The sequence below is a fragment of the Terriglobia bacterium genome, assembly GCA_020072645.1.
GTDB lineage: Bacteria > Acidobacteriota > Terriglobia > Terriglobales > Acidobacteriaceae > Angelobacter.
This window is the reverse complement of the sequence record JAIQGK010000004.1, coordinates 139,460-254,802: the sequence shown is the minus strand read 5'-3', so window position 1 is coordinate 254,802 and position 115,343 is coordinate 139,460. Positions and strand designations below refer to the sequence as shown.

Below are 115,343 nucleotides of genomic sequence, written 5' to 3'. Positions count from 1 at the left end.
ACGGTGGCGCTATCGCCCACCCTGCGGTTTGACCGTGCCAACCCCATCCAATTTCAAGGATTGCACTCCTCCACCAAGCAACAGCTACCTGCCACCCACGCGCGAAGTGCGCGCGGTAGTGGAAGGCGCATGGACACCGGGTGGACCACAAACCACGTATGCCAATGGCATCATCGCCGGACAGTATCACGCTCCCATGGCAGACTACCGCTTCCCGGAAAACCTGCCGGGAAAACCGGTAGTAGAAAACAACTTCAACAGCATCCCATTCCTGGCGGCAGGTGGCTATACGTCCTCAGCGGGTACGCTGGTGAAAGTACTTGATCCATGGCCCAGCAGCACTCCGCCACCACCACCGCCCTGCACCGTGGCGCCCGTGGCTGTAACCGGCGGACCTTATACTGATTCCTCTGGTGGATCGATTACTCTGAACGGCAGCGCCGTTACTGCCGATACACCCGTAACGTTCCTGTGGACCGCAGCAGCGGGAACTTTCTCCAATCCAAACATAGCGAATCCGGTTTACACAGCGCCCACAGTCGGAACATTAACGAATGTTGGCCTGACGCTGACAGTTACAACCTGCGGTGGAACCGGCGTCTCCGGCACTATCGTCGCCGTGAATGGGGCATCCGCTCCCACGGTTAACCATGTAGCGCCGCTCACACTGTTCTCTGGCGCGGCAGGCAACTTGGCCGTTACCGGATCTGATCCCAATGTACCAGCTGCGGTTCCGCTGTTCTTTGCTGCCACTCAGGCGGGCGTGCCTGCCCTGAATAACTTCACCGTGACCCAGGGACCGAACCCGCCGGGAACGAGTGCAACCATAACTTTCAACGCTCCTGTACTTCCTCTTGGCCAGGTAACTACGTCCGTGGTTAATCTCACGATTACGGCAACAAATACGGCCAACCTGGTTTCAGCGCCGGAATTCACGTCGGTCACAGTCACGCCGCTGCCCGATCTCATCACGCCCACGTCGGCGCAATACCGCGTCAACAACAAGCGGCTGATCATTACCGCGAATTCCTCAGTGGTCAGTCCAAACGTGAACTTGTTCCTGCAGTCCTATGTGACGACTACTGGGACCACCTATAACCCAGATCCCGCAGCAGGTGGAGCAGGCAATCTCTTTACCAATAACGGCGCGGGCGCTTACACCATCACCCTGAACGGAGTACCAGAGCCCGCCTGCGGCAATCCCGCTGGTAACACGACTCCCTGTCCGACCAAGTCGCTGGACGTAAAGTCCAACCTGAATGGCGATAGCGGAGGCTTTGCACTTACCAAAATTCAATAACCCAACACCTAACCAGGATTGCCGAGCTAAACGGCTCGGCAGTCCTGATTCATCAAGGCTGACAACTACCCCGCAGAGAGAGATTCCCGATGAAACGTAGAGTTCTCATTCCGGAAAACGCACATAGCACACGCCCTGCAGATGCAAGTTTGTTCGATGCTAACGCGTGCCGGCTCCGCGAAGAGAAAATTGATTTCGTCTGCCTGGATAGTCGAGCGACAAAATCATTAAATCACTCTAATCCAGTGACCGCCGTCACAGACAGCGACAATCTCACGTTGGTAATGTGCAGCTACTCTGCAGGTTCGATTTTTGAATTTGCAGCAGGCTCTTCTTCCGGGGAAATTCAAGTTGATTCACGCCCGAGTCTCAACCAAGCTAACTTTCCTGGAAGAAGCCCCAAGTTTAGAAAATTGGAGATGTGCCGAAAATGGCAGCCGACATCGGGCCCTGTCGCGAACAAAGAATTTTTCAGCAGTATCCAGTGCAGCAAGCACCAAGTCCTGATTCACAGTCAATTATCTGAAAACGGCAACCAGCGCGTTTCAGGTTTACCTGCTTCCGGCAGCACACGCATTTAACCCAATAACCCCAGCCGAGCTGATGAGAAACAGACTTGGCAATCCCTTCCGGGTGGGTGATGAAAGACACAGGCGGGCGGCGAGAAATCGCAGCCGGCACATTCAAGCAGACAAGCTCTGCAAAAGACGGAGAGCAGCCACCATGAATTATAGAGAAGATGGATTTTTCCTTCCGGAAAATGCGTCCAAAGCCAGGGTTCGAGAGGCAGAGAACGCGCGCAGGAACCGCGCAGAGATCGTGAAAGCACATTCTCAGGGGCAGGTTACCCGGCGCGACCTCATAAAATGGGGTCTCATCACAACCGGCGGCCTTTTAGCGCCAATCCACGGCCTCAACCCATTCGTCAGCAGCGCCTATGGCAGCATTCCCACTGGCGCAAACCCCAGCCCGCTGTTTGGCGCGCAGCCTTTCACTCAGGCCATGGGGCGCTTTGATGTTCTGCCGCGGCTCGCGCCCACGGCGCTGAATCCACTGGCGCAGGCTTCATCCAACCAGACACAGCAGCCCGTTGACCCGCTATTAGGTGGCGGAACTGGCCCAATTGAAGGTCGTCCTCCGGGAGACACCTGGGCGCACCAGTCGTTTAACCAGTTCCCCCCGGCAGTTGCCTACGTTGCAACGCAGGAAGGTGCCAAAGCAAATACTGTTTACAATCCTCAAGTCACGTCCGACTTCAATTCCGGCATCAACCCAGCCAACCCGATTCCATTGAAGTTCCACCCGCTTATGCCCGTCCAGAACGTCAACTCAGTGTGGACTTTCAACGGAACCATTCCACCCAAGCTGGTCCTGGGCAAGTACAGCGAGCCGATCCTCTTCCGTCATTTCAACAGGCTGCCCGCGGATGTCACCCAGAACAACGGCTTTGGCCGCAATACGATCAGCACTCATGAGCACAACGGACATCACGGCGCGGAGAATGACGGCTTTACCGGCGCGTTCTTCTTCCCCAACCAGTTCTATGACTATCACTGGCCGATCAAGCTGGCTGGCTTCACCTCAATCAACACCGGCGCAACTGACCGCAGGGCCAGCACTCCCGACGGCAGCGGCGGCCTGACCAATATCCCGGGTGACTGGCGCGAGACCATGAGCACGCACTGGTTCCATGACCACATGTTCAGCTTCACTTCACAGAACGTGTACAAGGGCAATGCTGCCATGTTCAACATCTATAGCGGCCTGGACCGCGGCAATGAGTTGATCAATGACGGCGTGAACCTGCGCTTGCCTTCCGGCAGCCTCAAGGACTTCGGAAACCTGGAGTATGACGTGAACCTGATGGTGGCCGACAAAGCCTTTGACGCCACCGGACAAATGTACTTTGACATCTTCGACTTCGACGGCTTCCTGGGCGATGCGATGACCGTGAACCTGTTTTACAAGCCGTATTTCGAAGTGGAGCACCGCAAGTACCGCTTCCGCATCCTGAACGCCAGCGTGTCGCGGTTCTTCAAAATCTGCTGCGTAGATGCCAACGGCACCGCCGTGCCGATCACACAGATCGCCAACGACGGCAATCTATTGCCAAACCCTGTGGTGCTCACCCAACTGGATGAGCAGGGCATCGCCGAAAGGTACGACATCGTCATCGACTTTACCGCCAATAAGGCCAAAGTCGGCGACAAATTCTGGCTCGTGAACCTCTGCGAACACCAGGACGGCAAGAAGCCTTCCGCGGACCTGTCCATTGCGGACGCACTCGCGGGCAAATCCAACGATCCCTGCATCGGCAAGTTCCTGGAGTTCCGTATTGTGCGGAATCCAAAGACTGCCGACAAGAGTGTAGTACCCAACGTCTTGATTCCCAACCCCGACCTCTCGAACATCCCAGTGTCGCGCACTCGCGTGTTTGAGTTCAACAGCGGAGCAAACCAGAACCTGTCCAACCCGGATACGTGCTACCTCACCGGCGCTGGCGGGCAGTCAGGCCCTTGGGGCATCAAAACGGACCAGCAGGGGAGCACGCAGGATGCGTGCTTCGGCCGCATCTCGGCGTTGCCGCAATATGGCACGCGCGAGGTCTGGGAACTGCGCAATGGTGGCGGCGGATGGGACCATCCCATTCACATCCACTTTGAAGAAGGCCAGGTCCTGGCCCGCAACGGCAGCGCTGCGAACGTGCCGGCGTGGGAAAAGGGCCGCAAGGACGTATATCGTCTGCGTCCAAGCGGCAGCGTAACCATTACCATGCAGTTCCGCGATTGGGGCGGCATGTTCATGGAGCACTGCCACAACACAGTCCATGAGGACAACGCCATGCTGCTGCGCTGGGAGACCAAGGGATTGGGAACTCCGTTCCTGTCTCCGCTCCCGACGCCCATCTGCACGCCGCAGGGTGTCACCTTCATACCGCCGGATGAAATCCTTCCGACGGCCTGAAGAGCCGCTGGCTAAGGCGTAACAGGAAATCCGGCAGACCGTCTGCGTTGCCCTTCACTTCCCGCACAAAAGTGACTGGCAGCGTGGGACGGCCCGCCGGGTTCTTCAAGAGTCCGAATGAACCGTGAAAGGAGCAGTACGATGCGACCGAAGAGTTGGGCAAGTCTTGCCGGCGTGGCCGCCATGATTTTTGCGTCCACAATTCTTATTTCTTTTGGCCCCGCCCCGGCGGCCGCCTATGAAAACCACTGGGGAGCCAATTATTTTCCTAACGTTGAACTAACTGACCAATTTGGCCGCAAGCTGCATTTTTATGACGATCTGCTCAAGGGCAAGACCGTGGCCATTGAACAGTTCTATACCCACTGCATAGACATCTGTCCTCTGGAAACCGCGCGCCTGGCCCAGGTGCAGAAGATGCTCGGCGACCGCGTGGGCAAAGATATCTTTTTTTATTCCATCAGCATTGATCCTAAACGCGACACTCCGGCGGCCATGAAGGAATATGCCGACACATACCACGCCGGCCCCGGCTGGCTCTTCCTTACTGGCAAGAAAGAAGACATCACGCTCATCAACAAGAAGCTTGGGTTTCAAGACCCCATTCCGGGTGACCGCGATGGCCACTCGGCTCATCTGCTGCTGGGCAATGAAGCTACCGGACAGTGGCTGCGCAACAATGCCCTGGATAACCCGCGCTTCCTGGCCATCATGATTGGTGACTGGATGAATAGCTGGACCAGCACCAAAAAGATGACATCGGGCAAGAGCTATGCCGATGCGCCTGCTGTCAAATACGACGATCATGGCAAATATGTCTTCTTCACGCAATGCGCGGCCTGCCACACCATTGGTGGCGGAGAATCCATTGGTCCGGACCTGAAGGGCCTAACGAAGATCCGCGATCCCCAGTGGCTCCGGAAAATCGTCCAGGTGCCGGAGGAACTGCTGGACAATGGCGATCCGCTGGCCAATGCCTTGTTGAAAAAATACAAAGATGTGCGCATGCCAAACCTGCATTTCGATGCTGCGACCACGGAGCTGCTGATCGGCTATATGGAAAAGCAATCAGCTGTTGCAGCGCCGACAACCGAGGCACCCATGCCAGAGCAACCAAGATGAATTGTTGAGAAGTGCCGGCGGAAAAGCTGGTTCAATCCCCACTCACCAGCCACGCCGGCACCGTTCCTGTAAGCCAACACGAGTTTGAGGCGCGTCCGCCAAGGAGCTTCCCATGTATTCATGCACTAGTAAAAAAACGATGTTGGCCATCGCCGGCTTCGTTTGTATCTCGCTGCTTTTATTCGTGGCAAACATACCCGCAGTGCCGCAAAGTGGCGCCCTTACAACTGAGTCGGCCGGCTTTGATACAGTTGGCTTTATTCAGGCGGCCACCATTGATCGCCCCATAGGCACGGCGGGAGACCTCCTCTCCGGCGGCACAATTAAAGTCAACGATCATGTGATCATCGTGCCGGCCAATAGCATTGTGCAAATGCCGGCGGCTACGTTGAGTTGGGGACAGGTCTTTGCTCAGGCGCCCGCAACGGTAAGCAAGTTTGGCACGGCTTCCGGCCTGGCGCTTGCCGATTGCTTGCCGCCCGTCGGCGTGGGCGTTGGTTGCATGCCCGGCACGTGGGAGGCCCACGTTCAGGGCAACATCGTAGCCAGTGCCGTCTGCGGAGCGCACACCGATCCCAGCACGGGCCTTCCCTTAACATCGCCGTGTTACATCGCGGGCCTCATCTTCCTATCGCAACAGTCGCTGAACTCCTCTTCGGGATTCATCACTGCAATCGACTACGCGAACGGAATCATGGTCGTAAACGGCAGGGCGGTAATGCTCAATGACCCGCCGATTGCAGGCCTCACAAATCCAGCCGTTCCCAGCAGAAATGTAGGCCGCTTTTCCATGGGCCAAAGCCCGGACATACGCTTCACGGTCGATCAATCCAATCCAACGATTCGCAGCGTGACCGGTTATCCCATGTGCATTCCTCGCGTAGCGCCGGGCACTGCTGCACCGCACCCGATCATTCCCGGCTCTTCGATTCTTTCTACTGAAGATGACCGTTGTCCCCAGCGCAACCGTCCGCTGGATACGTCAGGAGCTTTTGCTCTCACTTTCACCATGGCGGCGGCCCGCTCCAATCCCATTACTACACCGCCGAGTGGCGTGACCGATCCCTGGGAACAGATGCCTTTTGAAGTAGGTGACTTTGTCACGTATGCAGGAGTGCTGATGCCTCCATGCGCGGCAGGAACCGGGCCCGGCACCAGCTCCGCCTGCGTGCTCGATCTGACCGCTTCCCAAAATAATTACATCATTGCCGCCTATCAGGTAATCGGCAACGTGGGCGTATACACTTCGCCGGGATCCAATCCTGCCTATATCGCGATTGACGTTTTGCTGCAGGGCACTGGCGGCGTTCCTAATCCGAACTTTCCCCAGGAAGCAACTTCAAGAGTGAGAGTGGAAGGTTTCATGACAGACCCCTCTCGCCCTCTGGACATTCTGGCTCTGGATCAGGACTGCAATGGCACCTTGACGGACCGGCTCTCAGCGCCCTGGAGTCTGGCGTTTTCTGTTGATCAAGGTCCGCCGATCGGCGCAAAGAAAGGGCGCTTTAAATTCGTTCCCGCGGGCGGGGCCTTTCTGCCGCCGGTAAGCCTGGTGCGCGTCCGGTTATCCGGTTATGCCGGTTATCTCAGCGCCAGCACCACCGATCCAAACGGCGTGCCTCTGGCAAGTCCCACGATTTCCGCCAACGGGATTGCCTATGGACAATACAACGCGCCTGATTTCACGTTTATTTTCCCTGAAACATTGATCGTTGGCGGTCCTGTTGTGACGTTCAACTTTTTGGATTTTCCGTGGCTGGTAAATGGTTCTGGGCCACTGAGCGGCAACCCGACCTACATGACTGGCCAACTTTCTCCGTGGCCCGATCTGGTTGCGCCGGCGACCAGTTGTACCCCCGGCACGGCGCCTGCACTGAACGCCAATTTCACCGTGACACCGGATGGCATCTCGTCTCCTGCCACGGTGGGAAATCCCGTAACTCTGGATGCCGGAGCGTCTGTTGAATCCGGCGCCACAAACTTTGTATGGACGCTGAAGCCGCAAGCGGCATTGCAATGCGTGACGTTCAACTGCTCGCTAGCGACGTTTACGCCCTTCAGCTCGGGGAACATGGACATTACTCTGGTAGCGACACAGCTGCTCAATGGAGTTGTGATTGGCACAGCCACTTCCACTTTCACCCTGAAAGTCACCAACGTTAAACAATCGGATGTTGTCACCATCACCAGCGCCGTTTATCGGACCAGCAAAGCGCGGCTCGATGTAAATGCAACTACCAACGTGGTGCTCGCTAGTCCAACAGGTTGCACTGTAACCAACGTGCTGCCCGGCTGCATGCTGGCCACGCTTGACATTATTAATACGTCCACCGGCCAACCCTACGCAGCATTGATGACGAATGCGGGCGCGGGCAATTACACGGTTACGTTCGTCGGTATCGCGCCGCCGAATCTTGTGACGGTCACATCTGGGAATGGCGGATCGGCAAGCTCGGCTATAACCAGAATTAAGTAGGAAATTAGCGGCTGGCAGCCTTGAATCAGCACGCGCAAGCGCAAGCCAGGGCTGCCAGCCATGAACTTGTTTTACATGTCGACGTGCTCGCTGACGTGGATGTGAGCCTGGGGATGTCCCCTTGGGGAGAAGGTTATGAATAAGACTATGAAACGCAGTTATAGAATTTTTTTGCTGATATTAATGCTGGCCGGTGCGGTGCTCTTTTCATTCACCATTGTGCGGGCGCAGATGGCTCCCTCTTCCCCCAAGAAGGCGCTCCCGGAACTTCCAATCAAGCCGCTCTCTGCCGTACCTAATCCTTCCGTGAACGGCTTGAGTACTTACGTGGCCAATCAAACCTCCGCTATCGCTCTGGGCAAAGCTCTCTTCTGGGAACAGCAAGTGGGCAGCGACGGCGTGCAGGCGTGTGCTTCCTGCCACTTCAATGCGGGCGCTGACAGCCGCACCTTTAACCAGATTGATCCCGGGCTGAGGGACAAGGACCCCAGCTCACCTAATTTCAACATATTCACGATGGGCGTCTTGATGGGAAGTGAGTACTATCCGAATTACCAAATGCATGCCGGGACTCCGGGCGCAGGCTTTGGCGGCTACCACGATGGCGATTTCCCATTGTATAAACCCACGAGTGATCTCGACACGGTTCCTTACAATACCGGCGCAAACCATCATGACGTGATCTCCTCGCAGGGTGTATTCGCCAGGAACTTCAACTCAGTAACTTTGGGCACCAGCGTTGACAACAGCACATCCACTCCCGACGCTAACTTTTCTTATCCTGACCCCAGCCATCCAGGGCAGCTCATCAACACCAGAAAAGTTGAGCCACGCAACTCTCCGAGCGTAGTCAATGCAGTATTTAATTTCCGCAATTTCTGGGATGGACGCGCGCGCAACATTTGCAACGGCGCAAATCCTTTTGGCGAGCGGGACGCTTCGTCGCATTTTTTCTCCGCCTCCACCACTACCTCCGTGCCAACGGCGGGGCTGGTTCGTTTGAATAACTCGGCATTGTGTTCCCAAGCCCTTGGACCGGCGCTCAGCAATTTTGAAATGTCCGCCGCTGGGCGCAATTTCCCGTTACTCGGGAGAAAGCTGATGTCTCTAAATCCGTTGTCAGCCACAGGCGGTCCGCTGGCCGCCCAACTGGTTGATTCCAACGACAGCGTCCTGGGCAAGAACAGTAAGTCGCCCAAGCGCGGCATCAACATCAGCTATCCTGCGTTGATTAAGAGCGCTTTCCAGCCGCAGTGGTGGCAATCCGTCTGGCACATCTGCGTGGCCGGAGACGGCTCAGAAACCCTGATCAACCCAACAGCAAAGCCTGCCCAGACTTGTCCGGCAGGCACGTCAGATTATTCCCAGATGGAATATAACTTCTCGTTGTTCTGGGGTATAGCCATACAGGCCTATGAGAGCACTCTGCGCGCGGACCAGACGCCGCTGGACCAGTATCTGGCCCAGCAGAGCGTGTTTAACATTCCGGCTGATAACGTTACCAACTCATTCAGCTTCACTCTGACCAAGAATGTGGTTCCCTACAGCGTGTCAGTGCAGGCCTTCAATCCCGCCCTGGACAAGAGCGACCAGAACGTTTTCGCTTTTGATAATGGAAGTGGCGGCATCACCGGCGTCGGCATAGTGTCAGGCTTCATCAACTACTCCACAGGCCAGGGACAAATATTTTTTGAGCTGCCGCCGCCCACCGGCTTCCCGACCAAAGTTGCTTACAGTGTTGGAACCACGCCCATGACAACGCCACAGCTTCGTGGCTTGCTGGTTTTTGAAACCAAAGGCCGCTGCATCCTGTGCCACGGAGGATCTGAACTGACGAACGCTTCCGTCACCCACGTGAGCCAGTCGCCCATGGAGCGCATGATCATGGGCGATCTCACGATCCGGGTTTACGATTCCGGGTTCTACCACATTGGCGCGCGGTCAGGACACGAAGATATCGGATTGTCTGACGTTGATGGCATTCCCAGTTCCGGTCTGCCTCTCTCTGACGCAGCAACTGCCCAGATCAGCGTTTGTGCCGGCGGTACCGCGCCCATTATTCCCGGACGCCCCGGCGACGGAATTCCGCCGTCACCGCTGGGCTGTTACGACCCTATCGCGGCTTATGCCGACGTGAAGACTCCGGGGCTGCGCAATGTCGCCCTGACTGCACCGTATTTTCATAATGGAGGACAACTCACTCTGGAACAGGTAGTAGAGTTCTATGATCGTGGCGGAGATTTTCCGCTGGCTTCCGACGAGCCAAACTGCCCCGCGACCACCAGCCTTATCAACTGTCTGATGGATCCCAACATCCAGGTGCTGGGTCTTACGCAGCAGGAGAAGACCGACCTGGTTGACTTCATGCGCAACGGATTGTTGGATGCGCGCACATTGAACCAGGTAGCGCCGTTTGATCATCCGTCGCTCATGGTGCCAAATGGTCATCCGGTGGATAGCAACGGGTATCCTTTGCCGGATCCCAACAATCCCGGGCAAGCCCAGGATATATATATGACCATTCCCTCAAATGGCAAGAATGGAGCTATGCCGCTGCCGGCGTTCCTGCAAAACATGGCGCGACCGTAAAGGCTTTTGGTTGGGGATCAGACCTGCGGCTAGGCGCAACTGCTCAGTCGGCATGAATGCGCCACTTGGGATTGAACGTGAGTTGCAACTGGCCAGTCACGTTGTGCTCCGCCGTGGGCCTGAGGGCGGGAATTAACCAGCGCTCGTATTGCACGAATGCGTCGAGTTGGAGATCGGGGCGGACTCTCCACAGCAAGTGCGTGCTGGCGTCACTCTGTGTTCCACCGCCCGGCAGGAACAACGAACTGGCTTTCACTTCTCGATAGCTTAGCTGGATGCTCGTCCCGGCTGAAAGATGATATGTGCTCCAGCCCTGATAGCTGCGGCCGTCGCGTCCTGTCGCATTTCCGAACAAGACTCCCTTGTTGGTGTTGGAATCGTGATATTCGACGCTGTAGTACAGGAATGTCCCGCCATGGTCCACCCCCATGAGCTGCGTTGACGCGGACTCAACGCGAAGGTCGAGCCGGGACAGTCCCGGAAAATGCGAGAGATATAATCCAGGACTCATTGCGCCGCGGCGCGGGCTGGCCAATGGTGAAGGATCATCGTCGCTATAAAAGTCACTATATAAATTTAACCAATTTCTCAGTCCGGGGATTTTGTAAGAGAAATCGAATCCCGATTTGCGATCTCCCGGATCATTGGGATCTTTGGCTGGAAGGCCGCTATCGCCAAACGATCCAAAGTTCCTGGCCAATGCCTGTGCTGTAAAAGGATGGCCCACTCCAGCCCAGATTGAAGCACGTGTGAATCCAAGCTCAAGATTTTCTGTGGGGTGAAAACTGACTTTTTGGAGATTAAAGAACGGTCGCGCCGGGAACTGGTGGCCGGATAATTTTGTGAATTGGAATTCAGTGCTGATCTGGCCCAGATAATGGAAGATCCAGGGCAGTTGAATCGGGGTGGTCTGTGTCAGGTGCAAACCATACATGGGATCAGCGTTGTTGCTCAGCATCAGCGGGCCACTTTCGCCCGGACCCAACCACATGCTTTCTTTTCCGAATGAAAATGCGAATTTACCCAGTTGAACTCCAGCATAGATATCGACAGGATAGAAACGATTGATGGCGGAAACCGGCGAGAGCGGCAACACCGGATTCTGGTCCAGCGAGGCAATCAGGTTGCTCTGCGCCTGGGTCAAAGGCCCGCGCCCCGGAGCGTGCTGATACTCGCCGCGAGCATAGAAGAAAAATCTTCCGGCTACAGCGCTACCGGAAGCGCCTGTAACAATGCTGCTGCCTTGATCGTAAGGCCTGCCAAAATCATTCCAGAGGGTTTGCCCGAAATGATAGCTGTCGCGCAATGGCACACCAGAAATATTCTGGTAACGGCCATAAACAGAATCGAGGCTCGCGCTGTAAAAGTGTTGCCCGTCCTGGATGAATTCTGATTTGAGCAGTTCAACTGTCCGCGCTATCCAGTGAGGCGTGGAGGGGTCCTGCGCAAAGTATTCCGCTTCTTGTATCTGCCGCAGGCATTCTTCACGCGTCCAGGGCTCAAGACCAAGGAATTGCGTGCGGACATATCCCATCGCGGCAAGGCGCTTTAACTCAGGATAAATCCAGCTATCCAGAGGGACAAAGACCGATCCCATGCGTGACCGGCGGTCTTCTTGCGTATCGGATTCAAACGAACCGTATTCAGCGTCATCGATATCTGGATCATGGTGCGCGCGATAAACTTGGCGCCCGATGAGCCACCCCATAGCGCCACTAACTACCACGTCGGCAGGAAAGTGCTTGCGACCAGCGACGCGGCTAACGCTGATAGCTGTAGCGCCGCTATAGGCAAGAGACTGCGAAAGCCACCCAGGATATTCATGGGCAATCACTGAAGCCATCGTCCAACCCAGGATTGAGTGGCCGGACGGGAACGATGGATCACTTAACGTCTGGTAGAACCTGCCCTGTCCGTCAACCGTGGTTGGGCGCTCGCGCGCGAAAGCAAGTTTAAGCGCCTCATCTACGATGTAGCTGTTGATCAGGGCTTCACCGGAAAGCAGCCCCGTTTCTTTTGCACGGGGATAACCGTGGAGTCCGCCCCACGCATACATCAGCGCGGGAACAGAAGCCATGCCAACCAACGTAATATCAGAAACATTTTTCCCCAGCCTAATGGCATCCGCGTTCGAGCGCGCCCGCGCCATGCTGTGCTCGTCGCTGCCAATCAGGCCTGCGGTTACCCCGCCCAGAGGCAACAACCAAAAAGAATCTATCGCGCGGATATGGAGTGGGCTCGTCCAGATGGCTTTTTGGTCGCCAGGAACATTCAGGAACATTCTCTTGAACGATGTTCCTTGTGTGCGCTCTGCCTGCTTTTTTGTTTCGGTTTTTTTCTTGCTTTCGCCTGGCAGCTGAGATTGCGCTGCCGGCAATGATGAGGAATTTGAAGATGAACTTGTTCCCTGCTCTGCCTCTGCCTCGGTTTTTGGGTCGGCGGAAGGTAAATCAGGCGCATGGACTGCCGTTTGTTCATCTTGCCATGGCAGGAACGCACCTTTCGTCGGAAGCCACAGCCAGAAGGAGCAAGCCCGGTAAAATGCGATGCACTAAGAAATTAAATTTCATGATAAATATGAGGAAAAGTGTATCTGGTATTGCCGACAGGCGTAGCTCAAAGTTCGCGGACCGGGTTATCGGCATTCACCGTTGCCGTGCCGCCACTGAGCATCTGGCGGTATAGGGCCAGCGTTTGCTGAATCACTTTTCCTCAGAGAACTCGTTCACCACTATTTCGCGCCCGCGGCGGCCCATTTCAGCGCGCAATGCTGCGTCATTCAATAACTGCGTAATGGCGTCGGCCAGCGCGGCAGGATTTCTAGGCGGCACCAGAAGCCCATTGGTTCCATGCCGGACAATATCTCTGCATCCCGGCACGTCAGTGGCAACAATTGCGCGCTTGGCGGCCGCTTCAATCAGCGCCAGTCCGAAACGGGGCTGGCGCGGACGACGGGAGCGATACTGACGTGGACGACGCTCTGGGGAGAGGGGCGTTTGGCCTTGCGTAAAACGCGACGTACGCTCTCTCGGCTCAAGGTAAGGCCTTCGTTCTCGACCAACTTTTGCCGCAAATGAGAGTCATTGAAGCCGGCATACTTGCCCGTAGCTAATTCCAACACGCGCTGACGCAGGGATTGATCCAGGGCCCAGGTTCTGGGTTTACCACGATTGCCATGCCGCACCCAGTCGGCGGAGTCGGGCCGGTAACGGCGCTTGAGGCGCTGCACCTGGCGTTCACTGCGCTGCAGTAGACCGGCGGCTTCACGTACGCTCAGCCGCCCGTCCACTGCTTTTTCAATCACTCGCATTCTCTGCAACTCCTTCTGGCTCAAGGTCACCATCCTTTAAGGGTGACATTTTTTCGTTGCAGTTAAGGGGTGACATTATTTTGGTGCATCTTCACAATAAAACCCGCACCACCGGTTATAAGAACCCTCATTGCCTTCTCCTAAAGCTGTTTTTATTATCGGGGTGTCGTCCATCGTACAAGTGAACTGAGACAAACGGATAATTAAGAAATGTTAACGTTTCCCATTTTTGATATATCAAAGTAAAACAATATACCGCTATTGCCAATAGTTTTCTATATAAGTTTTTTTAATCTCCGGAAATTGGCCGCAACTGGAGTGCTCCATCCTGCATGGCAAAATCCACGGAGTGGTTCTTGCGGTTTGACCGTCCCACACTGTAATAAGTGATCCCAGCCTGTGACATCGTTTCAGGAGAATATAAATTTCTTCCATCCAGAACCAGGGGAACAGCCAGCAATCTACTCATACGCTTAAGGTCCAACGCCGCAAACTCCTTCCATTCCGTCAAGATAAGCAGCGCGTCAGCATTGTCCGCCGCGGCATAAGCGTCCCTGGCGTAAGTTACGGTCTTTCCCAGAACTTCTTTTGCTTTTCCCATTGCCGCAGGGTCAAAACAGATTATTTTGCAGCCTTCCGCCAGCAGGCCCTGGATGACATTGATTGCCGGTGATTCCCGTATGTCATCCGTACCGCCTTTGAATGCCAGCCCCAGGGCGGCAATGCGCTTGCCTTTGAGTGTTCCCACTGCTTTACGAACTTTCTGCAAAAACCGGTCAATTTGCTCCTGGTTTATACGCGATACTTCTTCCAGCAGGCTCCAGCGGCTGCCGCACGCACGCGCTACAGATTGAAATGCAGCGACGTCTTTGGGAAAGCAGGAACCGCCATAACCTATTCCGGCCCTCAGAAATTTCTGGCCGATACGTTTATCGCTTCCGATTCCGCGGCGAACTTCTTCAATATCAGCCCCGACACGCTCTGACACATTGGCTACCATGTTGATGAAAGAGATTTTCATGGCTAGAAAAGCATTCGAAGCGTGCTTGATGAGTTCCGCGCTTTGCGTCGAGGTTTCCAGATACTCCATCTCCTCAACGCTATCCGGACCGGGAACAGCTCCGGACTCACGGGAATAGCTTCCGTTGAGCAGCGGTGCGTAAATTTCCCGCATGAGTTTTCTGGCCCGATCGCTGTCCGCGCCAACCACAATCCGGTCTGGATAAAGGAAATCAGTTACAGCAGTTCCCTCACGCAAAAATTCAGGATTGGAGACAACATCAAAATCTTCAATGGCGCAGCCGTTTTGCAGCATTAACTTCTGTATCCACGCATTGGTATAGACGGGTACGGTACTCTTTTCGACGATCAGCTTGTAGCCATTCGACCGCTGCGCGATCTCATGGGCCACGGATTCCACATAGGAGAGATCTGCCTGCCCGTCGGCCCCCTGTGGCGTTCCCACCGCAATCACAATGGCGGTGGCCCCGCGGATGGCTTCAGCCGAATCACAAGAGAATGTCAGCCGCCGGCCATGGTTGCGTCCCAGCACTTCAGGCAAAAATTCCTCATGGATTAAGACTTCCCCGGCGTTCAGGGCGGCGATCCTCTCTACATTGTTGTCCACACACACAACCTTGTGGCCAAGTTCGGCAAAGCAAGCCGCAGCAACAAGCCCTACATAACCAGAACCGATGACAGCAATTTGCACCAGTAGCCTCTCTTTGGGAGTGGAGATGAATAAGTACTTTACCAGATGGATTGAACAAGTTTGCGGACTTATTTCTCCTAGGATGAACAAAGAGTGTTCCGTAGCGAATTAGGTGCATCGCCTGAGGCGGCATTTTGATGCTAAGACGAAAATTATTTTTGGAAGTGGGTCAGGTAAAGATCCTCATACCTTTGGACAATGGCCGGAAGGCTGAATTCGGTTTCAATTCGTTGCCGCGCCTTGGCTCCTAGCTGCTGGCGGCCCGATCTACCCACGTTAATCAGGCGTACAATAGCATGGGCAAGAGCTTCAGGTGCACGCGGCGGAGCAACAAAACCGCTATCGGCCACAATGTACGCACTATCGCCCACGTCTGTTACCGCACACGGAACGCCGCAGGCCATGGCCTCACCAATGGAGTTGGAAAAACCTTCTCCCCAGGCGGAGGCGGAACAACCGATATCGAATGCATTGTTCAAGCGTGGAATGTCAGATCGCTCACCCAGCAGGATAACGTGGGCTTGAAGTTCATTTTGCTGGATTGCTTCCGCTAACTCTGGTTGCTTACAGCTAATGCCGCTCCCATCCAGCACGAACCTAGTTTGCGGATGAGATCGAACTACCATGGCAGCAGCCTTGAGGAAACCTACATGGTCCTTCATAGGATGGTAGCGAGCTACCAAGCCGACCAAAACAATATCGTCGGTGATGACCAGTTCTGCCCGAACTGCCTTCCGCGCAGCTTCATCCGGACGCAGGAGTTGGCAGTCAAAGCCATTGGGAATGATCACTCGTTTTTCCGCGCGATAGCCTAGACTCTCATGCTGGCTAGCGCTGGTTTGGCTGTTGTAAATGATGGCAGCGGGGCCGGCGGAAAGACGCGCGCCCAGGCGAATGAGTCTCGCGGTCAGCCATCGCTCACGGCGCAGATCGTAAACGGTCTGCCGGATGTTCCAGAGCACCGGCGGCTTCTGGCGCACGGCATTTTTCCGCCAGGCCAGCGCGGCCATGCTGGCCATCAGGTTGCCGTGATACATCCATCCCTGGACAAGCTGGGGACTAATGCGCCGGGCCAGCGGCAGGATGGAGAGGACGCGAAAAGGGTTCGGCGCATTGCGCCTCAATCCCAGGCAATGGACCGGGACGCCCAGCGCGAGGGCCAATTGTTCCCTCGTCACCTTCAGTGAGGTAGGCCAGCAGAATGCCGAGCAATAGCGCAAATAACGTGACGGCCATAACAAAGAGCCCGCGCTTGGGCCAGGACCGCTTTTCCGGCGGGATGGCCTTGTCCATGACCTGGATAACGGAGGCGTCGCGGGCTTCGTCAATGCGGGCGGCTTCATATTGCTTGGCCAAAAGCTCAAACAAGGTCTCACGGTACTTTACTTCGCGCAACTTGCGGACGTATTCAAGTCCGGCGCCGGGCACTTTTTCCAGCGCCAGGTCAGTGGGAGAATGAGTTCCCTGTCCGCGTTCAAAACGCGAAAGCTGGGTCTGCAGAGCGGCCAGTTCCTGCTGCACGCGGATGAGATCAGGGTTTTCTGGAGTGGCAAAAGAGCGCATTGACTGAAGTTCAACCTGCTTCATGGCGACCTGGGCACGAAGGTCGGCATAAGCCTGCAGCATTACTTTGGCCTGGCTATCAAGCTGGATAATGCCGGTGCTCTCTTCAGTTTGCTTGAGTTGCGATTCAGCGGCGGCCAGCTCGTCATTGGCGTCTTTTACTTCGCGCTCAAAGAAGATGCGCCGCTTGCCGGCGTCAGTAATGGCCAGCGTTCTGGTAAGTTTTTCCAGCTCGTCAATGTACGCGTTAGCCATTTCAGCCGCGCGTCCGGGACAGCGATCGTCAACGGAGACGGAAATGATGCCATCTTTACCAGCCGCTGTTGCCGCAATATTTCACGGCTGAAGTCAAATTGCTGCAGTCGGTCGCGAACAAGATAAAGCTTCCGCTCCTTACGGTCCCAAAGAGCAAAAGCAAACATGCCGACAAACCGCTGCACAGCTCCTTCCACGCCCCAGCGCTCAAACGCCTCCAGCATCACTTCAGTATCGGAGTGGCCTCGCCAGGCATGGCCAGGGACAAGCTCTTTTCTTATTTCTTCAAAGTTATAAACTTCGCCGTTGAAGATGATTACGTAACGGCCTGAATGCGAGGTCATCGGCTGATGGCCGGCGGGTGAAAGATCAAGAATTGACAAGCGTCGATGGACAAGCCCTACACCAGTGGAATCGTCATAGAACACACCAGAGTCATCTGGACCACGGTGCTTGAGCGCGGTACCCATTCGGAGCAAAATTTCGGCAGGAATTTCCGCTTGCCGTTTAGTCTGCCAAAATCCTGCGATGCCACACATCTTTAGTCCTACTCCTGTTTCTCGTCGAGCAATTACTGCTTTCCAGGCTTCCGAATGTCTAATCGTACCATTGCTGGTGCTCTGGATTGACCAGTGAATTATGGCTGAAAACTGGACACTCGCACTTCAAGCGTAACCTTAATCAACCAAGCTCATTCATTACGGCTGCAAGGGATTCCCTCCACGCTGGCAGCGTCACGCCAAAAGCATTCTTCAGCTTCTCATTACACAGGCGTGAATTATGCGGTCTCACGGCAGGCGTTGGATACTCGCTGCTCGGTATGGGCACAAGTTTCGCCAAAGTGCCCCTCGATAAACCATGCTTCCCCATCTCTTCCAGGATCGCGGCTGCAAACCCGCACCATGAGACGCTTCCACTGGCAGTCATGTGATAGATGCCGCGGCGATCACCCAACGCCTCGCCTATAGAAGTCCTGGCTGAAGAGGATCGCGCCACCAGCTTTTCGATAATCTTCCTTGTTGCGTCGGCCAGATCACGGCTCCAGGTCGGCGCGCCCACTTGATCATCCACAATTCTCAATTCCGGTCGTTCCGCAGCCAGCTTGAGAATGGTCTTTAGAAAATTCTTGCCGCGCGCGCCATACACCCATGACGTGCGAAATATCAGATGATTTCCGCCCACGGCTTCCACAGCCCGCTCGCCACTCAACTTGCTCGCGCCATACACGTTGAGCGGCGCTGTCGGATTGGTCTCGCTGTAGGGCGTGGCGCTCTTTCCGTCGAAAACATAGTCAGTGGAGTAGGTAATAAATAATGCGTCTAACCGCTTTGCTTCATCCGCCATCGCTGCCGGCGCTTCGGAATTTATTTTCATTGCGGCTTCAGGCTCAGATTCTGCCTGGTCAACCGCCGTATAAGCTGCGGTATTGACTATTACCGTCGGTTTTATCTTGCGAATCTCTTCCCGCACGCTATTTACGTCCAACAGATCGAACTCGGGCCGTCCCAAACAAATCATCTGGCCCAGCCCTTGAAATCGCTGGTTTGCTTCCCGTGCAAGTTGACCGTTACGGCCAACAATCACGATTTTTAGATCAGCTCGATTCATCCTGCAAAGACAATGTCCATGGTGAGTGCTGCTCGATTGATTTTTTCGAACGTCAAATTAGGCTAGAAAGCAGGCCTCTCCAGCAGCCCGCGAAGATATTGTCCGTATCCATTGGAGCTGTGCGCCTGCGCCAGGGCCTCAAGCTCCGCGGCGCTGATGAACCCAAGCTTGAATGCTATCTCTTCCGGACAGGAAACTTTCAGTCCCTGGCGCTTTTCAATGGTTTGAATAAAGGAAGAAGCTTCAAGCAGAGAGTCGTGTGTGCCTGTATCGAGCCATGCCATACCGCGGCCAAAGATTTCTGCCGCAAGGCGGCCACGCTCAAGATACCAGCGGTTCACGTCCGTAATCTCCAGTTCGCCACGCGCTGAAGGTTTCAACTGCGCCGCAACTTCCACGACCTCAGGATCGTAAAAGTACAGCCCCGTCACGGCGTAGCGGGACTTGGGTGCTTTGGGTTTTTCCTCAATGCTTAATGCCTTGCCCGCTCGATCAAACTCAATCACGCCGTAGCGCTCTGGGTCGTTGACCGGATAAGCAAAGACTGTCGCGCCTTCAGTCCGGGCTGAAGCGCTCCGCAGGCAATTTGACAGATCCTGCCCATAAAAAATGTTATCGCCCAAAATCAGCGCGCTCGCGCTTCCCGCAAGAAACTGCTTGCCAATGATGAATGCCTGCGCCAGACCTTCCGGCGCGGGCTGCACGGCATAACTTAAATTGAGTCCCCATCGGCGGCCATCCCCCAGGAGCTGCTCAAAGCGCGGCGTATCTGCAGGAGTGGAAATGATAAGAATGTTTCTGATCCGGGCCAGCATCAACACACTGATCGGATAGTAGATCATCGGCTTGTCATAAATGGGCAGCAGTTGCTTGGAAACAGCCTGGGTTACCGGATGCAACCGGCTTCCCGAGCCGCCCGCCAGAATAATGCCCTTACGTTCCTGATTCATGCCCTGATCCATAACTATGCCGGCCTTCACGGTGCGGTGTGATAGTGAAGATTGATCCATTCCCTGTATGCGCCTGAAGTCACGGATGCGACCCATTCTTCATGCGCCAAATACCACTCGACTGTCTTGCGCAATCCGCTGGAAAAACTTTCGCTCGGTGTCCATCCCAGTTCGCTGCGGATTTTGGTGCAGTCCATTGCGTATCGCCGATCGTGGCCGGGCCGGTCTTTGACATATGTGACCAATGATTCATATCCGCCGCCGGGCTTTAGCTCAGAAAGGACCGCACAAATCTCCCGGATCACCTCGATATTGCTCTTCTCACTGTTGCCGCCGATGTTGTAACACTCGCCTACGCGGCCCTTGCTTAGCACCTGGCGAATCGCTTCGCAATGGTCTTTAACATAAAGCCAATCGCGGACATTCAACCCGTCGCCATAAACCGGCAAAGGCTTTCCCATCGTCGCATTGTGGATCATCAGCGGAATCAGTTTTTCCGGAAACTGGTAAGGGCCATAATTGTTTGAGCAGTTGGTGGTCAGCGTGGGCAGTCGATACGTGTGATGAAACGCTCTCACCAGATGATCGGCAGAAGCTTTTGAAGCCGCATACGGGCTGTTGGGAGCAAATGGCGTCTTTTCCGTAAAGGCCGGATCGGTGGGTCCAAGCGATCCATATACTTCATCGGTTGAAACGTGCAGAAAACGAAAATTCTGCTTCTCCGTTTCAGCGAGACCGTTCCAATACTGGCGCGCGGCCTGAAGCAATTGGAACGTTCCCTCAATGTTGGTACGGATAAATTCCTGAGCATTGTGGATGGAACGGTCCACATGGCTTTCCGCTGCAAAATGAACGATTGCAACCGGCTTGTGGCGTTGCAGTAAATCGCTTACCAGCTCCGCATCATTGATGTCGCCACGCGCGAACACGTAACGATTGTCGTCGCTAAGCTCAGCCAGGTTGGCGGGATTCCCAGCGTATGTGAGCTTATCAAGGTTCACCACGCGCGAACCTTCCTGCGCCAGCCAATGCAATATGAAATTGGAGCCGATAAAACCAGCCCCGCCCGTCACCAGAATCGATTGCTGTGATCTTGTCATTTGTCGTTGTTACGGGAAGAGCACTTTGGCCGCTGCCGCTCCAATCACAAACGTGCTGATGATCTGGGTCCAATCCTTAAAGCCTCTCAGCGTTGCGCCTTTGTCCAGTTTTTCCGGCACCACAATCGTATCGCCCGGCATCAGTCGTGCCTGTTCAAAACTATTTACCAGCAGCCCATTGTGACCATGCTTGCTCACGGTTGTGCCGTCTGCGCGGATTACAAACGACCTGCCCTTGTCGCCGTTTTTTGTAGGACCGCCGGAAAGACGCATGTAATCGCTGACGGTCTTGTTCGGTTTGAAGATAAAAGAGTTGCTGTTGTAGACCGAGCCAATCACGTTCACCGTGGCCGGCTTGAATGGGACCAGCAATCGGTCACCATCCTCAAGCGGGAGGTCCGGTAATTTGCTCACATCATCGGCTGTAGGTTTAAGTTCAAGTACGATGCGTCCAGTCGCTCTCATCTGGCGGAGTTTGTCCAGCAACCGACGCTGGCCTTCAAGAGTTTGTCTTTCCGCCACTGCTTCGTCCCCGCTCAGACTCCTTTGCGCACCTGCGGTTCTCTCAATCGATTGCTCCAGGTCGTTGATGTACTCGTCCAGCCGTTTCTGCTGGTCTTCCCGGGTGGACTCACGCATGAATTCGGCGCCGTATAAATAAGCCTGCGGCGTAAGGCCGCCAACTCGCGCGATCAGGTGACGCAACGTTTCGCCGGGTTGGACTTGATAAACGCCGGCTGTGACAAACTCGCCTTCCAACCGAACAAATTTGGTCTGCTGTCCCGCCGGGACCTGCATATCGTTCTGCGAAAAGATTGTAATCACGTCGCCGGGCTCAAGAATTACATTTTCTCTTTCGTCACCGGCAATGGCTTTGCCCAGGTTAAAAGGCACCAGATGAGTACTGAGGTCCTGCGGATCCATTCTTAGAATGACCGCATATTCCCAATTAATTTCAGCCGCGGAACGCTTTACTTCATTCTTAAGCTCTTCCTGCTTGATGCGCTGCGCTTCTGTGCGTCCAACTCGCAATGCCAGGTCCTCGTCGCGTTGTTGCTGCGTGCGTTGATCGGGTGGTGTGGCTTGATTTCGTCCTGCTGGAGTGGAAGGCGGCGGATTCTGGGCTTCGGGCTGGTTCGCCGGAGCGTTTTTGTCGCGGTTCTCCTGGTCGCGCTGTTGGTCCTGCTCAACCTCTTCGCGCGACTTGAACGTTAGGCTTTCCAGATCAACGGCGAGCTTATTCTGGCGCTTCCAGAATTCTTGCGTGACCAGCGCATCGCGGCTGGGAATCAGGTCCTTGACGCGCATTCCCTGCCGCCACGGGTAACGGCCCGGCACAGCCACGTTGCCACGCAAGGTAACGGCATTGTCAAATCGTGGCGAAATATGAAGGACCCGTACGATGTCGCCATCCCGCAGCTCCGTCTTTAATCCAGTGCTTGAAAGATCCAGCTCAGCGGTATGGCGGACCTTGCGATCGTCAATGCGGTTAACAAACGTTTTCTGCCCGGAAGCGGTAGTGGTAAAACCGTCGGCATAGCCAAGGACTTCGCCCAGCGTCTCATGCTCTTTCAATTCGTAAATCCCCGGCACGTTGACGCTGCCGGCCAGTGCAACCAGGCGGCCTACAGGCGGCACCCAGATTACATCGCCAGAAAGCAATTGCACGTCCTTGCTCTTGTCGCCAAAAGCGATCAGGTTGTAAAGATCGAAGTCGGTCACGTCTTTGCCCTGGCGCTTCAGCACGATGTGCCGCATAGAGCCGCGCTTGGATGGGCCTCCGGACGCGAACAGCGCATTCACCAGCGTGCTTAACGAGCTGACTGTGTAAGAGCCCGGACGCCGCACTTGGCCAACCACAAATACCTGGACAGCGCGCAGGCGCCCCATCGTGACATCAAGATCAAAGTTCTTGAACACGCGGCTGATTGCCGCCTTCATATATGCATTCAGCTGGTCATAGCGCACACCCGCCACGCTGATAGGGCCCACTTTGGGCAGGTAGATTGCGCCGGTGCGGTCCACCACGGCACGATAGTTAACGTCAATCTGACCCCAGGCGCGCACCAGCAATTCGTCGCCGGGCCCGATCAGATAATCTGGCGTGACTGGAATGCGGTCCACCGGCGCAAAAGTGGACGGAACATTGTGGAAGAGGCTTTGGCCGAATATGTTGAGGTGGTAACCAAGCGAACTGGTTACAAAATCCTGGAATTCGATGTCAGGCTCCGGGGGAGGCGCTACAAATTCAGGAACTCTCGCCGATTCTCTTTGCATCCGTTCCTGTGCCGATTCCTCGATGCGATCCTCAAATGGTTGTTGTTGCTGCAGCGGTGGCTGTGAACTTGGGATGTTCGTGATATGGATGCCGCTAGACGGACGATCAAAACGGTCAGGGGGCGTGGGCGAAGCTGACGGGCTTTGCGCGAAACCAAGGCCAACGCAAATGAAGAAAGAAATTAGAACTAATGAATAGCGCAAAAATTTCATCTTGAGATGCAAGTCTCCGAAACATGACGCTCACGCAAACTAAGCCAGCCGGCGCGCCTGCAACGCATCTCCGGGGTCAACAGTTGGGTTAAACGATAGGCGTCAATGATCAGAACTATATCGCAAAATCTTGTGCTTTGCCTAGCATTCGCGCAATGGAAGCATAGTCGGCAGAGGGGTTTGCGGCCCAGGAGATTGTAAAGATCAATAAAAATAAGACCGAGAAATTACAGGATTCAAGAAGTAACAATCGAATAGAGCGACGAATCGATGAGGAAGTTCGGTGAGGATTCTGCACTGAAACTTCCCAGGTCATTTTGCAACCGATATCCAAAGAGATGTACGCGTCAGATTCCCCTTCTGCGGGACTGCATAATTTGGCGCTCGATATTTCCCTTACGCTGATAAAATAAACGCACGGGCCCGTAGCTCAGTTGGATAGAGCATCTGCCTTCTAAGCAGAGGGTCGCCCGTTCGAATCGGGCCGGGCCTACCATCTTCCAGCACGGCGAGGCGATACCCTTCCTAACGCGCGCTGCTCGAAGAAGCGAGTTGAGCTTCAGCCCCCACCCTTGCTAAATCTGCATCCACCATCATGGCAACCAGTTCTTCCAGACTTGTTTTGGGCTTCCATCCCAATACCGCTCTGGCTTTTGCGGCATTGCCTACCAGAACGTCCACCTCGGCCGGCCGCTCAAATTTCTTGTCAGTCACAACATATTTCTCGTAGTCGAGATCCACATGCCGGAAGGCCAGCCGGCAAAAGTCGCGAACACTGGTGCAGCGGCCCGTGGCAACCACGTAGTCGTCGGCCGTCTCTTGCTGGAGCATCATCCACATGGCTTCAACGTAGTCAGCCGCGTAGCCCCAGTCACGCTTTGCTTCCATGTTTCCCAGCCGTAGCTCGCTCTGCAATCCGAGCTTGATCCTTGCCACCCCGTCGCTGATTTTGCGGGTGACAAATTCGATCCCGCGCAAAGGAGATTCGTGATTAAACAAAATGCCGCTGCAGGCAAACGTCTTGAAGCTCTCACGATAGTTGACGGTCATCCAGTGGGCATAGAGCTTTGCCACGCCGTAGGGACTTCGCGGATAAAAAGGTGTGCGCTCCGACTGGACCGGCTCCTGTATCTTGCCGAACATCTCACTGCTTGAAGCCTGGTAAAAGCGAATCGCAGGATCGGTGAGCCGGATTGCCTCAAGCAGATTCACCGCGCCAATCCCAGTCGTCATCCCCGTCAAGACAGGCTGCATCCACGATGTCGCCACAAAGCTCTGTGCGCCAAGGTTATAAACTTCATCAGCGGAAATCGCGGCAAGCAGCCGCGTGAGCGACGACAAATCAGTTAAATCGCCCTCCATCAAATCCACTTCATTCTCAATGCCCAGATGCCGCAGACGCCATTGCGTGTCAGAAGATCGCCGGGCCAAAAGGCCGTACACCTTGTAACCTTTTTCCAAAAGGAGCTTTGATAGGTATGCGCCATCCTGTCCCGTCACTCCGGTGATCAACGCTTTTTTGCTCATTCCAGCCTTCTCCCGCGATTCAGCGGGCTTCGGACAACGTGCACGATTTTACCTGACGCTCTGCGAGTAAAGATAAGCGGACCTACTTCGCTTTTGCCAACTGCTCCATCTCTTTTTCGTCGATGATCTGCACTCCCAGCTCGCGCGCCTTATCCAGCTTGGAGCCGGGATCTTCTCCGGCGATCACGTAATCCGTCTTTTTACTCACGGCGCTCGAAACTTTTCCTCCCGCATCTTCCACCAACTTCTTTGCAGCCTCGCGCGAATAATTTGCCAGCGTGCCGGTGATCACAAACGTTTTCCCCGCCAGCGCAGTGCCGCGCTGTTTTTTTTCACCTTTGAAGTTCAGATACTTGCCCAGCCGTTTTACCAGGTCGCGATTGCGAGGCTCGGCAAAAAATTCCTGAATGCTATTGGCAATGCGCGGGCCAACTTCATCCACTTCCTGCAATGATTCTGCGGACGCATTCATCAGAGCATCCATCGAGCCGAAATGTTCCGCAAGAAACTTGGCCGTGCGTTCCCCCACAAAGCGGATTCCCAGGCCATAGATCACGCGTTCCAGCGGCAGCTTGCGGGATTGCTCAATTTCTCGAAGCAGGTTCGCCGCTGATTTTTCTCCTACGCGTTCAAGGCTCAGCAATTTCTCCTGGTTCAACTCATAGACATCCGCCAGGTCTTTCACCAGACCACGGCTTGAAAGCTGGTTGACCATGGATTCACCCATGCCCTCAATATTCATCACAGAGCGCGCCGCAAAATGCAGAATACTTTCACGCAGCTTGGCGGGGCACGCCGTGTTCACGCAGCGATGATCGGCTTCGCCTTCCACGCGAACCACGTGGCCGCCGCATTCCGGGCATCGCTCCGGCATGTGGAATATCTTGTGGCCGCGCGGGTGCTCTTTATCAGAAATAACTTTCACAACCTTTGGAATCACGTCGCCGCCGCGCTCAATCACCACCCAGTCGCCGATCTTCACTTCCAGACGGTCGATCTCATCCTGGTTGTGGAGCGTTGCGCGTGTTACCGTTGTGCCGCCAATCGAAACAGGCTTAAGCGCGGCCACCGGCGTCAGCTTGCCCGTGCGGCCCACCTGAACAAGAATGTCTTCAATCCGGCTGGTACCGCTGCGCGCGGCATATTTGTATGCAATGGCCCAGCGAGGAGCTTTACCGGTGAAGCCAAGCCGCTGCTGCGTTCGCGTGGAGTTTACCTTGATGACAACACCGTCAATTTCATAAGGTAACTTGTCCCGCAACTGCTCGCACTTGGCAATAAATTCCAGAACCTGATCAATATCGCGCGCCAACCGATGATTTGCATTCACCTTGAATCCCAGCGCCTGAAGCGCTTTCAGCGAATCATCATGATGCTCGGGGTACAACTTGCCATCCACCAAGAGGAAGTAAGAGTAAAAATCCAGCCGCCGCTGGGCCACAATGTTTGGCTCCAGCACGCGGATGGTCCCGGCAGCGGCATTGCGCGGGTTGGCAAACTTGCTTAGCTCCTGCCGCTCTCGGTCCTCATTCATGCGCTCAAAAGCCAGCAACGGCATAATCACTTCGCCGCGAACCTCAAAGTCCGCAGGGACTCCAGCTTTTTTTAAAACACCGGCAGGCACAGAAAGCGGAACTGACCGCATGGTCCTCACATTCGATGTCACGTCTTCTCCCACGGTGCCATCGCCGCGCGTCGCTCCCTTGAGCAGCTGGCCGCTCTGATACGTAAGCGCCAGTGACATGCCATCCAGCTTGAACTCGCAAACATATTCCAGCTTTTCACTGCCCGCTGACTCGCGCACACGGCGGTCCCAGTCGCGCAGTTCCTGCTCGTTGTAGGCATTATCCAGTGAAAGCATGGGACGCGAATGGACGACCTTGGGAAAGCCTTCCGCCGGTTTGCCGCCCACGCGCTGACTAGGCGAGTCAGTGGTAATCAACTCTGGGTGCGCCGCTTCCAGCTGCTTCAACTCCTGCATCAGCCGATCAAATTCGGCGTCGGGAAGTTCAGGCGCGTCCAGGACGTAATAAAGATGTTCGTGATGGCGGATCGTCTCGCGCAGTTCCTCGATCTGGCGCTCTACGTCCCGGTCTTTCACTCGATCATTCGTCCGATTATTGGTCACCCGATCTTTGGCGGCAGGTGTCATGGGCTCATTATATTTGGAAGACTGGCCAGATTATTCGCCCAGAATGATTCGCGGATTGAGAAGTGTGGTGCGCACAAACGCGCCCGTGCCCTTCGCTTTTTGGGTTCGCGAAGGGCCGAGTAAAGGCGTCAATGTATTTCGGGATCGAGCTATGCCGCGCATTCAAGGCGGGCGGAGAAACGCTAGTCGCGGTCAGAACGGGAGTCGCGGTCTTTGCGGATCTTTTTCTTTGCCCGCTTGCGCGCTAGGGCCTGTTTCACGCGCTTCTTCTCGCCCGGCTTCAGATAATACGAGTGGCGCTTTACTTCCTTAATAATGTCCTCTGTCTGGACTTTACGTTTAAACCGGCGCAGCGCATTTTCCAGCGGCTCGCCTTCCTGTAATCGGACTTCTGCCAAGCTTTTCCTCCGTGCCAAAGTTAAGTGGATGCTTAATTGGGACTCTTTAAATTGTGCTCTTAAGAGGATACATCACTCCGCGCCAAAATGCCGCCTCCGTGAGCCACTGCCCCCTGAAAATGTTGGCGTCCTCATTTGGACGTTCCGACCGTTCCTTTTCTCCGTGTCTCCGCGCCTCGGCTAGAACTTCAGCGTCTTCAGGTGTTCCGATCACCCAATCTCGCGAGCCCACCCATGCCTAATCTAGCATTCCAAAAGGATTTAACCGAGGTCAGCCCAACGGAATCCCAACCGGGCCCCGTCCAGGCGCCGTTTTCGCGCGGATGGACAGAGGCCACGGCGGTTGCGCTATGTTGAACTCGATTGCTCCCTTTACGTGCTGTGCTTTGGCGACCGGCGGAGAAGTAGCTAAAGCAGACATCGGTTACACCATACGTCCTATGACCACATTTGCGGTAACAAAGTACGTGGGCTCGCTGGTTGTCCCTAGATGAGGAATTGTCAAAAAGCACCTCAGCGGCTGAAGCCGTCTAAGTACCTGATCTTACCGCAGGCCTAAAGGCCTGCTCCACCCCGTGACCCTGCTGCTCTATTTTTCATCCTGTACGTTCCGAAGGATTACAATTTCCTCAGCAACCTTCACATTTGGAGCCACCATGACCAAAGACGAGATCCTCAAAAAGCACAAGCAGTATCTCTTCCCTTCCGTCTCTACGTATTACTCTGACCCGCTGGTGACGGACCGCGCCAGCATGCAGCACCTGTGGGACGTGGACGGAAACAAGTACCTGGACTTCTTTGGCGGGATTGTGACGATTTCCGTAGGGCATGCCAACCCGCGCGTGACCGGCAAGATGAAGGCGCAGGTAGACCGGCTGCAGCATGCGTCGACGGTCTTCCCTAATGAAGCGGTGGTGGCGCTGGCGGAAAAGATTGCCCAGATCACTCCGGGTGAGATTAGCCAGAGTTTCTTCACCAATAGCGGCAGTGAAGCCAATGAATACGCGGTGCAACTGGCGCGCATGTTTACCGGGCGATTTGAGATTGTGGCGCTGCGGCACGGCTACAGTGGACGCTCACAGCTAACGCAGTCGCTGACGGCGCACAACACCTGGCGGAAATCGCTGCCGGTGCCCGCGCCGGGCGTGGTGCATGCCATGAACGCGTATTGCTATCGCTGCCCGCTGGGCAAGACTTACCCAAGCTGTGAGGTGGCTTGCGCGAAGGACGTTGAAGCGGTGATCCAGACTTCGACTTCTGGACAGATTGCCGGATTTCTGGCCGAGCCCATCCAGGGCGTGGGCGGATTCATTACGCCGCCGAAGGAATATTTCAAAATCGTTTTTAAGATCGTGAAGGATTATGGCGGAGTGTTTATCTCCGACGAAGTGCAGACCGGCTGGGGACGCACCGGCAAACGCTGGTTTGGAATCGAACAATGGGAAGTTACGCCGGACATTATCACTGCCGCAAAAGGCCTTGCGAACGGCTCACCGGTGGGATTGACGGCGACTCGTCCGGATATTGCCGCCAGTTTCAAGGGGCTGCACATTTCGACTTTCGGCGGAAATCCGGTGACGTCAGTGGCGGCCAAAGCGACGATTGAAGTGATTGAAGAAGATCGCCTGATGGACAATGCTGACACGGTTGGCCGCTACTACCGTGACGGGCTTGAGGCTCTGAAAGAGAAGCACGATCTTATTGGCGATGTGCGCGGCATGGGACTGTTGCAGGCGATTGAGCTGGTAAAAAATCGCACGACCAAAGAACCTGCGCCGGAAGCCACCAGTCAGTTCATGGAGCAGTGCCGCAAAGGCGGTTTGATTGTGGGCAAAGGCGGCCTGTTTGGAAACGTGATTCGCACGTCGCCGCCGCTGAACATTTCCAAAGGAGATGTGGATGAGGCGATCCGCATCATGGATCAGGCTTTTACGGCGATGTCTCCGCAGATGGTTGGGGCGGCGAGCAGAAGTTAGAACAATCCGCTCAGGCGGGAGAAGTTAATGGTCTTTGAAAACCTAGCAACTGGCGACTGGCGGTTCTCCAAACTAATCGCCCATAGCTGCGTGCGGGTCGATGCGGGAGATATCACGCGCCATTCCGGAGCCATGGGTCGCTACCTGTGAGAAAGCTGCCGCAGCCACCGGCGCCGGATGCTCCCAGTCATAACCCTCTTCTCCATGCTGAGATAGATCGAGACCCTGAATCTCATGATGCTCAGGCACACGCAAACCGATGACGGCATCGACCACTTTCAAGATGGCCAGCGTTCCCACCACCGCCAACGCAGCGGCAATCCCAACGCCGATTGCTTGATTGGCGAACTGATGTGTGTTCCCTTCCAGCGCGCCGGAGGCAAGCACGCGTCCGCCGGAATCTTTGAAGATGGGATTCACGGCGCTGCTGGCGAAGACGCCCGTGAGCAGCGCGCCCAGAGTTCCGCCTGCGCCGTGAATGCCGAAAGCGTCGAGTGAATCGTCATAGCCGAAGCGAGCTTTTACGTGTGCGACCATCAGGTAACAGAAGACTCCGGCGATCGCGCCAATGCCAAGAGCTGCCATCGGCGTAACAAAGCCTGCTGCAGGCGTGATGGCTACCAAACCCGCGACTGCGCCGGAGATCGCGCCAAGAGCGCTGGGCTTGCCGTTGCGCAGCCACTCGGCAGCTACCCATCCAATGACGGCAGTGGCAGCGGCAAAGTGCGTCGCCACAAAAGCGCTGGTGGCCAGGCTGCCCGCGCTGAGTGCGCTGCCGGCGTTGAAGCCGAACCATCCCACCCAGAGCAGACACGCGCCAATAAAACTCAGCACCATGCTGTGCGGCGGCATGGCCTGCCGCGGATAACCGATGCGATGGCCAAGATACAACGCGCAGACCAGTGCGGAAACTCCAGAGGTGACGTGGACAACGGTGCCGCCGGCGAAGTCGAGCATCGGGAAGCGCCCACCCAGCGCGGCGTTGAGCAAACCGCCTTTGCCCCAGACCATGTGCGCCATCGGGCTATAAACAATGGCCGACCACAGCACCATAAAAACCACCATGGCGCTGAACTTCATCCGCTCTGCAAAAGCTCCGGTGATGAGCGCGGGCGTGATGATGGCAAACATGAGCTGGTAGATCATGAAAGTTTGCGCCGGAATGGTTGCAGCGTAGTCGGGATCAGGCTGCGCGCCTACGCCATGGAGAAAGAGATTATGCAGTCCGCCGATGAAACTGTTGCCTTCGCCGAAAGACAGACTATACCCGACGATGGCCCAAACAACGGTCACAACGGCCATCAGGGCAAAGCTTTGCATCATGGTGGCCAGAACATTTTTCTTGCGCACTAGGCCGCCATAAAAAAGCGCAAGCCCTGGGCCGGTCATCAACAGGACGAGTGCAGAGCTCATGAGCATCCATGCGTTGTCGGCGGAGCCTTTGGAGTCTGCGATTTGTTGCTCCAGTTTGGCGATGCGGTCGCTTTGGGTGTCCGCGTGCGTGAGCCCAGCAGATTGCGCCGGCAGAACCAGGGGCGAGCACAAGAAAAACAAAGCCAACAAACAGCGCAGGAACTTTGACATAGTGTTGTTCAGCTCCACGGCCATGAAGGAATTAGCTTGAAAGACACTGTAGCGACTGCGGAGCATAGAGGGAAATCGAAAAAAATTTATGGGCGCTATAAGATGTTTGATCTTGCAAAGAAGCGGATTCATGAAATGCGGATCGGCAAGAGAGCAATAGACTCCTCAAGACGTGGTTCTTGCCGAGGCGCTCAGATTAAAGATCCTGTGCTGTGATCGCCGGCTGCTCAAATAACTGCATTGCCTGCACGATTTTCTGCGGAAACCTTATTTTTTGCCGGATCTGGCTGGCTTTCTCTTTCGAAAGGGTAAACAACTTTGCCTAAGTTGCTCAAATAGTAAACTGCGAGGTGAACAATTCTTGCTCGCACGCGGGTAGTATTGATCCATCATGCTAGTTGAGGTGTTTAATTTGCGCCGACGCAAGCCGCACGCAGCTGAACCCGACCGCCTTCTTGATCACTTGAGCAAGGTTGAGCAGGACCTACAGAAATGGATCGGCGATTCACCAAAAAACGCGGCCTTGTTCCAGCGTGATCCGCTGGGCGCCATGCGCGCCGCCGGGCTCAACCTGGAAGATGACATCATGCTCGAACTTGAGATGATTACCAAGTCGATTGCTAAAAAACTCAAGTGAGATTTCTTGAGCTAATCGCTACTTTGACTGAAACGATTCCGCTACCGATGGCAGGCCTTCCACGCGTCCGGCGATGATCGCCTGAAATTCTTGCAGCAGTTCGGCATGTAGCAAAGTGTTGCTGCCCAGTACTTCGCGGCTATCGATATTAAATGGCCCGCCGGTAAAGTTCGTGACAGTGCCGCCCGCCTCTTGCACCAGCAGAACGCCCGCGGCGGTGTCCCATGAGTTGAGATTGAACTCCCAGTAAGCGTCATAGCGTCCGCACGCCAGGTAACAAAGGTCAAGCGCCGCGGAGCCCGCGCGACGTACACCATGAGATCGCAACGTGATCTGGTGATAAAAGTGGATGTTCGGGTTCTTATGCCGTTTGTGGCTGGGAAAGCCGGTAGCCACAAGACTTTCTTTTAACTTTGCGACGGAAGAGACGTGAATCGCGCGGCCATTCAGAAATGAGCCGCCATCTTTTACCGCGGCAAACATCTCATCGCGTGAAGGATCGTAAACTACTCCCGCGATTCTATCGCCTTTGTACTCCAGCGCCATGGAAACGCAAAACACCGGATAGCCATGGGCGAAGTTCGTTGTGCCGTCGAGCGGGTCAATGTGCCAGCGGAAGTCGCTGCCGGTTTCGCGGCGGCTGCCTTCTTCCCCAATCAGGTCATGCTCAGGCCACTGCTTGCGAATTCGCTCGACAATCAGTTGCTCTGAAGCCCGATCCGCCTTCGTAACCAGATCGGCATCGCCCTTGTATTCGATGGAAACTTTGCCGAAAAATGACATGAGCAGAGCACCGACCTCACGGGCCAGTTCCTGCATGGGATGAATGTAGTCTTCTTTAGGGGACATCAGCGCGCGCGGCGCCCGGTATCTTCCGCAATGTACATAATTTCGTGCTTGAAGATAAACAAATTGGGCGAGCCTTCGCGGGTAAGGCGTACCATGCCTACGTCGTAGTATTCAATCCAGCCGTGCAACGCTTCTCCGCAGACCAGTTTCACGGTCACCGGCGTCTGTTTCTCACCCAGAGCTTTCAGGTAAGAGGACTCCATTCCCGTATCATCCGGAGGCGGAGTTTTGGTGGTCTTTTTGGTAAAGGCTGGGGCGGCTGCACGGAAAGACATGCCGATATTCTAGCGCAAAAAGTCGCCAGCAGTCGCAGAAAAAGCAGTTACTAACGGACTCAACCGGCAGCGGCCCGCAATCAGCAACTAAAGACTTAACCGCAAAGGACGCAACGGTCGCGAAGGAGCGAAGGGCCGTTCCCTGCTCCTTCGTGTTCTTTGCGACCTTTGTGGTAAGCCATCGGATGAATGCTGGAACTTTGCGCATGTTAACTTCGAGGGTCGGTAAGCGCACCAAAAAATTCAACCCAATATTCCTTTGCGACCTTCGCGTCCTTTGCGGTATAAATTTGGCCGACTACTGGTTGCTAGCTACTATCTCGCTGGCGCTGTGTAATATCCCGCACGATGGCGCACTTGATACGCCTGCCCTTCAGGATCTTTTTTGGTAAGCTCCACCTTGATTTTACGGAAGGGCGAATCTGAAATCTTGCGGGTGGGATAAAAAGCCAGCAGGTATTGCGTGCGCAATTCGTCACTGATTTTGCGGAAGGCTTCATCAAGCTGCTGCTGGCCTTCAGCGTAATAATATTTTCCGCCGGTATCTTTTGAAATCTGTATGAGCGCGTGCTCGCCGCCCAGGTTGCGCCCGGCATCGGCTTCCACCGGCACCACAATAATGCTATAGACAATTGCCTCCGCTTGCTGCGCCCGCCGCAATGCGGTGTTGTAGTCGGCCTTGCTGGTCGTATCGCCGCCGTCTGTAATCAGGACCAAAACTTTGCGGCCTTCGCGGTCCAGCAGCGACTCTGAGCAGAGAAAAATTGCGTCGTAGATGGATGTCCCCGGCCCTGTTTTTAAACTGTCAATGCCATGTTCAATCGTCCTCAGGTCAGAAGTGAAACGCGTTATCTGGTCAATGTTTTCCGTCACTTCAAAAACTGAGAGGCGATCTTCATTCCGCAAGATGGAATGGACAAACCTGCGCGCCGAGGTAGTTTCCAGCTTAAAGTCGCGCATGGTGCTGGGGCTGGTGTCAATCGCCAGCGCGATGCTCAGCGGAATAGCGGACTCTTTCTCAAACACTTTGATCGTCTGCGGAATGCCATCTTCAAACAGTTGGAAATCGTCTTTTGTGAGGTCGGCCACCGGAGCACCACGGGAATCGGTCACAGTGGTAAAAACGTTTACCAGCCGCACGTTCACGCGGTAGGTGGATTGATCTTTTTGCGATTGTGATCCCGGAGGGATGCGGTCTCCCTGCTGCGGGTCCTGGGCCACGGCATGCAGGCCCCACACACAGAGCAGGCCGACCAACAGGCAAGCCAGACTGAACCACGGCGACAAAGCGCGAGTCCGATTCATAGTTATCAAGCGGGTATTCTGGCAAACTTAGATGCAAACGGCGGTAAAGAGTTATTTATTTACCCTAATTTGTTCAGGAAAAGGTTCACCATCGGCCCAGACCGCGCCATCCTCGAAATACTCCTTTTTCCAGATCGGGACGGTCTTTTTTAACGTATCAATCAGCCATCGGCAGGCCTCAAAAGCGGCCACTCGATGCGCAGAAGCAACGCCGATCAGCACGCTGGTTTCCCCAATCTCCAGTCTGCCCAGCCGATGGATCAGGCAAACGTCGCGCACTTTAAATTGCTCAAGTGCCGCCTGGGCCAGCTTTTCCATCTCATTTAAAGCCATGGATTCGTAGGCTTCATAATCCAAAAACAAAGTACGCCGGCCGCGCGTATTATTGCGCACAATTCCATCAAAAAATAATGCTGACCCGTCTTCCGGACGCTCCAGGTTCTTTCTAATCGCCTGAATATCAATGGGTTTGCGCACAATGGCGCAATGCGCGGACTGGAGTTCCGCCGCTTTGGATTTCCCGCCGCTTACCGGAGGCAGCAGGCCAACCTCGTCGCCTTCTTTAAGCAGCGCCTCGCCCTGCGCATATTCCTGGTTGATGGAGCACGCAATCGACTTGGTGAGACCTTGGAATTTGGGATAGAGACCGGAATAATGGTCCATCACGGCTGAGAGCCGGGCCCCTGAATCCAGATCGAGAGACTCTTCCTGCCGGCCAACAATGTCTTTGAGCTGCCCGAACAGCAGCACCTTAACACGCATGAAATAAGAATAGCGGAAACTCAGCCTGGCGTGCTCGACAACTTTTTGCTGGGGAACTGCTTCTTTTTTGCGGGTGTAGATTCCTTATTGCGGTCTAGAATCTAATAAAATTGGGCTTGAACACAGCAAAGACTATGGACTTTAACTCTCCCCGAGACACAATAAACGCCATTTCTGAGCACCTTCGCACGACCAAGCCATATGCAGGTGCACAATTTAGGCTCGCATTCTTAGGCGACGGCGCAGAACAGCTTTTGACCGGTGCTGTGATTTTCCGTGATCAGCATGTTGCGTCACGTGCTCCGGAAACATATCGACAGGGAGACAGGAAGTTCGTTTTTGTCGAACATTGGTGCCGCGAACAATGGGAGGCCGTAAGTCTCTTGTCAAGGCTCCTGTCTGGGCAGGCCGAGATCGAGGGTCATCGGATTAAGGCAACCTTCAGCAGGTCAGAATTTAGCCAGCGTATCTATCCTGCGGGAAGAGATTTATGGACTGGCTATGACTTGAAAAGCAGGAGAGATCGTGACGAAACTTGGAAAGAGCTTTATGTTCCGCAAGGAGATTTAGTCCGACGCGGAGCAAGTCCCTATCAGGGACCGGATCATGCCATTAATGACTGGATTTTCAATCAGGACACTTATAATTTGCCCAGTGCTGATCTGCCGACCAAAGACACTATTGTTACCATTTTCCCTGATTCGCGAGCTCGCATTTTGAGTGCAGATTGGCAACAAAAGAAGCTCTATCTCGAAGTCGAACTGAAAGTGCCACCGGAACAAATTGAGCTTCGAATTTCTCATATTGAGAGTAAGGATCGATCTCAATCTATTCCGCTCAAGTCAGGGAGCATTGAGGTTGACATTCCTGAAGATGCCAAATCTTTATCAATTTATTTGTTAGACCATTCTGATAACATCGTCAGCCATTTCGATCTTGACGAATACAACAATAGATTTGGCAAAGCCAATCCGAATACAGGTCGGTCATTGAGAGGTAGAACTGTATTCAGTGATGCCGAAATTGTGTTCGGTGAGCCCACAGAAAGTGGTATCGAAGAAGCATTTTTTCAACTTAACCCTCGCACGAATGACGATCGACAATTTATGAAGATGGCGATCGATGAAGCTCGCAAGAGCAGAGCGGAGGACGGTCGCTTTCATCCAAAAGTCGGCGCTGTTGTTGTTAAAGACGGGAGAGTGTTAGCAAGAGCACACAGAGGAGAGATCTTTGGCTGTCATGCGGAATTCATAGCCTTAGAGAAAAAGCTTGCGGATCAGTCTCTTGCTGGCGCGACTGTTTATACCACCTTGGAACCTTGCACCAGCAGAAATGACCCAAAGATCCCGTGTGCCATTCGGTTGATTGATCGAAAAGTGGCTCGGGTTGTAATCGGGACTCTTGATCCGAATCCTAGGATCAGCGGCCGTGGTCAAAGGGCACTGAGAAAAGCAAACATTGAGACTGATTTTTTTCCTCACGATCTAATGGCAGAAATTGAAGAACTCAATCGTGAGTTCACGCGTCAGCAGGAAAGTCAGGAGCAGCCAAGCATCCTGACAGCTAAGGAGCCTGATCGATTTTTTGCTTTAGAGGAATTGGCTGGCCAGCTTGTCGAGGAACTCAGCAGTTATAGACCTTTGGATGGAACGGCGTTGGTGCCTTGGTTTGATGAATTTCGTCGCGCTCCTGGCAGATTTGTTCGATATCCTGAAGTCCGCACCGCTGTGTTAGATCTTCAAAACGTGCTTGACCGCATGTTTGTTGCAAAGCGAGATCATGAAGACGGCCAACCGGAACTCCGTGCTGAATTAGACGCTGCTCTGAAAGCATTGCTCGCTGCTTGTGATCGGGCCGCCGAGAAACACGAATTGCCAACTAAATGCCCAAAGATCAGGCCGGTCTCTTATGATCGAGAAAACGAAAAGAGCTTCGCAGTCGGTTTAATCATTGCCAATGATGGAGAGCCGGCTTACGACATTTCGATTCCTGACGTTCAGATTAACCAATTCAGAATAAAATTTGTTCCACACTTTACACGCTTAAGTAAAGAGGATGGATCAAAATTGTGCGAAGTCTCCATCCAAAACCCAGGAGGCACGTTATTTACGGGAGAGGCACTATTTGATGTGATGCGCTCACAGAATGTGAGCAATGTTTTACTTCAAATTCGATTCAACGACAGTGATAGTTACCGGTATGTGGTCACGTGCAAGCTGGAACTCGAAGCAGTGATGGTCGGTGGGTCTGGCATTCTACGGATTATGGCACGCTTTGAGCGGCAGGAGGCCGAGGCTCTAAAAGCCAATGGCTAGGTTGAATACAGAGGCGATTTTTGTGCGTCTAATCTCGTATAAGCCATTAAGGCTATTGCACAGTTTACGAACTTCATCCGGAGTGGTTTCACGCACTGCTCCGGAATTTTTTGCGCCCGTGATGAAGCGCATGCGAGCTTTCATGGACTTCATTGTGACGCTTATTACGGTACAGCGATTCCCATGTTACGAGTCATTTGCAGCGCCGCGGTGCGGAATTCGCCTGAATCAGACGCGAAAGACGCTTTGCCGCCGGAATACGCCGCAACCTGCTCCAGCAACGCACGCTCGGATGCGCCACCAGCATTCAGCCCAATACAGTCAATGCGCACACCGCTTACCTGGCTGCGGAACGTGAGGGTATCTGACGTGGCCTGCCCGCTGCGTCCATCGGAAATCACCAGCAGGACTCGGTTACTGTTCTTGCCAATACGCTTCAAGTGTCCCGCGGCAAAAGCCACTCCAGAGAGCAGCGCCTTGCCCTGCTTGGGACGTATCTGGCCAAGCGCTTCTTCAAGAAGCGCGTCGTCGGCCGTAAGGTCCTGCTCAAAGTCAAGCTGGTCACTAAAGACCAGGATGCAGGCTTCATCATTGACCCGCAGATTCCTTACGATGTCTTTCAACGTGGCAATAATCGCCCGCCTGTTCTGGCTGGTCAGCAGCGAAGTCTCAATCAGTATGCCCAGTGACACGGCTTCAGAGGGCGCAGCAATCACTTTAGGCCGGTTTGCAGGAGCATTTGCCGATACGACAGGTTCACGTGAAGGCGGCTCATGCAGCGTATCTTCAAAACCAAAAGGCGTTTTTTTCTTTTTCGAAGAACTCCCTCGATTGGACGCTTCGGTCGTCTCTGTTCGCTTTGCCGCGCTTGCGCTATTCGCGGACGCTGCAGAATTTCCCGTCGATCGCGAATTGGTGCGGCTGGAAGCGACGACGCTAGCTGCGGGCTGCGGCTTTCCTGTGTCGGGGTTGGGTGGCGCGTCCAACGCAGCAGCGCTGGCCTGATAACGCTGCCAGCCCTCAGCTTTTCCGCCGTCTTTTACATACGCTTGCCATGCGTAATTGTTGATCTCCTGCCCCTGCGGCGTTCCTGCGGTTAGATTTGCTGCGCGCGCCAGATACCAGTAGCCGCGATATTGATCGCGGTTTTTGCCATTCAACAGGGCCAGTCCCATGCCATAAACTAACTGCGCATTATTCGGATCACTGGCTACGGCCTGCTCCAACGCCATGCGCGCCTGCGGGTAATCTTCTATCGCCAGATAACTCAGGCCAACCGCGCCATTCAGCATGATGGCGACCTGCTGCTTGAGCACCTGAAAATTTCTATCCAGCATGCCTTCAGGCTTGCCCAACTGATCAAGGCTGCTCATGGCGGAATTCAATTGTGCCAGCCGGTTCGCCGTCGCGGTTTTATCGCGCGATGCGGACGACATGTCCTGATTGAGTACTGCCACCGCAATCGGATTGCCGGGTGAGATAGCCAGCAATTCTTTGGCCCGCTGCGCACTCTGTGACTGATGTCCTAACCGAAGATTGTCCCAGACAAGAAACTCCAGCGCGTCCGTTTTCAATTTGCTGCTGCCAGCCATCGCCACATATCGATCCATGGCAGCGATGCGCTCGGAGATCGTGGATTGCTTGATAGCGTCAGCGTAAGCGCTGATGCTGCTACTTGCAGATTGCGCGACGCAAGAAACTCCGGCAAGCGCGAGAAGCAAAAGGAGCGACAAGCTGAAAGAGATCCACATCGGCAATTTCAGCCACTCTGAAAAAGCAGAGTTGCTTCCGGAATTTGTAGCCTTCAACATGGGTCCCTCGGAATGGTGGTTATATGCTGCATTGGATGCTCGTAGCTGTGCTGCTGCTGGCCGGAAGCTCACCTTAGATTGGGGACTACGTAAAGAAAAATGCCCACAAAAAAACTGGGCAGGGATTGCTCCCCGCCCGGATAAATCAAAAAGGAACTGCTTAGGCGTTGCTTAACACGCGCTCGCGCGTTTCCGCGTCCTGCCGCTCTTCCAGGCGCGAGCCCGGAAGCGCAACCTCCAGTACCTCTTCAATCGTGCTACAGAAGTGCAGGTTCACGCCCTCAAGCTGTTCCGGAGTCAGGTCTTCTTCAACGTTCATGCGATTCTCCGCCGGGAAGAGTATGTCTTTCACCCCAGCGCGCTTCGCCGCCAGAAATTTCTCCTTCACTCCGCCGATCGGCAACACGTTCCCGCTCAGAGTCAGCTCACCGGTCATCCCGGTCAGCGGACGCACAGGCGTGTCTTTCAAGAGTGAAACCAACGCAGTCGCCATCGTCACACCCGCTGAGGGGCCATCTTTCGGAATGGCGCCCGCAGGCACGTGGATGTGAATGTCATGGTCCTTGAAAAACTCCTCTGGGATCGCGAGCTTTTCCGCGTTCGACCGCACCCATGTCAGCGCCGCCTGCATGGATTCCTGCATCACCTGGCCGATCTGTCCGGTCATAGTGAAGCCGCCCTTGCCTTTCATCTTGTTGGCTTCGATGAACAGAATGTCGCCGCCCGCGGGTGTCCAGGCCAATCCCACCGCCACGCCGGGACGCTTGGTACGCTCGGCAATTTCCGTATCAATGCGGATCTTGATTCCGCCCAGAAATTCCTGCACCACTTCGCGCGTTACCGTCAGCTTTTCTGTGTTGCCTTCAGCAATGCGGCGCGCCTGTTTGCGGCACATGGTACCGATGTTGCGCTCCAGGTTGCGCACGCCCGCTTCACGCGTGTAATGCCGGCTGATAAACCGGACGGCATCTTCTGGAATTTCAATCTGTTCTTGCGTCAGGCCGTTTTCTTCAATCTGCTTCGGAACCAGGTAGCGCTCGGCGATGTGCGCCTTATCGTCTTCCGTGTAACCCTGCAGCTCGATGATTTCCATGCGATCGCGCAACGGCTCGGGAATCGTATCGAGCATGTTGGCCGTGCAGATGAAAAGCACTTTCGACAAATCAAACGGCACGTCCAGATAGTTGTCGCGGAACGTGGAGTTCTGTTCAGGATCAAGCGTTTCCAGCAGCGCCGATGACGGATCGCCACGGAAATCGCGCCCCAGCTTGTCCACTTCGTCCAGCACAAAAACAGGATCGTTGGTCTCTGCGCGGCGCAGACCTTGCATGATCTGTCCCGGCAGAGCGCCTATGTATGTACGGCGATGGCCGCGAATTTCCGCTTCATCATGCACGCCGCCCAGTGAGAGGCGCACAAATTTCCGCTCCAGCGCGCGCGCAATGCTGCGTCCCAGAGAAGTCTTGCCCACGCCCGGAGGTCCCACAAAGCAGAGGATCGGCCCTTTCATGCTCGGCTTGAGCCGGCGCACGGAGAGATAATCCAGAATGCGGTCTTTTACTTTTTTCAGATCGTAATGGTCCGCATCCAGCACTTCGGCGGCTTTCTTGATGTCAACCACAACGCCGCTCGACTTGGCCCACGGCAAAACCGCCAGCCACTCAATGTAATTGCGCGTCACGGAATAGTCCGCCGCCATCGGAGACATACGGGCCAGCCGGTTCAGTTCCTTGGTCGCTTCTTTCTTTACTTCCTCCGGCATCCCGGCCGCTTCAATCTTCTGGCGCAACTCTTCCACGTCACGCTGGGTCTCATCCTGCTCGCCCAGTTCTTTCTGTATGGCCTTCATCTGCTCGCGCAAGTAGTATTCGCGCTGCGACTGCTGCACCTGGTCCTGCACTTCATTCTGGATCTTGTTGCGCAGTTGCTGCACTTCCAGCTCTTTCGCCAGATGATGGTTGATGGCCTGCAAGCGGTGGCTTACGTCCGGCGTTTCCAGGATTTCCTGCTTGTCTTTGGTCGAGAGAAACGGCAGCGACGATGCGACAAAATCCACCAGCCTGCCCGGCTCTTCAATGTTGATGGCCACGGTCTGAAGTTCGTCTGAAAGCGTTGGCGAACCGGCCACGATCTGCTGGAACAAGGTCAGCACGTTGCGTTGCAGCGCTTCAATCTCCGGCGAGGTTTCCGGTTCCGTGTCTGGAATCGGCTCTACGTTGGCGCGCAGGAAAGGCGTGAGCTGGGTAAAGTCCTGTAGCTTGCCGCGCGTCAGGCCTTCAGTAAAAACAAACAGGCTCTGGTTCGGCATCTTGACCACTTTGTGCACGGTGGCCAGCGTTCCAATGGCATATAAATCAGTAGGTTGCGGTGCATCCACGCGGGCTTCACGCTGGGCGACCACCAGAATGGTCTTCTCTTCACCCAGCGAATTGATCAGTTGAATGGAGCTCTCGCGCCCTACCGTTAACGGCAGGACCGCATGCGGGAACAGTACTGTGTCACGGACCGGCAGGACCGGTATGCTCTTCTGCTGTTCCTCAGTTAATGTTGGGCGCTGATCAGGCGTCACAGCGATAGGCTCAATATTGGTAGTTGATTTTGTTTCAGACGCCATAAATTTATCCTTGATATAAGTACGCTCACATTTGATGATTGTACCATTCGAAAAGATGCAGCCGCGCGACTAAAGAGCCGAATTGTACCATTGTTTTCTATGGCTTATTGTGATTTATGTCACTCAGCTAACACCGCAAAAACGCTCCTATTCGGTGTCAGAAGCCAATCCAGTAAAGGATACGAAGGTCAAAATCATCTTCCCTACTTCGCCCCCGGGTACACTCCCAGAACCTTGACGAAACCCGCAATCTCTTCCAGATGTTTTAGAGCCAGTTTCATGGCTGGTTGTTCGCCGCACAGAACGTCCACGTAAAAACGATACTCCCATGGCTTGCCGCGCACCGGACGCGACTCAATCTTGCTCAGATCGAGATCGCGCAGGGCAAAAACGCTCAACGCCTTGAACAGCGCTCCGGAAACGTTCTTGAGCGAGAACACCAGAGAGGTCTTGTTGGCTTCGGCCACAACTTTTTTCTTTTTGTCGATCAGGAAGAAGCGCGTGAAGTTCTGTTTGTTGTCCTCCAGTCCGGACATCAGCACTTTGCCGCCGTATTCTTTTGCTGCCTGGCTGCTGGCGATCCCCGCAGTGTCATGCAGGCCCTGCGCCATGATGTGCTTCACGCTGCCGGCCGTGTCATAAAAAGGAATGGCGGACACCCCGCGATGCTTGCGGAAAAAATTCCGGCACTGGTCCAGCGCCACCGGATGCGAAAGCACCTGGCGAATATCTTTTAGTTTCACGCCCGGAGCGGCAATCAGGTTGTGCGCGATCCGCAGCCGCATTTCCGCATGAATAAAAACGTCGCGCTCAAGCAGCAGATCAAGGTGCTCACCCACGGGCCCGGCAAGCGTATTCTCCACGGGGATCACCGCGGCGGCGGCACGGCGAGAATCCAGCGCGTCAAACACCTGGACAGACGTGGCGCACGCCAGCACATCAGCGCCGCGCACAAGCTGCAAAGCCGCCTGATGGCTGAATGCTCCCCGCTCGCCCTGAATGGCGATTTTCATTTTTTTGTCGCTTTGCTCCAAACCGCTGTGACTTCGTCTGTCAGCAAAAGTCGTTCCGCTCCTGCTGCGGCGGGCTCGGCGCGTGGTCGGCCTCGCCATCAGCCCTTGAGGCTTGTCGCTTCGCTCCAAATTTGAGTCGTTCAGCGCAGCGGTGAGCCCGCTGCCGAAATCCTGAGCGCAAGCGAATGACAAATCTCAGATAAAACAATACAGCTTCCTGCTACTGGCCGCTAGCGCGGCAGCGGCGATGCCAAATTCAGGAACTCCTGCGGAAGAAGAATTCGAATACCTTGAAAGGGATTAAGAACCAGCAGATCTGCATCGCCGGTGATGAGATAATTTGCCTTACCGCTCACTGCGACCTCAAGAAACTTATCGTCCTTTGGGTCACGGCAGACCTTGGTGTAGATACTCACATCAATCCACTCAGACTCACGTGCCAAGCCGCTACGAAACTTCGAGCGTCTTCTTCATCAATGTACCGGCGGAACCGTTTTCGATGCAAAACATCATAGAGTTCCGCGAGCGTTGCAAATGAAAGCAGGACTTTTCCCTCTCGAAAAGCCCGATCAAGAGCTTGCCGGGGCTTGGAACCAGGCACGAGCAAAGCGCTGACAAGAACATTTGTATCCAAGACGCAGCGCAATTATGCGCCTTTCAGCAGGGACTCCAACATCTCAGGCGTAAGTCCCCGAGCCTGCGCCTTGCTTCCTGCCTCGTCGAGAATTTGCTGCAAGGAACGTTGTTCGCTGCGCGCAAGTTCGCGAAGCCACAGGCTGAGAAGGGCTTGCATTTTGCGCTTCTCTTCTGCGGACGCAGAGTTGTACACCTGCGCCGTCTGGGGATCAAGCGGGATGGTGATAGTGGGATTAGCCATGGCAGTAACCAGCATCTATTTTATGACAAAATGATCGGGGTTCCTTCGCTCTCCCACGACTCTTTTACCATACCCTCTGCTAATCCATTGACGCCAAACCGTTTCCTCATCCCGCACGCCAGCAGCTCTCGATTTTTTACAACCGCCTTAGCCCTATTAGCTTCCAAGCTATTGACGAGATTGTTAGCTGGTTTACGAAAACGTTAACCGACGAGAAACGTATTTGTGAGGGTGACATGCTTTGGACTCTATTTGTAGTTTTGCTTGTTCTCTGGCTGTTGGGAGTGGTTAGCAGCTACACCATGGGTGGATTTATCCACATACTTCTGGTGCTGGCTGTGATCGCGCTGGTATTCCAGTTGATCACCGGCAGACGCGCCGCGGTCTAGGCCTTTTCAGGCAAAGCCCGTTCAGGCAAGCCGCAGGCACTTCAACCCGAGCAACTCCTCGGACATATTTGCAACCACGGACCGGCAGGCACGCGTTTGCCTTGCTGCCCGTAAGACATCAATAGCAGGAACAACCAACTCAAGGGAAGGGGTTTATTTTATGGATAAGGAACGCATTAAAGGGAAAGCTGAAGACGTTGCAGGTCGCGTTGAGCGCCAGGTAGGCGAGTGGACCGGCAACGATAAGGCCCAGGCCGAGGGTCTGGCGAAACAGGCTGAAGGCAAGGCCCGCAACGCCGTCGGCAAAACCAAAGATGCCGTGCGCGACGCCGCCGACAAGCTAAACGAAACCAAGATCGAGCATGACGAAGAACGCCTTGAGCGCGATAAAGACGTGGCGTAGCTCCAATAGCTGCTGCAACAAAAGGGGCGTTCTTAGGGGCGCTCCTTTTTGTTTGGTGTAAAAGCGCAAAGCGCGGCGTATCACCAAAGTGACTCGCCATATGCGGCCTGCTTATGGCATTCTTATGGGCATGAAAACCAAAAACATGCGCGAGCTGGAAAAGATGTGGGCCAAAAAGGCCTCGGAACAAAGCAATCCGCAGAAGAAGTCAGGCACGCCCACGCGGCAGACTCCAACCCACACTACACGCACCGCCGCCAGGAAATCTTCGCGCGGACGCTAACGCTGTTACAGTTCAATCAACAGGTTTCCTGCCCGGTCTTTTTGATATTTCAGGCCGGGTGGAACTACCGTGGTCGCGCTGTATTCGGTGATAATCGCCGGCCCGCGATAACGCCTGCCCTGCCGGACTTCAGATCGCGGGATGATCTGGGTCATGTAGCGCCGTCCGGCAAAGTGGACCATCTGACTGGAAGCTTTAAGCCTGCCCTGTTCTTCACGGATCTTTAGCCACGAAAGTTTTTCCGGCGAAGCCACGCGCCCCCTCATGCGAACCGTTACGATCTCCAGATCGCGCTCCGGGCTGCTGTAACCATAGCGTCGCTTGTGCTCCGCATGGAACCGCTTGAGCACGTTGGCGCTGTATGGCAAGTTCAGTTCATATCCCTGGCCACGATAGCGAATGTCACAGCTCGGCTCAAACACCGCTCTTCCCTGCCAGTCTTCTTTCTTCAGCTCGGCTGCGATGTTGCGCTTGAGTTCGGCAAAAATGGGATCGAGCCGCGTAGAAAAAGCTGCGCCGGGCGCTACGCGCAGCAGGATTGTCCGGGAATGGTCTTTCACCACGTCGCTGATCAAAATCCCCAGCGCTGAGAGCGCGCCGGGATACGCAGGGACAATCACGCGCGGAATCCGTAAAGCATGCGCCAGCTCACAGGCATGCATCGCTCCCGCGCCGCCGAAGGCAACCAGAGAAAACTGCCGTGGATCATGCCCGCGCTCAATCGAAACCACACGAATCGCTTTTTCCATATTGGCGTTGACGATCCGCACCACCCCGGCGGCAAACTCTTCCGGAGAAAGATTGCTGTGATTTTTCCTGAGCCACTGCGCGACGAGCTTTTGCGTGCGCGGCAGGTCGAGTTGAAAGTCGCCGCCAAGAAACTGGTCGGCAGGCAGGCGGCCAAGCAAAAGGTTGGCGTCAGTCACGGTAGGGCGTTCGCCCTTGCCATAACAGATTGGCCCCGGATCGGCGCCCGCAGATTCAGGGCCCACACGCAAAGCGCCACCGGCATCAAAGCGCGCCAGCGATCCACCGCCCGCGCCCACTGTGTGAATATCGAGCACCGGCACGCGCACAGGAAGTCCAGCGACGTCGGCTTCATTGGTTGTGGTGGGCTGGCCGTCAATCAGCGCAACGTCAGAAGATGTGCCGCCCATATCAAAGGTGATGATGCGGTCAAATCCGCTGCGCTTGGCCACGGCGGCCGCGCCCACAATGCCGCCCGCAGGCCCTGAAAGCACGGTTCGTACCGGCTGCCCCGCCGCAGTAGCCAGCGCAGTGATGCCGCCGCTGGATTGCATCACGAAGATGCGCGCGTCACGTCTGCTTCCTGCCTGCTCCTGAAGTTTTTGCAAATAACTCTGCATTACCGGCTGCAAATACGCATTCACAAGCACCGTGCTGGCGCGTTCATACTCGCGAAACTCAGGCAAGATCTGATGAGAGACGGAGAGCGGAAGATCGAGACCGGCCAGCGCGTCTACTACTGATTTTTCATTCTCCGGATTCGCGAATGAAAACAACAACGAGAGAGCGATGGCCTGGGGCTTTTGGGCTGCGATCTGCGCGGCCAGAGCGTTTAACGAGGCGGCGGTAGGCGCGCGCAGTATTGCGCCTTCGGCTGATATGCGTTCATCGACGCCAAAGCGCAGCTCAGCCGGCGAGAGCGCGGGGTCCTTCTCAAAGAAAAAGTCGTACAGCTTGGGACGATGCTGGCGGCCGATCTCGATGGAATCCTCAAATCCCTTGGTTGTTACAAAAGCCACGCGCGCGCCTTTGCGCTGTAGAAGCGTATTAGTGCCCACGGTCGTCCCGTGCAGCACAACAAGCTCCTGCACATCGCCGGCAATCTTGCTCACGGCATCGGCAATCGACCTGGACGGATCAGTGGGCGTGGAAAAAACTTTTAGGATTTGCAGCGTGGAATCCTGTAGCCAGACGCAGTCAGTGAAAGTGCCGCCGCTATCAATGGCGATTCGGAGAGGGATACGAGTAGGCATGAACGGTCATTGTCAAACTCGCGATTCTAACATGCAGAAAGGTCACAGCCTTTTCCCCATCAGCAGGCCGTCGATCGAATCAAGATAATAGCGTGGCAGGGTTTTCAGCACGGAGTATCCATGCTTCTTGTAAAACCTGAGCGCGGCCTCGTTATCGACAGCAACTTCAAGCGACACATAGTCACATCCTGCTTGCTTCAGTTCGCCTTCAACGGCGGACATTAATACGGTACCCACGCCACTATGCTGCGCTTCAGGCGCAACGTCAATGGTGATGATCTTGCCCATCGACCGTGAAGCTCGACGAGGACGAAAGCGGTCCGCAATCACAAAGCCCATGATCTCGTCATCCTGCAAGCCAACCAGCGTGATGGCCGTAGGCACGGCAAGGAAATAGCGCATCTCCTCTCTGGAATAGGCAATGCCTTCAACAAAGCAAGACTGGTCAATCTCCAGCAGCCGGGAAAAATCTTTTGGCTGATAGTTGCGCAGGGTGATCACAGAAGCATTGTAGCGGGTGGGATTCTTCGCAACAGAACCGGGCTTGCGCGGCGGTTTTGCACCGGGCCACGTGACCGCACTCACTGTCCAGCCACGCGCTCAACAAATACTTCAGAGTGCAGCAACCTGCCCTGGCCATCGCGGATGGGAGTGCCGGCCAAGCGCACTGTGATGGTTCGTCCGTCCTGTCGCTTCCATCGGGTTTCAACGGGCGGCGCTTTAGATACGTCCTGCGTCAGCGTCGCGATGATGCGCGCACGTTCCGACGGGTCTTCATAAACCTGCGTGGCCACGTCGAGTTCCAACAACTCAGATGCGTTCTCATACCCAAGCATCCTTGCCAGTGCCGGATTCACCAGCAGGAAGCGGCCCTGCGCGCTGATCCGGCAGATGCCATATGGCGCACGATCAATGAGGGAACGGTGCTGCTCTTCAGAGAGGCGGAGTTCTTCAACCACGCGCCTGTGTTCGGTAACATCCTGGCTTGTGGCCAGCACACATTGCAGCTTGCCGATTTCAATCAGCTCCGCGGAGAGATGCACAAAGAAGATGTCGCCGTTTTTCTTGCGGAAGGTGGTTTCCATTGACTCCACGCGGCCCTTGCTCTTCAAGGTCCGCACCAGCCGCTCCCGGTCTTCTTTCTCCACCCATGAGCCCACATGGAAAGACTTGCGCCCCATCACGTCCTCGCGGGTAAAACCGGTCACGCGCAGGAAGGCGTCATTCACATCCAGATAAACGCCATCCGCCAGGGTGGTAATCGTCATGGCCTCAGGGTTGGCGTGGAAAGCCGTGCGGAACTTCTCTTCTGAATCGCGCAGCGCTTTTTCCGCCGTTTTTCTTTCCGTGATGTCCTGCACCGTGCCAATCAATCGCTCAGGCTTGCGCTCACTTCCCACGCCGGAAAAGACACCCTTACCTCTGGCGGCGATCCAGCGCACTGCGCCATCTGGGCGCGTGATTCGATAGCTGATCTCAAACTCTGAGAGACCTCCAGGCTCCAGGGCCCTGTTGTATGCCTGCCGAAGTGTGGTCCGGTCTTCGTCATGCAGCATGCCAACAAACTCGTCATAGGTAAGCTCAACGTCCGGCGGTCGGCCAAACATGGCCCGTGCGCGATAGGACGTACTGAATCTCTGTCCATCAAGAAAAAAATCCCAGGTGCCGAACCGTCCCGCTTCAATGGCCAGATTGAGTTGGTCTTCCCGTTTTCTCAGCTCCAGCTCTGTGGATTTCTGTGCGTGAATGTCCACGGCCGTTCCGATCTTATGTATCCCGTTCCCTTCCTTTATGGACACGCCTTGCACCAGGTGCCAGCGGTATTCGCCATCGCGCGCGCGGAGGAAGCGATATTCGCCCTGCATCGGCGTGCCGCTGACAACCAGTTTGCGCCAGCCCGCCCGCGCTCTTGGGCGGTCCTCAGGATGCAGAATGGAAAACCAGCCACTCTCGGCTGTCTGCACAAGGTCCAGGCCGGAAAACTTATGCCAATACTGGTTGCAGTGAATGATGGCGCCCTGCGCGTCAGCCACCCAGATGGCTTGCGGCAGTTGTTCGACGATGCTGCGCGAGTTGCCGCCTAAAAGGGATTCTGCAGGATGCGCGGCTGAAACCTTGCCCGGCGCTTTTTTGAGCGAACGAAGCCGCATTTTTCAACTCCAACTTCGGGCGAGTAACCTGTTCAAAAAGGGTAGGAATATTCTAAGTCATTAAGAGAAGTATTCGAGATATGAGCTTTAGTTTTTTATGAAAATAAGATCGTTTTTATATCCAGCAACTCGACAGCTCGCCGCGGTCGCACGTTAAACATTACCTATCTAACAGAGGGTAGATTCCGATAAACCCTTATGCCTGAACGGCGCGGCGGCTTTTCTTGCGGCAATCCTCGCAGACGCCATAAATCTGGAAGTTGTGGCGCGTGGCGTCAAAGTGGTATTTGCGGCCGATCTCCTCTTCCAGCTTGTTTACTTCGGGAGAGAAGAACTCGACTGACGCGTCACACTCCGTGCAAACCATGTGGTGATGATTGCGGCGATTGAACTGGTGCTCATAACGCGCCATGCCGTCTGGGAACGGGACAGCGCTGGCTAGGCCGCACTCCGCCAGCAGTTTGAGCGTGCGGTAAACCGTGGTGAATCCGATCTTGGCGTCTTTCTTGCGGACGAGACGGAAAAGCTCGTCAGTGGAGAGATGATCGCGCGTTTCAAGAAAGGTGCGCAGGATGGTATCGCGCTGGTCAGTATGCTTGAGCCCGACGCGCTTCAGGTGCTTATAAAAGATTTCCTGGGCCTCGCGCATGGACTCGCGCGAAGTGGGTGCGTGATCGTCAATCCGTGTTTGCAGCATGTCTGATGTCGATCCCTGAATGATTCTAAATGAAAATGAATTTCATTTTCATTATAACTCGTCGCGCAACGATAGATTGTGGTCTGAGTTGCTGTTCCCGTAAAATCTTGGCCCATGGCTACTAGTGTTGCTGCTCCTGCCGCGCGTAAAGGCTTCTTCGGCGTCGCCTTGAGGATCATCTTATGGATTCTCCTGCTCGTCATCGTTGCCGGGACTCTGGCGTTCCTGTGGTTTTACAACGGCGCGCGTTCTGCCCTGCCACAGCTCGATGGCAGCATCAGCGTGGCCGGATTGCAGTCACCCGTATCGGTAGTGCGGGATACGCACGGCGTGCCGCATATCACAGCCGCCAAGCTGGAAGACCTGTTCTTCGCGCAGGGTTACGTGACGGCACAAGACCGCCTGTGGCAGATGGACCTTACGCGTCGCGCCGTGGGCGGTGAGATGGCCGAGATTTTTCCCGCGTCCAGCGCGCCGCCTCAGCCGGTTTCGCGGGCCACGGCCGCTGTGCGTCCGCGCCAGACATGGGTAGACTATGACAAGCAGCAGCGCACTATGCGCCTGCGCGTGATTGCCGAGCGCGTAACGCAACAGCTCTCGCCGCGCGACCGCGCATTCTTTGAGGCGTACATCAAGGGCGTAAATACTTTTATCGACGAGCACAGTAAAAAACTCCCAATGGAGTTCACCCTTCTCGGCTACAAGCCACGGCCATGGACGACGGCGGACTCACTGCTCATTGGCATTGGCATGAGCCAGTTGCTGAACCCGCAGTATGAAACCGAATACTGGCGGGAGAAGGTCGGCGCAAAGCTTTCTCCGGAGCTGATGGCCGATTTGTATCCGCCCGATTCATGGCATGACCATCCGCCGGCGAGTGAAGCGGGCACCAGCAGCGACGCGGCTCCAATACAAAACCTGCCGCCGAATATCCTTAGGAAAGCCGGCCACCTGTCGCCGCTCGCTCCGCCGCGATCTCTGCCACATCTAAATGACGACGCCTGCGAAGCGTGTCTGCCGGGATCGAACAACTGGGTTCTTTCCGGCGCGCACACGGTTTCCGGCAAGCCGCTGCTGTCGAATGATATGCACTTGCCGCATCGCGTCCCCGGCGTGTGGTATGAGGTGCAGCTCCACTCCGGAGATTTCAACGTTGAAGGCTTTTCCCTGCCCGGCGTGCCTTTCATCACCGTGGGACACAATCAGCGCATCGCCTGGGGCTTTACCAACCTCAATCCTGACGTGCAGGACCTGTTCATTGAAAACTTCAACGCCGCCGGTGAATACCAGACGCCCACCGGCTGGCAAAAACCTGAGATCGATCACCAGGTAATCCACGTCAAGGGCAAGCCTGACGTGGCGTTTGATGTCACCGTCACGCGGCATGGGCCTATCATCACGCCGCTGCTGCACGGAGAAACGCGGCAGATCGCGCTGGGCTGGCTGGTCTATGATCCGCATGCCATCAGCGTGCCGCTCTTCGAACTTGATTCCGCGCAAAACTGGGACGAGTTCCGCAAAGCGCTCTCCACGTTTGCCACGCCCTCGCAGAACGTGGTCTATGCCGATATTGACGGCAATATTGGCTATCAGCCGATGGGCTTTGTGCCTATCCGCACCGCGGGTGACGGCACCGTGCCCGTGAACGGCGCTGACGGCAAGCATGACTGGACCGGCTATCTTCCTTTTGACAAGCTGCCCAGCCTCTACAATCCGCCTTCGGGGATTATTGCCACGGCCAATGCCAAGATCACTCCGGCGGGATATCCATATGAGCTGGCCACGCAGTGGTTCCCGCCGTATCGCACGGAGCGCATCTACAAGGTGCTGAAGACGGACAAAAAGTTTTCTCCGGCGGACATGCTGGCCCTGCAGACCGACATCACCTCTGAATACGACCGCTTCTTTGCCGACAAAATGGTTTACGCCATCGACCACAGTTCCAAAGCCACAGACCGCACTCGCAGTGCAGCAGACATCATGCGCGGCTGGGACGGCCGCATGCTGGCCAACTCCGTCGCGCCGACCATTGAAGTGCGCACGCGCCGCTTCCTGTGGGAGATGCTGCTCGATCCCAAACTTGGCAATGACGCCGACAACTACGAATGGTCAGAAGCCGCCGTGGCGCTGGAGAATATCGTCGCCAATCAACCGGCGCGCTGGCTGCCTCCGGGCTATGACAACTTTAATGACGTGCTGACCGCCGCCGTGGAAAAAGCGCTCAAAGACGCGCCCGCCGACCTGAAGACCTGGAAGTACGGCGAAGTTTATCCCGTCTCAATCAGCCATCCGGTGTTCAACGGCCTCCCTATCCTGCATGGCCACATGAGCGTTGCCGGGCCGGGCACGCGGCCGCAATCCGGCGGAGGCTACACCGTCAAGCAGGTGGGCCGGGGCTTTGGCCCGTCTGAACGCATGACGGTGGATTTCTCCAACCTTGACGCGTCAACCTTCAATATCGTCTTGGGAGAATCCGGCCAGCCCTTCAGCCCGCATTACATGGACCACTGGGACGCCTGGTACAACAACAAAACTTACCCACTGGCGTTTACAGATGCGGGCGTGCAGGCGAGCAAGGAGCATGAGTTGAGGCTGGAGCCGAAGTAGGGGGGTCGTGTAGCACAAGTGTGCGTCCTGCTCAATCTCCAGTGTTTAACGATGCCACTTATATCTGTCATCCTGAGCGACACCTCGCGACGAGAGGAGCGAGGTAAAGTCGAAGGACCTCGGTGCAGCATCCTTTGCCATGCCGCATCAATGCGTTCTCACGAGAATGTTTTCGGTAGAACCCCCTGACGCGGCATGGTGACAACCGGCAACTTCGGGGTCCTTCGACTCCCCCTCGGTCCCCGTTCGCTTTGCTCAGGGTCCCTCGGAGTTCGCTCAGGATGACAGCGGTCAAAGGTGAAGTTGTACCAAGACATGCTGTGCTAACATCTTTTGCCGTGCGCGACGGTTTCCATTACCAGTTCTGGGTTTACATCCTGACCAGCCGAACCGGTACGCTTTATATCGGCATAACGGGTTATTTCGACCGCCGGATTCTGCAGCACAAAATGGATTCCATCGAGGGATTCACCAAGAAGTACAAAGTGCATCGCCTGGTTTATTACGAGACTTACGATCACGCTATCACAGCGATTCGTCGCGAGAAACAGCTAAAGGGCTGGCGTCGGCAGAAGAAGATCGCGCTGATCGAAAAGATGAATCCTCGCTGGCAGGACATGGCCGAAAACTGGGGTCGCGAAATGCGGTTCCGGGGACAGAGTATCGGTAGAACTCCCTGACGCGGCATGGTGACAACCGGCACCTTCGGGGTCCTTCGACTCCCCCTCGGTTCGCTTCGCTCCCTTGGAGTTCGCTCAGGATGACAGGGTTAAAAAGTGTTGTGTGTGGATGAAGCAAACAAAGGGTCGCAATGATCGCTCATCCGCACTCATCTGCGATCATCTGCAGCGGACGCGTTTTGTTCGTTTGCGAACGCTTAATAGCTTCAATAAACGAAGTGCCATCCAGCGCCTGCGTTTCGTTGTGGAAGAATCTCGCCATGCTGCTGTGCGCCGGTAGCAGACTTCACCAAAGAACCTCACCGGACCATGACGGGCCGTCCGCTGCCTTGTGCCCGATATCCCACAGTTGTGGTGAAGGACGAAAAAATCGGGTGATCTTCCGATGGTTAGTCATCGATTGATCGAGGAAATCTCCTTTTCTGGCTCGGCCGTTCGAACATGAACCGAGTGCAGGCAGAGGGTCGCAAAAGACATGTCCTGCTTTGGTGAACTAGTTCGCGCGTGATTATTGGAAAGCATGGCGCTAAGATGAGGCAGCCCTAAGGGGTGGAAGTATTTTGATCTTTGAAAATTAGCATTCAGCAACAGTATTCAGCAATCAGCCAAAAACCAAACCTAACCACGAAGGACACGAAGGAACACAAAGAGGGAACTTCTCAACCCGTCGCCAAAAGTGGGGTGGCATTGCCCAAATCCACGCCAATCTGGAATGACCTTGGGATGACTCCAGTTAGCCTTTTGGAATCCTAATTGAGGGATGGGGGGAGGGGTGCAATCGCCGACATCGCCGTGATCGCACGTCATCGGGTGATCGAAAGCAAAAGCCTGCACCGCTTTGAAATGGCATTCTGGTTGAAGTAGGGTTCCCTCGGTTCGCTCGGGACTAAGCAAAGAAGCTACGGATCGATCTGCACCACATCAAACGCCTTGCCCACCACGTCGAGTTGGGTGACTCCGGGAGCAAGCGTATCCGTGTTGGTATCGTAGATATCGAGTTCCGCGCCCTGGACCACATAAATAATGCTGCGTCCGGAGATAGGCTGGAGGCCCGTAACATCAAAGTTCTGGCGGAAAGCTGATTCTGTGGGGAAGACGGCGGCGGACGAACTGGTATTGAAGATAGACAGGCAGCCGCGGACGGTATTGGCAGCCGTGCCGGGTTCGACGGTGCATCCGCTGGCGCCAACGTAAACGCGATTGTTGGCAAAAGCGATCTTTTCGTGGTCGCCGTCAGTGATGGGAATGGAAGTCCCAACTGCGAGCGCAGATGTATTAATGACGCTTAACACGCCGCAACGGGAAAACTGGCAGCCCGGGACTGGGGGTGTCTGCAGCGGCGTTCCCGCAACATAAAGGTTCGTGCCGTTGATGAGCCCCACGGTCGCACCAGGAACGGAAATGGGCAGGACCGGAGCGAAGGTGGCCGTGGGATTTGTAAAGTCGGCAAAGGTCACGCTGGCGTTGGTGCCACCACATTCAGTGCCGCAGTTCAGGATAAAAGCCTGCGTCTCACTGCCGTTGAATACGGCGTTGACCGGCTGGTCAAGATTCACGGCGTCAGTCACCACCTGAACGGCCGAAGTGGCGGTATCGACCACAAAAAAGGTATGGGTGTTGGGCGCAATCTGCCCTTGCGGATCAGGAAAGACCAGCAGCTTGGTTCCCTTGGGACTCATCACCAGGCGGCGGGCATTGCCGATGCGCAGGACGGGACGCGCGACGCCGGTGGTTGTGTCCACCGATTGCACAAAGCCAAAGTTGCGCATGGCCGCCCAGGCATTTTTGCCGTCGGGACTGATGGCGATATCAAAAGGCTGATCGCCAATGGGTGCCGCAAAAGTTACGGCTTCAGTGGGGTTATCAATGACCGTGATCTCGCTGGCCACGCTGTCCATTATGATCGTAGTCCCGCCGGCCGTAAGCATTTTGGTAGGAGAAGTGACGCCCAGAACTTTGCTGCTAAAAACGTCTTTTTGTGCGTCCAATACGGTCACGGTGCCGGCCGCTGTGTTTGAAAGCAATACGCGTTTTTTCAAACCGGTGGGCTTGGGCGTGTTATTGCTGGTGCTGGAACCGCAGCCGGCCAGGGCCAGGGCAAGACTTGCAACCAGGAAGTGCAAAAGATAACTGTTTCGCCGCATTCTTTATTAGACCGTTTCCTCTGGGAGCCGCGCCAAATGATGTTGAAATCGCGATTATAGCAGAGCCACTTTCAGGCCCCTGGAGCGTCACTCCACGCGCTTATGCTGCATTTGCCGCCAGCTCTGCGCCGGACAAGGATCTCCCGGGCTTCCAAAGAACGCACCGGAATGCGCTCCATGCAGGAAATCTTGCCACTCCCTGCGGGTGCATGGCGGGAACCATGTGGGCTAAGGTATTCTGAGATAGCAAATGGCGATTGATCTTCTATCCCGATTGAAAAAGGGTCCTGTGCTGTGTGACGGCGCGATGGGCACGCTGCTCTACGCCAAAGGCGTGTTCATCAACAAGTGTTATGACGAGCTGAATCTTACGCAGCCGGACCTGATCCGCGGAATCCACCAGGAATACATGAATGCCGGGGCGGAGATCATTGAAACCAATACTTTCGGCGGCAACTCTTTCCGGCTGGGCCGTTATGGGTTAGCTGACAAGGTTGAGGAAGTAAATCGCAAGGGCGCGGAGCTGGCGCGTGAAGCCGCGGACGCTTTCAACCTGAAAAAAGCCGCCAACGTTCTGGTGGCGGGATCGGTTGGGCCGCTAGGCTTGCGCATTGAGCCGCTGGGCAAAACGTCGCGTGAAGAAGCCCGCGCTTCATTTCGCGAACAGATCACGGCGCTGGTGGCGGGCGGCGTTGACATACTGATGTTGGAAACCTTCGGCTATCTGGAAGAGTTGCGCCAGGCCATTCTGGCGGCGCGGGAAGTCGCTCCGGACAAGCCGCTGGTGGCGCAAGTCACCATTGACGAAGACGGCAACTGCCTGGATGGCGCCAGCCCCGAGACTTTTACCGCGAAACTGAATGACTGGGGCGTGGACGTGATTGGCTGCAACTGTAGCGTTGGTCCCGTTGCGATGCTGGAAGCGATTGAGCGCATCCGCCGACTTACGGACAAGCCGCTGGCCGCGCAGCCTAACGCCGGAATCCCGCGCAGCATTGAAGGCCGCAATATTTATCTATGCTCGCCGGAATATATGGCCAGCTACGCGCGCAAGTTTGTGAATGCCGGCGTGAACCTTATGGGCGGATGCTGCGGAACAACGCCGGAGCACACCAAATCAATGAAGTCGGCGCTGCGCATGTCTGACGCCAAGGGCAAGCCCGGAGGCTTTCGGGTAATCGCTGATGCCAAGCGCGAATCCAGCATCACGCCGCCGCCTCTGGCACAGAGATCGAATCTGGGCAAAAAGCTTGCAGCCGGTGAGTTTGTAACGCTGGTAGAGATTGTTCCGCCCAAGGGAATCGACTTCCGCAAGGAAGTGGAAGGCGCAAAGTTTCTGAAAGCTGCCGGTATTGACGCCATCAATATCCCGGACAGCCCGCGCGCTTCCGCCCGCATGAGCAACATGGCGCTCTGTCTGCTGGTGCAGCAGCAGGCAGGGATAGAAACGGTGCTGCACTTTACCTGCCGCGATCGCAACGTGCTGAGCATGCAGTCTGAGCTGCTGGGCGCGTACACCACAGGACTGCATAACCTGATCTGCATCACCGGCGATCCACCTAAGCTGGGCAACTATCCTGACGCCACAGCGGTGTTTGACGTGGATGCGATCGGCCTGGTGAATATTGTTCGCAACCTGAATCATGGGCTCGACGTTGGCGGCAATCCGATTGGCTCAGGAACAAAGTTTATGATCGGCGTGGGCGCGAACCCCGGCATGGTGAATATTGATGAAGAAGTTCGCCGCTTTGAATACAAAGTGGAAGCCGGCGCAGATTTTGCCGTGACGCAACCGGTGTTTGACGTGGCGCTGCTGGAGCAGTTCCTGCGCCGCGTGGATCATCATCGCATTCCGGTGCTGGCGGGAATCTGGCCGCTTACCAGCGTACGCAATGCCGAGTTCATGAAAAACGAGCTGCGCGTTTCTGTGCCAGATACGATCCTTGAGCGCATGGCGCGCGCTCCAAATGCCGAAGCCGCCCGCGCGGAGGGAATCCTGATTGCGCGCGAGATGCTGCACAAAGTCCGTGGCCTGGTACAGGGTGCGCAAGTAGCCGCGCCGCTGGGACGCTACAGCTCCGCCATTGAAGTGCTCGATGGAATCGCAGGATCGGCTACGGCAGCAGGTTAAACTACTACTTTAATGTTTAACCGTATGCCTAAGCGGCATGCTGGTAAAAACCAAGCCCCGCGGTAAGGTTTTACCTTCCCATTTTGGCACGCTGAGTCACGTTACTTTGGCAACTTCGGGAGCGTACAAGCGGCTTGTTGCCCGCCACGAACTGTGCCATAAACATGGGCATGTACGTTCAACGACTACTCATTCTCGGATTCCTTTGCTGCCTGCCCGCGCTTTCCCTGGCGCAGCAGGCTTCGCCGGAGGCAACGATTCTCGCCCTGGAAAAGAAATGGACTGATGCTTACAAGCTGCGCAACATCACTCTAATGACTTCAATGCTGGCGGACGACTTCATTATTACCGTTGAGGACGGCAACATCTACGGGAAAATGGGATACATGGCGCACACCGCCGATACGTCCACGCAGGTGGAGGTAGCGGAAGAGTCAGACCTGAAGGTTCGGATGCACGGAAACGTGGCCGTGGTGACCGGCGCGTATCACGAGACTGGCACGTCCAAGGGCAAGCGCTATGAATATCGTGACCGCCTGACCGATGTGTGGATGAAAGTCGATGGCCAGTGGCGGCTAATCGCCGCACAGTACAGCGTGCCGCTGGGGCAGTGAGTGCGGGTGAGCGCTGGGACGCGACAGTTCCGTGATCGATATGGTTGGATGGCATTTGATCTGCCATGGCGATGAGTTAAAGTAAGACTTCAAGACAGATGGGACAAGTGTCGGATTCTTAGATAACTAAATATAAGTATTTTTTCTCAAAAGACGCAGCTTCTGTTGCTGAAGGCGCAAGCCCTTAAGTTATGAAACAATCCCCATACTTTCCAGCTGAATGGGACTGAATGATCTTCATTTTTATTCCCATCTTGTGGAAAAAATAAACAGAGCGGCTCCCGCTTATCAGGGTAGAATGTGCCATTGGAGTTTTGGCTCGGTGCCTAAGTTTGAAGATTGCCTTCAACGTTTGGAACAAATCGTCGATGAGCTGGAAAGAGGCAATGTCCCGCTTGAACAGGCATTGAAGCTTTTTGAAGAGGGCCTGAAGCACTCGTCTTCCTGCCGCAAGGAACTGGAAGAGGCTGAAGGCAAAGTTGAGATTCTGCTTCGGCAGAATGGAAAGTTACAGCCTGAGCCCTACGAACCTGCCGATCGGGCCCAGACCGTCAAGAAATAGTTCCCCTAAAGCCTGCGGACGTCCAGCAGCCGTGAAAGTCTCAAGCGAAAGCAATCAGTGTTTTCGCACAGCCAATGAGGATGTCTTTCATGAAACCGCTGAGTGTAGTTGTCGCCCAAAGCAACAGCAAAACTGCGGAGATGTTGGAGAAATCGCTCTATAACCATTTCCGCGTAGTGCATGTGGCCGGAGATGTGGATGCATTGCGTTTAGCCATCCCCAGGTTCCGCGCCGATGTGGCTATCATTGACCTTGAACTGGCCGCGCTGAGTGAAGTGCAGCAGCTCAAGCGTGACTTTGCGTCCACAACCATTGTCTGCACGCATCGCCTGGCGGATGAAACAATGTGGGCAAATGCGCTGGCGGCCGGCGCCGCCGATTGTTGCTATGCCTCCGATGTGCGCGCTATCGTCCTGGCGGCCAGCCACACCAAGCCGCTTTCTCACGCGCACGCCGCCTGAAAATATCTGTTGTACCCTCCTCCGTCTGAAGGGAGCATCCGCAAGATGCTCCCTTTTTTTACATCGTCAGAATCGCCGTGATCGGCCCATCGCACGTGATCGGAAAAACAAAACTTCAACTACGGATGACACGGGCCAGGACCGACAGATCGCTTGAAATCGGAAGACTCGGATGATCATGGCGAAGGATGATTGTTGGAATCACTACCTTTCGATCGCTACCCGGAACTCCGCGTCTCCGCGCCTTCTCGCCTCTACGGTGAATCCTGGCTTGCCCGATCACGCGCGATGTCGGCGATCACGGTGATTCCGGACGATCTCCATTGTTTTATACTCAAAGCTCATGCTGAACGAGATCCTCGCGCAAGGCCAGCGCATCATTGACGCTTCGCTGGAAAAGCTTTTGCCCGCCGCCACCCAGCGGCCGGACTCCATCCATCAGGCGATGCGCCACAGCGTTTTTGCCGGAGGCAAGCGCCTGCGTCCCATCCTGTGTCTTGAAGCCGCGCGCATGATCGCCGGACGTTTGCCTGAAGGCGTTGAAGAACTGGGCAGCGCGCTGGAAATGCTGCATACGTATTCGCTCATTCATGACGATCTCCCAGCGCTCGATAACGATGACCTCCGCCGCGGCAAGCCAACCTGCCACGTGGTCTTTGGTGAGGCGCTAGCCATCCTGGCCGGAGACGCGCTACAAACACAGGCTTATGAGGTGCTGGCGCGTTTGAAATGTCCAGCAGAAGCACGGGTGAAGATCATTGAAGAGATTGCCCGTGGCACCGGCACGATTGATGGCATGATTGGCGGACAGGTCAAAGACCTTGAAGCGGAACGCCAGCCTGCGGACGCCGCGACTTTGGAATACATTCATCGCTCCAAGACCGGAGCGCTCATCACTTCCAGCTTAGTCAGCGGAGGGATCTACGCCAATGGCTCGCTGGCTGAAATCCAGCGCTTGCGCGATTTTGGCCGTTCGATTGGCTTGGCATTCCAGATCGTGGATGATGTGCTTGATGTCACACAATCTTCTGAACAACTGGGAAAAACCGCTGGCAAAGATACAGCTTCAGAAAAAGCCACCTATCCATCCCTTTTTGGGATCGATGAATCCTTGCGTCGGGCCGATTCGCTCGTCTCTTCCGGCTGCAGTGCGCTCGATTCATTTGCACAGCGGGCCCAGACACTAAAGGACCTGGCCCACTTTCTGGTGCAGCGCAAACATTAGCCGAATCTACGGTGCCATCTGGGACGAAGTGAAAAGTACTTCATTCCCCTTGCTCCCGCATGGTAGTATTCCTTCGCATATTTGTCCCATGGAACATGTGTGTAATATTCACCCACTACCGGCGGTGCGTGCCGCCGCATTGATGCTCCACAAGAAACAATCCGTTTTACACTGCTGTACGTACTTCAAAGGACGCTGTTCGAAAGTGGTTAAGGGCCCTGTATAAGCGGCCTGGATAATGCTTTCGGCAGACATAAAAAAATCGAAAGGGAGATTTACAAATGACGAAGTCTGTACGTTTACTGCTTATGGGTGCCGCTCTGACAGGATTTATGGCCGGACAAACCGTACTCGCCCAGAACACTGGCGGCGATAAGGATAAAGCGGCGACCAGCGGCAAAAAGGCCACCAAGTCAAAGAAAGATAAGCATGCCTGCAAGGGACAGAACTCCTGCAAAGGCAAAGGCGGCTGCGGATCGACCAAAGGCAAGAATGATTGCAAAGGCAAAGGCGAATGCCGGACAGACGGCAAGCCCATGCCAAAAGAGGGCGACAGCAAATAGTTTCAGGTCCTCTCAGTTGAAGAGGACCGGTGGAACGCCGCTGGTCCTCTATTTCAAAATATTTCAGGAATCCCCTCTCTCTTTATCAGCTTTATGCCCGCAAATCGTTTCAACGGATACAAGGACTTCGGCGTAGGAATCGGGCTGCGTATTCCTCATTACAACCATATTTTTGAGAAGAAGCCCGTAGTTGACTGGTTTGAAATCATCTCTGAAAACTACATGGTGGAAGGCGGCCGCCAGCTCCAGGTTCTGGACCAGATTCTGGAACGCTATCGCGTGGTGCAGCATGGCGTCTCCATGTATTTTGGCTCGGCTGAACCGCTGAACCGCGAACACCTGCGCCGACTGAAAAAGCTTGTCCGCCGCACCAATACGCCGTGGCTTACTGACCATCTCTGCTGGGGCAGCGTGGACGGCCGCTATTCTCACGATCTGCTGCCGATGCCTTACACCTTTGAGGCCGCAAAGCGCACAGCCCAAAAAGTCCGTGAAGCCCGGGATTTTCTGGAGGTGCCTATTGCCGTGGAAAACGTCAGCAGTTACGCCGAATACCACGTTTCTGAAATGACGGAATGGCAGTTCCTCAACGAAGTGGTGGAACAAGCAGACTGCGGCATCTTGCTCGACGTCAATAATATTTACGTATCATCGCGCAATCATAGTTTTGATCCGTTTGAGTATCTGCGCAGCGTGCCCGCTGAGCGCGTCGCGCAGATTCACATCGCCGGGCATAGCAATTACGAGAAATATATTCTGGACACGCACGATCACCCGGTGCTTGATCCCGTATGGCAGCTTTACGCCAAGGCCATTGAAATGGTCGGTCCCACGGCCACTCTGCTGGAGTGGGACGATCACATCCCATCGTTTGACGAAGTCCATAAGGAAGCGCTCAAGGCAAAGAAATACATTCCGGCCAGTTCGGCGGTGGCGTCATGAGCGCAGGCGACACGAACCCGGGTAACATGACTCCGGGGCACATGAATCTCGACCAACTCCAGCGCGCTGTCTTTGACGTAGTGCGGCAGCCGCTGACTGAAGACGAGCGCATGCGCGAGCAAACGCTCGACGGCCGATCGACCAAAGAGATCGCTGAAGCGATCGTGAAGCCAAATGACCGGCTGACATCGGTCGAGCGCCTGGAAATCTACAACCGCGTTTACTGGTTCCGGCTGCTCTCGTCGCTGGCCGATGACTTTCCCGGGCTCCGCGCCGTCATCGGTCAGGAAGCTTTTGACAAAGTCCTTCTCGGCTATCTGACAGAGATGCCCTCAGTGTCATACACGCTGCGTGATCTCGGTTCGCGGCTGGAAACATGGCTGCGCGCGCACCCGGAGTTTATTTCCAGCCATGAGCGCATGGCGCTGGACATGGTGCGGCTGGAGTGGGCCGACATTGAAGCCTTTGACGCCGCTGAATTCCCTACCCTGACGCAGACCGAACTGGCCAATCTGGGCGAAGACCCCGTCTTTCATCTGCAGCCATATCTTCAATTGCTCGATCTGGCTTATCCCGCGGATGAACTTCTGCTCAAAGTGCGTGAAACTGAAGATCCGGAAACAGATATCTCCAGCAACGTGGTCATGATGGACCACTCAGATGACGCTCCGCGCAAGCAACTGCCTCTGCCCAAAGGCAAGAAAGTATTTCTGGCTGTCCATCGTCAGGAAAATATCGTCTATTTCAAGCGCTTAAAGCCGGAAGGCTTTGCGCTGCTGCGCGCTTTGCAGCAGGGGCAACCACTCTCGCAGGCCATTGAAACGTCAGTCAACTGGTCCGGCAAAAAACTGGAGCGCGTGATGGAGCAGCTGCATGACTGGTTTGCTAACTGGTCGCAGCTGGGCTGGTTCTGCCGTCCGCCGGAAAGAGAATCTCAACCATGAGCGCTCTAATACAAAAAGCTGAAACCGCGTATGGCTGGTTTCTTAAGGCCGTCAACTCGCTGCAATCCCCTTTTCTGCTGTTGATTCGCGTTTATTGGGGATGGCTCTTCCTCCAGAGCGGCATTGGAAAGTTCGGCCACATTGACAAGGTTGTGGCGTTCTTCACCGATCTGGGCATTCCCGCGCCAACCTTCAACGCCTACTTCAACGCTTCTCTGGAAACTGTCGGCGGCATTCTCTTGATCCTCGGGCTGGCATCGCGGCTGATCTCGGTTCCTTTGCTGATCAATATGGTCGTGGCTTATATCACTGCGGACCGCGAAGCGTTCACCTCTTTCTTTTCCGACTCAGGAAAGTTTTTCGCCGCTGACCCGTTCCCGTTCCTGCTGGTATCGCTGCTGATCTTGATCTTCGGCCCGGGCAAGTTTTCCGTGGATACATTGATCCTGGCCTACCGCAAGAAGCACGCTCCGGCGGCTGCGGTTGCTGCATCCAACTGAAGCAGATGGTAGTCTGTCACCTATGCGATTTCGCCGTCTCAGCCTCGCTTTCCTGACAGTTGCGGTCGCTTTTCTGGCGCTCCCGCTGAAGACCTTTCCTGCACAAGAAAACAACGCCGATGCGGCAACGTTGAACGTCTCCGGCGCCGTCATCGACGTGACGTTGCCTGATGGCCCAATGAAGCTCTCACATGACGAGCTGCTGGGCTGGGTAAAAAACTCTGCTTCCACGGTCGCCGACTACTACGGCCACTTCCCTGTTCCGCATCTCACATTAAAACTGCGCAGCACAAACGGTGCTGGCATACGCCACGGAGTCACTTACCCCCGGGATGGCGGGCTGATTTTCATCAGTGTTGGCCGCGATGCCGATATCGCAGCCACCAAAGATGATTGGGTACTGGTCCATGAAATGATCCATCTTGCTTTTCCCAACATGGAGGACGACCAGCACTGGATTGAAGAAGGCATCTCCACTTACGTTGAGCCGGTGGCCCGCGCACGAGAGGGCGGCATGCAGGTGCAAGAAGTCTGGGGAACGTTTGTCCGCGACATGCCCAAGGGCGAACCGGGACCGGACGACCATGGCTTGGACAACACGCACACATGGGGACGCACATACTGGGGCGGCGCGATCTTCTGTCTGCTGGCTGATGTGCGCATCCACGAGCACACAAAAAACCATAAAGGCCTGGAAGACGCTTTGCGCGGCATTAACCGGGGTGGCGGAAACATCAACGAAGACTGGGACATTCAGAAAACGCTGGCCATGGGCGACAAAGCTACCGGCACAACCGTTCTACGTGACCTCTACCAAAGCATGCGCGACAAGCCCGCTCCCGTGGATCTGGACCAGCTTTGGACCAAGCTTGGCATTCAGATGAAAGACGGTTCCGTTGCATTCAACGATCAAGCGCCGGAATCAAATATCCGCAAAGCCATTACCGCTCCGCCGTCGACCGCAACCGCCAGCCGCTAGTAATGAAACCTGTACCGCAGTTGCACGCTCACCGCCCTTGGGTCGCTTACGTGCGATCCCCCAAAACTGTTGCTGTGGTCGATGAAATAGCGGTTGTCCGCCAGGTTCGTCGCCGTCAGCTTGGCTGACCAGTTCTCACCGAAGGAATGTCCCACCGACAAATCGACCGTCGCATAGGCCGGCAGATGTCCAGGGCCATCGCCATCCAGGAATCCTGAACCCGCGCTCACGTTGCCGGAAAGCCAGCTTTTATGCGGCAGCACGGCAGTGACTCCTGTGCTCAATGTCTGGCGCTGATCATGGTCAAGATAGAAGAAACCTGCCGCAGGCGGAGCAAAATCCGTGAGTCCCCCGGTGACTCCGCCCGAGCCTTCCACGGACTGATGGGAATAAGCCAGATGCAGATCAATCTTCTTGAATAACTTGGGTGAACGCACCGTAGCTTCATAACCCACAATGCGGACGCCTTCGATAGTAAGTGGAATGAACAAGTTTGAATTTCCCAGAGCGTCATGGTCAAAAAAGTTGTGCGCTCCGGTGCGGAACTGGTCAAATTCAAGCACCCAGCCCTTCACCGGAATCGTCAACCCAATATCGCGCTGCTCGTCGCGCTCGCCGCGCAGCGGCAGAAATCCCTGATCAGGAGAGACACCAAGGATATCTGGCGAGATCGTATCGAGCGGAGGCGCCTGATAGTAGCGGCTATAAGAGGCCCGCAAAATCCACTGCAGATGCGGGACCTGGATGGCCACTCCCAGGCGCGGACTGCCCACTGTTTCCGTTACTAGCCCGGCAAAGCGCGTAAAGCGCACACCCGCTGTCAATGACAGCCATGAGGACGCTTTGTACTGGTCCTGAATCCAGAACGCTTCAAGGTCACCGCTGACTTTTTGCCGAGGCGGATGGGCATCAACGAGATCGCCCACATCATTGGTGCCGGTCAGGCCAAACAGCGTGTTGTCATGTTGCGCAAACCCATAAAATCCAATACTGGCATTGTGCCGGCCCTTAACGACGTTCAGTGAACCCTGTCCGCCCAGATAAGACGATGCACGATTGTCTGTTGTTACCAGCCGCTGGTCGGCGGCCCCAAGGCCCTCAAACGCCGCGCGGTTGAAGTGGTAGGAAGGCGCGACCGTCAACAACACTCCCGGCCCAAAAGTGTGTATCCAGGAAAGGTTCCCAAAGATGTCCTGCTCGCGTTCGCGGTCACGAACGCCGGCAGCTTGCAGGTCAGCATCATTCGGTACCTGAAAAAAATCAGTGCGTGCCGAACCTACAAAGCGAAGCTGGTCCGTGGGTGTTGCGTTCAGGATCAGTGAAGTAAACGCGCCGCCGCCATCGGCCTGGTTATGCAGGTTGTCCGTAGTTGGCGTTTCCAGTCCATGGTCCGTGCGATTGCCATCCAGGCTCACATAATACGCGGAGCGATCATTATGGTCGCCAAAACTCAACTGGTCGTCAGAGGAGTTGAAGTTGCCATAGCTGGCCACAAGCTCCCCCTGGCGTGAACGCTCAAAGCCAGTTCGCGGAACCACATTGAATACGCCATAAGTGCGATCACCGGCTTCAGCCGAAAAACTGCCCCGCTGCACTTCCATGTAATCCACATCTTTTGGATCAAACTGCGGTCCCACATTGGTGGCAATATTGGTGTTCGGAACAGGTACGCCGTCAATCTCCCACGTCACTTGATGCCCGCCGCGCACATGCAACTGGTCATGCACCATCACGGCCCCGGGAACATAGTCCGTGATCATGGCCATGGAGTTGGTGCGATCAGCGCCCGGCGTCTGGGCAATATCAGTCCGGTTGACCAGCGTCTGCGGCACCGGCGAAGAAGGGTCCACCGTTTCCGGCGCTCCGGAAACTTCCACCGTCTCCTGGTGCTGCGCCAGTGCCAGCGCAAAATGCATTTCCTGGACATTGCCGGAACTCACCGTTACAGACTGCTGCGCGCCACTGAATCCATGCGAGACCACCGCCACGTCATATTCGCCGATCGGAACGTTAGAAAGAAGCGCCATGCCTTCTTCATTCGTGGTGCCGGAAGTTTTAAAGTCCGACGTGCGGCTCTTCGCTTCAACCTGGGCGCCCTGCACAGGCCGGTGTTGCGGATCGTGAACAATGGCTTTGATGGTCCCAAACACTGAAGCTGAAGCCGGCAAACATGCCAGCAGCGCCAGCAAACTTATGATCGCAATATATCGTTTTGACATCTTGATTCCCCGGAGGAACCGCAGTCAGGTTCCAGGTTTTTTCCTTGCCAACAGCAAACCGGCTTCACTACCTGGGCAGAAAGTCTGCAAAGGAGTTTGCAACACAGCCGGAACAATGGCCGCGCTTTTAGACCAAGCTTGGAGGCAGAGATAAATACGCAAACAGGCCGAGAACTAGCTCAGCTATGAATTCTCTGCTTTGGGCTGTGCCTTAGATGAGGGGAGGACCGCGATCAGTATGCGAAGAAAAGCCGGCAACAGTGAACACAACCGCAACAAACTGTATTTTGCTATCGCTCACTGCAGGTGGGGGGAGATTGGGATTCGTGGAAACTGTTGCGCCGCTCCGCAGGTGTCCCGGAGTGCAGCAATCCATGGGACACTTGGCATCATCGGGCGCTGCGGAGAAATGCGTCTTCGACTCTGGCGCCGCCGCATCATGGTGGTGATGCTGGTGCATCGGGCGATCACAATGGTCCATTACCATCGCGTGACATGAAACCGCCTTGCCTGTTCCGGTACATGCCGCCGCCAGAACCGGCGAGAGCATGGACGAAAACAAAGCAAGAATCACCGTGATGGATAGTAAACGCCGCATTTTCTTATCAATATTCCTTCATTTTTACCTTGAAAGCAATGGGATTCAAAGTTACTAACGGGGTTTGCCACATTAAAACTTTTAATCTTCAACACTACAGACGCAACACTATTTTGCTCTCCCGTTTTCAGCAATTCTGGTTTACCCTGTGGAATGAAAATCGCGATGCTTGCCCTGCTCTTGCTCTTATCTGGGTGCGGCGGGGCCAATCACCCTCCTCAGCCACCCCAGCCCTCCGTGATTTTCTTTGGTGACTCCATCTTTGGCGCCTGGGACCTGGCCACTTATTTCCCCGGCAAGCAGTATGTGAATGGCGGCATGTTCGGCTAACGGACGGACCAGCTCAAGGCGCTGCTTCCAGATGTCCTCTCAGGCAACAAGGTCTGTCACGGCCTTGATGGCGACTCTACCTTCCCTCTCAGTTGTGTTCAGGTCACGCCACCCAAGACCATTGTGATCATGGCTGCATGGAACAATATGCTTCAGAATAATTTTGGCAATCCCGTGGATGACCTGCAAAGTATGGCGGCCATGGCCGGCGCAAAAGGCATCAAAGTAATTATCTGTACCATATATCCCTACGATCCCGCGCACCCCGCTCCCTGGATGGAGCCTTCGGGCAAGGCGCCTGTCACTTTCTATGATCTGTGGCGCACTCCGTTGAATAACAGCATCGGCCTAATGCCTCGAGTGACCGTAGTTGATTTCTCCGGCTTGTTCTACCAACAATCCGGCTATACAGTGGACGGCATACATCCCAATGATTCCGGCTACGCCCAGATGCGCGATCTATTGAATCAAAGTCTTTAAACGCTGGCAGCAGCATCTCCACTGCACATCAATATTGAGGATCCTGATCTGTATTGGTTACAACAAAAGAGTAGTGCATTAGGCGCGCGAGCGGATCTTTCCCAGGTAGAAATAAACAGCGGGCGTAACAATCAAAGAGAGCACCATTGAGACTAAAATTCCGCCGATCACGGCAATTGCCAGCGGCTGCAGCATTTCTGATCCAGCGCCCAGCGCAAATGCCAGCGGCAACATGCCCGCCATGGTTGCCAGGGCAGTCATAAAGATAGGACGCAAACGGCGGCGGCCAGCCTGCACCATTGCTTCTTCCGGCTCAAAGTTGGCGTGGGCGAATTTCTGGTTCGCATCCAGCAGCAAAATTCCATTCTTGGCCACAATGCCAATCACCATGATCATCCCCATCAGTGATGCCAGATTCACGGTCTTGCCCGTAACCAGCAACGCTAGAAACACACCGGAGATCGAGAGCAACGCAGAACTCAGGATCGCCACCGGCGCGGAAAAGTTGCGGAATTCAAACAAGAGCACGGTGAATACCAGAATGATGGCCAGCAACAGCACCATGGCCATGTCATGAAAATCTTTCTGCTGCTGCGCATACTTGCCGCCATAAGCCACGCGAATGCCGGAAGGCAGATGCAATCCCTCCACCACCTTCCGCACTTTTTCCATTCCCTTGCCCAGGCTCATATTCTCAAGACGCGCCGTGACCTCCACCATACGCTGCAGGTTTTCGCGATTGATCTCGGTTTGTCCCGGAAGCTCGCTCATCTGCGCCAGAGAACCCAGTGTGGCCGTCCTGCCAGCGGAACTCACCAGCAGCGTGTTGCTCATGGCTTCCAGGGAACTCCGGTTCTGCTCCGGAAAGCGCACACGGACGTTATACGCGCGGTTGTTGGCGACTACAGGATTTGCTCCCGTGACGCCTTGTAATACCGCTTCAGCATCGGTGGAGACTTCTTCCGCGGTAAATCCGGCTTTGGCCGCGACCGTGGTGTTCACGCGGAACTCCGCCGCAGGGCCGCTCATGGTGTTCTCAATCCCGTTCTTCAGATCGACCACGCCCTTGATCTTTTCGATTGCGTCCGCAACGCGCGGCGCCTGCTGTTCCAGCAGCTTTGGGTCTTCTGAGAACAGCTTGATCACTACCGGCTCGGGCTCACCCGTTAAATCGCCGATCATGTCTTGCAGGATCAAGGGGAAATCTACATCTACCGCAGGTTCCTCCCGCTTGACTTGCTCGCGCAGGTCAGCAATAACGTCGTCGGTTGCCCGCTTGCGATTCGCTTTCAACTTTACCGTGAGGTCGCCGCGGTTTGCTTCCGTCACGGCTGCCAGGCCAAGCTGCAATCCTGTGCGGCGAGATGTGCTTTCCACCTCTGGTGTTTCTTGCAACATCTTTTCCAAATGGCCCACAATGCGGTCAGTCTCCTGCAATGAACTGCCCGGCGGCGTCAGGTAGTCAAGGATGAAGCCGCCTTCGTCCATTTCCGGAAGCAGGTCCGAGCCTAGGAAATAAAAAGCTCCAAATGAGACCAGTACGAGCACGGCCGCGCCCGCGAGCAATGTCCGTGGATGCTCCAGCGCGCGACGCAACCAGCGTTCGTAAAACTCGATAATCCGGCCGAAGAAACCTTTCATGGAGGACTCTTCAGCAGCCATGAGCTTGCGAATTTCAGAGTCCACGTCACCGTTGGACGCCACATTTGCGCTTTCAGATTCCTTGCGTCGCAGCAGAAAAAGGCTCAGTGTTGGTGTCCATGTAAGCGCCAGAATGAGCGACGTCAACAGCGCGGCACACATGGTCACGGCCAAGGCACGGAAGAACGTTCCATTTACGCCCGTCATGGAAATCAGCGGAAGGAATACAACAATGGGAGTGAGCGTGGAACCGATCAGCGGAACGGTGATTTCAGAAAGCGCGCTCTGCATGGCTTCAATCTTGCCTTCGCCGGCGTCGCGATGCAGCACAATGTTTTCCACCACGACTATCGCATCGTCGATCACCAGTCCCACGGCGGCGGCAAGTCCGCCCAGCGTCATCAGGTTAAAACTTTCACCCAGAAGCTTAAGCGCCAGAAAGGTGACAAAAATCGTAACTGGAATCACCAGCCCGGCCACTATCGAGCTTCCCCAATCGCGCAGGAATACGACCAGCACAATCGCAGAAAGGATCAGTCCCATCAGGATGGCGTCGCGCACGCTTTTGATGGAATCGCGCACAATGCCCGATTGGTCATAAAAAGGCGTGAGCCGGATTCCCGGAGGCAGCGTCTTGCGAATGCTCGCAATCTCGTCATGCACTTCATTGGCCACCGCAACCGTATTGCTGTCCGGCTGACGATTGATGTTCAGCAGCACCGCAGGTTTTCCGTCGGCACGCACAATCGTATAAATCGGCTTGACCGACTGCTGGACCGTGGCCACATCGCCGATGCGCACCGGAAGTCCCGCAGGTGTGTTCTTGATGACGGTATTTGCCAGATCGTCAGCGTTGCGCGCTTGTCCGCTCACCAGGCCGAGCATCAGTTGATGGTTGCGTTCGAACAGCCCGGGAGAGTCCACAAGGTTCGTGGCTTTTACCGCATTCAGGATGTCCGTTACCGTCACGGATGTCGCCAGCAAACGTGCCGGGCTGGGAGTGATCTGAAACTCCGGTTCCTGCCCGCCTTGCACAATCACGGTCGCGACGCCCGTCATTCGATTCAGCCGCGGAGCAATATCATAGGTCGCCATTTCCCAGAGCCGATTTTGCGGGACTGAATCCGACGTGAGGCTGTAGCCAAGAATGGGGAATGAAGCGAACGTCAGCCGATGGCTTTCAACCTTTGCCGTTGGCGGCAACTCGGTTGCGATTTTGGACAGCGCCGAATCAACCAACTGGAGCGTCTTAAACATGTCAACTTGCCAGTTAAAGAACAAGTCCACTTCCGCAGAGCCGCGGCTGGTGATGGAACGCACCATCTCCAGGCCCTGCACGCTGTTTACGGCCTGCTCAACTGGTCGCGTGATGGTAACCATCATTTGATCAATTGGCATTACGCCGTTATCAATGCCAATCACGATGCGAGGAAAATCTGTAGAAGGAAAAACCGCGATAGGAATATTCAGCGCCTGATAGCCGCCGACCAGTGCGATCACGATAATGAGGAAGATTATCGTAGCGGAGTTCTGGGCCAGCCAGTGGCGGCGTGCCGCGATGCCCTTCACGTCAATATGGTTCGTGACTTTGGGTTCATCCGCCATCTGGGCTAGTCCTTTGAGCCGCTGCCTTTCTTGCCATTGGCCTTAGGTTGCGCGGCTTTCTTGCTGCTGGCATCAGGCTTGTCTTTCGCTTGATCGCCCGCCGATGATTTATTTTTCCCGCCTTTATTCTCGTCAAGTTTGGCCGCATCGTCGCCAGCCTTGCCTGATTTTTCGTCGTCATCTTTATCTTTGTCTTTGTCCTTGGCGTCTTCGCCGGCGGCTTCCGTTTCCGGCTTTTCGATTTTGACTTTCGTCTTGTCGGGCAGGCCGTACGCTCCTTCCGTCACCACCACTTCTCCAGGCTTGAGACCGGAGACAATCTGCACCTGCTGGCCTGTTGCGATTCCGGTCTTGACGTCGCGGCTGCTGGCCTGGCTTTGCGAGTCCACCACCATCACCTGGGCTGCGTCACCTTTGGCATTGAGCAGTGCGGCTGCGGGCACTACCAATGCGTCCTTGACCGTTTGCGCGGTAATGGCAATCTGGGCCGTGGTGCCGGGACGCAAAAGCTGGTCCGGATTCGGCGCCTGCACCCACACTTCAACCGTGGTGCTGTTGGGATCGAGCGCTGGACTAATGAGAGACACCTTGCCGCTGATCGCCTTGTCCAGTCCGGCCAATGAAATCGTGGCAGCGTCGCCTTTGTGGAGTTGAAGCGCGTCACTCTGTGGAATGTGTGCTTTGGCAATGATCTGGGAAATGTCCATCACGGTGAGCAGTGGCGCGGCGGTTGACGCCATTTCTCCGGGGTAAAGCGGACGGTCAGTGATGAATCCCGCAATCGGGCTGCGCACTTCAGAATAGCTGAGCTGCGCTTCAGAGTTCAGCAGCTTTCCTTTTGCCGACGTGAGCTGTCCATTGGCCGTCTTGATTGCGCCTTGCTTGCCGACCGCGTTCAAACCATCCAAATGTTTCTTGGCAATGTTGTATGCGCTCTTGGCCTGCGCCAGTGACACCGCGGCAGCATCAAGATCTTTGCGCGGCAGCGCGCCCTGCTTAAAGAGGTCCTGGCGGCTGTTATAGAGCTTCTGCTGTGCGTCCAGTTCCTGCTGCGCCGTCTGCACATCCAGCTCCGCTTTTGCGTTCTCTTCCGGCAGAGTCGCGCCGAGGCTGGTGCTATATGCGGCTTCAGCCTGCTCATAGGCACCTTTGTTGTCGAGCGCGGCGGCGGAGAGATCGCGATTTTCAAGCGTTGCCAGCAACTGCCCCTGTTTTACTTTCTGTCCACGGACGACGTAGAACTTTTTTACCGGCGCGCTTATCTTTGGGGTGATTGCCGATTGGGCCACAGGAAAGATGATGCCTTCAGTGTTCACCACGCGAGAAATATCGGCGGTGGCGGCCGGCGTGGCTTGCACGCTGACCTCGGGCGCTTCTTCTTTTTCACCTTTACCGCAGCCTATAGTGACAAAAGAAAATGCCATCGCCAGTGCGACGAGCGAGACAACGCGGCCAGCGTTACGCTTATTGTTCATAGAGCCTGACACTCACATTGTACCTGTTAGCGTTTGCAGGTTCGCCACGGCCGTGCGCGCACGGACCTCGCCATCGCTGAAAGCATTGCGGGCCTGTGTGAGCGTATTTTGCGCGTCCACCACTTCCAGCACCGTCGATTCCCCGCCCTGATAGCGCAGAATGGTCAGCCGCAGGCTTTCCGCTGCCAGGTCAGCTGAGCTCTTCAGCAATTCCAGTTCGGCGTGCGCCGCCTCGGCTTCGGCATACAACTCCCGCATGTCCGCCTGAAGTTTGCGCTGCGCCATGGTGAGTTCGCGCTGGGCCTGCTTGCGTCTCAAGTTAGCTTGCACCACTTTGCTGTGCGTCGCGCCCCAATTCCAGATAGGAATGTTCAACGTGGCCGCCACAGCATAGCCCAGGTTGCGTGTTCCGTCGGGTTCGTGCGCGGCGAAGTGCGCCGCATCAATGCCGTAAAAATAGTCAAGCGTGAGCGTGGGAAAGTATGCGCTCTGTGCGGACGCTACCTCAAACTTTGCCGCCTGAAAGCCAGCGGTCGAGGCGCGAACATCCGGGTTGCGGTTCTGCGCCACCTTCACAAACTCGTCAAAGCTTATGAGCGGGGGAGCAAGCTGGGCGTCATCGACCACGGTGAAATTCAGGTTGAAGTCAGGAAACAGGAGCACGGCCAGGTCCAGTCTGCTTTTGTCCATGGCAAGCTGCGCTTCGCGTAGGTCGCGCTGGCGATCATTAAACTGAATCTGGGCCTTGATCACGTCAGCGTGGGCAACTTCACCGCCGTTTTCCAGCTTCTGGCTCAGGCTAAGAAACTGCTGCGCTTCCGACGCGGCCTGCTGCACGTTGGCGTATTTGCGCTGCGATGCGATGAGCCCGTAATAGCCCTGCACCACGGCCACCACCAGCCCGCGCTTGGCGACCTCAGCCTTGGCCCGCGCCACCGCCTCCAGCGCCCGTGCACGCCGGTAGTCGGCGTAGTTGCTGTATCCCAGTGCTTGATGAACGTTCCCCTGGCTTAAATACTCATGCACTGTGTTGTTGGCAATGAATACACCCGAGGGAGTGCCGTTGGGCTGTGTGTAAATAAACTCATTGTTATAGTTCACGCTGGGCAGCACTCCGGCGCGAGCCTGCACCTTGTCCTCATGCGCGATTCCCTGATCGGTAAGCGCGGCCTGGAACGCGACGCTGTTGGCTCGTGCACGATTTAAAGCGTCTTGCAGCGTGAGCGTTAGCGGCGCCTGCGTGGAACTGGCTGGTTGCGCTTCTTGCGCAGAGACTCGAACGATCGTGAAGAGCATCGCAACAAAAAGCGCTATGCGCGTGATAGATTTCGCGATGGACAAGGTGACCCCTCCTGCTAGCGCCAACAGTATACGTTTTTCGAAAACCCAACATAGAACGGCTACCCAGGCGGCAGACGTCTCCATGAAGTAGAATCAAGATTCAAGGCATGGCTTTGAGAGCTGCACATGGGTTTTAGTTCGATGTTTCGCGCGATGGCGAGAGTTGCCGCATTCACGGCGATAACCTGCCTTGCACTGCAAGCAGCCTGCACGCCTGGCATTCAACCACTCACATCCACACAGTCTGAACAGCATGGCGGGGGATGTCATGAATCCGTGCCGCCGACTCCACATGCTCCCTCTCCCAGCCACGTCTGCTGCAGCGGCAATCATTTTCCTGACGCGCTTTTGAGCGCAGCGGTTACGCCTGCGCCGCTCGCCCTGAACGGAAACTTTTTGGACCTGACTGCAGCGTCGCGCTCTTTCCCGACTTTCTCTACCGATTTCCCTGCCTCTTTTTCACCGCCTCACAAACCGCTGGTGCTTCGCATCTGATTCTTGGTTTCTCTATCTTCCCCTTGGTATATCCATTTGTAACTTTCAGGTCAGCTGTCACTTTTTACAGGGGCTCAAGCAGAGCGGCAAGGATCGAAATGAAGCGTTCGCCTTTATCTGTCCTAATTATTTTGTTTCTTCTGTTTTCGGCTATGGTCTTCGGTCAGAACACGCCATCATCGCCACATCAACACAGCGCGAGTCCAACCCCGGCTCTGGATGAGACCATGCAAGATATGCCGGGCATGCAACATAGTTCGACGCACGAGCAGCCGATGACGTTCATTAACGAAATCCTGCTTCACGACACGGCAGGCACGTCCGCGCAGCCCAACTCGACCGACGGGCCTATGATCATGCGCGTTCACGGCAAATGGATGTTCATGTTTCATGGCGCGGCATTCCTGAGCGCATTGCAGCAAAGCGGGGCGCGCGGCTATGACAAAATTTTTTCCACCGGCTGGTTCATGCCCATGGCACAGCGCCAGATTGGCCGGGGTGAACTCACATTACGAACCATGCTCAGCCTGGAACCCGCCACAGTGACGCAGCGCTTCTATCCGCTTCTTTTCCAGCAAGGCGAGACAGCGTTCGGCAAGCCGATTAATGACGGCCAGCATCCGCATGACTTCATCATGGAGCTGGCCGCGCTGTACGATTTGCGGCTCGGCGAAAATGCGCTGCTATCGTTGTATGCAGCGCCCGTGGGCGATCCAGCAATGGGGCCAAGCGCTTACGCGCATCGCGCCTCAGCTTCAGAGGACCCCGTGGCCACGCTCGGCCACCACCTTCAGGACTCCACGCACATTGCGGATGACGTGGTCACCGGTGGCCTCGCTTTTAAAATGGCCCGCATTGAGTTTTCAGGCTTTCATGGTCGCGAGCCGGACGAGTTTCGCTGGGACATAGATTCTGGCGCAATCGACTCATGGTCGAGCCGCCTTACCGTACAGCCGGGCCAGAACTGGAGTGCGCAATATTCCTTTGCGCATCTCACTAGTCCAGAGCAATTACATCCGGAAGACGATGTTCAACGCATGACCGCCTCAATAAGCTATAACCGTCCATTCACCAAAGGCAGATGGGCTTCCACGCTGTTGTGGGGCCGTAATCGCGTGTTGCAGAGTGGGCAGATCGCCAACGGATACCTGGCGGAATCTACTTTGCAATTCGCAGAGCGCAACCATGTGTGGACACGAATCGAAAGCGCGGACCGCAGCAGCGAGTTGCTGCTGGGCAAGCAGGCTGAACCGCCGGGATTCGACGAACAGTTTCTTGCTCGAATCCAGGCGTACACCGCGGGATACGACCACGACTTCCCGCTCATTCCAGGCCTTTCAACCGCACTGGGCGCTCAGGTAACGTTCTATGGCAAGCCTGATTTTCTTACACCCATTTACGGGCAGCATCCCGTGGGAGTTATATTGTTTATGCGGGTGCGCCCCAAAGGCAACGCGCATCCTCATTGAGGACCCGAACAATGAAAACATCACGCCGCGATTTTCTGATTGGAACTTCCACTGTAGCCGGATCTTCCCTGTTAGTGCCGCTTTCAGCGCTGGCTCAACAGAAAGCTCCCAAAAAAGCCGCTAAGAAAAAAGAGGAAGCAGACGAAGACGTTTCCACCAACGAAGACCTGATGCGCGAGCATGGAGTGCTCAATCGCGTTCTGCTGATTTACGACGAAGCTCTCCGCCGCATACAAGCCAATGAAAAATTCGACCCAGCTGTTGTGACCAACGCGGCCGGCATCATCAAGAGCTTTATTGAGGATTACCACGAGAAGCTGGAAGAAGATCATATTTTTCCCCGCTTTGAACAGGCGGGCAAATTGATTGAGTTGACCACAAACCTGCGGGCGCAGCACGCTATGGGACGGCGTGTGACGGAAAGAATCATGGCCGCGGCAAAGGGCAATGACAACGAGACGCTTCGCACGTCGCTGGCTGCCTTCAACCGCATGTATCGGCCACATGAGGCGCGTGAAGATACAGTGCTCTTCCCGGCGTTGCACAAAGTGGTGAGCAAACATGAGTATGACGCCATGGGCGAGCAGTTTGAGGGCATTGAGCGCAAGACCTTTGGCGGCGACGGCTTTGATATGGCTGTGGACAAGGTAACCGAACTGGAAAAACAATTCGGCATCTACGATATTGCCCAGTTCACGCCGTCGCTCCCACCGGCTAAATGACAGCGGCACTGCTCTTTGTTGCGGCGATTCTGGGTGGCGCGATTGCTGCGCTGTCCGGCTTCGGTATCGGCAGTGTGCTGACGCCGCTGCTCGCCTTGAGTGTGGGGACCAAGGAAGCGGTGGTCGCGGTGTCGATACCGCACCTGCTGGCCACCAGCATTCGCTTCTGGAACTTGCGCCACAAGATCGACCGCCATCTGCTCAAGAATTTTGGCATTGCCAGTGCTGGTGGCGGTTTGCTGGGCGCATGGCTGGGCTCGCGCTTCAGCAGTCCTGCTCTGGCTTACATTCTTGGTGGACTCTTGGTGTTTGCCGGATTCATGGGGCTCACCGGACTCTCAAAGAAAATGCGCTTTGGCAAAAAAATAGCCTGGCTTGGCGGCGCGCTCTCAGGATTGCTTGGCGGACTCGTCGGCAACCAGGGCGGCGTCCGTTCCGCGGCCATGCTCGGATTCAATCTTGAAGCCAAGACTTTTGTCGCCACGGCCACGGCGATCGCGCTGATTGTCGATGGAGCGCGCATGCCAATCTACTTCTTTACCAGCCCGGAAACCGTGCATAGACTAGCAGCTTCAATCGCAATTATGGCAGCCGGCGTCATCATTGGAACGTTGGCCGGAGGGCGGGTTCTGGCACGCATTCCTGAAAATTATTTCAGGCGGCTGGTTTCGTTACTGATATTTGCCCTGGGAATTGTCATGCTGAGCAGCGTGGGGAAGTAAGTTCTGCGACGCACACTGTCGGCGATCCTATAAGCTGGATAGCTTCTGCGGACATGGAATAGTAGGGGACGAAATCGATGAGACGAACAGTTTTCATGGCAGTTCTGGTGGCCTTGGCGGGGCTCACGTTATTCGGGACGAAGATGCTGCATCCTACAGCCGCCGCGGTTGCTCCCGCCTCTAAAACTACCCTGCAACAAATCGCGACCATTGACCTGCCCGGTCCTCCAGGAAAACGCTTCGACTATCTGACAATCGATTACGACGATGACTATCTTCTTTCCGCGCATCTTGGGGCAGGATTGCTTTACGTGATTGATCTCAAAACGAACAAAGTAGTGAAGACAATCCCCGATGTGCCGGGTGTTGAAGGCGTGGAGTTTGTCCCAGAGCTAAAGAAGGTCTACACGTCAGACTGGCATGAAAAAAAGATCGGCGTGATTGATTTGCGCCAGGGCAAAGTCATAGCCAAGCTTCCCGCACAGGAAAAGCCGGATGGCAGCGCTTACGCTCCACCGTTTCATAAACTTTATGTTTCTGATGAGCGCGCCCGGACTGAAATTGTGGTGAACGTTCAGACTGACAAAATCGTGAACACACTGAACTTCAAAAGTGAAACGGGAATGCCGCAGTACGATCCCGTGGCCAAGCTCATTTACGTCAATCTGCAGGAACTCGACACGATGACCGTGATTGATCCGGCAACGGACAAGGTCAAAACGCCGGCATATGAAGTCCATCCATGCAAGGGCAATCACGGCATGGCGCTGGACGCCGAGCACCGTCGCGCGTTCCTGGTTTGTGAAGACAACAATCTGATGGCGGTGATCGATCTCGACAAACACCGCGTGGTCACCGCACTGCCCATCGCCGAGGGCTGCGACGTAATCAAGTACGATCCCGGCCTCAAACGCATTTATGTGGCCTGTTACAGCGGGGCGATTTCGGTTATTCAGGAAGACGATCCTGATCATTTTCGCAAGCTGGAAGATTTTCGTGTGCAACACAAAGTGCATAGCCTTGCCGTAGATGAACGGACCCATCGCGTGTACGCACCGGAACAAGAAGAGGATGGCAAACCGGTAGCACGGATGATTGTGTATGAGCCAACTGGCAGCCACTGAATCCAAAACCGCCGGATTACGTATCCATCGATGAACACAGGTGCAGCGCGGGGCAGTGTGAGATAAATCACAGCGTCGGCTGTCAGGTCCTATTTAATTTTTGCAGACGGCATTGCGTGTGCGTGCAGCGCGCCATACGATTGTGTGTTCGCTCACAAGCTGCACGCAGGCCCATGCCAATAAGGGAGCATGAATGGATAGTGCGTTGCTGATTCACCGGCTGCATTTCGCCTTTACCGCAACATTTCATTATCTGTTTCCGCAGCTCACCATGGGGTTGGCGCTCTTGATTGTGGTGCTGAAAACGCTGGCGCTGCGTACCCACAATGAAATCTACAATCAGTCTGCGCGTTTCTGGGCAAGAATCTTTGGCATCAACTTCATTCTCGGCGTCGTCACTGGGATTCCCATGGAATTTGAGTTCGGCACCAACTGGTCGCACTTTGCGCGCGTGACCGGAGGCGTGATCGGCCAGCCGCTCGTGATGGAAGGCGTGTTCTCCTTCTTCCTTGAATCGGCCTTTCTTGGGCTTTTTCTGTTCGGAGAAAAACGTCTCACTCCTAAAGGCCATTGGTGGGCTGCCTTTCTGGTATTTTTTGGATCGTGGCTCTCCGGTTACTTCATCATCGTGACCGACGCATGGATGCAACATCCCGTGGCATTCCAGCGCGCGGCCGACGGCAGCTTCCAGGTAATCAGTTTCTGGGGACTGCTGCTGAACCCGTGGGCGATCCTGCAATATGCGCACAACATGAGCGGCGCCGTAATTACCGGAGCGTTTGTGATGGCCGGCGTGGGTGCTTATTACCTGCTGGAAGGAAAATTTATCAATCATGCGCGCGTCTTTGTGCGTGTGGGAGTAATTGCCGGATTGATTTTCTCCGCGCTGCAAATTTTCCCCACGGGCGATCTTCACGGAAAATACATGGCGCGCAACCAGCCAGTAACTACAGCGGCGATGGAAGGTCTCTTCAAGACTGAAAATGGCGCGCCCATGGTAATCCTGGGCCAGCCCGACGAAGAGCATCAGCGCATTGACAATCCGCTGGTCGTCAACAAGGTCCTGAGCTTCCTGATTTACGGCACCAGCACGGCTGAAGTCAAAGGCCTGAATGAATTTCCTAAAGACCAATGGCCTACGAATATTCCGCTGCTGTATTACAGCTATCACATCATGGCCGGACTCGGAACAATCTTCATCGCAGTAATGGCTGCGGCTGCGTTCCTGCTTTGGCGCAAGAAATTGTATGAATCGCGCTGGCTGCTCTGGATCATTATGCTCTGCCTGCCGCTGCCATATATCGCCAACACCGCCGGATGGATGACCGCCGAAATTGGTCGCCAGCCCTGGCTTGTCTATGGACTTATGCGCACCAGCGAGGGCTACTCGAAATACGTTCATGCCGGCAACGGATTGTTTACGCTGCTCGGCTTCATGGGAATTTACACCGTGCTGGCGATTCTGTTTCTGGTGCTTGTCAATCGCGAAATTGCACATGGCCCGGACGCAACCACCGAAAATGTGAATGCCGGCAATCCGTACACGGTAGCCTAGGAGAAATCGACGCATGCTCTTCATATGGTTCTGGCTCGTGGCGGTAATGATCACCGCATATGTCGTTCTCGATGGTTTCGATCTCGGCGCCGGCGTTCTGCATCTGTTCATCGCCAAAACTGATCAGGAACGGCGCACCATAATCCGCACTATCGGCCCAGTGTGGGACGGCAATGAAGTCTGGCTTCTGGCCGGCGGCGGAACTTTGTACTTTGCCTTTCCGCTGCTTTATGCTTCCGGCTTCAGCGGGTTTTATCTTCCGCTGATGATCGTTCTATGGCTCCTCATCCTGCGCGGCATTGGCATTGAGCTACGTATGCACCTTGAAGGAACTGTGTGGCGCGGCTTCTTTGACGGCTGCTTCGCGCTCTCCAGCATTCTGCTTGCGATTTTCTACGGTGCTGCTCTGGGCAATGTGATTCGAGGTGTACCTCTGAATAATGAAGGTTACTTTTTCCTTCCTCTCTGGACCAACTGGCGCACCGGCGCCGAACCCGGAATTTTAGACTGGTACACCGTCATCGCCGGCGTGCTGGCTCTGATTGCCTTAACTATTCACGGCGCGCATTATGTCGCAGTAAAAACTTCCGGCGATCTCAACTCGCGAGCCCGCCGCGTGGCTTCTTTGCTCTGGCCTGCTCTGGTTCTGGTAACGCTTGTGAGTCTGTGGGCCACGCTTTCCATCCGGCCGGGCGCGCTCACAAACTACCGCAGATTTCCTGTGCTGTATGTCATTCCTGTTGCAGTAGCCTTGAGCTTAATCGCCATGTATCTGCATCGCCGTCGAAATCAAGATAAAGGCGCGTTCCTTTCCTCCTGCGCTTACTTGATTTTCATGCTTGTAGGCGCGGCTGCCGCCGTCTATCCCAACCTTCTGGTTTCGACCACTGATCCCGCACTGAACATCACTGTTTACAACGCTGCCGCAGGTTCGTATTCACTGTCTTATGGCCTGATTTGGTGGAGCTTTGGCATGCTGCTGGCCCTCGGCTACTTCGTCTTTATCTATCGCATGTTTCGCGGAAAGGTCACGGCGTAAAGCGCGACTCCTCCTCCTCACCTGCGCCGCTGTTCTATACTGCATTGCGTGCAGAGCGAATCCATCCTGGAACAAAAACCGCCCGAGCCCGATCTGCGCTTTCCTTACGGCCAGGACCCAAATCAATTCGTCGACGTTCGCATTCCTGCCGGAAAAGGCCCTCATCCCATTGTCTTCTTCATTCACGGCGGATACTGGCGCGCCAAATACGATCTCACTTATGCCGGACATCTTTGCCACGCGCTCAAGCAGGCCGGCATCGCAACCTGGAACATTGAATACCGTCGCGTGGGCAATCCTGGCGGCGGATGGCCCGGAACATTTGAGGACGTCCGCAGCGCCTACCGTGCATTGCGTGAACACAAAAATGATTCCATTGCCCGGCTCGATCTCAAAAAACTCTGCGTTGCCGGACACTCCGCCGGAGGCCATCTCGCTCTCTGTCTTGCCGCGTTTGAGCATTCCGTCACGCATGTGCTTTCACTCGCTGGCGTGCTCGATCTCCGCCGCGCCTGGGAACTGCACCTGAGCAATGACGCTGCCGCGGCCTTCTTGGGCGGCTCACCCACTGACGTACCCGACCATTACCGTGAAGCTTCTCCTGCCGAGCGTTCGATTCCACAAGCCACGCAAAAACTGATTCACGGCACCGCAGACGACTCTGTTCCTTACGAAATCAGCCAGTCTTATGCCGCCAAAAAGAAAAAAGCCGGTGAACGCGTTGAGCTCATCACGCTTCACAACATTGGACACTTTGAAATCGTCGATCCCGGTTCCAGCGTCTGGAAACGGGTGGAAAGCACATTCATCTCGCTTACTCGACGGTAATTATCTGCGTGAGGTCAACATGAATTCAGCCGATGGCATCATCACCAAAGCCGCCAATTGCACTGTGGAAGAAGCTGTCAACAAGATTAAATCGCTTCTCGTCATCCGTGGCATCACGCTTTTTGCGGTCATCGATCATAGCGGTGAAGCCGAAACCATTGGCATGAAGATGCCAGACACGAAACTCGTAATCTTCGGCAATCCCAAGGGTGGTACACCGCTCATGCTGGCCTCACCTTCAATCGCTATCGATCTTCCACTGAAACTTCTCGTCGCGGAAGACGCAAACGGCAAATGCTCAATCTCATACAACAGCCCGCAATATCTCCAGCAGCGCCATCGAATCTCCCACGACTTGATACAGAACGTCGCGATCATTGAAGCGCTTGCTACCGAGGTCGCTGCGTAACCGCACGCGATCAACATCGACGCTATGCCGTACTCTCTCCTTGCGATTGCCGCCCTCGTCGCCAATCCATCCCCAGCGCGATCAACGACAGCAACGTTATCACCGTAATGATCCCTAAAGAAATGACGCAGTAAATGCACCAGACTTCCAGAATGTCTTTTTCAATGTGCGCCAGGTATAGAGAAAACACCCATGCGGGGACAGCAGCAGCCGCCAGCAGCCGCCATCGTCGTCCAAACGCCAGACCGGCCAGCAGCAGATAGCCTGCAATGCCGATGTCTGCCACGGGCACGCCTTTGATCACGGCAAACCGGCTCTTGTTCACCGTTCCGCAGTCCCACTTCTCATTAATGCTGCATGGCGAAGCTTCTGTGCGGTAGTGCTCTCGCAAGGCCAGAATCGCCGCAACCATGCCCGCAAGGGCCAAAAACGCAATCAACCATCTCATAGCTTCCTCAAATCTTCTTAGCAACTTTTCTATTTCGTCAGCCCCAGCGCCTGCGACTGAAACGCCATGGACGCATCAAGATGCTGCGACACGAACCCCCAATTATGGCCGCCGGGATAAATATGCGCCTCGTGCGGTACATGGCGCGCCGTCAAAAGCTTATCTAGCTGGCGCACACCGGCATTAAAGCCGTAATTATCCTGGTCGCCACAATCAAAATAAATCTTCAGGCCTTGCAGGTTCGCTTTCCGCGCAAAAACAAACGGCGAATTCTCCTTCCAGAAGCGCTCATTCAATGGCGAGCCAAAAGCGTTTCCCAGAAACGCGGTCAGGCCCACGTCGCCCGAACCATGCGGCAGCTCTTCCAGCAGAGCAGGCATGTGCACAGCCACAGACGCAAACATCTGCGGATACTTAAAAGCAAACCGCAGAGCACCGTATCCTCCCATCGAAATTCCGCCGATCACCCGGCCCGCTCGATTGCCAGCCAGTCGAAAACGCCGCTCCATCTGTGGCACAAACTCGCGAATAAAGAAATCTTCGTACAGAATGTGGCCATCACGCGAGTTGATGTAAAAGCTGTTTTCGCCTTGCGGCGTGATGATCACAAACTCGCCCAGCCCTTTATCTTCCCACGCTTCCTCGATTCCGCTGGACGCACCGCTCGAAGCCAGAAAGCTCTGGTCGCCGCCAAGCCCGTGCAAGAAATACAACACGGGAAAACGCTTGCCTGGATGCGCGTCATAACCCGGCGGCAGCATGGCGCAATAGCCGATCCGGCCCGGCACATACTTGCTCTTCATTGCGCCGCATTGCATCCGCGCCGCCGCAAAAGCATTGACTGTAAAAACCAAAAATAAAAATGAAAGCAGATATTTCGACATGAATGTTAAGAATAGCAGTCAGCCCTCAGCCAAACCGATTCACCGCAAAGGTCGCAAAAAACGCCAAGAAAAAAATATTTGCGAAAGCTTCTGAACCAAAAACTCTGGACCTCTGCGTTCTCCCAATTCAAATCTTTCGGTATAACCAAGAACATGAGAGCAGGAGATAGAAGTCAATCAACCCCTCTTTCCTTTGCGCTCTTTGCGTCCTTTGCGGTAAAGTCTTTCGCTTACGCCAAGAGCATAAGACCAGGACACAAGAGCTAATTGCCAGTTGCTAATTGCTAGTTGCTCTTCCCTTTGCGTCCTTTGCGGTTAGTCTTCCGCTTTTCGCCAAGAGCCAATGGCCAAAAGCCAAGAGCCGCTCTTCTCAATCATGCCTCAGCGCCTGCACCGGATCGAGTTTTGCCGCGCGCGACGCCGGATACAACCCAGCAAACATGCTGACGAACACTGAAAATCCCAGCGCTGCTGCTACCAGCCATACCGGCACCACCCAGAAATTTTCCGGCTTGATGTCCTGCCGTTGCAAATAAATATTCGTGGCAAAGTTGATGGCGCGCCCAATCATCCAGCCCAGGCCCGCGCCCAGCGCGCCGCCCAGAATCCCCATACATCCGGCTTCAACAAAGAAAATACGCTTCACGTCTCCGTCACTCGCGCCCAGTGCTTTCATGATCCCAATCTCGCGCCTGCGCTCCAGGATCGCCATTACCAGCGTGTTCACAATTCCCAGTGACGCCACCGCCAGCGCCAGGCTGCCAAAGATTCCGAGAAACAGATCGAGGAAAGTAAAAAACCGCGTGATGCCCTTGGAAGCGTCAAGAATGGAAAACGTGCTGAATCCCTGCTTGCGGATCTCGTCTTCCACCTGTGAAACAGCTTTGCTTTTGGCCACGCGCACAATCAGCGCGATATATGTTTTGTTTTCTAACGGACGCAGTGTGCTCCACAGTTCCCCCGCCTGCACCATGTCTAAAGATTCCGCCAGTTGCAGCGGCAGGAACATCGGCGTGCGTCCCTGGCGCAATCCCCTGTTCGGCTCGCTGGAAACAATCCCGACAATCTTCAGCTTCAACGTCTTCGGCACCAGATTGAATGATTGCGCATCTTCTGCCTGTTTATCGTCCGCGCTCTCCACATCATCTGGATCGGCCTCGCCTTTCTTTGTGGTATTGCCGGCCAGCGGCGCGCTCTCACCGGCTTCACGCTTGTGGTAGCGCAACACAATGTATTTACCCAGCAGCTGGTTTGCCTGGTCCGGAGTCAGCTTTACGTCGGTACCGCGCGGCTCTCGCGGCAGGTTCAACAGGTCGCGCCCAAAATCGCCCAGGATGATCGTTTCCTCCGCATTGCCGGAAGAAAAGAAGCTTCCCTGCACGTCGTCAAACGCTTCGCTGGTTCGCGCCGACTGCGGCAGCGTCCCGACAACGGTAAAGTGATTGCCGGTTTTGTCGCTTTCCAGCCGCACATCGCCCACGGCGCTAAAGTTCGGATAGACTTCCGCAACATTTGCCAACTGCTCAAAGCTGTGCCGGGCCACGTCGTCCAAAGGCTTGGCCTGCGCTGTGACTGGCGCCGCCTGCGCAAAGCGTGGTCCGCGCGAATCCTGGCGCGACGTGACCACTACCGTGTCAAATAATCCTGAGCGTCCCAGCTGGCGCGTTGCCAGCTTTTGCAGTCCGATTCCCAAAGACAACATGGCCACCAGTGACGCCACGCCCACGCCAATTCCCAGCGTCGTAAGCGAATTTCGCAGGCCCGCTTCGCGCAGGTTGCGTCCGGCAAGCTCAATCAAATCGTATGCTCTCACCGTGCCGCTCCAATCTTTTCCAGTTCATTGTTCGATTCGCCTACCAGTTTTCCGTCGCCTAAGAACACCAGGCGATTGGCATAGCGCTCCGCCAGTGAACGCTCATGCGTCACCATGATTACGGTCATCTCCAGCGTGCGGTTGAGTTCGCGGATCAGGTCCATAATCTCCGTGCCGGTCTTTGAATCCAGATTGCCCGTAGGCTCGTCCGCCAGCAAGAGCTTTGGACGGTTAACCAACGCCCGCGCCAGTGCGGCCCGCTGCTGCTCACCACCGGACATCTCACTTGGCCGATGCTTCATACGGTCGCTTAACCCCACGCGCTCCAGCGCTTCCACCACGCGCGCGCGGCGTTCCTTGCGCTTCACCTCGGCAAAACGCATTGGCAGCTCAACGTTTTCATACAGCGTCATGGTCGGTACCAGATTGAATGACTGGAAAACCATTCCCACCGTGTGCCGCCGGTATTGCGCCAGTTGCTCAGAGGTCATGGTGGCCAGGTCTGCGCCTTCAACCACAATTGCGCCGGAATCCGGCCGGTCAAGTCCGGCAATCAGGTTCAACAACGTAGACTTGCCAGATCCTGAGGCGCCCAGCAGCGCGATGAACTCGCCGCGTCCAGCCGCCAGGCTCACGCCATCCACTGCGGGAATCAGCGAGCGCCCAAGCTTGTAATGGCGCACCACTGAAACCGTTCTTACCGACTCAAATTCTGTGCCGTTTGTTGCCACAATCAGCTCTCCAATGCTTCTATCCGAATGTTACTACGCCAGTTCCCATTCCGTTCCTCCAGTCCAGCCATTCACCTTAGGACGAAAGGCGCGCCGTGCAAGGTGTCCCTCAAACCTGTTGACGGCGACTTCCGACTAGCCGATCCGGAGCAACCAAGTTTGTGGGCTTCATGAAGTTGTGGAGCGCAGGCGCCCTCGCTTGCGAACGTAGGTGCTTCGGGATATTTCCAATCACTCTTCGATACATCCACTTCCTTCCATCTTCGCGCTTCTTCGTGTCCTTGCGCCGTTTTCCGATCACGGCGATGACGGCGACCACGCATCTCGCAGATCCTTGATACCCCTACCCCTCCCTCGATCCCCATTTCTAAAGGACTTACGCGGTTCCTCCCCATGTGTCCCCATGCCCCGATGTTGAAATAAAGGCACTTACCGAATTCCTCCCCATTTCATCCCCATTTGCCTCCAAAAACACAAAGCGCAACGGTTTCCCGTTGCGGATACTTCCAAGTCTTAGCGAATTCTCCAGCCTTGCATTCTGTCCCATTGACGGATCGCAGGCTGAGTATTATAGCAAATAAATAACGAAAGTAGAATGTTTTCTCAGCAACTCTACGCTTCCGGCGCATCTATAATGCTCCCCGAAAAGCTCAGAAATATGTTCGAAAGATACCGACAAGACGCACGCCGAGCAATCTTCTTTTCCCGATCGGAAGCTCAGCAATCGGGTTCTGCATATATTGAACCGGAACATTTACTGCTCAGCCTTACCCATGACGTCGATTGCAAAGCGAACCAGCTTTTCGCTTTGTCGGCTCACACCCACAATTTTCGGAGCCAGTTTAGACCTCATTCCCCTGCAAAGACTTCCACATCCGCAGACCTCCCCTTGTCAAACACCGGCAAGCACGTTCTGGCCTATGCCGCTCAAGAAGCAGATAGGTTGGCAAGCAAGCCGATTGGCACGGAACACCTATTGCTGGGCTTGCTGCGAGAAAAAAAATCAGACGTGCCGGCGGCGCTCACAGCAGCAGGAATCGATCTTCACTCAGCAAGAAATCGGATCAGAGAAGATCGCGGGGTTCCAATTCTTGACAGCGAGACAGAAGATAAAGACATTCCCCTGAAATCCGTGCGGCCATTCGCCGCTTTCCTGCTTCTGATTTTAGTTTTGTTGCTGATTTACGCGATCTTCAGGCTGGTGTTTCACTGATCGGCAGCCCGCGGAGCATCACCGACCGCGCATTTTCCCGGGATCAATCCTCCACAGCTCGCCCTTGCCGTGATCGCTCACCCAGACTGAACCAAAGCCATAGCGGATGCCGTCAGCCTTGGGATAATTGCCATACTGGTCGATGACCTTGTTCGTCGCCGGATCAATACGCGTTACTGGGGTTCCGTCCATGGTGACCCAGATAAGTCCGCCGCCAAAACAGATTTCACCACCCTTGCCCGGAACGTGCACCGGGATAACAGCCACCACTTTGTTCGTTGCCGGATCAATGCGCGACACATTGCCATCCGACTGCGTGAGCACCCATAGCGACCCAGCGCCTTCGGTGGCAAAACGCGGGCCTTCCGCCACGGTGATCATGGCCGTAACTTTCTTCGTCGCCGGATCAACACGGTACACGTTCCCTTCTCCCGAGCTGATCGCCCACACTGACCCAAAAGCCAGCTTGACCACGCCCGTATCTTTTCCCACGACAATGCCCTTCAGCTTGCGTCCGGTCTTCACCTCAACCTGGGACAACGTGGCGGAATGGCCATCTTCATTGCTGCCGAACCACACATAGCGCTCGTCCACGGCAATCGACCCTTCGCCGCTGTCATCAATGTTTACGGGCACGCGCATGTCCACCGCGTTCGTCTTGGGATTAATACGCGTTAGCGTCTTGCCCTGGCAGTTAAGCACCCACACCCGATCCACACCGATGCCAATCCCATAGCACGGTTCTTTGTCGACGGCGATTCTGGCCTGCACGACATTGCGCACAGGATCAACGCGCACAACTTCATTGTTCTTGGCGACCGTGACCCACACTGAACCAAACCCAATCGCCAGCCAGTCCGCATCGCCGCCAATCTGTATCTTTTTAATGATTGGCAGCGTTGCTGCATCAAGCTTTGTAAACTCCGCAGCCACCTTGGCTTCTGGCTCTTTCGTGGCTTTCGATGAAACCTCTTTCGGGGGTAGAGGCTTTTTCGTGACTTGGGCCGTCGCCCCTGTGGCCGATTGCGCCTGCGGCTCTTTGGCCGGTTGCGTCAGGGATTCTTTGTCTGATTGCACCTGGGCATTCGCCACAATGTTATGGAAAGAAACAGCTGTAGCCGTTTTCGTGGTTGTTGCGACCATCCCAAGCAATACCAGCGCCGTCCCCAACAGTAACCTTGTTGAAATCTGCATGCTGACCCATACTAGCGCATCGCGCAGCCGTGCATGATTTTTGCCAGAGGAACGTTCTGCGGATATCGCGGCGCGTCAGTCCAAAATTTCGGGTTCAGGCACAACTCGTGAATGGATTTCTTAGACGCTGCGCACGATCTAGATGCGGCTTATTTCTAGCTAATTGAGACGACACAAATAATGATCCTATGAGTCCCGTAACCCACTTTTTTGCCGGATGGCTGATTGCCTCGGTCTCACCGAATGGCCGTCCCTCAGCGCTCACGCGCCGCGAAAAGGCCCTGGTCGTAGCTGCCGCTGTAGCGCCCGATATCGACGGCATCGGTATCGTCCCCGAATTGCTAACCCGTAACACATCGCATCCGCTGCTGTGGTTTTCCCAGTACCATCATTCGCTGCATACGCTGGCATTTGCCTTGGTGTGTACCCTTGCCGCCTATATCGTCGCTGGGCCGCTGGCCAGTATCGGCCCGCTGGCCACAACAGGCCATGTCTCAGATTTCACCTTTGGCCCAGTCATCCAGGGACGCCGTTTGCCTACTCATCGCTGGCTCACCGCGTTCCTGGTGTTCATCAGCTTCCACTTGCACCTGCTGTGCGACCTCATTGGCGCCCGCGGCCCCGACGGCGACCAATGGCCCATCCCCTACCTCAAGCCCTTCTCCAACACGCTGCAACTCACCTGGCACGGCCAGTGGGCCCTCAACGCCTGGCAGAACTTTGTGATTACAGGATTGCTGCTGGCAACGACCTTGTGGATTGCGTGGCATGAGGGCAGCTCGCCGGTGGAACTGATGTCAGAAACGGGGAATCGGAGATTTGTGCAAACACTTCAAAAGCAAATATTGCGAAAAGCACTGCCGACAAAGTGACAACCATGGCAAAATGCTTTATCAACATAGATTCCTGGTGCTAGTTAAGTTCCGCCCATGATTGCTCAAACATGTCAGTGACATAATAGTACGTATGACTTTTTGGCTCCACTAATAACTCGTCATTCAAAATATTGAAACGAACTTTGTCTTCACGGTCCTGACCGAATGTAATTTCAATGTATCCAGTAACATCGGCTCCAATAATATAGGACGGCTGAAAAGGCGTGGCGAAGAAGATATTCGATACGAGCCACTTCTGATATTTGGACGCATCAAAACATTTTTCCTTACCGCTTTGAGGATGCGCAGGCGAAGGAAATCGACACATGCAAATTGACTTTATTGACGAGAAGGGGATCCTCCGATAATCATCCTTCTTATCTGTTGGTAGTTTTATCTCATTGCTCTCGGCTACCTTCTCACTGCGGCTGATCTTCGGCTTATGTTTAACTTGGGCCGGGGCACCTGGCCTTGCTTCATTTAGTTCCCCACCCAGCAGGCTGAGTTGGCCAGTAGCCCTGTCACATTTTACGAGCGAAGTAGGGGCCAGCACTCTTGTATTCGTGGCAGCAGCTAAATCATTCAGCAACAGAGCCCCATCTTTTTCGGAGCCGGCCTCACAACTGAATAATATGATGCTGTTAAAGCTATTCTGAATATTACTATTTTGCAGCAGCTGAAACCATGTTTTGCGATTCCATGGATCGCTTGGACTTATATTCGTTAGATCAGCAATGAACTTAGTTGCGTCTCGAAAAAGGTTGCCATTTCCCAACCGCACAAAACCACTTCCGCCATGTCCAACCACCATCCCATCTGTTCGCTGATGCGGAGAGCACGCCATCAGATTCTGAATAGCCTGCTCAATATTATTTTTTTGTGGAGGCCGTGGTGTATTGAATTGCGCTTTCGTGAAGACTCCTTGCATACAATCCAAAAAACCGTCGTCATCAACACCATCATCAATGGTATTGCATTGAACAACAGGGACCACTGTATCTGACCTCAAACTCGCTTGAGGCACGACAGCCGACGGCATGGCCTTGGTTGCCGCTTGCAATGCCTCAGAAAATATTGGGAAACAACCGGCAAGCAAAACAACCAGTGCAAGGAATAAATAGCGATTATCTTTCACCTTAGCAATCTCCCATGTCTATTTTGATCCCTATGCTCAGGGAGTAACAAGAAGATTCATACAATTAGCGATTTGAATGCCGCCGGTTGGGTTGTGTTCTTTTCTTTTGTGCTTTATTTTAAACCATGACCAATACCAATCTGTACATAGGCCAGGCTCGACTCTTTCCTCTAAGGTAGTACAATCTTCGGGTAGTAATCCCGGGACATTCGTTGGATCATCCAACGTCGGCAGCCCTTGAGTTACTACTGTGCAAGTCAAATCTGCGAGATTGGGGTGGATCAGCGCAGCCATTTGATTAAAAGCTTCTTCCGCATGATGCTGCGTAACCTCACATTCAGGTTCAGAAAAAATATGCAAATTCACGATTTCTGAACATGGATATGCTATCAGACGCTGATATCTGGATCGGCAATCCACAGGACGCAACACTACATTTGTCGGATCGGCCACATCATAAGTTAAGGATTGAATGAGTGGAAGCGTCTGAGCCATGATCTGCTGAGAATACTTGTCAGGGAATTTTATCTGCGGCCGTGAAATTGCCCTAAAAGGCAGCATCCCGCTTGCATTTGGAAATGGTAATGTGATCGAGCAATACGACTTCTTACCTTGATCCACCTGATCTAAAGTAAATCTATTGTCCCCAGCAGATAAAACAGTATTTTTTGTTTTATCGATTGTTCCGGGATCGATCGGAGGATTGTTGGTTACTATACCATCGAGAGTATATTCGTCCTTCATTTCATAATAGTTTCCCTGACTACAGCAACAGTAATAGTGTTCAGGGTTGTCGGGAGTAATAACTTTGATGTTTTGCGGACCAATGATAAACGCAAAGAGACCGTGGAAAACCACGTTGACCTTTTTAAGGGGGTAAGGTGGGTTGCACGTCGCGGGGCCGATAGGTTTTCCACAGCCATCGTCTTTTCCCCGCGCCGAGCAATAAGTCAAAGCCGCAGCTAGTTGTCCTATAAATCGCCGACGATTCATTGCCATAAATTGCCTCCTGCGTCAGCTAGCGCTGATCATTGTAAGAAATTGAAAAAACGTCCATCGATGCCCAAAAATACGGATGCGCTGTTGTTCTCGCGTTTAGAGTCGCAAGTCTGTCGAGCTGAAAAACCCGGGCTACAGTGGTTCCAATTGCAAATCGCGCATAAGAGATTTCCATCACTTCCAGGGTCGCCGCCGAATCCACGCTCCACCGGCTGGCGATAACCTGGTCTGCGCCTGCCTGGAGGAAGGCGCGCACAAGTTCATCGGGATCGGTAAGCACCTGGTCCGGGTTGCTTTCGGTGGAGCATGATGACAGCACGACCAGCCGCAACTGGGAGAGCTTCAGGCGCGAGATGCGTTCGGCGGTAAGGACCGCAGGTTCCTGTATTGCGGCAGCGGCTTGCCTGGAGTCACCCGCCAGAAGCAGTCCGATGCTGCCGTAATTGCCGTAGGAGTGCCCAACATAGTGAAAGATTTCCGTGTTGCTCAAGGCGCGTTCCACGGCTTCGAGTGTGGCGGCCGTCCCAGTAAGCTGCAAAGGATGGTGGAAGTGACCCGCAACCGCGTCGGCTTCCTGGAGCGCGTCCGGCAAAGGCTTCAGGCCGGTTTCGGATGTGAAGGCCGGAGGAGCGACGACCAAGGCCCTCTGTTCAGGCATAAGTGCATGGCTGGCCGTTCTGCCAATCTGATAGTATGCGCCGGGAGAAAAAGCAATAGCGAATCTTCCCCCCAGGTATTTTCCATTTTCATCCACCAGGGCGGCAAACGGAACTTTTGCGATCTCACCATCAGGCTCGATGGTGACTTGGTCATCCGGCCGCATATTTTGGATTTGCGGCGCGATCAGCCAACTATAAAGCTTTTTTCCATTTGCTCGAAGCGCGTCAATGCTTGAATTCGGATCCGAACACTGGTCGAGAAAGCGGGTTGCCGTCAAGTCGAACTCGGCGGTAGATACGGGTACTCGAACCAGTCTCACTCCGCGATCATCGAAGGTCCAGGAAATGATCTCGTCAGGAAGCTGAACGTAGGAAATCACGACTTCCTTCCTGAGAGTCGAACGCAGCCGATCAAGGAAACGGACCGGCGTCGCCGCGGCCTTTACATTGACCAGCAACGCATTCTGTTTCGAGACCTGTAATTCTCTGAGCGCGGCAGGCCGGGCCGCGGCGGCCTTGTACCACTCCCAAAACTCGAGCGCATCGGCAGGATCGCCGGTTTGTTGAAGATAGCATTTCAGCAAACCTCGATACGCGCGCTGTGTCTGGCGTTCCCAGCGCAGCCGCTCCGCCCCTTCGTGCAGACGGTTCAACGCCTGCTCGCTGATCAATGTGGCTTGCGTGTAGGCGGCGCGGGCTTCTTTCCAGCGCCCCTGACGGGAATATATTTCGCCCAACACGACGTACAGCCGCAGGGGGATGGTGTAATCGGAAATTTTGGAGACCGGCAATTCAGCCTCTTCAAGACTTTTAAGGGACACGTCCGATTCGCCATTGAGGGTTTTCAACTCGGCCAAGGAAATCTGGCTATTCAGCAGATAAGTGCGTGTTGTCTGGTTCTGTGGCAGCCCTTCATAGAGCTTTCCGGCAGCTTCGAATTCCCGGATTGCTTCCGCTCGTGAACCCGCCGTGGAGGCCGCACTCGCCAAACGGAAGCGGGCCAGCGCTTCGGTCATTGGATTATGCGTCCTTATGGCAGCGGCGGCACCTTCACGGGCCAATGCCAGCGCTATAGACCACTTCCCGGACCTCTCCGAGAAAAATCCCATGTCTGAATAGAATTGATAAGCCCTCTGGGGAGAGTAGCTGCCGCTCCAGTAAATCGCTAGACCGGCCCGATCCTTGCCCCAGGCCGCATTCGGCCTGCCCATTTCTGTGTCCATGGAAGCCGCTATTCCCAATGCCCTCAAATACAGTTGAGAATAAGAGGCCTTTTGGGCTATTGCGATGGCATCTGCAATTTCAGTTTCGGATTTGTCCAGATGGCCGGTCATCCCGGTGCAGATGGAATGTTCGATCAGAAGTTGTGCCGCAAGCCATGGATTCAATTTTGCATTCAGTTCTTTTTCCAGCAACTCCGCTTTAATTTCACAACGACCACCTTGGACTGAACGGTGAAGTGCGTAGACCATCTCCAACCGGGCGCGATTGCTGCCGGGCACGTTTCCTGCAATTCGAAACAAACCATCGGCTTCTTTGGCGTGGCCTTCAGCCCTTTCAAAGTTGCCCGCAGCATTTTCGGTAATCGCATCGCCAAGAAGCAGGACCGCTTTTTTGTATTCCAGCGAGTGGGGCGAATCCAAAAAGCCCAGCAGCCAGTGATCGCCGTGACGTTGCGCTAGAATCTGGGCGAGTGTCCGCAATGCCTGGAGCGCATTTTTCCTACTTGCTTCAGTCTCCTGAGGGGAAAAAGCTGCGGGCAGCCAAAGTCTGACCGCCTGATCCAGATATTCTTCTATACGCGCATCGACAGTTTGCCAGGAAGCATCGCTCTCAGCCGAGATATTTTGCGCAAATGCGCTGCCCCCCATCAAGGGCTTGCTATACTCCTGGCTTATTTGCACCTTTTCGCGCAAAGCCTGCAAATGGTGGCGGGCTTCGTCAGCCCAGTCATCGTTGCCGAAAAGCAAAAGATATTTTTCCCAGTCTTGGATAGCATTTGCATATTGATAATTTCGTTCGTGCACGATCGCGCGATTGAACAGGGCAATTGGGTCATTCGGGTCTTTTTGCAATGCTTGATCCAGAAAGTCGAGCGCAGCCTGATAATCCGCGGGCTGGTTTCCTGCTGCCCAGCGTCCAAAATATGCAGTAGCCAGGTCAGTAAGAATTGTGGAAGAGGCGTTCAATTTTTTAGCGTCACTCAACGCTCCAATGGCAGCATCATAATGACCGTCAAGCAGTTCCGCCCTACCTTTTTTATCCAGCCAATCGGGATCATCATGATGCCTGGAAAGACTATTCCCAATAATGAATTCGGCATGCAAAAGCGACGAGGGGCGATTCAAGGAAGAGGATTCCTTTCCTCTGGAAACCCGCATTGGCGCATACGCCGCACCCCGCATCCGCAACTCAATCGTCCTCTGTTCCGTATACGCCTGAGCCAGCAGCGCATTTACATCCGGTTCACGAGTCTTAAGCCAGACTAGCCACCCCATTCCTACTGCAATAATGGCCACTGCGGGGAGAGCTGTGGCCCAGGCCAGCTTCGGCCACCATCGGAAGGCCGGTTTCGTATCTGGCTGCGGGTCCTTCGGCTTTCGCTGCTTGGCAGCCAGCTCTCTTGCCATCGCGCGTTGCCAGCCCGGAGAAGCGCTTGGGAGTTTTTCCAGAGCTTCCTGCTCTTCCGCCGTAATGTCGTCTGCCAGATCGTGCATAGCTTCTTTCAGGCGGGGGCCGCACCAGCCGCATGTTGCGGCATGCGTGATGAAAGGCGCGGCTTTCTCGTCTTCCATCAGTCCGGCCGCCAGCGTTGACCAAGTGTCCTCAGGCGGGCACTCTGACCCGGGGGCCAGCGCCTTACCGCCACCAGAGGTCCTGCTCCAGGTCCGCAAGTTCCGGAGCGCCTCTTCCGCTTTGCGACATTTATCCGCCACGGATTGGCAATACATGCACCCATTCAGGTGCTGTTGTGCCTCCGGCGGCAAAGCGCCGGTGGCGTTGCTGTCCCTCGAATCGGCCGGGTTCAAGAGCAGCAAGTCCAATTCCTGCGGAGTTAAGTGCTTATCCGCTGGTCTCATGACTGCTCTCCTTTAAAACAACGTGTCATCTGCCCCAAACCCTTCCGCTTCGGAGTTTATTTGTCTTGCGGATCCTCTTCCCACTTTTCACATATAAGCTGCTTAACCCTATAAAGAATGCTTTCCACACCCTTGATCGTCAATGGCTTAAAGTTCGGGAGCTCAGCAATCTCCCGAGCAGAGAATTCCTGCAAGTAATACAACCAGAAAATGTCCTGATCGCGCTGGCTGCAATGCTTTTTCAATATCTTGTCGATCTTATCGATCTGCTCCAGCACGATCTGGCGGTCAAGTTCATTCATGGCAGGTGAGGGAGGGTCAAAATGGAAGCCCTCGCCATCGATAGGGTTAACATGGGTCCCGGTTGGGTCGTCCAGGTAAGGGCTTCGAAAATAGTCGATCGCGACGTTGCGGGCAATTATTTTGATCATGCCGTAACACGCGTTGGCATGGTTCGACGTGAAGGTCCGTAGCAGACGCAAGCTGTTCGCAAAAATTTTAGTATATGTTTCCTGCACCAGATCGCCGATGATCGGGTTCTTACCGGCTCCGTAGCGACACGCCACGCGCCACACTGTCACTTTAATTAAAGGGTCAAAACGGCGGCCAAACTCCTGCCAGGCTTCGGTATTTTCCGGGTCGGCACAGGCACGCAACAACTCATCGCAGGAGAGTGAGCTGTAATCCATTGCTAGAGTGTTGAAATTTATACCAGTGTTTCGTTGCAAACGCTATGGAAATATTGCAGATAGTCTGCCTGCAATGCATTGCGGATGAAAATTAAATAACTCTTACAATTATGCTGTTCTCGGGTAGCTTCAGGATATGAAAGCTCCCCGCCGCTGTACGCGGGAGATTGAGGAGGCGGTTTTCGCTCCGGTAGTGCTTTGTTATAGTGTCCTGCGCATATTAAGGGAGGAATTTGTGGGTATATTCCGAGGCTGGATTTATTTTTCTATTAAGAATTTGGCAATTGCAGCGGTATTTCTCGGCGCAGCCACGGCACAACAGGCAGGGCCCAAGCAGTCAACTTCCGGCGGAACGCAAGCTTCATCACGACTGCCGGGTAGCGTGAACCCGAAGCCGGGAAAGCCCATGAGCACGCAGCCTTCGGGGCCTGTTTCGGTTCCAGAGAGCTTCCTTTCCTCCCTCCACTGGCGCTCCATTGGCCCGTACCGTGGCGGACGCACCCGCGGCGTTGCCGGAGTACCCAGTCAGCCGAATGTGTTTTACATTGGCGTGTGCAATGGCGGAGTGTGGAAGACCAACGACTACGGTCGCACGTGGCAGCCGATTTTTGACGACCAGCCCACCGGCTCCATTGGTGCGATTGCGGTAGCGGCGTCGGACCCGAATGTTGTCTATGTTGGCAGCGGTGAGGGGCTGCATCGACCGGACTTGTCGGTCGGCGACGGCATTTACAAATCGACCGACGCGGGCAAGACCTGGACGCACCTAGGCCTGCGCGATGGCCAGCAGATTCCGCAGCTCGCCGTCGATCCGCGCGATCCCAACAAGGTCTTTGCTGCTGTGGCGGGGCATCCGTATGGACCGAACAAGGAGCGCGGCGTTTATCGCTCGACGGACGGCGGCCAGAACTTCCAGAAAGTTCTGCCCACAGCCGACGACGAAAACATCGGTGCCTCAGATGTCCTGATCGATCCCAGCAATCCTGAAATCGTTTACGCCACTCTGTGGGAAGCGCGTGAAGGGCCGTGGGAAAATGGCGCGTGGAACGGCAATGGCGGAGGCATCTTTAAATCCACGGACGGCGGCCAGACGTTTACGCAGCTCACAGGCGGCTTGCCCAAGGACATCATCCAGGTGCACATTGCCGTTGCGGAAAGCAATCCTAAGCGGCTGATCGCCTCGGTCGCGTCCAAGCCAAACAGCGTCGGGCTCTATCGCTCAGACGATGCCGGCGCCACCTGGGCCCAGATCACCACGGACGCGCGACCGGCAGGCAGAATCGGCGGTGGAGATCTTTCTGTGCCGCGCTTCAATCCCAAAGACGAGAACATGGTGATTGTCACCAGCACAGTCACATGGAAATCGACCGACGGCGGCAAGACCTGGACAGGTTTCCGTGGCGCTCCCGGCGGCGACGACTACCAGAATCTCTGGATCAATCCCAACAACCCTCAGATCATTGCTATCGTCAGCGATCAGGGCGCCATCATCACTGTGAACGGCGGCGAGACGTGGAGTTCCTGGTACAACCAGCCCACCGCGCAGATGTACCACGTGAATGCTGACAATGCTTTCCCTTATCGTCTGTGCAGCGGCCAGCAGGAAAGTGGTTCTGCTTGCATCTCCAGCCGCGGCAATGATGGCGAGATCACCTTCCGCGAATGGCATCCTGTGGCGGCGGAAGAATACGGTTACGTCGTCCCTGATCCGCTCGATCCCGACATTGTCTATGGCGGCAAGCTCTCGCGCTATGACCGTCGCACCAACCAGGCGCAGCAGGTCGCGCCCAAGCCTTTCCGCGCGCCGGATTACCGCATGGTGCGCACTGAGCCCATCGTCTTTTCGCCGGTAAACCCGCACATTCTTTATTTCGCAACCAACACTTTGTGGAAGACGATGAACGGCGGCCAGAGCTGGCAGCAGATTTCGCCTGACCTCACGCGACCGACGTTTGAAGTTCCGGCCAGCGTCGGCAAATATCGCAATGAAGAATCGGCCAAAGCCACGCAGCGCGGCGTAATTTACGCGGTTGCGCCGTCGCCGCTCGATATCAACCGCATATGGGCCGGTACAGATGATGGCCGAATCCATCTCACCACCAACGGCGGCGCAAAGTGGAATGAAGTCACGCCGCCGAATATGACCGCGTTCCAGAAGGTTTCGATCATCGAAGCCAGCCACTTTGACGCGCAGACAGCGTATGCCGCCATCAACACTCTTCGTCTCGACGACCTGCGCCCGCACATCCTGCGCACGCGCGACTCCGGCAAAACCTGGACAGAGACCGTTAATGGCATTCCGTCGAACGAAAACGTGAACGCCGTGCGTGAAGATCCTGTGCGCCGCGGCATGCTCTTTGCCGCAACTGAGCGCGCCGTTTATGTGTCGTTTGACGATGGCGACCACTGGCAATCGCTGCGGCTCAACATGGCCGCAAGCTCGGTGCGTGATGTGATCATTAAAGGTGATGATCTTGTGGCCGCCACGCATGGCCGCGGCTTCTGGATTCTTGATGACATCACCCCGCTGCGCCAGCTCAATCAGAAAGTTACATCGGCAGACGCATTTCTCTTGAAGCCGCAAACTGCCATCCGCGTTCGCTGGAACATGAATACTGACACACCTCTGCCGCCGGACTTCCCTGCCGGTGAAAATCCGCCAGATGGCGCCGTGATCGATTACTACCTGCAATCTGCATCATCCAGTCCTGTAACGCTCGAAATCAAAGACAGCGCGGGCAAGACTGTGCGCAAATATTCCAGCGCGGACAAGCCCGATCCTATCGACCCAATGCTGAACATCCCTACTTACTGGGTCCGCCCGCCGCAGACTCTTTCCGCCGCGGCTGGCGCGCACCGCTTCCTGTGGGACATGCATTACCCGAATGTTCCAGGCGTTGAGGCCGAGTATCCCATTGCGGCAATCCCGCACAACACCGCGCCGCAGCCAAGCGGACCGTGGGCGTTGCCCGGCCAATACACGGTTGTGCTCACCGCGAACGGCAAGAGCTATTCGCAGCCGCTCACCATCAAGATGGACCCGCGCGTCAAAACATCGCTGGCTGGTCTGCAACAGCAGTTCAAGTTGTCCAATGATCTGTACACGCAATTGCTTACGCTCTCTCCTGCCGCCGAGCAAGCCGGTGCATTGCGCAAGCAGATCAAAGATCTTCAACCCAAGGCCATTGGTGAAGCTCTGGCTGCCATTAAGGCTTTCGATCAGAAATTGCAAGCCCTTGCCGGCGGCGCAACCCGCAGGCCCGGCGCTGGAACCGAATCGCCAACTCTCGGCGGCCTGAAAACAAAGTTCCTTACGCTGTTCGGCGTCTTCCAAGAGGCTGACGTTGCTCCCAGCACGCAGGCCGCAGCCGCCGTTGCCGATTTGCAAAAGCAACTGCCACCCCTGATGCAGCGCTGGAATACCGTGAAAGCGCAAGACCTTCCCGCGCTTAACAAGCAACTGAAAGGCGCGAACCTGCCGGAGGTAAAGCTTGAAAGCGCTTTAGCGCCGGCGAAGGCGGTGGTGTCATCGAAAGATGAGGAGTAGGATCGCTGTTCGGCGCTTTCATGCAAGCTGCAACTTTGTATTTTCACTATCCGTGTTTTGATGGGCTTGTTTCCGCCGCGCTAACCTGGGATTTCCTTGAGGCGCAAAAGGGATGGAATATAGGCGAGTTATGCCCCGTCAATTACACGGTCCGCAACAGTTGGCTCGCTAGCGAACTGAAGCATCCGTGCGCCATTGTGGATTTCCTATACCATCCGCGCGCGGATTTCTGGGCTGACCATCATGCAACCTCTATGCTCAGCAAAGAAGCAGAGGCAGACTATCTGCGGCGTCGGGCAGAATTCCCCTTGTATTTTGACGAGCAAGCGGGGTCCTGCGCGTCTCTTCTCTTTCGTCACCTCCGTGAGTCGCTGGCGACCAAGCCGCATTTCGAGGCGATGGTGCAGTGGGCGGAAAAGATCGATTCCGCCCGATATGCATCCGTGGACGAAGCAATATTGGGCGACGCACCCGCCCTCAAGATCAATCGCAGCATCCTGTTCGAAGCAGGCGCTGAATACGCGCGGTCTCTCTGCCAGCAGTTGCGCAATCACCCTCTTGAACATGTGGCTGCGCTGGATGCGGTAAGAACCCGCCAGGATGAAGTAGAGCGGCGGATCCGTGCCGGATTAAAGCAAGTGGAAAAGCGGATCAGGATGGAGCCGGGCGCGGTTGTAACCTTTGAGACGGAACAGAGCAAGGATGAGATGATCAACCGCTATTCTGCGTACTACTTTGTGCCCGATGCGCGCTATTCCGTTGGAATCATCCACTCTGAAGAAGGCACAGCCATTACCGCTATGCGCAATCCCTGGCGGGAATTTCCCAGCGTCGGGTTAGGACGAATCTTCGAAAAGTTTGGCGGCGGCGGACACCATCGAGTGGGGTCCATCTTCATTCCAAAAAATGAGTCACAACGCATTCCCGATGTGGTAAAGTCCCTGCTTTCCCAATTGTCTTTGACCGGTCCTGAAGTGAACGTGTGATCGCTTGATCGAAAAATTCAATTTCTACGATATTTATGGCTACTTCCTGCCCGGCGCGGCGGTGCTTCTGCTGTTCTGGCTCCCCGTCGGCATCAAGCAACATAAGTTGCCCACCGGCGACTGGACATCAGCCCTGCTGGGCGCTGTGATCGCGTACGTCACCGGCATTTTGTTGCAAACCTTTGCTGATAAAGTCCTGCGATCCACTGCGGCCAAGGGCCAGGAAGGTGACCAGACCTATGATCGCTTTCCCTCGCAAAAGCTCCTCGACGCCGGTGGACCGCTCTCCGCTACCCTGAAAACCGGGGTTGCAGAGGCGGTGGAGAGCAAATTCGGAATCAAGAAAGATGACCTGGCAGTGGAGCACACACCTACAAAGGCGCAGGATGCGCACCGAAATGATGCGTTTTTGCTGGCGCGTCACTTTCTGGTGGCCGCGAAGGAAGCATCTTACGTCGAGCAATACGAGGGGATGTATGCACTCACGCGCGGCTTGGCCGCCGCGCTGGGGTTGGCTGGAATTTATTACATTGGCTGGGCCATCAGTTTTCTGGGCGGAGGCTGGACCTCTACGGTTTGCTATCTAGCTGTATGTCTGGGAGTTGTTCTTGCCCTCTTTACCACCGTGGCCCTGATCCTGCGAAAAACACATGGCTCCGGATTGGAGTGGATGGCAGCGTCAGGCCTGCTTTTGGCGGCCCTGGGTCTGGGATTCGGCATGGGACACCATTACGGGGACACGGCGCGGCTGCCTGCACTGCTCTTGCTGTGTGCGCTGGCGGCGTTCCTCGCGAGCTTGCGCGCTTACCGATTCTACAAGGAATTCACGGTGACCTTTGCCGTAACGGTCTGGCGTGACTTTTTTGTTGCCGGCAGAAAAAAACCGGATGCACCGGCAGGCTCACAACCGGGCGGAAGCGGCGTGTGAGTCATGGTTGATCAAAACCAATTAAGGTCCGAAAAACCTGACGAACAGAAGAAGCAAGAGCCCGCGCAGCCCGGCGCCAGGACTCGCTGGATAGCATTTTTTATTCTGGGGTTAATGGCTATCATCGCGATCGCGGCTTTGCTGCGCCTCAACAATGGAGGAATCAAGCAGGTTTTCGCGCCTAAGCAGGATAAACTTGTTCCGCCGGAAAAAAGCACGTGGCGGTTTATTGTCTCCGGCGACTCACGCAATTGCGGTGATGTGGTGGTGCCTGCCATCGCGGCGCAAAGCGCGGCATATTACCAGCCTTCTTTTTACTGGCACCTCGGCGACTTGCGCGCCATCTACAAGATTGATGAAGACATGGCCGCAGCAGCGCAACAGTCCGGTGAATCCCTCAGTTGCAAAACTTATTTCGAGCGTGTCTGGCCGGATTTCATCGACAACCAGATTAGGTCTTTTGGCAATACCCGTTTTTATCTGGGCATTGGCAACCATGAACTCATCAGTCCCAAGACGCGCGAACAATTCTCCGCGGAATTTGAAGACTGGCTGGCCACGCCGCGCCGATCGATGGACAGAGTGGAGGCACAGCAGATCGCCGGCGCTAAAACCGGGCCTTGCGCGGAGATAGCCAGGAAACCCTACGTTACGAGTCTGCCTTACTATCACTGGATACAGGGCGCCATTGATTTCATCTACCTGGACAACGCATCAGGAAGCTTCTCCTATCCACCGAAAAAACCTGGCGGCCCATATTTACGCGACCAGGTGGCCTGGTTTGATTGCATCCTCGACCGGGCCACGAACAATACCTCGATCGCAGCTGTGGTGGTGGGCATGCATGAAGCCTTGCCCTACAGTCGGGCCAATGACCACTCCATGTGTGACGATACTACCCAGAAAACCGAGGGCTGCGAGACAGGCAAGCACGTCTACGAGGCGCTTCTGAAGCTGCACGAGAAGAAAAATGTTTACGTACTTGCCAGTCATTCGCATTTCTTCATGGATAAGCTGTTCGATGGTCAACCGCCCAGCCATCGGCTGCCTGGCTGGATTGTTGGCACGGGAGGAGCGATACGGTATCCTCTTCCGCCAAATGTGGAACCCGGCCCCGGCGCGCAGCCTGATGTGTATGGCTACTTGCTGGCGACTGTCAAGCAAAACGGCGAGATCAACTTCGATTTTAAGCAAGTGAAGGAAACCGATATTCCCATCGCTGTACGCAAGCGCTATCCTGCCTCATTCCCGGGGTGGTGCTTTGCCCACAACTCCCTGAACAAAGACCCAATCTCGGAGGAGACGACGAATCGTTGTGTCGGGCCTGTCGCGCCTTCCAAATCTGGCCAGAAGACAGAATGGAAGGCGACTGAGCCCTGAGATCTCCTGCTAGTGTGGTCTCACAAATACCTTTACAAGAGTTGGCCCGATACTTGCTTGCCCAAAGATTATTCCGCGCAGCCGAGGGTGGCTGCGGTCCACAATGATTTGTTTAATTGCATGCATTGTCGAGTTATTTCAGAGACACCACACTAGCGAGGAATAGAGAGCGCTGTTTTGTCGATCAATTGACATGGCAATCAGGTGTCGGTAATCTTCAAAATTGAGCCGGAGTCTCTCATGAAACCAACGCTGATCATTTTTGTCTTTGCACTGGTGTGTTTAGCTTCGCCCCTGCTCGCGGATGAAGGCCACCATCATCTTGGTCCCGATGAAAAAGTAGGAAGCGTGTCTTTTCCCACTTCCTGTGCCGCCGCTGTGCAGAAGCCGTTTGAACGCGGCGTGGCCCTGATGCATTCATTTGAATATGAAATGGCGGAAAACCAGTTCAAGGAAGTCGCCAAGCAGGACCCCGGCTGCGCCATGGCTTATTGGGGACAGGCATTGAGCCTGTATCACCAGCTCTGGAGCCGCCCCACAAAGGCCGATCTCAAACGAGGGAACGATCTTTTGGCCCATGCAGCAGGGCTCAAGCCTAAGACAGCTCGCGAGCGCGAATACATCAGCGCGCTGGCTGTTTTCTACCATGACGCTGACACCATCGATCACCGGAAGCGGGCCGATCTCTATTCCGCTGCCATGGAAAAAGTCTATCGCGGAAATCCCAAAGATCGTGAAGCCGCGGTGTTTTATGCGTTGTCGCTGTTAGGCTCCGGGCCTGAAGAGGATCCAACGCAGGCCAATCACAGAAAGGCCGTGGCCATTCTCAATGACCTTTTTGAACAGGATCCCGGCCATCCTGGCATTGCGCACTACATTATTCATGCCTGCGACAATCCGCAGATGGCAAGCCTTGGCTTGGCGGCTGCGCGCAAGTATGCCAGCATCGCGCCTTCGTCGGCGCACGCCGTTCACATGCCTTCACACATTTTTGCCCGGCTGGGTCTCTGGCAGGATGACATTCAGTCCAATGAAGCTGCGTTGCGCGTGGCAGACAACATGGGCGCAATGCATCTGCACGTAATGCATCACAAGATGCACTCGCTTGACTTCCTTGAATATGCGTATCTCCAGACCGGCAATGACCAAAAAGCCAAGGCGGAATGGGACGAACTGCAGACGATTCACAAGGCCGACGTAGAAGCAGAATTTCAGGATTACTCCGATGCTATGAAGGCCGGCTTTGCCGCACGATATACACTCGAGCGTCGCCAATGGCAGGAAGCTCTGGCGCTTCAGCCAGTCGCGGACGCGCCTCCTTTTGTTCAGGCTCTTACTTACTGGGCGCATGCCGTCGGCGCCGGGCATCTGCGTGACGCAGCAGCCGCGCAAACCGCCTCGGACCAATTCAACGCCATGGTTGAAGCGACGAAAAAATCAGACAAGTCGCATGAAGCCAAATATATGGCCAATAATCATGACGAAGCCCAGGCATGGCTGGCGTTCGCCCAGGGAAAAAATGACGACGCTCTGCGCCTGCTACGCGCCGTAGCCGATAAACAGGACAAAGTCGGCAAGGGCGAAACCGAGACTCCCGCGCGCGAGATGCTGGCTGACATGCTGCTGGAGATGAACCGCCCGCAGGATGCGCTGGTGGAGTATGAAGTAGCGCTCAAGACCGATCCCAACCGCTTCAACGGTCTTTATGGCGCGGCCCGCGCGGCTGAGATGACCCAGCAGAAAGAAAAAGCTTCAGGCTATTACGCGCAGTTGATCAGGAATTGCCAGGGTTCAAACTCTGATCGAGAGGAACTGGCAAAGGCAAAAACGTTGGTGGCGGCAAAGTAAGGCGATCATCTGCGTAAATCTGCGGCAATGAGCTTCTTCGCCTTCCTGAACACGTCCAGAAACATCTTCTCCGTCAGCTTGCCGGTCAGGGTGTTTTGCAATGAAGGATGATACGAGCACAGCAGGGTGCGTCCGTCCGGCAGTTTGTAAGTCTCGCCGTGACCAAAGAGGATTCCGCTTTTCGACTTCAGCTCACCGCGTCGCTTCAAGTAATTCAGGTAAGCATCAAAGGCGATCTTTCCCAGTACCACCACCACTTTCACGTTCGTCAGCGCGGCAAATTCGCGATCGAGAAAGGCAGCACAATTCCCAATCTCTTCCGGCAACGGTTTGTTCTCCGGCGGAGCACAGCGTACAGCAGCCGTAATGTAAGCGTCGATCAGGTAAAGCCCATCTTCGCGACGGACAGCCGTCGGCTGGGAGGCAAATCCCGCCTTGTGCAGGATGGGATACATAAAGGTGCCGGAACCATCGCCGGTAAAAGGGCGGCCTGTGCGGTTTGATCCATGGGCCCCGGGCGCAAGGCCAAGAATCAGCAGGCGCGCGTTGGGATCTCCAAAGCCGGGCACTGGTTTGGCCCAGTAGTCCCAATCAAGGTAAGCGCGGCGTTTGATCTCGCCCACTTTGCGGCAATGCGCAATCAATCGCGGGCAGAGTGTGCACGCAATGATTTCTTCATTGAGCGCAATAAGATCAGTGGTCGAGGAATCGAGTGTTGTGCTTGGGCTGGGACGGCGGGGCATTAGCTAAAAGTTTATCAGCGTCTGTTTATCGGAGTAAAAACTCAGGCGTGGCGATGGTCGCGCTGCATCAGGGAGGCCAGCGCATCCAGGAACGCTTCGGGACCGTCAAGCGGGTTCACGTGGAGCTCAGATTCGTCTTCGTCTCTCTGGTCGTATGGATCAAGCACCACGGAAGGAATGCGTTTGTTGTGCCCTTCTGAGCAGACGCGGCGGCGTTCCAGTACTGGCACGGAATTGGCAATCACAATAGCGCACACGTGGCGTATGCGAAGAATTTTTAGTGCCGCATCGACCGTGGAGACTGGTATCACCCCGTATCCGGCATGCGCCAATACGGCATTGCGGATGGGGGCCAACACCCTCTCTGCGGAAATAGAAAGGACTGATGGACGCATAGTTTTGTTCCGTCGACCTACCCTTGCCTTAATTAGTTCTAGGTTTGTCTGGAGTATTGTCCCTGAGAGGGGCGAAAGCAAGTAAAAAAAGGCTTAATTTTTGTGAAGAGACGCAATTGTGCCGAATTGGCACCGCCGCACTATTGAACACGATAACAGCTCATTCAGGTACGATTGCTGCGCTTTAACCTTTCGGCGGATAATGACTATCGCCTGGAAATGCACAAAAGCTTTCAATTCCGCAGCCTGGCCGACCTTTTTGCGAAGGCCAATGAGGAAAAGTCCGGCGACCAATTGGCCGGATTGGCGGCCGAATCTGAACAGGAGCGCGTGGCCGCCAAGTTTGCGCTGGCCGATGTGCCGCTTCAGGAAATTCTCGCCAACCCGCTCATCCCGCCCGAGCACGATGATGTCACACGACTGATTCTGGAAACCCATGATCATGAGAGTTTCTCGACCATCAAGAGCATGACGGTCGGCGAATTTCGCGAGTTCATCCTGAGCGACGAAACCGACGAAGCTGCGCTCAAGGCATTGCACTGGGCCATTACGCCGGAAATTGCCGCCGCCGTAACCAAGCTGATGAGCAATAAAGACCTGGTGCTGGCTGCGAACAAAATTCGCGTCATCACCCAATGCCGTAACACTATGGGCCAGCGCGGCGTCCTGGGAATTCGCTTGCAACCCAACCATCCTGCGGACGATGCGGCGGGAATCCTGCTCTCCGCATTTGACGGCCTGCTCTATGGCTGTGGCGATGCCGTGATTGGCGTGAATCCCGCGACCGATGCAATAGAGAGCGTCAGCGCGATTCTGCATGCTCTGCAGCGGCTAATTGATGCTTACAGCATTCCTACACAAAGTTGCTGCCTGGCCCACATCTCAACCCAGCTCAAGGCCATGGAGCGCGGAGCGCCGCTGGACTTGCTGTTCCAGTCCGTTGCGGGAACGCAAAAAGCCAATGAAAGTTTTGGCATAACTCTGAGCATGTTGCGTGAAGGACGCGAGCGCGTTCTGGAAAGTCATAAACACAACGTCTCACCACGGAGGCACGGAGACACGGAGAAAAACGAAGAGGGTCGACAGGCGGTAGAAACGTTGCGTCTCGATGAAGCAGCGACAATGCAGGGTGGTGTCGACGATAGAAGAGCTTCAACCGGCGATGGATCTCATTTCAAGAACGAAAACCCTTCCCAAAATCCTCCGCGTCTCCGCGGCTCCACGGTGAAAAGCCCCGCAGAACTGAACATAATGTATTTCGAAACCGGCCAGGGCAGCGCGCTTTCTGCTGACGCACATCACGGCGTCGATCAGCTTACCTTGGAAGCGCGCGCCTATGGTGTGGCCCGCGTTTTTGAGCCGTTTCTGGTCAATTGCGTGGTTGGTTTTATTGGGCCGGAATATCTTTATGACGAGCGACAGATCGTTCGTGCCGGACTGGAAGACCATTTCATGGGCAAACTGCTTGGCCTGCCCATGGGTTGCGATGTCTGCTATACCAATCACGCCGCAGCCGACCAGAACTCAGCCGACAACCTGCTCATGCTGCTCACCGCCGCCGGCTGCAATTACTTTATGGGCGTTCCCTGCTCCGATGATGTGATGTTGAATTATCAATCCACCAGCTTTCATGACGCGCTGGCCGTCCGTCGCTTGTTCAATCTGCGACCCGCGCCGGAGTTCCTGGCATGGCTCCATGAAATGGGCTTATATAAAGGAGGCGAGCCAGCGAGGATTGAGGCAGGCGCAAGGAAGCAGCTCGCAGCGGGACTGGAGAAGGCGATGAAATGAATTTGGTAAATGGGTAATTGAATTATTGCAGCGGGCCGGTGCTTCGTAGTGTAAATGGTCCGGAGGGTCGAAACCTAAAATCCTGATTGCCTAGTGCCCTTGCGAGTTGAAATTCAATTTACTCATTTACCAAAATTACAAAATTACCAAATGTCCTCACTTCAGCCATTTCGCTTTCGGCAATTCTTCCTTGATTTCCACGCCGCTGGTTTGCCGTTGCATCATCTGTTCTGCCAGGTCGATGATCCGCGATGCAGCGGCTTCCCCGCTCACGCCACAGGAATGAATGTTTGAGATCAGGTTGCGATTAGAATCGTTGTGGCCTGCGCGCGGCTGGAATGCCATGTAAGCAGAAAGGCTCTCTGCTGTCGCCAGACCGGGCCGTTCACCGATGAGCAACACCACCACTTTGGGGTGAAGCAACTCACCTATATCATTCATCACTCCGACGCGGCAATACTGGACCGCGAATGTCTGGCCCAGTATCCATCCGCGTGATCGCGCCTTTTCAGTAAGCAGGGGAAGCAACGGTGGAACCTGGCTGGAAACTGCGGTTACGGAAAGTCCATCGCCAATCACTATCTGCAGATCGGCATTCAGGGCGCAGTGCACAGCCAACTGACTTCGCGCGTTTGCATCCAGCCGACGGCCAAGATCGGGTCGCCGCAGATATTCGTCCTTAGAAGCCGCCATGGTCGAAACGCAGAAGAGCTTCCATCGCTCCACAAACTCGACGCCCAGATCTCTCGTGAGATCGAATTCTGTGCGGACGGCATCGCGCGCCGCGGCATGGTCCTGGCGCAACTGTAACTGCGTGGCGGTGCGATACGCCGCTCCCGTGCGGCCCGCAAGGACGCGAGCCGGCGTGCGTGCGCGGACCTTCTCAATCAGATTCGGCCATGCACTAAGACCAGAATTGTCGTCATCGGCCATACGATTCCCAGTGTATTTGAATTCATTCGCGCCATGCTCACACATCGTCCGGCACAGTGCGCCGAAATGCTTCCTAGAGGACCAGGACATCAACGAGCTTTGTTCAGTGAACCCCAGTTCATAACCTAAGCGCATGAACCTCTTGCTCATGAAGCCGCGCTCATCTTCCTAATTCCTGATCAATCCTGAGCTCCTTTCAGCCAAAAAATAAACTCTTCAAGCTCTTGACGTGACTTTTTAGTTACGTTACTATCTACTCACATAATAAATATTGAGGAGATAAGAAGTATGAAGATAGAAGATTTGACACTCGACGTTGAGCAGCGCATTGACATTAAGGCAGCACCCGACAAAGTATTTGCCGCGGTGCTGGAACGGTTCGGGAAGAAGAACACGCGGCCCAATGGGGAATCACTGGAATTGCAGATAGAAGCCAAGCCCGGCGGACGCTGGTATCGCGACAGAGGCAATGGCATTGGACACCTCTGGGGCTTTGTCCAGGTCATCAAGCCTCCCAGCTTGCTGGAGCTGAGCGGCCCAATGTTCATGTCATATCCGGCCAACAATCACATTGAAATCAAGGTTGATAAAACCGCGGGCGGCAGCCAGGTCACGCTACGGCACCGCGCGCTCGGCATGATCGATCCCGAGCACCGCAAGGGCGTGAGCACTGGCTGGGGCCACATGCTGGCTGAATTAAAAAAGGACGCTGAGTAAACCACGTGCCCAGAATCGCTCCAGGCCCCCAGGACAAGCTTGATCCAGTGTGGAAGGCATTAGCGGATCCTACGCGGCGATCGATTCTCGATCTGCTGCGCGACCGACCGCTCACCACCACTGAGATTGTGGACGCGTTCCCGCACCTCACCCGCTTTGGGGTAATGAAACATCTGGACGCGCTGCGTGAAGCCGAGCTTGTCCACACGCGGGAAGAGGGCCGTCAACGGGTGAACTCGCTGAACGTTTTTCCCATCCGCCAGATTTATGAGCGATGGGTGAGCCCCTTTCAGGAAGTATGGTCAAGCCACCTGCTGGGGATCAAGGAACTGGCAGAACAAGGAAACACTGAACTCGGGACTAGTTCAAAGAAGAAAAAGAAGAACTAGGCCGCCAAACCTGCAACGCGGCCCGTGCCTCACCGGCCCTTAACCAAAATTATTTCAGGAGAAAGCATCATGGCAGAACTGACAGTAAAGAATGCAATTGAAGACCACCAGATCGTTTCCAGCGCGGAGTGGCTCGCGGCCCGCAAGGAGCTGCTGCGCAAAGAAAAAGAATTTACCCGGCAGCGCGACCAGATAAGCCAGCTGCGCCGCGAACTGCCGTGGGTGAAGGTCGAAAAGAATTATGCTTTCGAAGGGCCCGCTGGCAAAGAGACGCTGGCCGACCTTTTCGGCGGCAAGAGCCAGTTGATCATCTACCATTTTATGTTTGGTCCGGGATGGGAAGAAGGCTGCCCGAGCTGCTCCTTCCTGGGCGACCACTTTGAAGGCAGCCTGGTGCACCTGGCGAATCGCGACGTAAGTTTTGTCGCGGTTTCACGAGCGCCCATCGCACAGATTGAGGCCTTCAAAAAGCGCATGGGCTGGCGCTTCAAGTGGGTATCGTCTTTTGGGAATGACTTTAACTTTGACTACAACGTTTCATTCACCCAGGACGACATCGCGCAGCACAAGACGTATTACAACTACCAGATTCAGGACTTCCCCCGTGAAGAAGCTCCGGGCGTCAGCGTGTTTTACAAGAATGCCTCTGGGAATTTATTTCACACATACTCAACTTACGGACGCGGTCTGGACATTTTGCTCGGAGCCTACAACTTCCTTGATATGGCACCCAAGGGACGCGACGAAGACGGCCTGGACTTTACGATGTCGTGGGTCCGCCATCATGATCGCTATCCTGAGGCAGGGGCGGCGGCGCAGAAAGGAGCTGCATCCTGTTGCGGGAATGAGAGTCACAAATGAAATCCACTTGCTGCTCAACCGTAATAAGCCCGGCACGCAATAGCGATAACAAGGCGGCGGATGGCAAAGCCCATCCGTCGTCCGCTAAACAACGCGGGTTTACGCTGGCAAAGTTTTCAGTGCCGACGTTTATTTTGGCGTTACTGCCAAAGTGTCCTGCGTGTTTCGCCGCGTACATTGCGCTGGGGACGGGAGTGTCTGTTTCTGTTGCGTCCGCCTCAATCTTGCGATGGACGCTGGCTGCAATATGTGTGGCCGCGCTGGTTGCAGCGCTGGTCAGCAGCTTTCGCGCAATGCCGATACAGCGACTGCTGTCAGGCCATCGTCTCCACTAAGAAATCAGGGCGTCCAACAAGGCGCCCTGATCTTTCTTCCAGTCACTAGCGCGAAATAATAACGTCTTATAAGAACTTCACCAGCGCATCCATCGTCTCTTTTGGATTTTCTTCCATCAACCAGTGGCCGGTATTTTTCAGGACGATGACAGTTGCATCGCTGGAAACCAGCTTCATCTGATTGCCCAGCATAACGCCGTTGGCCTTCTCGCCGCCGATGGAGAGCACAGGCATTGGCAATTTGGTTTTTGCGAGTTCGGCAAAATCTTTGGCGGCCTGCGGGAAGGAAACGAAGTAGGCCCATCCTGCGCGCATGCGTCCCGGTCTGGAATAGGCAGCGGTGTAAGTTCTGCGCTCCGCTTCAGGGATGGAATGGGTTTTGTCCGCGGCAAAGTCATTCCAGTAGTGCTCAAAGTATGTGCGCTCACGGCCTTTTACCAGAAGCTCCGGTGTATATCCGTTGAAGCGGAAATGCCATATCCCGGGATTGTTGTACACGTCTTCCCATCCAGCGACGCCGGGAAGAAAAGCGTCCATCACCGCCAGCTTGGTGACTTCGGCAGGAAATTGCGCGGCATAAGCGTACGCCACCATCAAGCCGATGTCGTGGCCCACAATCTCAGCTTGTTGCACGCCAAGCGAACGGACCAGCGCATGAACGCGGGTGGCCGCGGTCTTCATGTCCATGCCGCCGGCAGGAATGGAAGAATCACCGATTCCCGGAAGGTCGGGAGCAATCACGGTAAAGCGGGCCGCCAGCAGCGGAATGAGTGGCTTCCACATCAATGAAGTTTCCGCGTAGCCATGGATCAGGACAACTGCCGGGCCTTTGCCTGCAGTCATGTAATGAAATTGCACGCCGTCAACGTTCGCGGTGCGTGATGCGATGTTTGGGCTTGCTGCATCAGCCTGCGCAAAAGAAAGCGAAGCGACAAATAGCAGAACGATCAAAGCCAGACGACTGCGGACGGCCGAAGCATTATTCATGGAGACTCCTCGATAAGGATTGTACCGATGAGGCTGATCGTCGATCATTCTGAACCGCGGTTAACTCGCGCGACCAGATACAGCCCCAAGCTCCGTGCCCGGAAGCGGCTCGTTGGGCTTGATCCAATACGCCATGATGCGCCAAACAGCAGCAGGCAAATGCTGCCCAAGAATGGCAAGTCGCTGCTGCTTAGCTAAACGCCAATGAAGATCGGCTGCCTTATGCGCTTTGACCACCACGATGTGTTCCCAAGCAACACCAGCTACTTAGCCAGCATCATACTCAACTACGCTGCTAGAAACGTTCCGAGAAAAGAGACACATTGCCCCAACTGTTGCTTAAAAAATCCGGACAAGCGTTGCCTCAACCAACTCTGGTTGCTCAAAAGAATGAAACCAGGCCCAAAAAGACGGCTGTGATGTTTGCCGGCATGACAGAAGCTGAAGTCATCCGCAAAGCGCAGGCGGGCGATGCGGCTTGTTTTGAGGCCCTTTACACACATCATAAGCGCCGTGTCTTTTCACTGTGCCTGCGCATGACCAACAATTACGCCCAGGCGGAAGACTTTACGCAGGAAGCGTTCCTTCAGCTCTATCGCAAGATCGCGTCGTTCCGCGGCGAGTCGGCTTTCTCAACATGGCTGCACCGTCTCTCAGTAAATATCATCCTGATGCACTGGCGCAAGAAGGGGCTTCCAGAGGTTTCACTGGAAGAGACTTTAGATCCGCAGTCTGAAGATGGTCCCAGAAAAGACATTGGCAAACGGGATGACTCGCTTCATGGCTCAGTTGACCGCATGACCCTGGAAAACGCGATTTCCAGCCTTGCTCCCGGTTATCGCATTATTTTCATTCTGCATGACGTGGAAGGCTATGAGCACAATGAGATTGCGGAAATGCTGGGTTGCTCGATAGGAAACAGCAAGTCGCAACTCCATAAGGCGCGCATGAAATTGCGGACTATGTTGCCACGGGCCGGCAGGGAGAAAACCATCAACATTGAAGAACCAGAGATGGCCGTAGCCGCATAGCAGCCACGCCAGCGCTCAACAGGAATCTAAAACACCGTGGCTCGCCCGAAGGCAAATTGCCTGCACGGCGAGCTTTTCATTGCCCTCAAGTTTTACCAGTTTCGCTGCCTTTTGGGCCTTAGACCCGGCAATGACCCAAAAAATGCTTGTGTACCAAAGCGGACAGACAATTTATCGCGTGCGGTAGTAACCTTGGAGTCAAATGTTGGGGCCTTAGGCATTTGGTATGAGCACATCGGGTAATATTCTCTCAATCGGACTCGGCGATTTGGTGAGCGCCAGAAACGCAGCTCTTCGCACGGCGGGCTTTGACGTGACGTCCGCCATCTGCCTGGAAGATGTTTTCCGGCTGTGCGGAAACCAGCGGTTCGACGTGGCCATTGTTGGTCACGCTTTTACCCTGATCGAACGGGCTGAATTTGTGCGCTGCATCAAGGGAGACTTTCTCTTACCTGTAATCCTGATTGAAGACGGCCAGGTGATGGCCAGCCTGCATCCAGACTCCCACATTCACGTGAATGACTCACCAGAGGAACTCGTCCGCGCTATCGAGCGACTGATGAATGGGAATGGCCGCACAGGCATCGCCGTGTGAGCAAAACGCTGCTCCTTTCTTTCTGAAGCCGCTTCTCTCTGAAAATCGTGATGCTGCGGCTCAGTCCTTGCTTGGCTTCTTTGGCTTCAGATCACAATCCTCCCTGACTCGCGCCAGATCAAGACCAGCGGGAGAGAACTCCGCAATCTCCGGGCCTCGCGGTCCAGGAATTTGCACCTTGAAGATGTGAGCGCCCAATACCTGGCGCGTGGTGCCTTTGTCCATGGAAAGAAAGCGGCCGCGAATCCAGTTCCATCCGTGATAGTGGTGCGTGTCATCAATGCGGACCATCACTTCAATCTGCGGCTGGCCCCAAATGCCGGGACGGTTCGGCGGACCTAGACGCATGCCCGGATTGAAGTCGGCGTATTCGTACTTGCGATTGGTGCAGACCATTTCAATCCGCGGCTTGTAGTCAGGGCTGAGGCTCAGGTAATTATCGGCTTGAAGTTCAAAGCGGACCGTCCTGTGCCCGGTCATCTTGTCTTCAGAACGAAACTCGACCCAATTACCGCCGACGCTGACACCGTCACCTTCTCCCTGATAGGGGCTCGCGACCTTGTGCTGGGCGTTGGCGGAAAGCGCCGCCACGCCAAGTGCGAAAGCCGCGACGAACAATTTCATCGAACCGACAGGACGATTGTTTTTAAAAATGCCGCTGGAACATTGCGATGCTCTCAAGTTCGCCTCCGAACAGGAATAGTTCTTGCCAACCCGTGAACACAATCAAGCTAAATGAATTTGGGCAGTATATAAATGCACTTCATGGGCCAACTGGCGGTGGCATTAACTGCTGATTTTATTGCCTCTCCTGACCGCGCAATCACAAGGTGGTGGTTTTCAGCCAGACGGAATGGCTGATTTGGGCCAGCTGCAGCGCTGGATATTGAGTGCTCCTGCGTCACGGAAGGTGATTCACTTTCGGGTTTCAGGGGAACGCAACTCGTAACCTGCCGGACTCATCCTAGTCAGTGAATATCGCTCACAAATCACGTAACATTGAGTGCGGATGCCGTCTGTTCTGCTAGTTGATCCCGAGCTGAGCGTGATCGTAACGCTCAAGATGATTCTTGAACGGGATGGCTACTCCGTAAGTACCGCAACCTCCTATTCCGCCGCAACTGCCTTGCTGCAAAACGAGAGCTGGGACATTCTGATTACAGAGCTCGATCTGGAAGCAGAAGCTCTGGGACTTCGGCTGGCCCGTGAAGCCAAGTCTCTGGATTATCACCCGGCAATTTTTGTTTATCTCTCATATCCCAACGTTGAGCGCTTGCGCGCTGCTCTGGCCCTGCGCGTGGATTATTGCGGCTTTAAACCGCTGGAAGTTGAGGAGATCAGAAAAGTCGTCCGGCTGCTGCTCGCACGCAATTGCGCCAGCAGAAGCCATCGGCTGCAGGCTTCCAAGCAGAGATAGATCGGGAATTTCAGGCATCCAGAGGAGTACAATTACATTTAACGATTCCAAAAGTTTATCTCTTTATGGCTCGGCAGCCCTCTCTCCTCATAGTCGACGACGAAACTAATGTGGCGCTCACGTTGCAGATGGTCTTTGAGCGCGATGGCTACGCTGTGCGCACCGCAAACAGTTGCGCCAGCGCACTCAGAATTCTGGAGAACGGGCACCAATTTGACGCGGTGATCACCGATCTCAACATGGAGAGAGAAAACATTGGGCTGGAAGTTGCGCGCGCGGCGCTGCAATTGCATCCCAAGCCTGCAGTGGTGCTCTGTACCGGGTACGCCAGCGTGGACAATTCCGCGGCCGCCCTGCAGATGAAAGTGGATTATCTGGCGACCAAGCCGGTGGACCTGGACGAACTGAAACGCGCCGTCCGGCGATTGATGGCGTTCCGAGAGTAATTTGGGAAATGAAAAGCAATGAGTGAGCCGATTAAAACGACGAAGACAGCGCTGATTGTCCATTCGGACATGAGTGTGCTTTCGGCTTTTCAGAGCTCCTTTGTCGGCAAAGGATACGTTGCCATTCTGGCCCGTGACCTCCCAACCGCGCTGCTGGCGCTTACGCAGCATTTCTTTGATGTTGCCGTGATCTCTTCCCGGCTGGCTGAAGGCGGTGACGGCTGGCCGCTGGCTGGCGTCGTTCATCTTATTTTCCCCAAGGCTTTTGTCGGAGTGCTCACGCCGGAAACCAGCGTGCTTACCCTGCAAGCCGCTATTAACAACGGGGTAACGCAAATCTTTGATGCTGCCAGTAACCCTGATCACGTCGTAAATACCTCGTTGAGCGGCCAGCAAGCAGGCCCATCTAAAACTTCCTCCGAACCTGGGACCTCC

General features: G+C 55.0%; 97 protein-coding genes, 1 tRNA gene and 3 pseudogenes (2 of these 101 running past the window's edge). 53 read left to right on the top strand and 48 right to left on the bottom strand.

Annotated elements, in window-relative coordinates:
• From LAO76_08090 to LAO76_08065, 6 genes are all read left to right on the top strand, one after another.
• Nucleotides 1-1,300, top strand: partial view of a hypothetical protein gene (locus LAO76_08090; protein ID MBZ5490875.1) — the 3' portion only. It extends 1,244 nt beyond the left edge of the window; only the last 1,300 of its 2,544 coding nucleotides appear in the window; its start codon lies beyond the left edge, outside the window; it ends in the stop codon at nt 1,298-1,300.
• 89 nt (nt 1,301-1,389) lie between these two features.
• Complete coding sequence (locus LAO76_08085) at nt 1,390-1,881, top strand: hypothetical protein (GenBank protein MBZ5490874.1); 492 nt, start codon at nt 1,390-1,392, stop codon at nt 1,879-1,881.
• Between the two features lie 142 nt (nt 1,882-2,023).
• A complete protein-coding gene (locus LAO76_08080; protein MBZ5490873.1) occupies nt 2,024-4,264 on the top strand; it encodes a multicopper oxidase domain-containing protein in 2,241 nt (746 codons plus the stop codon).
• Nucleotides 4,265-4,405: 141 nt separating this feature from the next.
• Nucleotides 4,406-5,386 carry an SCO family protein gene (locus LAO76_08075; GenBank protein ID MBZ5490872.1) on the top strand — a complete coding sequence of 327 codons (981 nt, stop codon included), beginning with the start codon at nt 4,406-4,408 and terminating at the stop codon, nt 5,384-5,386.
• A gap of 112 nt (nt 5,387-5,498) precedes the next feature.
• A complete protein-coding gene (locus LAO76_08070) occupies nt 5,499-7,862 on the top strand; it encodes a hypothetical protein (protein MBZ5490871.1) in 2,364 nt (787 codons plus the stop codon).
• 135 nt (nt 7,863-7,997) lie between these two features.
• Entirely contained in the window at nt 7,998-10,451 is a 2,454-nt protein-coding gene (locus LAO76_08065) for a hypothetical protein (protein MBZ5490870.1), read from the top strand.
• Between the two features lie 43 nt (nt 10,452-10,494).
• Here the strand turns inward: LAO76_08065 and LAO76_08060 are convergent, their stop codons facing one another.
• The 11 genes and pseudogenes from LAO76_08060 to LAO76_08010 all read right to left on the bottom strand — a co-directional run bounded on the left by LAO76_08060 (nt 10,495) and on the right by LAO76_08010 (nt 23,438).
• The gene (locus tag LAO76_08060) at nt 10,495-12,732 is read right to left on the bottom strand and encodes a phosphatase PAP2 family protein (GenBank protein ID MBZ5490869.1); all 2,238 of its coding nucleotides are present in this window, start codon (nt 12,730-12,732) and stop codon (nt 10,495-10,497) included.
• Nucleotides 12,733-13,067: 335 nt separating this feature from the next.
• Nucleotides 13,068-13,378: pseudogene (locus tag LAO76_08055) on the bottom strand (glycosyltransferase).
• Nucleotides 13,369-13,770, bottom strand: coding sequence for a helix-turn-helix domain-containing protein (locus LAO76_08050; protein MBZ5490868.1), 402 nt, complete (start codon nt 13,768-13,770; stop codon nt 13,369-13,371). The pseudogene LAO76_08055 and the gene LAO76_08050 overlap by 10 nt, the downstream one beginning before the upstream one ends.
• A 280-nt stretch (nt 13,771-14,050) precedes the next feature.
• Nucleotides 14,051-15,472 carry a UDP-glucose/GDP-mannose dehydrogenase family protein gene (locus LAO76_08045; GenBank protein MBZ5490867.1) on the bottom strand — a complete coding sequence of 474 codons (1,422 nt, stop codon included), beginning with the start codon at nt 15,470-15,472 and terminating at the stop codon, nt 14,051-14,053.
• A 152-nt stretch (nt 15,473-15,624) separates the two neighbouring features.
• On the bottom strand, nt 15,625-16,635 hold the full coding sequence (locus tag LAO76_08040) for a glycosyltransferase (protein ID MBZ5490866.1): 1,011 nt from the start codon (nt 16,633-16,635) through the stop codon (nt 15,625-15,627).
• Nucleotides 16,532-17,290, bottom strand: coding sequence for a hypothetical protein (locus tag LAO76_08035; GenBank protein MBZ5490865.1), 759 nt, complete (start codon nt 17,288-17,290; stop codon nt 16,532-16,534). Before LAO76_08035 ends, LAO76_08040 begins: the two co-directional genes overlap by 104 nt.
• Nucleotides 17,194-17,829 carry a hypothetical protein gene (locus LAO76_08030; protein ID MBZ5490864.1) on the bottom strand — a complete coding sequence of 212 codons (636 nt, stop codon included), beginning with the start codon at nt 17,827-17,829 and terminating at the stop codon, nt 17,194-17,196. Before LAO76_08030 ends, LAO76_08035 begins: the two co-directional genes overlap by 97 nt.
• A gap of 142 nt (nt 17,830-17,971) precedes the next feature.
• The gene (gene rfbD, locus LAO76_08025; GenBank protein MBZ5490863.1) at nt 17,972-18,898 is read right to left on the bottom strand and encodes a dTDP-4-dehydrorhamnose reductase; all 927 of its coding nucleotides are present in this window, start codon (nt 18,896-18,898) and stop codon (nt 17,972-17,974) included.
• Between the two features lie 62 nt (nt 18,899-18,960).
• The gene (gene rfbA / locus LAO76_08020) at nt 18,961-19,848 is read right to left on the bottom strand and encodes a glucose-1-phosphate thymidylyltransferase RfbA (protein MBZ5490862.1); all 888 of its coding nucleotides are present in this window, start codon (nt 19,846-19,848) and stop codon (nt 18,961-18,963) included.
• Between the two features lie 26 nt (nt 19,849-19,874).
• A complete protein-coding gene (gene rfbB, locus LAO76_08015; protein ID MBZ5490861.1) occupies nt 19,875-20,948 on the bottom strand; it encodes a dTDP-glucose 4,6-dehydratase in 1,074 nt (357 codons plus the stop codon).
• Between the two features lie 9 nt (nt 20,949-20,957).
• The gene (locus LAO76_08010; protein MBZ5490860.1) at nt 20,958-23,438 is read right to left on the bottom strand and encodes an SLBB domain-containing protein; all 2,481 of its coding nucleotides are present in this window, start codon (nt 23,436-23,438) and stop codon (nt 20,958-20,960) included.
• Nucleotides 23,439-23,857: 419 nt separating this feature from the next.
• Here LAO76_08010 and LAO76_08005 point away from each other — a divergent pair.
• A tRNA-Arg gene (locus LAO76_08005) sits at nt 23,858-23,934 on the top strand.
• Nucleotides 23,935-23,963: 29 nt separating this feature from the next.
• On the opposite strand, the gene gmd is transcribed toward LAO76_08005, so the two are convergent.
• The 3 genes from gmd to rpsU form a co-directional block, all read right to left on the bottom strand.
• The gene (gene gmd, locus LAO76_08000) at nt 23,964-24,965 is read right to left on the bottom strand and encodes a GDP-mannose 4,6-dehydratase (GenBank protein ID MBZ5490859.1); all 1,002 of its coding nucleotides are present in this window, start codon (nt 24,963-24,965) and stop codon (nt 23,964-23,966) included.
• Nucleotides 24,966-25,047: 82 nt separating this feature from the next.
• Entirely contained in the window at nt 25,048-27,117 is a 2,070-nt protein-coding gene (gene ligA, locus LAO76_07995; protein MBZ5490858.1) for an NAD-dependent DNA ligase LigA, read from the bottom strand.
• A 182-nt stretch (nt 27,118-27,299) separates the two neighbouring features.
• Nucleotides 27,300-27,515, bottom strand: a complete 216-nt coding sequence (rpsU, locus tag LAO76_07990) for a 30S ribosomal protein S21 (GenBank protein MBZ5490857.1) — start codon at nt 27,513-27,515, stop codon at nt 27,300-27,302.
• Between the two features lie 656 nt (nt 27,516-28,171).
• Between rpsU and LAO76_07985 the strand changes: the two genes are divergently transcribed.
• Complete coding sequence (locus tag LAO76_07985) at nt 28,172-29,491, top strand: aspartate aminotransferase family protein (protein ID MBZ5490856.1); 1,320 nt, start codon at nt 28,172-28,174, stop codon at nt 29,489-29,491.
• A gap of 72 nt (nt 29,492-29,563) precedes the next feature.
• Here LAO76_07985 and LAO76_07980 read toward each other — a convergent pair whose 3' ends face one another.
• Nucleotides 29,564-31,075 (bottom strand): ammonium transporter, encoded by a 1,512-nt coding sequence (locus LAO76_07980; GenBank protein ID MBZ5490855.1) that lies wholly within the window; start codon nt 31,073-31,075, stop codon nt 29,564-29,566.
• A gap of 391 nt (nt 31,076-31,466) precedes the next feature.
• On the opposite strand from LAO76_07980, the gene LAO76_07975 reads away from it, so the two are divergent.
• Nucleotides 31,467-31,712, top strand: a complete 246-nt coding sequence (locus LAO76_07975; GenBank protein ID MBZ5490854.1) for a hypothetical protein — start codon at nt 31,467-31,469, stop codon at nt 31,710-31,712.
• Between the two features lie 18 nt (nt 31,713-31,730).
• Here the strand turns inward: LAO76_07975 and LAO76_07970 are convergent, their stop codons facing one another.
• The 4 genes from LAO76_07970 to LAO76_07955 form a co-directional block, all read right to left on the bottom strand.
• Nucleotides 31,731-32,561, bottom strand: a complete 831-nt coding sequence (locus LAO76_07970) for an inositol monophosphatase (protein ID MBZ5490853.1) — start codon at nt 32,559-32,561, stop codon at nt 31,731-31,733.
• The gene (locus tag LAO76_07965; protein MBZ5490852.1) at nt 32,561-32,836 is read right to left on the bottom strand and encodes an RNA chaperone Hfq; all 276 of its coding nucleotides are present in this window, start codon (nt 32,834-32,836) and stop codon (nt 32,561-32,563) included. Before LAO76_07965 ends, LAO76_07970 begins: the two co-directional genes overlap by 1 nt.
• 315 nt (nt 32,837-33,151) lie before the next feature.
• Nucleotides 33,152-34,141 carry a VWA domain-containing protein gene (locus tag LAO76_07960; protein ID MBZ5490851.1) on the bottom strand — a complete coding sequence of 330 codons (990 nt, stop codon included), beginning with the start codon at nt 34,139-34,141 and terminating at the stop codon, nt 33,152-33,154.
• Nucleotides 34,142-34,192: 51 nt separating this feature from the next.
• On the bottom strand, nt 34,193-34,903 hold the full coding sequence (locus LAO76_07955; protein MBZ5490850.1) for a molybdenum cofactor biosynthesis protein MoaE: 711 nt from the start codon (nt 34,901-34,903) through the stop codon (nt 34,193-34,195).
• A 116-nt stretch (nt 34,904-35,019) separates the two neighbouring features.
• Here LAO76_07955 and LAO76_07950 point away from each other — a divergent pair, with 116 nt between their 5' ends.
• The gene (locus LAO76_07950; protein MBZ5490849.1) at nt 35,020-37,218 is read left to right on the top strand and encodes a bifunctional diaminohydroxyphosphoribosylaminopyrimidine deaminase/5-amino-6-(5-phosphoribosylamino)uracil reductase RibD; all 2,199 of its coding nucleotides are present in this window, start codon (nt 35,020-35,022) and stop codon (nt 37,216-37,218) included.
• 164 nt (nt 37,219-37,382) lie between these two features.
• Here the strand turns inward: LAO76_07950 and LAO76_07945 are convergent, their stop codons facing one another.
• From LAO76_07945 to LAO76_07925, 5 genes and pseudogenes are all read right to left on the bottom strand, one after another.
• Nucleotides 37,383-39,029 carry a VWA domain-containing protein gene (locus LAO76_07945; GenBank protein ID MBZ5490848.1) on the bottom strand — a complete coding sequence of 549 codons (1,647 nt, stop codon included), beginning with the start codon at nt 39,027-39,029 and terminating at the stop codon, nt 37,383-37,385.
• A 160-nt stretch (nt 39,030-39,189) separates the two neighbouring features.
• Nucleotides 39,190-41,643, bottom strand: coding sequence for an endopeptidase La (lon, locus tag LAO76_07940; protein ID MBZ5490847.1), 2,454 nt, complete (start codon nt 41,641-41,643; stop codon nt 39,190-39,192).
• A 203-nt stretch (nt 41,644-41,846) separates the two neighbouring features.
• Entirely contained in the window at nt 41,847-42,656 is an 810-nt protein-coding gene (pheA, locus tag LAO76_07935; protein MBZ5490846.1) for a prephenate dehydratase, read from the bottom strand.
• A gap of 230 nt (nt 42,657-42,886) precedes the next feature.
• Nucleotides 42,887-43,302, bottom strand: a pseudogene (locus LAO76_07930) (putative toxin-antitoxin system toxin component, PIN family).
• Nucleotides 43,303-43,533 carry a hypothetical protein gene (locus LAO76_07925; GenBank protein ID MBZ5490845.1) on the bottom strand — a complete coding sequence of 77 codons (231 nt, stop codon included), beginning with the start codon at nt 43,531-43,533 and terminating at the stop codon, nt 43,303-43,305.
• Nucleotides 43,534-43,769: 236 nt separating this feature from the next.
• Between LAO76_07925 and LAO76_07920 the strand changes: the two genes are divergently transcribed.
• From LAO76_07920 to LAO76_07910, 3 genes are all read left to right on the top strand, one after another.
• Nucleotides 43,770-43,922 carry a lmo0937 family membrane protein gene (locus LAO76_07920; GenBank protein MBZ5490844.1) on the top strand — a complete coding sequence of 51 codons (153 nt, stop codon included), beginning with the start codon at nt 43,770-43,772 and terminating at the stop codon, nt 43,920-43,922.
• Between the two features lie 160 nt (nt 43,923-44,082).
• Entirely contained in the window at nt 44,083-44,325 is a 243-nt protein-coding gene (locus LAO76_07915) for a CsbD family protein (protein MBZ5490843.1), read from the top strand.
• A gap of 130 nt (nt 44,326-44,455) precedes the next feature.
• Complete coding sequence (locus tag LAO76_07910; GenBank protein ID MBZ5490842.1) at nt 44,456-44,608, top strand: hypothetical protein; 153 nt, start codon at nt 44,456-44,458, stop codon at nt 44,606-44,608.
• 5 nt (nt 44,609-44,613) lie between these two features.
• Here the strand turns inward: LAO76_07910 and LAO76_07905 are convergent, their stop codons facing one another.
• The 4 genes from LAO76_07905 to LAO76_07890 all read right to left on the bottom strand — a co-directional run bounded on the left by LAO76_07905 (nt 44,614) and on the right by LAO76_07890 (nt 49,407).
• Nucleotides 44,614-46,608, bottom strand: coding sequence for a hydantoinase/oxoprolinase family protein (locus LAO76_07905; GenBank protein ID MBZ5490841.1), 1,995 nt, complete (start codon nt 46,606-46,608; stop codon nt 44,614-44,616).
• Nucleotides 46,609-46,650: 42 nt separating this feature from the next.
• On the bottom strand, nt 46,651-47,193 hold the full coding sequence (locus LAO76_07900) for a GNAT family N-acetyltransferase (GenBank protein ID MBZ5490840.1): 543 nt from the start codon (nt 47,191-47,193) through the stop codon (nt 46,651-46,653).
• Nucleotides 47,190-48,758, bottom strand: coding sequence for a PAS domain S-box protein (locus tag LAO76_07895; GenBank protein MBZ5490839.1), 1,569 nt, complete (start codon nt 48,756-48,758; stop codon nt 47,190-47,192). Before LAO76_07895 ends, LAO76_07900 begins: the two co-directional genes overlap by 4 nt.
• A 196-nt stretch (nt 48,759-48,954) precedes the next feature.
• Nucleotides 48,955-49,407, bottom strand: a complete 453-nt coding sequence (locus tag LAO76_07890) for a transcriptional repressor (protein ID MBZ5490838.1) — start codon at nt 49,405-49,407, stop codon at nt 48,955-48,957.
• Nucleotides 49,408-49,569: 162 nt separating this feature from the next.
• Between LAO76_07890 and LAO76_07885 the strand changes: the two genes are divergently transcribed.
• Together LAO76_07885 and LAO76_07880 are read left to right on the top strand one after the other, a co-directional pair.
• Nucleotides 49,570-52,062: a penicillin acylase family protein gene (locus tag LAO76_07885; GenBank protein MBZ5490837.1), complete on the top strand. Its 2,493-nt coding sequence runs from the start codon at nt 49,570-49,572 to the stop codon at nt 52,060-52,062.
• Nucleotides 52,063-52,343: 281 nt separating this feature from the next.
• On the top strand, nt 52,344-52,742 hold the full coding sequence (locus LAO76_07880) for a GIY-YIG nuclease family protein (GenBank protein MBZ5490836.1): 399 nt from the start codon (nt 52,344-52,346) through the stop codon (nt 52,740-52,742).
• An 899-nt stretch (nt 52,743-53,641) separates the two neighbouring features.
• On the opposite strand, the gene LAO76_07875 is transcribed toward LAO76_07880, so the two are convergent.
• Nucleotides 53,642-54,886 (bottom strand): hypothetical protein, encoded by a 1,245-nt coding sequence (locus LAO76_07875; protein ID MBZ5490835.1) that lies wholly within the window; start codon nt 54,884-54,886, stop codon nt 53,642-53,644.
• Nucleotides 54,887-55,136: 250 nt separating this feature from the next.
• Between LAO76_07875 and LAO76_07870 the strand changes: the two genes are divergently transcribed.
• The 10 genes from LAO76_07870 (at nt 55,137) to LAO76_07825 (ending at nt 63,807) form a co-directional block, all read left to right on the top strand.
• Nucleotides 55,137-57,017: a bifunctional homocysteine S-methyltransferase/methylenetetrahydrofolate reductase gene (locus tag LAO76_07870; GenBank protein ID MBZ5490834.1), complete on the top strand. Its 1,881-nt coding sequence runs from the start codon at nt 55,137-55,139 to the stop codon at nt 57,015-57,017.
• A 170-nt stretch (nt 57,018-57,187) separates the two neighbouring features.
• Complete coding sequence (locus LAO76_07865) at nt 57,188-57,631, top strand: nuclear transport factor 2 family protein (GenBank protein MBZ5490833.1); 444 nt, start codon at nt 57,188-57,190, stop codon at nt 57,629-57,631.
• A 322-nt stretch (nt 57,632-57,953) separates the two neighbouring features.
• A complete protein-coding gene (gene xseB, locus LAO76_07860; GenBank protein ID MBZ5490832.1) occupies nt 57,954-58,193 on the top strand; it encodes an exodeoxyribonuclease VII small subunit in 240 nt (79 codons plus the stop codon).
• An 89-nt stretch (nt 58,194-58,282) separates the two neighbouring features.
• The gene (locus LAO76_07855; GenBank protein ID MBZ5490831.1) at nt 58,283-58,654 is read left to right on the top strand and encodes a hypothetical protein; all 372 of its coding nucleotides are present in this window, start codon (nt 58,283-58,285) and stop codon (nt 58,652-58,654) included.
• Nucleotides 58,655-58,997: 343 nt separating this feature from the next.
• Nucleotides 58,998-59,879: a polyprenyl synthetase family protein gene (locus tag LAO76_07850; protein MBZ5490830.1), complete on the top strand. Its 882-nt coding sequence runs from the start codon at nt 58,998-59,000 to the stop codon at nt 59,877-59,879.
• Nucleotides 59,880-60,160: 281 nt separating this feature from the next.
• A complete protein-coding gene (locus tag LAO76_07845) occupies nt 60,161-60,442 on the top strand; it encodes a hypothetical protein (GenBank protein MBZ5490829.1) in 282 nt (93 codons plus the stop codon).
• Nucleotides 60,443-60,535: 93 nt separating this feature from the next.
• On the top strand, nt 60,536-61,384 hold the full coding sequence (locus LAO76_07840) for a DUF692 domain-containing protein (GenBank protein ID MBZ5490828.1): 849 nt from the start codon (nt 60,536-60,538) through the stop codon (nt 61,382-61,384).
• Nucleotides 61,385-61,425: 41 nt separating this feature from the next.
• A complete protein-coding gene (locus tag LAO76_07835) occupies nt 61,426-62,328 on the top strand; it encodes a DNA-binding domain-containing protein (protein MBZ5490827.1) in 903 nt (300 codons plus the stop codon).
• Complete coding sequence (locus LAO76_07830) at nt 62,325-62,828, top strand: DoxX family protein (protein ID MBZ5490826.1); 504 nt, start codon at nt 62,325-62,327, stop codon at nt 62,826-62,828. Before LAO76_07835 ends, LAO76_07830 begins: the two co-directional genes overlap by 4 nt.
• Nucleotides 62,829-62,850: 22 nt before the next feature.
• Nucleotides 62,851-63,807 (top strand): hypothetical protein, encoded by a 957-nt coding sequence (locus LAO76_07825; GenBank protein ID MBZ5490825.1) that lies wholly within the window; start codon nt 62,851-62,853, stop codon nt 63,805-63,807.
• On the opposite strand, the gene LAO76_07820 is transcribed toward LAO76_07825, so the two are convergent.
• Both LAO76_07820 and LAO76_07815 read right to left on the bottom strand, forming a co-directional pair.
• A complete protein-coding gene (locus LAO76_07820) occupies nt 63,804-66,026 on the bottom strand; it encodes a TonB-dependent receptor (protein MBZ5490824.1) in 2,223 nt (740 codons plus the stop codon). The two genes, LAO76_07825 and LAO76_07820, sit on opposite strands and share 4 nt — an antisense overlap.
• A 211-nt stretch (nt 66,027-66,237) precedes the next feature.
• Nucleotides 66,238-66,624, bottom strand: coding sequence for a hypothetical protein (locus tag LAO76_07815; protein MBZ5490823.1), 387 nt, complete (start codon nt 66,622-66,624; stop codon nt 66,238-66,240).
• A 165-nt stretch (nt 66,625-66,789) separates the two neighbouring features.
• Here LAO76_07815 and LAO76_07810 point away from each other — a divergent pair, with 165 nt between their 5' ends.
• Together LAO76_07810 and LAO76_07805 are read left to right on the top strand one after the other, a co-directional pair.
• Nucleotides 66,790-66,954 (top strand): hypothetical protein, encoded by a 165-nt coding sequence (locus LAO76_07810; protein ID MBZ5490822.1) that lies wholly within the window; start codon nt 66,790-66,792, stop codon nt 66,952-66,954.
• Between the two features lie 147 nt (nt 66,955-67,101).
• A complete protein-coding gene (locus LAO76_07805) occupies nt 67,102-67,434 on the top strand; it encodes a hypothetical protein (protein ID MBZ5490821.1) in 333 nt (110 codons plus the stop codon).
• 78 nt (nt 67,435-67,512) lie between these two features.
• Here LAO76_07805 and LAO76_07800 read toward each other — a convergent pair whose 3' ends face one another.
• The 3 genes from LAO76_07800 to LAO76_07790 form a co-directional block, all read right to left on the bottom strand.
• Entirely contained in the window at nt 67,513-70,680 is a 3,168-nt protein-coding gene (locus LAO76_07800; protein ID MBZ5490820.1) for an efflux RND transporter permease subunit, read from the bottom strand.
• Nucleotides 70,681-70,685: 5 nt separating this feature from the next.
• Nucleotides 70,686-72,104 (bottom strand): efflux RND transporter periplasmic adaptor subunit, encoded by a 1,419-nt coding sequence (locus tag LAO76_07795; protein MBZ5490819.1) that lies wholly within the window; start codon nt 72,102-72,104, stop codon nt 70,686-70,688.
• A 63-nt stretch (nt 72,105-72,167) separates the two neighbouring features.
• Nucleotides 72,168-73,496 (bottom strand): TolC family protein, encoded by a 1,329-nt coding sequence (locus LAO76_07790; protein ID MBZ5490818.1) that lies wholly within the window; start codon nt 73,494-73,496, stop codon nt 72,168-72,170.
• Nucleotides 73,497-73,622: 126 nt separating this feature from the next.
• Here LAO76_07790 and LAO76_07785 point away from each other — a divergent pair, with 126 nt between their 5' ends.
• The 9 genes from LAO76_07785 to LAO76_07745 all read left to right on the top strand — a co-directional run bounded on the left by LAO76_07785 (nt 73,623) and on the right by LAO76_07745 (nt 81,859).
• Nucleotides 73,623-73,991, top strand: a complete 369-nt coding sequence (locus LAO76_07785; protein MBZ5490817.1) for a hypothetical protein — start codon at nt 73,623-73,625, stop codon at nt 73,989-73,991.
• A 227-nt stretch (nt 73,992-74,218) separates the two neighbouring features.
• Nucleotides 74,219-75,460, top strand: a complete 1,242-nt coding sequence (locus LAO76_07780; protein MBZ5490816.1) for a hypothetical protein — start codon at nt 74,219-74,221, stop codon at nt 75,458-75,460.
• Between the two features lie 11 nt (nt 75,461-75,471).
• The gene (locus LAO76_07775; protein MBZ5490815.1) at nt 75,472-76,182 is read left to right on the top strand and encodes a hemerythrin domain-containing protein; all 711 of its coding nucleotides are present in this window, start codon (nt 75,472-75,474) and stop codon (nt 76,180-76,182) included.
• On the top strand, nt 76,179-76,904 hold the full coding sequence (locus LAO76_07770; GenBank protein ID MBZ5490814.1) for a sulfite exporter TauE/SafE family protein: 726 nt from the start codon (nt 76,179-76,181) through the stop codon (nt 76,902-76,904). Before LAO76_07775 ends, LAO76_07770 begins: the two co-directional genes overlap by 4 nt.
• Before the next feature lie 77 nt (nt 76,905-76,981).
• Nucleotides 76,982-78,028: a hypothetical protein gene (locus LAO76_07765; protein ID MBZ5490813.1), complete on the top strand. Its 1,047-nt coding sequence runs from the start codon at nt 76,982-76,984 to the stop codon at nt 78,026-78,028.
• 193 nt (nt 78,029-78,221) lie between these two features.
• Nucleotides 78,222-79,583 (top strand): cytochrome ubiquinol oxidase subunit I, encoded by a 1,362-nt coding sequence (locus LAO76_07760; GenBank protein MBZ5490812.1) that lies wholly within the window; start codon nt 78,222-78,224, stop codon nt 79,581-79,583.
• Nucleotides 79,584-79,596: 13 nt separating this feature from the next.
• A complete protein-coding gene (cydB, locus tag LAO76_07755) occupies nt 79,597-80,622 on the top strand; it encodes a cytochrome d ubiquinol oxidase subunit II (protein ID MBZ5490811.1) in 1,026 nt (341 codons plus the stop codon).
• A gap of 48 nt (nt 80,623-80,670) precedes the next feature.
• Entirely contained in the window at nt 80,671-81,450 is a 780-nt protein-coding gene (locus LAO76_07750) for an alpha/beta hydrolase (GenBank protein ID MBZ5490810.1), read from the top strand.
• Between the two features lie 19 nt (nt 81,451-81,469).
• Nucleotides 81,470-81,859, top strand: coding sequence for a DUF302 domain-containing protein (locus tag LAO76_07745; GenBank protein ID MBZ5490809.1), 390 nt, complete (start codon nt 81,470-81,472; stop codon nt 81,857-81,859).
• A gap of 22 nt (nt 81,860-81,881) precedes the next feature.
• Here LAO76_07745 and LAO76_07740 read toward each other — a convergent pair whose 3' ends face one another.
• The 4 genes from LAO76_07740 to LAO76_07725 all read right to left on the bottom strand — a co-directional run bounded on the left by LAO76_07740 (nt 81,882) and on the right by LAO76_07725 (nt 85,735).
• A complete protein-coding gene (locus tag LAO76_07740) occupies nt 81,882-82,307 on the bottom strand; it encodes a vitamin K epoxide reductase family protein (GenBank protein MBZ5490808.1) in 426 nt (141 codons plus the stop codon).
• A 29-nt stretch (nt 82,308-82,336) separates the two neighbouring features.
• Complete coding sequence (locus tag LAO76_07735) at nt 82,337-83,110, bottom strand: esterase family protein (protein MBZ5490807.1); 774 nt, start codon at nt 83,108-83,110, stop codon at nt 82,337-82,339.
• Nucleotides 83,111-83,561: 451 nt separating this feature from the next.
• Nucleotides 83,562-85,004, bottom strand: coding sequence for an ABC transporter permease (locus LAO76_07730; protein ID MBZ5490806.1), 1,443 nt, complete (start codon nt 85,002-85,004; stop codon nt 83,562-83,564).
• Nucleotides 85,001-85,735, bottom strand: coding sequence for an ABC transporter ATP-binding protein (locus LAO76_07725; GenBank protein MBZ5490805.1), 735 nt, complete (start codon nt 85,733-85,735; stop codon nt 85,001-85,003). Before LAO76_07725 ends, LAO76_07730 begins: the two co-directional genes overlap by 4 nt.
• Before the next feature lie 595 nt (nt 85,736-86,330).
• Here LAO76_07725 and LAO76_07720 point away from each other — a divergent pair.
• Nucleotides 86,331-86,948 (top strand): hypothetical protein, encoded by a 618-nt coding sequence (locus tag LAO76_07720; protein MBZ5490804.1) that lies wholly within the window; start codon nt 86,331-86,333, stop codon nt 86,946-86,948.
• An 18-nt stretch (nt 86,949-86,966) separates the two neighbouring features.
• On the opposite strand, the gene LAO76_07715 is transcribed toward LAO76_07720, so the two are convergent.
• Nucleotides 86,967-88,142 (bottom strand): hypothetical protein, encoded by a 1,176-nt coding sequence (locus tag LAO76_07715; GenBank protein MBZ5490803.1) that lies wholly within the window; start codon nt 88,140-88,142, stop codon nt 86,967-86,969.
• 188 nt (nt 88,143-88,330) lie between these two features.
• Here LAO76_07715 and LAO76_07710 point away from each other — a divergent pair, with 188 nt between their 5' ends.
• The gene (locus LAO76_07710) at nt 88,331-89,014 is read left to right on the top strand and encodes a metal-dependent hydrolase (protein MBZ5490802.1); all 684 of its coding nucleotides are present in this window, start codon (nt 88,331-88,333) and stop codon (nt 89,012-89,014) included.
• 40 nt (nt 89,015-89,054) lie between these two features.
• Here the strand turns inward: LAO76_07710 and LAO76_07705 are convergent, their stop codons facing one another.
• The 4 genes from LAO76_07705 to LAO76_07690 are packed head-to-tail and all read right to left on the bottom strand — an operon-like array spanning nt 89,055 to nt 95,579.
• Nucleotides 89,055-90,152 (bottom strand): hypothetical protein, encoded by a 1,098-nt coding sequence (locus tag LAO76_07705; protein ID MBZ5490801.1) that lies wholly within the window; start codon nt 90,150-90,152, stop codon nt 89,055-89,057.
• Nucleotides 90,153-90,188: 36 nt separating this feature from the next.
• A complete protein-coding gene (locus LAO76_07700; protein MBZ5490800.1) occupies nt 90,189-91,151 on the bottom strand; it encodes a hypothetical protein in 963 nt (320 codons plus the stop codon).
• A gap of 19 nt (nt 91,152-91,170) precedes the next feature.
• Complete coding sequence (locus LAO76_07695) at nt 91,171-94,890, bottom strand: CHAT domain-containing protein (GenBank protein ID MBZ5490799.1); 3,720 nt, start codon at nt 94,888-94,890, stop codon at nt 91,171-91,173.
• A 56-nt stretch (nt 94,891-94,946) separates the two neighbouring features.
• Nucleotides 94,947-95,579 (bottom strand): sigma-70 family RNA polymerase sigma factor, encoded by a 633-nt coding sequence (locus LAO76_07690; GenBank protein MBZ5490798.1) that lies wholly within the window; start codon nt 95,577-95,579, stop codon nt 94,947-94,949.
• 406 nt (nt 95,580-95,985) lie between these two features.
• On the opposite strand from LAO76_07690, the gene LAO76_07685 reads away from it, so the two are divergent.
• From LAO76_07685 to LAO76_07665, 5 genes are all read left to right on the top strand, one after another.
• Nucleotides 95,986-99,126 (top strand): glycoside hydrolase, encoded by a 3,141-nt coding sequence (locus LAO76_07685; protein MBZ5490797.1) that lies wholly within the window; start codon nt 95,986-95,988, stop codon nt 99,124-99,126.
• A 20-nt stretch (nt 99,127-99,146) separates the two neighbouring features.
• Nucleotides 99,147-100,112 carry a hypothetical protein gene (locus LAO76_07680; GenBank protein ID MBZ5490796.1) on the top strand — a complete coding sequence of 322 codons (966 nt, stop codon included), beginning with the start codon at nt 99,147-99,149 and terminating at the stop codon, nt 100,110-100,112.
• 4 nt (nt 100,113-100,116) lie between these two features.
• Nucleotides 100,117-101,040, top strand: a complete 924-nt coding sequence (locus LAO76_07675) for a hypothetical protein (protein ID MBZ5490795.1) — start codon at nt 100,117-100,119, stop codon at nt 101,038-101,040.
• Between the two features lie 114 nt (nt 101,041-101,154).
• Nucleotides 101,155-102,420, top strand: coding sequence for a hypothetical protein (locus LAO76_07670; protein MBZ5490794.1), 1,266 nt, complete (start codon nt 101,155-101,157; stop codon nt 102,418-102,420).
• Between the two features lie 240 nt (nt 102,421-102,660).
• Nucleotides 102,661-104,268, top strand: coding sequence for a hypothetical protein (locus tag LAO76_07665; GenBank protein ID MBZ5490793.1), 1,608 nt, complete (start codon nt 102,661-102,663; stop codon nt 104,266-104,268).
• 5 nt (nt 104,269-104,273) lie between these two features.
• On the opposite strand, the gene LAO76_07660 is transcribed toward LAO76_07665, so the two are convergent.
• Both LAO76_07660 and LAO76_07655 read right to left on the bottom strand, forming a co-directional pair.
• A complete protein-coding gene (locus tag LAO76_07660; GenBank protein MBZ5490792.1) occupies nt 104,274-105,011 on the bottom strand; it encodes a uracil-DNA glycosylase in 738 nt (245 codons plus the stop codon).
• 41 nt (nt 105,012-105,052) lie between these two features.
• The gene (locus LAO76_07655; protein MBZ5490791.1) at nt 105,053-105,406 is read right to left on the bottom strand and encodes a hypothetical protein; all 354 of its coding nucleotides are present in this window, start codon (nt 105,404-105,406) and stop codon (nt 105,053-105,055) included.
• 219 nt (nt 105,407-105,625) lie between these two features.
• Here LAO76_07655 and LAO76_07650 point away from each other — a divergent pair.
• A pseudogene (locus LAO76_07650) lies at nt 105,626-106,432 on the top strand (ethanolamine ammonia-lyase subunit EutB).
• Nucleotides 106,433-107,353: 921 nt separating this feature from the next.
• On the opposite strand, the gene eutC reads toward LAO76_07650, so the two are convergent.
• Nucleotides 107,354-108,130, bottom strand: a complete 777-nt coding sequence (gene eutC / locus LAO76_07645) for an ethanolamine ammonia-lyase subunit EutC (protein MBZ5490790.1) — start codon at nt 108,128-108,130, stop codon at nt 107,354-107,356.
• Nucleotides 108,131-108,418: 288 nt separating this feature from the next.
• On the opposite strand from eutC, the gene LAO76_07640 reads away from it, so the two are divergent.
• The 4 genes from LAO76_07640 to LAO76_07625 all read left to right on the top strand — a co-directional run bounded on the left by LAO76_07640 (nt 108,419) and on the right by LAO76_07625 (nt 110,432).
• Nucleotides 108,419-108,847 (top strand): SRPBCC domain-containing protein, encoded by a 429-nt coding sequence (locus LAO76_07640; protein MBZ5490789.1) that lies wholly within the window; start codon nt 108,419-108,421, stop codon nt 108,845-108,847.
• 14 nt (nt 108,848-108,861) lie between these two features.
• Nucleotides 108,862-109,236, top strand: a complete 375-nt coding sequence (locus tag LAO76_07635) for a metalloregulator ArsR/SmtB family transcription factor (GenBank protein ID MBZ5490788.1) — start codon at nt 108,862-108,864, stop codon at nt 109,234-109,236.
• Nucleotides 109,237-109,305: 69 nt separating this feature from the next.
• Nucleotides 109,306-110,097, top strand: a complete 792-nt coding sequence (locus tag LAO76_07630) for a DUF899 domain-containing protein (protein MBZ5490787.1) — start codon at nt 109,306-109,308, stop codon at nt 110,095-110,097.
• Entirely contained in the window at nt 110,094-110,432 is a 339-nt protein-coding gene (locus tag LAO76_07625; protein ID MBZ5490786.1) for a hypothetical protein, read from the top strand. The genes LAO76_07630 and LAO76_07625 overlap by 4 nt, the downstream gene beginning before the upstream one ends.
• Before the next feature lie 66 nt (nt 110,433-110,498).
• Here LAO76_07625 and LAO76_07620 read toward each other — a convergent pair whose 3' ends face one another.
• Nucleotides 110,499-111,419 carry an alpha/beta hydrolase gene (locus tag LAO76_07620; GenBank protein ID MBZ5490785.1) on the bottom strand — a complete coding sequence of 307 codons (921 nt, stop codon included), beginning with the start codon at nt 111,417-111,419 and terminating at the stop codon, nt 110,499-110,501.
• Between the two features lie 419 nt (nt 111,420-111,838).
• Here LAO76_07620 and LAO76_07615 point away from each other — a divergent pair, with 419 nt between their 5' ends.
• On the top strand, nt 111,839-112,450 hold the full coding sequence (locus tag LAO76_07615; GenBank protein MBZ5490784.1) for a sigma-70 family RNA polymerase sigma factor: 612 nt from the start codon (nt 111,839-111,841) through the stop codon (nt 112,448-112,450).
• 226 nt (nt 112,451-112,676) lie between these two features.
• Entirely contained in the window at nt 112,677-113,045 is a 369-nt protein-coding gene (locus tag LAO76_07610) for a hypothetical protein (GenBank protein MBZ5490783.1), read from the top strand.
• 60 nt (nt 113,046-113,105) lie between these two features.
• Here LAO76_07610 and LAO76_07605 read toward each other — a convergent pair whose 3' ends face one another.
• Nucleotides 113,106-113,726 (bottom strand): hypothetical protein, encoded by a 621-nt coding sequence (locus LAO76_07605; protein ID MBZ5490782.1) that lies wholly within the window; start codon nt 113,724-113,726, stop codon nt 113,106-113,108.
• 328 nt (nt 113,727-114,054) lie between these two features.
• Here LAO76_07605 and LAO76_07600 point away from each other — a divergent pair, with 328 nt between their 5' ends.
• The 3 genes from LAO76_07600 to LAO76_07590 form a co-directional block, all read left to right on the top strand.
• Nucleotides 114,055-114,462 carry a response regulator gene (locus LAO76_07600; protein ID MBZ5490781.1) on the top strand — a complete coding sequence of 136 codons (408 nt, stop codon included), beginning with the start codon at nt 114,055-114,057 and terminating at the stop codon, nt 114,460-114,462.
• A gap of 65 nt (nt 114,463-114,527) precedes the next feature.
• A complete protein-coding gene (locus LAO76_07595) occupies nt 114,528-114,908 on the top strand; it encodes a response regulator (protein MBZ5490780.1) in 381 nt (126 codons plus the stop codon).
• Between the two features lie 18 nt (nt 114,909-114,926).
• Nucleotides 114,927-115,343: the 5' portion of a hypothetical protein gene (locus LAO76_07590; GenBank protein ID MBZ5490779.1), read on the top strand. The gene runs 9 nt beyond the window's last position; 417 of the gene's 426 nt are visible here — the first part of the coding sequence; it begins with the start codon at nt 114,927-114,929; the stop codon falls past the right edge of the window.

What these genes read in the sequence shown, in the direction of transcription:
- LAO76_08085 (MBZ5490874.1), top strand. Translation starts at nt 1,390, where the DNA reads ATGAAACGTAGAGTTCTCATTCCGGAAAACGCACATAGCACACGCCCT.
- LAO76_08080 (MBZ5490873.1), top strand. Translation starts at nt 2,024, where the DNA reads ATGAATTATAGAGAAGATGGATTTTTCCTTCCGGAAAATGCGTCCAAA.
- LAO76_08075 (MBZ5490872.1), top strand. Translation starts at nt 4,406, where the DNA reads ATGCGACCGAAGAGTTGGGCAAGTCTTGCCGGCGTGGCCGCCATGATT.
- LAO76_08070 (MBZ5490871.1), top strand. Translation starts at nt 5,499, where the DNA reads ATGTATTCATGCACTAGTAAAAAAACGATGTTGGCCATCGCCGGCTTC.
- LAO76_08065 (MBZ5490870.1), top strand. Translation starts at nt 7,998, where the DNA reads ATGAATAAGACTATGAAACGCAGTTATAGAATTTTTTTGCTGATATTA.
- LAO76_08060 (MBZ5490869.1), bottom strand. Translation starts at nt 12,732, where the DNA reads ATGTTCCTGAATGTTCCTGGCGACCAAAAAGCCATCTGGACGAGCCCA.
- LAO76_08035 (MBZ5490865.1), bottom strand. Translation starts at nt 17,290, where the DNA reads ATGGCTAACGCGTACATTGACGAGCTGGAAAAACTTACCAGAACGCTG.
- LAO76_08030 (MBZ5490864.1), bottom strand. Translation starts at nt 17,829, where the DNA reads ATGTGTGGCATCGCAGGATTTTGGCAGACTAAACGGCAAGCGGAAATT.
- rfbD (MBZ5490863.1), bottom strand. Translation starts at nt 18,898, where the DNA reads ATGAATCGAGCTGATCTAAAAATCGTGATTGTTGGCCGTAACGGTCAA.
- rfbA (MBZ5490862.1), bottom strand. Translation starts at nt 19,848, where the DNA reads ATGAATCAGGAACGTAAGGGCATTATTCTGGCGGGCGGCTCGGGAAGC.
- rfbB (MBZ5490861.1), bottom strand. Translation starts at nt 20,948, where the DNA reads ATGACAAGATCACAGCAATCGATTCTGGTGACGGGCGGGGCTGGTTTT.
- LAO76_08010 (MBZ5490860.1), bottom strand. Translation starts at nt 23,438, where the DNA reads ATGAAATTTTTGCGCTATTCATTAGTTCTAATTTCTTTCTTCATTTGC.
- gmd (MBZ5490859.1), bottom strand. Translation starts at nt 24,965, where the DNA reads ATGAGCAAAAAAGCGTTGATCACCGGAGTGACGGGACAGGATGGCGCA.
- ligA (MBZ5490858.1), bottom strand. Translation starts at nt 27,117, where the DNA reads ATGACACCTGCCGCCAAAGATCGGGTGACCAATAATCGGACGAATGAT.
- LAO76_07985 (MBZ5490856.1), top strand. Translation starts at nt 28,172, where the DNA reads ATGACCAAAGACGAGATCCTCAAAAAGCACAAGCAGTATCTCTTCCCT.
- LAO76_07980 (MBZ5490855.1), bottom strand. Translation starts at nt 31,075, where the DNA reads ATGTCAAAGTTCCTGCGCTGTTTGTTGGCTTTGTTTTTCTTGTGCTCG.
- LAO76_07975 (MBZ5490854.1), top strand. Translation starts at nt 31,467, where the DNA reads ATGCTAGTTGAGGTGTTTAATTTGCGCCGACGCAAGCCGCACGCAGCT.
- LAO76_07970 (MBZ5490853.1), bottom strand. Translation starts at nt 32,561, where the DNA reads ATGTCCCCTAAAGAAGACTACATTCATCCCATGCAGGAACTGGCCCGT.
- LAO76_07965 (MBZ5490852.1), bottom strand. Translation starts at nt 32,836, where the DNA reads ATGTCTTTCCGTGCAGCCGCCCCAGCCTTTACCAAAAAGACCACCAAA.
- LAO76_07960 (MBZ5490851.1), bottom strand. Translation starts at nt 34,141, where the DNA reads ATGAATCGGACTCGCGCTTTGTCGCCGTGGTTCAGTCTGGCTTGCCTG.
- LAO76_07955 (MBZ5490850.1), bottom strand. Translation starts at nt 34,903, where the DNA reads ATGCGTGTTAAGGTGCTGCTGTTCGGGCAGCTCAAAGACATTGTTGGC.
- LAO76_07945 (MBZ5490848.1), bottom strand. Translation starts at nt 39,029, where the DNA reads ATGTTGAAGGCTACAAATTCCGGAAGCAACTCTGCTTTTTCAGAGTGG.
- lon (MBZ5490847.1), bottom strand. Translation starts at nt 41,643, where the DNA reads ATGGCGTCTGAAACAAAATCAACTACCAATATTGAGCCTATCGCTGTG.
- pheA (MBZ5490846.1), bottom strand. Translation starts at nt 42,656, where the DNA reads ATGAAAATCGCCATTCAGGGCGAGCGGGGAGCATTCAGCCATCAGGCG.
- LAO76_07925 (MBZ5490845.1), bottom strand. Translation starts at nt 43,533, where the DNA reads ATGGCTAATCCCACTATCACCATCCCGCTTGATCCCCAGACGGCGCAG.
- LAO76_07920 (MBZ5490844.1), top strand. Translation starts at nt 43,770, where the DNA reads ATGCTTTGGACTCTATTTGTAGTTTTGCTTGTTCTCTGGCTGTTGGGA.
- LAO76_07915 (MBZ5490843.1), top strand. Translation starts at nt 44,083, where the DNA reads ATGGATAAGGAACGCATTAAAGGGAAAGCTGAAGACGTTGCAGGTCGC.
- LAO76_07910 (MBZ5490842.1), top strand. Translation starts at nt 44,456, where the DNA reads ATGAAAACCAAAAACATGCGCGAGCTGGAAAAGATGTGGGCCAAAAAG.
- LAO76_07905 (MBZ5490841.1), bottom strand. Translation starts at nt 46,608, where the DNA reads ATGCCTACTCGTATCCCTCTCCGAATCGCCATTGATAGCGGCGGCACT.
- LAO76_07895 (MBZ5490839.1), bottom strand. Translation starts at nt 48,758, where the DNA reads ATGCGGCTTCGTTCGCTCAAAAAAGCGCCGGGCAAGGTTTCAGCCGCG.
- LAO76_07890 (MBZ5490838.1), bottom strand. Translation starts at nt 49,407, where the DNA reads ATGCGCGAGGCCCAGGAAATCTTTTATAAGCACCTGAAGCGCGTCGGG.
- LAO76_07885 (MBZ5490837.1), top strand. Translation starts at nt 49,570, where the DNA reads ATGGCTACTAGTGTTGCTGCTCCTGCCGCGCGTAAAGGCTTCTTCGGC.
- LAO76_07880 (MBZ5490836.1), top strand. Translation starts at nt 52,344, where the DNA reads ATGACAGCGGTCAAAGGTGAAGTTGTACCAAGACATGCTGTGCTAACA.
- LAO76_07875 (MBZ5490835.1), bottom strand. Translation starts at nt 54,886, where the DNA reads ATGCGGCGAAACAGTTATCTTTTGCACTTCCTGGTTGCAAGTCTTGCC.
- LAO76_07870 (MBZ5490834.1), top strand. Translation starts at nt 55,137, where the DNA reads ATGGCGATTGATCTTCTATCCCGATTGAAAAAGGGTCCTGTGCTGTGT.
- LAO76_07865 (MBZ5490833.1), top strand. Translation starts at nt 57,188, where the DNA reads ATGTACGTTCAACGACTACTCATTCTCGGATTCCTTTGCTGCCTGCCC.
- LAO76_07855 (MBZ5490831.1), top strand. Translation starts at nt 58,283, where the DNA reads ATGAAACCGCTGAGTGTAGTTGTCGCCCAAAGCAACAGCAAAACTGCG.
- LAO76_07850 (MBZ5490830.1), top strand. Translation starts at nt 58,998, where the DNA reads ATGCTGAACGAGATCCTCGCGCAAGGCCAGCGCATCATTGACGCTTCG.
- LAO76_07845 (MBZ5490829.1), top strand. Translation starts at nt 60,161, where the DNA reads ATGACGAAGTCTGTACGTTTACTGCTTATGGGTGCCGCTCTGACAGGA.
- LAO76_07840 (MBZ5490828.1), top strand. Translation starts at nt 60,536, where the DNA reads ATGCCCGCAAATCGTTTCAACGGATACAAGGACTTCGGCGTAGGAATC.
- LAO76_07835 (MBZ5490827.1), top strand. Translation starts at nt 61,426, where the DNA reads ATGAATCTCGACCAACTCCAGCGCGCTGTCTTTGACGTAGTGCGGCAG.
- LAO76_07830 (MBZ5490826.1), top strand. Translation starts at nt 62,325, where the DNA reads ATGAGCGCTCTAATACAAAAAGCTGAAACCGCGTATGGCTGGTTTCTT.
- LAO76_07825 (MBZ5490825.1), top strand. Translation starts at nt 62,851, where the DNA reads ATGCGATTTCGCCGTCTCAGCCTCGCTTTCCTGACAGTTGCGGTCGCT.
- LAO76_07820 (MBZ5490824.1), bottom strand. Translation starts at nt 66,026, where the DNA reads ATGTCAAAACGATATATTGCGATCATAAGTTTGCTGGCGCTGCTGGCA.
- LAO76_07815 (MBZ5490823.1), bottom strand. Translation starts at nt 66,624, where the DNA reads ATGCGGCGTTTACTATCCATCACGGTGATTCTTGCTTTGTTTTCGTCC.
- LAO76_07810 (MBZ5490822.1), top strand. Translation starts at nt 66,790, where the DNA reads ATGCTTGCCCTGCTCTTGCTCTTATCTGGGTGCGGCGGGGCCAATCAC.
- LAO76_07805 (MBZ5490821.1), top strand. Translation starts at nt 67,102, where the DNA reads ATGCTTCAGAATAATTTTGGCAATCCCGTGGATGACCTGCAAAGTATG.
- LAO76_07800 (MBZ5490820.1), bottom strand. Translation starts at nt 70,680, where the DNA reads ATGGCGGATGAACCCAAAGTCACGAACCATATTGACGTGAAGGGCATC.
- LAO76_07795 (MBZ5490819.1), bottom strand. Translation starts at nt 72,104, where the DNA reads ATGGCATTTTCTTTTGTCACTATAGGCTGCGGTAAAGGTGAAAAAGAA.
- LAO76_07785 (MBZ5490817.1), top strand. Translation starts at nt 73,623, where the DNA reads ATGGGTTTTAGTTCGATGTTTCGCGCGATGGCGAGAGTTGCCGCATTC.
- LAO76_07780 (MBZ5490816.1), top strand. Translation starts at nt 74,219, where the DNA reads ATGCAAGATATGCCGGGCATGCAACATAGTTCGACGCACGAGCAGCCG.
- LAO76_07775 (MBZ5490815.1), top strand. Translation starts at nt 75,472, where the DNA reads ATGAAAACATCACGCCGCGATTTTCTGATTGGAACTTCCACTGTAGCC.
- LAO76_07770 (MBZ5490814.1), top strand. Translation starts at nt 76,179, where the DNA reads ATGACAGCGGCACTGCTCTTTGTTGCGGCGATTCTGGGTGGCGCGATT.
- LAO76_07765 (MBZ5490813.1), top strand. Translation starts at nt 76,982, where the DNA reads ATGAGACGAACAGTTTTCATGGCAGTTCTGGTGGCCTTGGCGGGGCTC.
- LAO76_07760 (MBZ5490812.1), top strand. Translation starts at nt 78,222, where the DNA reads ATGGATAGTGCGTTGCTGATTCACCGGCTGCATTTCGCCTTTACCGCA.
- cydB (MBZ5490811.1), top strand. Translation starts at nt 79,597, where the DNA reads ATGCTCTTCATATGGTTCTGGCTCGTGGCGGTAATGATCACCGCATAT.
- LAO76_07745 (MBZ5490809.1), top strand. Translation starts at nt 81,470, where the DNA reads ATGAATTCAGCCGATGGCATCATCACCAAAGCCGCCAATTGCACTGTG.
- LAO76_07740 (MBZ5490808.1), bottom strand. Translation starts at nt 82,307, where the DNA reads ATGAGATGGTTGATTGCGTTTTTGGCCCTTGCGGGCATGGTTGCGGCG.
- LAO76_07735 (MBZ5490807.1), bottom strand. Translation starts at nt 83,110, where the DNA reads ATGAAGAGCAAGTATGTGCCGGGCCGGATCGGCTATTGCGCCATGCTG.
- LAO76_07720 (MBZ5490804.1), top strand. Translation starts at nt 86,331, where the DNA reads ATGTTTTCTCAGCAACTCTACGCTTCCGGCGCATCTATAATGCTCCCC.
- LAO76_07715 (MBZ5490803.1), bottom strand. Translation starts at nt 88,142, where the DNA reads ATGCAGATTTCAACAAGGTTACTGTTGGGGACGGCGCTGGTATTGCTT.
- LAO76_07710 (MBZ5490802.1), top strand. Translation starts at nt 88,331, where the DNA reads ATGAGTCCCGTAACCCACTTTTTTGCCGGATGGCTGATTGCCTCGGTC.
- LAO76_07700 (MBZ5490800.1), bottom strand. Translation starts at nt 91,151, where the DNA reads ATGGCAATGAATCGTCGGCGATTTATAGGACAACTAGCTGCGGCTTTG.
- LAO76_07695 (MBZ5490799.1), bottom strand. Translation starts at nt 94,890, where the DNA reads ATGAGACCAGCGGATAAGCACTTAACTCCGCAGGAATTGGACTTGCTG.
- LAO76_07690 (MBZ5490798.1), bottom strand. Translation starts at nt 95,579, where the DNA reads ATGGATTACAGCTCACTCTCCTGCGATGAGTTGTTGCGTGCCTGTGCC.
- LAO76_07685 (MBZ5490797.1), top strand. Translation starts at nt 95,986, where the DNA reads ATGAGCACGCAGCCTTCGGGGCCTGTTTCGGTTCCAGAGAGCTTCCTT.
- LAO76_07680 (MBZ5490796.1), top strand. Translation starts at nt 99,147, where the DNA reads ATGCAAGCTGCAACTTTGTATTTTCACTATCCGTGTTTTGATGGGCTT.
- LAO76_07670 (MBZ5490794.1), top strand. Translation starts at nt 101,155, where the DNA reads ATGGCTATCATCGCGATCGCGGCTTTGCTGCGCCTCAACAATGGAGGA.
- LAO76_07665 (MBZ5490793.1), top strand. Translation starts at nt 102,661, where the DNA reads ATGAAACCAACGCTGATCATTTTTGTCTTTGCACTGGTGTGTTTAGCT.
- LAO76_07660 (MBZ5490792.1), bottom strand. Translation starts at nt 105,011, where the DNA reads ATGCCCCGCCGTCCCAGCCCAAGCACAACACTCGATTCCTCGACCACT.
- LAO76_07655 (MBZ5490791.1), bottom strand. Translation starts at nt 105,406, where the DNA reads ATGCGTCCATCAGTCCTTTCTATTTCCGCAGAGAGGGTGTTGGCCCCC.
- eutC (MBZ5490790.1), bottom strand. Translation starts at nt 108,130, where the DNA reads ATGGCCGATGACGACAATTCTGGTCTTAGTGCATGGCCGAATCTGATT.
- LAO76_07640 (MBZ5490789.1), top strand. Translation starts at nt 108,419, where the DNA reads ATGAAGATAGAAGATTTGACACTCGACGTTGAGCAGCGCATTGACATT.
- LAO76_07630 (MBZ5490787.1), top strand. Translation starts at nt 109,306, where the DNA reads ATGGCAGAACTGACAGTAAAGAATGCAATTGAAGACCACCAGATCGTT.
- LAO76_07625 (MBZ5490786.1), top strand. Translation starts at nt 110,094, where the DNA reads ATGAAATCCACTTGCTGCTCAACCGTAATAAGCCCGGCACGCAATAGC.
- LAO76_07620 (MBZ5490785.1), bottom strand. Translation starts at nt 111,419, where the DNA reads ATGAATAATGCTTCGGCCGTCCGCAGTCGTCTGGCTTTGATCGTTCTG.
- LAO76_07615 (MBZ5490784.1), top strand. Translation starts at nt 111,839, where the DNA reads ATGTTTGCCGGCATGACAGAAGCTGAAGTCATCCGCAAAGCGCAGGCG.
- LAO76_07610 (MBZ5490783.1), top strand. Translation starts at nt 112,677, where the DNA reads ATGAGCACATCGGGTAATATTCTCTCAATCGGACTCGGCGATTTGGTG.
- LAO76_07600 (MBZ5490781.1), top strand. Translation starts at nt 114,055, where the DNA reads ATGCCGTCTGTTCTGCTAGTTGATCCCGAGCTGAGCGTGATCGTAACG.
- LAO76_07595 (MBZ5490780.1), top strand. Translation starts at nt 114,528, where the DNA reads ATGGCTCGGCAGCCCTCTCTCCTCATAGTCGACGACGAAACTAATGTG.